Here is a 114,772-nt window from a genome sequence, read left to right on the forward strand (position 1 = left end):
TCTCGAGCTTGCCGCCCACGTTCCAGCCACCCTCCGTCTGCGGGCCGGACATCGCCGCCCCGAAGAAGAAGTCCTCGGGCAGGGTCAGTTCTGCCATGACGCCTCCGTTCTCGCTACTGCTGATTCAAGCGTGATGCGGTTTTCTTTATCACGCTTTGTTATTTAGATTATAGCGCTCTGATTGTTCTTTTGAGGATTATTTCTGAGTGAATAGTCGCGCTACATTTAGGAAATAAGAAAGGGAAGTTGAGGAAGAAGCCACGTTGACCTGCGGTTTAGTTGACCTCAGCGCAACACCAACCGGCAAAAAGCCGGCAGATATAGAATAACGACCCGGCGAGAAGCACCGTTGGCGGCTCGATTTCTACCGTTCACGGACAATCTCTCCGCCCTCCACCCCAAGAAGGGAGCCACCATGCTGAAGTACCAGTCCATCGCGTCAGACATCCAGCGCAGCATCGAATCGGGCGTCCTGAAGCCTAATGCGAAGCTCCCTACCGTGGTCGAGCTCTGCGAGGCCTACGGAGTGAGCAAGATCACCGTCAAGCGCGCCATCGAGCTGCTCACCGAGCGGGGCCTCATCTCCAGTCGTCGCGGGTCGGGAACCTACGTGAAGAACACCACCGAGCTTCTCGAGCAGACAGGCCTGGGACCCGTCGACGCCGGGGCTGACCCCGAGGTCGACTCCTTCATGTTCTCGCAGTCGGACCGAGCCGCCGGCTTCACCGAGAAGCACGGGGCCACGGGAAAGGAGATAAGCTCCGTGGTCTACGACTTCTCGATCGTCAACCCGCCGCAGGACGTCGCCAGACACCTGAGCATCAGCCGCGAGGACTTTACCTATCGCATCTGCCGCGTGCGCTGCCTGGACGAAGAGCCCATGGTCATCGAGTACACCTACATGCCCCTCGACCTCATCCCCGGGCTCAAGCGCGCCCATCTCTATGGTTCGGTCTACGCCTACCTCCGCAACGCGCTGGGTCTCAAGATCTCGAGCTTCCACAGAATCATTCGCGCCGTGCCCGCAACCGAGGAGGAGGCCAAGAGGCTCAGCACAACGCCGGGCATTCCCATGCTCGAGATTGCGCAGGTGGGGTTTCTTGACGACGGCACGCCGTTCGAGTATTCGGTCTCTCGCTACGAGGGCAGCCGCGGGGAGATTCGAGACATCAACGTCCTCTGAGGCGTGCCGGGGGTCAGCGGGAGCCCGGCTTGCCCTTCTTCTTGCCCGCCGGCTTGCCTGCCTTCTTGGCGCGCTTCTCCTCCGCGCGGCGGGCCCGAGCGGCCCGACGCTGGGCGCGAGCCTCGGAGCTGGCCTTCATGGCCGCCCGCTCCTCCTCCGCCTCGCGGGCCACGCGACGCTCCTCCGCCTCGCGGGCGAAGAGGTCAGCGGCGCTCCCCGTGATCGGTGCCCAGGCGAACGCATAGACGAAGCCGAGCGCAAACGACACGATCGGCAGCCCGAACACGCTCCAGAAGAGCGTCGCGGGCAGCGTCATCCCCTGGGGGACCTCCGGCATCAGGTAGGGGACCATGGCGGCGAGCAGCGTCACGAGGCTGACCACGCTCGCCGCGCGACTGGCGACCTGGGCGGCGGAGGGCACGGTCACGCTGGCGCGACGCACGAAGATGATTCCGATGAGCGCGCCGAGCAGATAGATCGAGACGGGGAGGGCGTATGCGCCGGCGGCCCTCACCTGGGTGGGCACGTCGGTACCGCCCTGCCCCACGGCGTAGAGGATGACGCTGCCCAAGAGAAGCACCGAGATGACGGCAAGGTTGGCGTAGTACACCGAGCCACGCATGGGATACGTGACGCCCTTCCTCGAAAACGGAAGCACCATGTGAGCCCCTCCTCAAATCGCGGCGCGACTGGCATAGGTCCTTTTCCCATCTTAGCGCGACGCGGCACCGCGAGGCGCGGGCGAGGCGCAGGCCGGCCGACGCGTCTGCTGAGGGCCGCACGGGCCCGGGGACGGGACGTCCTTCGACGGGCGCCTCGAGTCTGGGCGGCGCGGGCTGCCTCGAGGCGCCGCTCGCGGCGCAGACCCGCGCGCCGGCGGCCCTGGCCCGGCCTTCTCGCGGGGCGATGTGAGACCGATGCCACATGCGCGGCTCCCGAGAGGTATATTGTGAGCGTCGGCAACGGCCCGCAGTCGCCCGGAGGGCCGGGCGACTGATAGGAGACAGCATGCGCATCGGAGCACTTGAGGCGGGCGGGACCAAGATGGTCTGCGCCATCGCCACCGAGCAGGGCGAGATTCTGGAGCGGGAGTCCTTCCCCACCACCACGCCCGAGGAGTCCATCCCCTCGCTCACCAGCTGGTTTGGGGAGCGTGGGGTCGACGCCCTGGGCATCGGCGCCTTCGGGCCCACCTGCGTGGACCCCGAGAGTCCCTCCTTCGGCACGATCCTCGAGACCCCCAAGCTCCCCTGGCGCGGGTACGCCCTTCGCGCGGCCTTCGTCGACGCGCTCGGGGTGCCCGTGGGCTACGACACCGACGTCAACGTGGCGTGCCTCGGCGAGGCCACGTTCGGCGAGTCCCGCGGAATCGCAGACCTCGTCTACGTGACCATCGGCACGGGGGTCGGCGCCGGGGTCATGTGCGGCGGGCACCTCCTGCACGGCATGCTCCACCCCGAGGCGGGCCACATGCTGCTCAACCGCATGCCGGGCGACGAGGGTCCCTGCGTCTGCCCGAGCCACGACAGCTGCCTCGAGGGCCTGGCGGCCGGGCCGTCCATCGAGCGGCGCTGGGGGGCCAAGGGAACCGAGCTCGCCGACCGCCCCGAGGTCTGGGAGCTCGAGGCGAGCTATCTCGCCCAGATGTGCCACAACCTCGTGCTGTGCTACTCGCCGCGCCGCATCATCCTGGGCGGCGGAGTCATGCACCAGGAGCAGCTCTACCCGCTCGTGCGCGAGAAGACCCTCGACTACCTGGGCGGCTACATCACCGCGCCCGAGCTCGAGGACATCGACTCCTACATCGTCGCCCCGAGTCTGAACGACAACCAGGGAGTGCTCGGCTGCGTCGAGCTGGGGCGGCGGGCCGCGGCCGGCGAGTAGGCCTTGCGTCCCCCGGTTCCATAGGCTGCCGTCGGGCGCCGGCCCAGCGTGGGGCGGCGCCCTTTTCGTGTGGGAGGGGCCGTCGCGCGCCCGCGCGGGCCCGCGACGGCTTCAGCATTGGTTACCGGTAGGCGTAGATTTCCCCGCAGGGGACTCTCCCCGCCCCCGGAAGGGTATGCTTCGTTTGCGTGGGTCGTCACGTCCGGCGGACGACCGGCCACACCAGCCCGCGGACGTCCCGGCGGAGGGAGAGACATGTCAGAGGCAACCGAAACCAGGCAGGACGCACCAGGCGAGAGGCGCCTGCGCAAGCGGCTCTACTCGCTCGGCGAGGAGATCGCCAACTCGGTGAGCCACGGCGTGGGGGTCCTTCTCGCCATCGCCGCGCTTGTGCTTCTCATCGTGGCCTCCGTCTCGCACGGCGGCGGGGTGCGGCTGGCGGCGGCCCTCATCATGGGGATCTCGCTCATCGTGGAGTACCTCTTCTCCACGCTCTACCACGCGCTCGCGCCCGAGAAGGCCAAGGCGGTCTTCCGCGTGCTCGACCACTGCGGCATCTACCTGCTCATAGCCGGCAGCTACGCGCCCTTCTCGCTCATTACGCTCGCCGGTCGCGGCGGGCTCGAGCTGTGCGTGGCGGTGTGGGTCGTGGCGGCGGTGGGGATCGTGGCCGAGTGCCTGCTGCGCGAGCGCCAGCCGGCCTGGCTCACCGCGGCCGTCTACGTGCTCATGGGCTGGCTCGTGGTCTTTCGCGTGGGCGACCTCTGGGAGCTCCTGCCGCCGCCCGCGTTCTGGCTGCTTCTTGCGGGAGGGCTCAGCTACACCGTGGGGGCGGTCTTCTACGCCGTCAAGAAGGTTCCCTACCTGCACTTCATCTTCCACCTGTTCACGCTCGCCGGCAGCGTGTGCATCACGCTCTCGGCGCTGCTCTTCGTGGTGTAGCCCACGCGCTATCATTGACGCCACGCAACCCCAAGACCCAAGGAGGGCACATGACAGACGAGCAGCTCGCACAGCTGAAGGCCAATGTAGACACCTACGTGGACGAGGTCTGGGAAGACGTCGTGGCAGACATCGCGCGCCTCGTGCGCCACGAGTCCGTGGAGGACCTCGGCGCGGCCGAGCCGGGCAAGCCCTGGGGCCCCGCCTCCAACGACGCCCTGGTCGAGGCCGAGCGAATGGCCGAGCGCCTGGGCCTTGCCGTGACCGACGTCGACGGCTACCTCGGCTTCGCCGACGTCCCCGGCGCCTCCGGGCCCGAGCGCTACCTCGCCACCATCGCCCACACCGACATCGTCCCGCTCGGCGAGGGCTGGAGCTTCCCGCCGCTCGAGGTCACGCGCAAGGACGGCTACCTCGTCGGCCGCGGCGTCCAGGACGACAAGGGCCCGTTCGTGCTGTCGCTCTACGCCGCCCACTTCTTCGCGCGCCGCGCGGCCGCCGGCGAGACGCTCCCCTACACCCTGCGCTGCATCATCGGCAACAACGAGGAGACGGGCATGGGCGACGTGCCCTACTACCTCGAGCGCTACCCCGAGCCGCTGTTCTGCTTCTCCCCGGACGCCGACTTCCCGCTCATCTGCGGCGAGAAGGGCCTCTACAGCGGCGAGTTCACCTCCGCCGCCGTCGCCGGCGAGAAGATCGTGGAGCTTCACGGCGGCACCTCGGGCAACGCCATCCCCGGCAGCGCCCGCGCCCTCGTGCGCGCCGACGCCTCCGCACTGCCCGCGGCCGAGCGCATCAGCGTCGAGGACGCCGGAGAGGGTCTCGCGCGCGTGAGCGCCACCGGCGTCGGCGGCCACGCCTCGATGCCGGCCGGCACCGTCAACGCCATCGGCGTGCTGGCGCGCTACCTGCTCGCCAACGACCTCGCGGGCGAGGGCGAGCGCACCTTCCTCACGCTTCTCGCCCAGCTGACCGAGGCCACGGACGGCTCGGCCACCGGCATCGCCGCCGAGGACGACAAGTTCGGCGCGCTCACCTGCATCGCCGGAACCGTGCGCACCGTGGACGGCCGCTTCGTGCAGACGGTGGACGCGCGCTTCCCCACCTCCACCTCGGCCGAGGCCATCACCGCCACGCTCGGCGCGCTCGCGGAGCGCTACGGCTGCACCTACCGCCAGCTCAGCGGCGAGAAGCCCTTCTACATCAGCCCGGACAGCCCGGAGATCGAGGTCCTTCTTAGCACCTACGCCGAGTACTCCGGCAAGCCCGGCGAGGCGTTCGTGATAGGCGGCGGGACCTACGCGCGCCACTTTGCCCGCGCCGTGGCCTTTGGCCCGGGCGGCGACTACGAGAGCCGCCCGGAGTGGGTCGGCATGGAGCACGGCCCCGACGAGGGCGTCTCCGAGGAGAGCCTGCGCCAGGCGCTCAAGATCTACATCGTCTCGATCGCGCGCCTCATGGAGCTCGAGCTCTAGGGCTGCCCCCAGCCCTAACCCCGGCCCCGGGACCTCCCGGGGCCGGGGGCGCTAGGCCCCCGCCACCTCGCCCTCAGCCTGCTCCCCGACGGGCGCCACCATCGCCGCGCCCACCGCCTGGGCCATGAGCTCCTCCGGCGTGGGCTGGCGCAGGATGCGCACCGCGAGGTAGGTGCAGCCAGCCATGAACAGCAGGTCAAAGACGAGGTCGAACGAGGGGCCGAGCGGCCCGTGCTCGACGACCGTGACCACGACCTGGACCACGTCGGCCGCGAGCGCCAGGGAACTGAGCACGAGGAACGGGCGGATCCTCTGGGGGCGGTTGGAGCCCCAGATGCCCAGGCAGCCCACCAGCAGGTTCACCCCCGCAGAGACCGCTGCCGCGGCGAGCACGACGAGCATGGCCTCGCTCACCGTGAGCGACACGCCCGATATCACCGCCTGCTCCCCCTCCCCGTAGGCGAGAAGCGCCACGATCAGCACGCCCGCCACCACCGCGGTGAGGACCCCCTTCATGATGACGACCTCGCTGAGCAGGTGGAGGACGCGCTGGTGGCGCGAGCGCAGGAAGGTCTCCCCGCGCACGCCGCTGTCGTGCTCCTCCTTGACCTTGTCGGCCAGGCGCGAGCACACGAGCACGTAGACGATCGTGGTCGTGAGGATGATGGGGTTGAACAGGATGAACGTGCCGAGGCCCCAGCCCCACGCGATGGCCACGAGCACGCCGAGCCCCACGAGGTAGCACAGGAAGCGGTACGGCCCCACGCGCGCGGAGTTGTTCGAGGCGGCCAGGCCGAGCACGGCCGTGAGCAGGAGCAGGCCGGCCACGACCACGATGATGCCGCCGAAGGTCGCGATGGCCCAGAGGTCGCCGCTCGCGATGCCCACGCTGCCGTCGGTGGCGAGCACGAGCACGCCTCCCAGGAGCGCGAGCGCCCCGAGGAGCGCCATGAAGATCGAGACGATGCGCAGCACCGCCTGTGCGGGCGTGCGCGGGACGGACGGCTTGAGGTCGATCATGGGTCAGGGCCTCCCTTGACGCGAGCAACACCGGGATTGTACCCAAAAGGGGGCTGAAGAACGCCCCCTGCCCTACGAGAAGGTCCTCGCCTCGTAGTCGGTCGGCTCGGCGAGAAACCCGTGGAGGGCGAGCTCGCGCGCCACCTCGTCGAGGACCTCCTCGCTCTCGGCGCTCACGTGGTGGAAGTGGTAGCCGCTCGTGACCTCCATGAGCGGGGCCGAGCGCCCCGTCGCGAGTTCCTCGGTGAAGCGGGCCACGTCGCGGCGGCTCGCCAGCCCCAGCGGCGAGGAGATCTTCCCGTAGACGCGGTGGTTCACGAAGACGTCCTCCACGCACGCCCCCAGGTCCACGACGAGCGTGAGCTCCTCGGCCGTGCGCTCGGCGCTGTGGTGGCACTTGAAGAGCCGCGTCGGGCGGCGCGGGGCGCGCTCGAGCACGTAGCCCCTGCTCGTCGAGACGATCCTCTCGCCGCGGCCGCGCAGCAGCGCCACGTCGGCCACCACCACCTGGCGGCTCACGCCGCACCTCTCGGCGAGGGCCGCTCCGGAGAGGGGCTCGCGGGCGGCGGCCAGCTCCGCGACGATTCTCTCGCGTCGGGCGTCGCCTGCGCTCACGAGAGGACCTCGAGGTGCTTGAGGGAGAAGTCGAGGATCGGCGCGGAGTGCGTGAGCGCGCCGCAGGAGACGAAGTCGACGCCGAGGTCGGCGTAGTCCGACGCGTTCGCCGCGTCCACGTTGCCGGAGGCCTCCGTCTGCGCGCGGCCGCCCACGAACGCGACGGCCTCGGCCATCTGCTCGTGGGTCATGTTGTCGAGCATGATGACGTCGGCGCCCGCCTCGAGCGCCTCGGCGACCATCTCGATGGTCTCGCACTCCACCTCGACCTTGTCCACGAAGGGCGCCGCCGCGCGCGCCGCCGCCACGGCGGCCGCGACGCCGCCCGCCGCGTCGATGTGGTTGTCCTTGAGCAGCACGCCGTCGGAGAGGCCAAAGCGGTGCATCGAGCCGCCCCCCAGGCGCACGGCCTCCCGCTCGAACAGGCGCATGCCCGGCGTGGTCTTGCGCGTGCACACGAGCGTGGTGCCGCTGCCGGCGAGTGCCTCGGCGACCGCCGACGTGTAGGTGGCGATGCCGCTCATGCGCTGGAGGTAGTTGAGCGCGGTGCGCTCCCCCTCCAGTAGCACGCGGACGTCGCCCTCCACGGTCGCCACGAGGGTGCCTGCCGTCACGCGCGCGCCGTCGGCCACGTGCGCGTCCACGCGCGTGGAGGGGTCGAGCAGGCAGAAGACGCGCGAGAAGACCGAGAGGCCCGCAACCACGCCGTCGGCCTTCGCGATCAGGCTCACCCGCCCGGGCCTCGCCTCGGGCATGACGGAGGTCGTGGACACGTCGCCGAACGGCATGTCCTCCCTGAGCGCGGCGCGGATGTGCTCGTCCATCTGCATCTGGATCATCGGGTCTGTCATGGCTCTCCTCTCGGGCTGCGCGGGCGCGGCCGCGCGCCCCTCTCACTCGGCGCCGGTCAGAAGCGCCACGTCGGTCACGTCGCGCGAGCCCGCGATGAAGCGCGAGCGCGCCCGGGCGGCGGCGGCGAGCTGGGCCGCCGTGTCCTCCTCAAAGCGGTCGCGCATGATCTTGTCGGCCGCGCGCTGCGCGAAGACGAGCGACTCGAGCAGGCTGTTCGAGGCCAGGCGGTTGCGCCCGTGCACCCCGTTGCAGCAGGTCTCGCCGCAGGCGAAGAGGTGCGGCAGGGTGGTCTCGGAGTCGGAGTCCACGTGGATGCCCCCCATGAAGTAGTGCTGGGCGGGCACCACCGGGATCGGCTGCTCGCGGATGTCGTAGCCCTCCTCGAGGCAGTGCTCGAGGATGTGGGTGAAGTGCCTCTCCACCTCCTCGCGCGGCACGCGCTCGAAGGAGAGCCACACGTGCTCGGAGCCCGTGCGCGCCATCTCCGCCAGGATGGCGGCCGAGACCACGTCGCGCGGCTGGAGCTCGTCGCAGAAGCGCTCGCCCGCGTCGTTGAGCAGCACCGCCCCCTCGCCGCGCGCGGACTCGGAGATGAGGAAGGCGCGTCCGGGGCGCTCGGTCCACAGGGTGGTGGGGTGGACCTGCACGTAGTCCATGTGCTCGAGAAGGACCCCGTGCTCGGCGGCCACGCGGCAGCCGTCCCCGGTGAGGCAGGAGAAGTTCGTGGAGTGCGCGTAGAGCCCTCCGACGCCGCCCGTGGCGAGGACCGTGGCGTCCGCGTTGATCTGCAGGCGCTCGCCGCCCGCGTCCGTGGCCACCACGCCGCGGCACACGCGCCGCCCCGCGGCGTCGAAGCCCTCGACGAGGTCGGTCATGCAGGTGTGCTCGAGGACGTGCGCGCCCGGCAGCACGCGCACGCAGGAGAGCAGGTGCGTCGTGATCTCCTGCCCGGTGACGTCCTCGTGGTAGACGATGCGCGGCCGCGAGTGGGCTCCCTCGCGCGTGTAGTCCAGGCTCCCGTCGGCGCGCCGGGCGAAGCGCACGCCGCGCTTGACCAGGTCGTCGATGATGGGCCTGCTCGCGCGGATCATGATGTCCACGCTCTCGAGGCGGTTCTCGTAGTGCCCGGCGCGCAGCGTGTCCTCAAAGAACGGCTCGTAGTCGCCCTCGTCGTGCAGGACGCAGATGCCGCCCTGTGCGAGCATGGAGTCGCACTCGTCGACGGCCCCCTTCGAGAGCAGGACCACGTTGAGCGCCGCGGGGAGGTTGAGCGCGCAGTAGAGCCCGGCCACGCCGCAGCCCACGATCACCACGTCGCAGTCGATGGTGCGGGAGCGCGCGGCGCGGCTCATCGGCTCGCCCCCAGCTCGAGCATGCGCGCGAGCGCGGCGCGCGCCGGGGCGGCTACCCCCTCCGGCGGGAGCCCCACCTCGCCCGAGCCCTCGCGCAGGCACGCGGCGACCCCCTCGGCCGTGATGCGCTCCATGTCGGGGCAGACCGGGTGCGTGGGCGGGAAGTGGAAGCGCTTGCCCATGCCGGCGCAGCGCCGCTCGAGCTCGCCGCGCACCCCGTCCACGGTCAGGACGATGTAGTCGCGCGCCTCCCCCGCCGCGGCGGCCTCGACGATCTGCGAGGTCGAGCCCGCCACGTCGGCGAGCTCCGTGACCTCCGGGCCGCACTCGGGGTGCGCGAGCACCGGAGCGCCGGGCAGGCTCTCCCTGAGGGCGCGGACCTCGTCTGCGGAGATGGCCTGGTGGATGGGGCAGTAGCCGTCGTTCAGGATGACGTTCTTCTCGGCCACCTGGCCCGCCACGTAGCGGCCGAGGTGGCGGTCCGGGATGAACAGGACGTTGCGCTGCGGCAGTGCGAAGACGATGCGCACGGCGTTGGAGGAGGTCACGCACACGTCGGACCACGACTTGACCTCCGCCGTCGAGTTGACGTAGCAGGCCACCGCCAGGTCGTCGCCGTACTTCTCGCGCGCGGCGTCCACCGTCTCGCGCTGGACCATGTGCGCCATCGGGCAGTCCGCCGACGCGTCGGGCATGAGCACGGTCTTGTCGGGCGAGAGCAGCTTGGCGCTCTCGGCCATGAAGCGGACGCCCGCAAAGACGAGCGTGGAGGCCGGCAGCGTGGCGGCCAGGCTCGCCAGGGCGAAGGAGTCCCCCACGTGGTCGGCCAGCTCCTGGACCTCGGTCGGCACGTAGTAGTGCGCCAGCACCACCGCGTCGCGCTCGTGCTTGAGGCGCGCCACCTCGGCGCGCAGCTCCTCTGTCAGCATGGGTACCCCCTCGTCGCGCTGGTCAGCGGGCCTCAGTATACACCTCGCTTTACAGCTGACAAGACAGCTCGCGCGGCCCTGACCCGCCTTCGTCGGGAAACTCCGAGTTATGCTCGAGCAAAAGTCAGGATTCGCCCGGCGAGAAGAACCTCGCGTCGCGCCTACCTGCGTATATGTAGGGTTGAACTACCGTGCCCCGAGTTTTGCTCGTGCATAAGTCGAAGCTCACGCCGGGGGCCACCCAGTTCGCCCCGGGCCGCGCCGGGGCCGCCGGCACAGCCCCGCCCGCGCGTCACCTGTGGAGGCCGTGTGGCGATTGCGCCCGAGCGGCTCGAAGTCCCGCGTCCGGGGTATCACCTAACACCGTAAGTATCTTCTAGTGTTAGGAGAATCCGCATGGAAGACACGCCCACCTACGAGGAGCTCGCGCACGAGCTCCTCGGGGAGCTGCTCGCCCTGGGGAGCACCCTCACCCCGATGATGGTCAACTCCACGAGGGGCGAGACGGCCACGCTCATGACGCTCTACCGCGTCGAGGGGGCGCTCACGCCCGGCCAGCTCGGGGAGCACGCCCACGTCTCGAGCGCGCGCGTCGCCAACATCCTGCGCTCGCTCGAGGAGAAGGGCCTCGTCTCGCGAGCCCACTCCACGGGGGACCGCCGCCAGGTCGAGGTGACGCTCACCGACGCCGGGCGCGCCGAGGCCGAGCGCACGCGCGAGGAGCGCACCAGGGCCGTCGCGCGCTACCTCTCCGAGCTCGGCTCCGAGGACGCCGGGCACCTCGTCAGGATCGTGCGCCGCTCGCGGGACATCCTGAGCGACCGCGCGGCGCGGGAGGGGAGCGAGCGGTGAGAATCCTCAGGCTCTTCAAAAACCACGTCCTCGCCGTGCTCGCGGTGGTGGCGCTGCTCGTCGTGCAGGCAAACGCCGAGCTCGCCCTCCCCACCTACATGAGCGAGATCGTGGACGTGGGCATCCAGCAGGGCGGCATCGCCTCGCCCGTGCCCGACACCATCCGCGAAAGCTCGCTGGAGGACCTCAAGCTCTTCATGTCCGACGAGGACGCGAGCCTCGTCGAGGCCGCCTACGCCCCCGCCGACGAATCCGGCGTCCGCGCCTACCAGGGAGGCGCCGCCGACAAGGACGAGGGCTCGGCGCTCTCACAGGCCATGGCGCTGCCCGAGGTCGCCGTGCTCGCGCTCCAGCAGGGCGTCGACGCCTCCGCGTTCGTGGACTCCGCGGACGCGGCCGAGAACCCCGCGGCCGCGGCGCTGGCGACCGCCGGCAGCGTCGGGCTCGACGAGGTGCGCGCCGCCGTGGACGCCGGACTCGTCAGCCGCGAGCAGCTCGTGAGCGCCGCCGGGGAGCTCGGCGAGCAGATGGGCTCGATGGGCGGCTCCATCGTCACCCAGCGCGCCATCTCCTACGTGAGCCAGGAGTACGAGGCCCAGGGCATCGCGCTCTCCGACGTGCAGAACGCCTACCTCGGCTCCGCCGCGCTCACGATGTTCGGCCTGTGCCTCGTGGGGCTCGCCGCCACGGTGCTCACGGGCGCCGTCGCCTCGCACACCGCCTCCACCATCGCGCGCGACCTGCGCCGCCAGACCTTCGAGAAGGTCATGCAGTTCTCGCCGGCCGAGGTCAACAGGTTCTCCCAGGCGTCGCTGATCACCCGCTGCACCAACGACGTCCAGCAGCTCCAGATGGCAACGACGCTGTTCATGCGCATGGTGCTTCTCGCCCCGATCATGGGCGTGGTGGCCGTGCTGCGCGTGCTGGAGACCTCCACGGGGCTGGAGTGGACCATCGGCGTGGCCGTCATCGCCGTGTGCGCCGTGGTGGGCGTGCTCATGGGCCTCACTATGCCCAAGTTCAAGCGCATGCAGGCCTACGTGGACCGCGTGAACCTCGTGGCGCGCGAGATGCTCGACGGCATCATGCCGATCCGCGCCTTCGGCCGCCAGGAACACGAGCTCGAGCGCTTCGACGACGCCTCCACCGACCTCATGCGCACGCAGCTCTTCACCAACCGCGCCATGAGCTTCATGATGCCGCTCATGATGTTCGTCATGAACTGCGTCACCGTGACGATCGTGTGGTTCGGCAGCCACGGCGTCTCCGAGGGCGTCATGCAGGTGGGCGACATGATGGCGTTCATCTCCTACACGATGCAGATCGTCATGGCCTTCATGATCCTCACGATGGTGGCCGTGGTGCTGCCGCGCGCCGAGGTGGCCGCCGAGCGCATCGAGGAGGTGCTGGAGTGCCCGCTGTCCATCACCGACCCGGCACACCCCAAAACCCCGGCCGAGGGCAGCCCGCGCGGCGAGCTCACCTTCCGCAACGTGAGCTTCCAGTACCCCGACGCGCGCAAGGACGTCATCCAGGGCGTCTCGTTCACCACGCACGCCGGCAAGATGACGGGCGTCATCGGCTCCACGGGCTCGGGCAAGTCCACGCTCGTGCAGCTCATCCCGCGCCTGTACGACGTCACGGGCGGCGGCGTGCTGCTCGACGGCGTCGACGTGCGCGACATGTCCCTCTCCGACCTGCGAGGGCGCATCGGCTACATCCCGCAGCAGGGCATGCTCTTCTCGGGCACCGTCGAGTCCAACCTCAAGTTCGCCGGCGAGGGCGTGACCGACGAGGACATGCGCGAGGCGGCGCGGGTGGCCCAGGCGACCGAGTTCATCGAGCGACGCGAGGGCGCCTGGGAGTCCCCCATCTCGCAGGGCGGCTCCAACGTCTCCGGCGGCCAGCGCCAGCGCCTGGCCATCGCGCGCGCCCTGGCCAAGAACCCCGAGGTCATCGTCTTCGACGACTCGTTCTCCGCGCTCGACTACAAGACCGACGCCGCCCTGCGCGACGAGCTGGCGCGCTCGGTGACGGACGCCGCGCTCGTGGTGGTGGGCCAGCGCATCGCCACCATCATGAACGCCGACGAGATCCTCGTGCTCGACGAGGGCCACGTGGTGGGCCGCGGCACACACGACGAGCTCCTGCGCAGCTGCCCCGCCTACCTCGAGATCGCGCAGAGCCAGCTGTCCGCCGCCGAGCTCGGGCTCACGGACGAGGAGATCGCCGCCGTCCTGGACGGAGCGGCCGGGAAGGGAGGTGAGCGCTGATGCCCCCGATGGGACGCGGGCGCTCCACGGAGCGCGCAAAGGACTTCAAGGGAACCATCGTCAGGCTCCTGGGCTACGTGGGACGCCACAAGATCGCCGTCATTCTCGCGTGCGTGTTCGCCGTGTGCTCGGTGGTCTTCAACATCGTAGGCCCGCGCGTGCTGGGCTCGGTGACCACCAAGCTCTACGAGGGGCTCGTCGCCACGGTCCAGGGCACGGGCTCGGTGGACTTCGAGTGGATCGGGATGACGCTGCTGGGGCTTCTTGGCCTGTACCTGGCCAGCTCGGCGTGCAACCTCGTCCAGGGCTGGCTCATGACCGGCGTCACGCAAAAGATCTGCTACCGCATGCGCAAGGAGATCGCCGAGAAGATCGCGGTCATCCCCATGAGCTACTTCAACGGCCACAGCAAGGGTGACGTGCTCAGCCGCATCACCAACGACGTGGACACGCTCGGCCAGTCGCTCAACCAGTCCATCACGCAGCTCATCACCTCCGTCACGCAGGTCGTCGGCGTGCTCGTGATGATGCTCTCCATCAGCCTGCCGCTCACCGGCGTCACCGTGCTCACGCTGCCGGTCTCGGTGGTGATCGTGCTCGTGATGGTGCACTTCTCGCAGAAGTACTTCCGCGAGCAGCAGCGGGTGCTCGGCACCGTGAACGGCATCGTGGAGGAGGACTTCGCGGGCCAGAACGTCATCCAGGTGTTCGACCGCTCCGAGCGCGCCGTGGCCGACTTCGAGGTTGAGAACGACCGCCTGTTCGTGAGCGGCTGGCGCAGCCAGTTCCTCTCCGGCCTGATGATGCCGCTCATGAGCCTCGTGGGCAACATGGGCTACGTGGGCGTCGTCGTGGTGGGCGCGCAGCTCGCGCTCGTCGGCCAGGCGGCCCCCGGCGACATCCAGAGCTTCATCCAGTACGTGCGCAACTTCACGCAGCCGATCCAGCAGCTCGCCAACGTGTCCAACACGATGCAGTCCATGGCCGCCGCCACCGAGCGCGTCTTCGAGTTTCTCGCCGCGCCGGAGGAGAGCGAGCCGGAGACTCCGCAGCTGCCCGCGCGCCGCGAGGGCCGCGTGGAGTTCGACCACGTGCGCTTTGGCTACGTCCCCGGCAAGACCATCATCAAGGACTTCTCCTGCGTGGCGGAGCCGGGCCAGACCGTGGCCATCGTGGGCCCCACCGGCGCGGGCAAGACCACGCTCATCAAGCTGCTCCAGCGCTTCTGGGACGTGGACGCGGGGTCGCTTCGCGTGGACGGCATCGACGTGCGCGACTGGGACCGCTCCGAGCTGCGCCAGGAGTTCGCCATGGTGCTGCAGGACACGTGGCTGTTCAACGGCACCATCCGCGAGAACATCCGCTACGGCCGGCCCGACGCCACCGACGAGGAGGTGGAGGCCGCCGCGAGGGCCGCGCGCTGCGACCACTTCATCCACACGCTGGCCGGCGGCTACGACTTCGTGATCAACGAGGAGGGCACCAACCTCAGCCAGGGGCAGCGCCAGCTCGTGACCATCGCACGCGCCGTGCTGGCCGACCGCCCGGCGCTCATCCTCGACGAGGCCACCTCGAACGTGGACACGCGCACCGAGGAGCTCATCCAGCGCGCCATGGACGCCCTCATGGTGGGACGCACGAGCTTCGTGATCGCGCACCGGCTGTCCACGATCAGAAACGCGGACGTGATCTTGGTGCTGCGCGATGGCGACATCGTGGAGAAGGGCACCCACGAGGAGCTTCTCGCCAAGGGCGGCTTCTACGCGGAGCTCTACAACTCCCAGTTCGCCCAGTAGCGCCCGATGCGGCGAGAAGGGCCACGCGCCGCGGCCCTTCTCGCCGTTGCCTCTGCCCCGGCGCGCCCGCGGGCCGCTAGTTGTTGACGCCGTGATGGCAGACGAAGCCCTCGCGCGTGATGGGCTCGAACCTGTAGCCGCGCTGCTGGTAGAACTCGATGATCCGCGGCAGGGCGTCGGGCGTGGTGTCCTTGGTCGACGAGTCGTGGAAGAGCAGCATCACGTTGGTGTAGCCCTCCACGCACGAGCTCTGCACGATCTTCTCCACGTCGACGTTAGTGCCCGCGGCGTCGCCCGAGCTCACGTTCCAGTCGTAGAACTGGTAGCCGCGCGCGGGCAGGTCGCTCACGAGCGCGCTCATGATGCCCGGGCAGTAGTTGGCCGAGACCGTGTTGGAGGCCCCTCCCGGGAAGCGCGTGAGGTAGGGCACGAACCCAATCTGCTCCTTGACGACCTGGCCCACCTGGTCGAGGTCGCCGAAGAACGCGTCCTCGGAGGCGTAGACCTGGGCGTAGTCGTGCGTCATCGTGTGCAGGCCGATCGAGTGGCCGCGCTCGTAGGCGTCGCGGATGTAGCCGCGCTTGTCGGGCTCGTGGCCGGTCACGAAGAAGGTGGCCTTCACGCCGTAGCGGTCGAGCACGTCGAGCACGCGCGGGGTGTTGTCCGAGGGGCCGTCGTCAAAGGTGAGGTAGACGGTCTTCTCGCCCGTGCCGTCGAGGCGCCAGTCGGTCTGGGCCGACGGGTCGAGGGCGAGGCCTGCGGCGCGCTCGTCGAGCGCGGGCTCGGGCTCGGGCGGCGGGGGCGGCGCGTCGGGCTCCTGGAGGACGCCGGGTGCGGCCGGTGCTCCCGGCGCGGCAGCCCTCGGGGCGGAGACGAGAAGCGCCAGGGCTCCCGCCCCGCCGATGAGCGCGACCGTCAGGAGCGCCACCACGACCGCGAGGCCGCGCGCGCTGCGCTGCTGCTCTCGCGCGCTCGGGCGCGACGCGACCCTGGGGCGCACGGGGGCACCACGCCGTCCTTCAGGCTCTCTCGTCATTGTCCCTCCCCCCTCGAGGCCGCTGCCGTGACAGCGATTGTACGGCAGCGGGGGCCGTCCGGCGGCCCGGGGAAGTTGACGGTTTCGTAAGGGACGCCGCCGGCGGCGCAGGCGCGCGGGCGCGCGGGCGCTACGACAGCGCGACGCCGCCGAGCCAGCCGCAGCGCACCGGGGCGGTGACGCTGTACATGCTCACCCAGCTCGAGAGGGAGTCGTTCTTCACGACGCCGCTCTGGTTGTGGCGCACGACGCCGCCGCCGATGTAGATGCCCACGTGGCCGTAGATCACGGCGGCAGAGCTGTACGGGGCCGACGGCGTGGCGACGATCATGCCCGCCTGGGCGGCCGACGGGTCGGTGCCGCACCAGCTGTAGTACATGTCGTCGGCGTTGCCGTAGAACGTGCCCACGCCGGCGCGCCGGAAGACGTTGGTCACCCACGCGGCGCACAGGCCCGAGCCGGGCGACGGCGTGGAGTTGGCGGCGGCCACCACGGCAGAGAGCGAGCCGGAGCCGCTGACCACGGTGTTGCCGCTGCCCCAGTTGGTGTTTCCGCCCCCGCCCTGGTTCTGCTGCTGCTCCTCCTGCTGGCGCCGGGCCTCCTCGGCAGCCTGCTGGGCGGCGAGCAGCTCGGCGTCGCGCTGCTCCACGAGCGCCTGGACGTCCGCGGAGAGGCCGTCGACGAGCTCCTGGGACTCGGCCTGCTTGGTGCGCACCGCGTCGAGCTCGCTCTGCTGCTGGGCCTGGAGCGCCTCGAGCTCGCTCATCTGGGTCTCGAGGTCGGCCTTCTGGGTCTCGAGGTCGGCCCTCTTGGTCTCGAGCTCGGCCTTGAGGGTCTTGACCTCGTCGATCATCTCGCGGTCGGACTCGCTGACCTTGTCGAGGTAGTAGATGTTGCTCGTGAGCTCCTCGAGCGTCGCCGAGGAGAGCAGGACGTCGAGCACCGAGCCCGAGCCCGCCTTGTACGCCGAGCTCATGCGCTCGCCAAGGGTCTCCTGCTTGTCGGCGATCTCGGCCTCGCGCTGGTCGATCTCGGCCTGGGTGGCGTCGATCTCCGCCTGCTTCTGGCTGATCTGGTCGGAGACCTCGATCACCTGGCTCTGGGTCTCGGCGACCTGCGCGGCCGCGGCGGCGACCTCCTCCCCGATCGCCTCGAGCTCAGCCTGCGCCTGCTCGTAGCTGAGCTGGGCGGCGTCGAGCTTCTCCTGGGTGGTCTCGGCCCCGGCGAGGGCCGGGAAGAAGGTGGCGCAGAGCCCCGCGCCGATGAAGAGCCTCAGGGCGTCGCGGCGCGTCACCGCGCGCGGCGAGATCCCCGCGTCGGAAAGCAAAACGTGCTTGAGGGACATGTCGTCTCCTTGGGTGTGAATGAGGTGCGAAACACGTCTCTCTATTCTAGCGAGAAACGCCCCGAACACGATATGCACACGGCGCCAAAATCGCCGGGCGGCCCGGGTGGGCCGCGTGCCCCCGCGCCGCGCGCCTAGCGGTTCTCGATCTTGGCCACGTTTCCCACCGTGATGGTGATACGGCCCTCGGCGTCGGTGGAGAAGTCCAGGTAGCCGGGCTTCTCGGCAAGCTCGGAGGGGAAGGTGATCTCCACCCCGGTGTCCGTGCGGATCCTGTGGCTCTTCGTCAGGCGGTTGGCCACGCCGCGGCGCACGGGGGCCTCCTCGGGCAGCGACGCCTCGCGGACGCGCTCCTCGAAGCGCTCCCGGACCTCCGGGCGGTCCTCGAAGACGGCGCGTCCCACCTCGGCGGGCGAGAAGGACTCCTCCACGTCGGCCGTGCGGGCCACGAGCGCCTTGGCGCGGGAGACCTCGACGGCCGGCTCGAGCCCGAACTCCTCCGCCACGTCCTGGACGATGACCTTCACCTCATCGATGACCTCGTGGCTGGAGGCCTCGCTCGTGCACTGCAGGAAGCGCTCGGGAATCACCATGACCTTCTCGCCGCCCACGGAGCGCTCGCGGTCGTGGAAGTCGATCGCGCCGGTCTGCGCGTCCACCAGCACGTAGCTCGCCACCTTCTGCGAGGGGTTGGGCAGCGTGGCGTCCACGCGCGAGATGTCGTTGGCGGCCCCGCCCACCTCGTGCACGAACGCCTGGCGCCGCGGCAGCAGCACCACGGCGAAGAAGCGCCGCCCGGCATCGCCGTCGAAGGAGGGGCCCTCGTCCGCGCCGTCCGCGGAGGAGGGCGCGGCGTCGGTGTCCGTGAAGTCGGCCACGAGCAGGTCGCACTGCTCGAGGTCCTCCGCACGGCGCAGCTCCTCCCAGAACCACTGCGCTATCTCGGTCGAGAACTCCACGAACTCGCGCTCCCCGACGAGGTAGCGCTGCAGCTCCGCGGCAAAGCCGGAGTCCGGGGCAAACTCGCCGTGGCGGCTCTCCGCGCACGACGAGATCTTGCGCAGGTGGCGCTGCACGTAGGAGCGCGTGGCACGCACGTCCAGGTCGAGCGGGCGCTGCGAGAAGTACGTGGAGCCCGCGTCGAAGTCAAAGACGTGCAGGATGGCGTTGGTGACCCTGAGCATGTGTCCTCCCGACAGTCATAAGGCGCGCCCGCCGCACGCAGGCGACGGGCGCGCCACAGGTTCTTCTCGCCGAGCCCCTATGCCTCGGAGCCGGGGTTCTGCGCCTCCATGGTCTCCGCCACGGCGTCCGAGCCGTCCACGCGCTGGCCGTCTGCGTCGCGCTCGAGCGCGGGGATGAGCATGCGGTAGGCGTTCTCGGTCGCGTTCTTGCGCGGGGACTTCTTGGCGTAGCGCTTGACGGCCGCGGCGGTCTTGTTGATCGCCTGGAGGGTGCCGGCGCCGGCCACGCAGCCGCCCGGGCAGGCCATGCCCTCGAGCAGGTAGCCGGGGTACTTGCCCTTGACGGCGTCCTTCATCATCTTGCGGCACTCGTCGAGTCCCTCGGCGTTGACCACGTTGACCTCGCGGTCGGGGTAGCGACGGTGGATGGCGTTGACCACGGCGGTGGCCACGCCGCCCGCCACCGCGAAGCCGCGGCCGTCGGCGGAGGCGACCTCGAAGTCAGAGGCGCCCTCGCCCTCGAGCTTGTTGTACTCCTCGATGCCGCGCGCCTTCATCATGCCCATCATCTCCTCGAAGGTGAGCACGAAGTCCACCTCGGAGCGGACGGAGCGGCGCATGGCCTCGAGCTTCTTGGCCGAGCACGGCCCCACGAAGACGATCTTGGCGTTGGGGTGCTGCTTGCGGATGAGGCGCGCGGTGAGCGTCATGGGCGTGAGGGCCATCGAGATGCAGTCGGCGTGCTCGGGGAACTCCTTCTTCGCCATGACCGACCAGGCCGGGCAGCACGAGGTGCCCATGAACGGGATCTTCTCGGGCACCTCCTCGAGGAAGTCCTCGGCCTCCTGCACGGTGCAGAGGTCGGCGCCGAGCGCGACCTCCTCCATGCCCGAGAAGCCGAGCACGGTGAAGGCCTGGCGCAGCTTGTCGACGTTGCCCTTGCCGCCGAACTGGCCCACGAAGGCCGGGGCGACCTCGGCGATGACCTCCTCGCCGGCGTTGATGGCCTGGATGACCTGGAAGATCTGGCTCTTGTCGGCGATGGCGCCGAAGGGGCAGTTGATGAGGCACTGGCCGCAGGAGACGCACCTCTCGTAGTCGATCTGGGCGCGGCCGTGCTCGTCGGAGCCGATGGCGTTCATGCCGCAGGCGTCCGCGCAGGGGCGCACGTGGTGCTGGATGGCGTGGTAGGGGCAGGCCTTGGCGCACATCCCGCAGTGGATGCACTTCTCCTGGTCGATGTAGGCCTTCTTGTCCTTGAAGGTGATGGCGCCCTTGGGGCAGATCTCGCGGCAGGGGTGCGCGAGGCAGCCCTGGCAGGCGTTGGTCACGCGGTAGACGTTGTCCTCGCACGCGTTGCAGGCGAACTTGATGACGTTGACCAGCGGCGGCTGGTAGTAGGTCTCGGGGACGGAGGCGTCGGCGAGGCCCTCGGTGAGGCTCTCGCGGTGGTCGACCTCCTGCAGCGGCAGGCCCATCGCGAGGCGGATGCGCTGCTCGACGATGGCGCGCTCCAGAAAGACCGACTCGCGGTAGGTGGCCACGTCGCCGGGGATGATGTCGTAGGGCAGGTCGCGCAGCTTGCGGCGCGTGGTCTTCTCGTCGTCCTCGGCCATCTCGTAGGCGATCTTCGCCACGCTCGAGAAGACGTTGCGGCGGATCTCGGTCAGGTTGGTGTACACGCCACGCATGGTGTCGGCCATAGGTGCCCCTCTCCCGGCTGTTCTGACTGGCGGCGCTCCCCCTCAGAAGCGCCCCGTCTCGGTTTTCCTAGTATCGCACAGGTGGGCGAGAAGTGCGTCCGGCTTGGGGCGCGCGGAGGGAAGGCTAGCGGTCGAGAAGCGCCGGGGGGCACGTCGGCCACAGGCGCGTCGGCCAGGCGGTCTCCAGGCGCAGGCGCTCGCCGGTCACGGGGTGGTCGACCCCCTCGCGCCAGGCGTGGAGCAGAAGGCCCGCGGCGCTTCTCGCCCCGCCGTAGAGCTCGTCGCCGACCAGCGGGAACCCGAGCGAGGCCAGGTGCACGCGAATCTGGTGGCGCCGCCCCGTCACGAGCTGAACGAGCAGCAGCGTGCGGCCGCCCTCCTCGGCGACCGGGCGCACGAGGGTCCTGGCGGGCTTGCCCTGCCCCGGGCGGCAGGCGCGCATCCGGCGGGCGTCGTGACGGTCGCGGCCTATGGGCGCGGCGATGACGCGCTCGCCGCCCAGGAAGCGCCCGCGCACGACCGCGAGGTACGTCTTGCCCATGGCGTGCCCGGCAACCTGGGCGTCGAGCGCCGGCTGCGTGGCCCGGTCCAGCGAGAAGATCACGAGGCCCGTGGTCTCGCGGTCGAGCCGCTGCACCGCCTGAGGCCGCACGCCCGCGCGACCGGTCGCCGCGAGGTGGGCTGCCACCGCGTCGGTGAGCGTGGGCGCGCCGGTCCCGTCAGCGTGGACGATCACGCCCGCCGGCTTGTCGCAGGCGAGAAGAACCTCGTCCTCGTATATGACCGCGAGCTCCCCCATGCGCCTCCCCTCTCACGGCGCCACGGTAACACAACGCGCAGGTTGCGGACGGTCTGCGGGCCCAAAGTGACCGGAACCCGCACGTCCCCGGAACACGTGCAGCTTGCGGACGCTTTGACGAGAAAAACCGTCCGGAACCTGCATGTCCCCTGAACACGTGCAGGTTATGGACGGTCCGCGGGCCCAAAGTGACCGGAACCCGCACGTCTCTCTCATACGCGCAGGTTGCGGACAGTCTGCGGGCTCGCGCGCTTCTCGCCAACCGGGTGCGGAGTCTGCTTACGGACCCTTGCATCGTCATCGGCATCGCGACGGTGGTCGGATTCGCCAGCAGCTCGTGGGCCGGTTCGGCCTCAATGCGGCGCGCATGGATCCGGTGGAGGCCCTGTGCTACCAGTAGCGCGCCCCGCCCGCGCGCGGCCCTACGCCAGGCGCGCGGTCACCCGCTCGGCGAGCTCCGCGGCCGGCACCTGCACCTGCTCGTGGCTCACCATGTCGCGCAGCGTGACCACGCCGGCGGCCAGCTCGTCGGAGCCGATGATCGCGCACAGGCGGGCGCCGAGCTTGTCGGCCTGCTTGAACTGGGCCTTGAGCGAGCGTCCCTGGTAGTCGGCCTCGGTGCGCACGCCGGCGGAGCGCAGCGCCAGGCACGTCTCAAAGGCCGCCGCACGCGTGTCCTCGCCCGGGGTGCAAGCCACGTAGACGCAGGACGGCTCCTCGCCGCCGAGGTCCACGCCCTGCTCGGCGAGCGCCAGGCAGATGCGCTCAAAGCCCACCGCAAAGCCGAGGCCCGGCGTGGGCTTGCCGCCCTCGAGCTCCACGAGCCCGTCGTAGCGCCCGCCGCCGCCGATGGCGCCCACGCCCGCGCCCACGACCTCCACCTCGAAGACCGTGCGCGTGTAGTAGTCCAGGCCGCGCACGAGCGTGGGGTCCTCGACGTAGGACACGCCGGCGGCGTCCAGGTAGCGCTTGACGGCGGCGTAGTGTGCGGCGCACTCGTCGCAGAGGTTGTCCGGCGCGAGCGGGGCGTCGGCCATGACCTCGCGGCAGTGGTCGTTCTTGCAGTCGAAGGCGCGCAGCGGGTTGATCTGGGCGCGCTCGAGGCAGTCCTCGCACATCTCTTCAGCGTGGTCGAGGATGAACGCGCGGACCTTGTCGCGGTAGGCGGGCCGGCAGGCGGCGTCGCCCATCGAGTTGATGGTCAGGCGCAGGCTCTCGCGAGAAAAGCCCAGGCGGCAGAAGTACTCCATGAGCATGATGATGCACTCGGCGTCGGCCGCGGGGTCCGAGGCGCCGAGCCACTCGACGCCCACCTGGTGGAACTGGCGCAGGCGCCCCTTCTGCGGGCGCTCGCCGCGAAACATCGCCTCCGCGTACCAGAGCTTGGCCGGGGCGGCGCCCTGCGGCACGAAGTTGTTCTCCACCGCGGCGCGCACCACGCCGGCCGTGCCCTCGGGCCGCATGGCCATGCGCTGGCGCGGCTTGAGGTGGCCCTCGGACCCGCGCTCGAGGACGTCGGGCAGCAGCGCGCCGGAGAAGACGCGGAACATCTCCTTGCGCACCACGTCCGTGGACTCGCCGATGCCGTGGACGAAGGTGTCCACCTGCTCGATGGCCGGGGTCTCGATCATGTCAAAGCCGTAGGAGCCAAAGAGCTCGCGCGCCACGTCCTGCATCCGCTGCCAGGCGCGCATGTAGCCGCCGAAGAGGTCCTCGGTCCCTTGAACCTTCTGTGCCATCCTGCGGGTCCCTTCTCGCGTCGATTTAGCAGAGCTAAGTATACACGCGCCCGGGGGCGGGCTCGGGCGCCGCCGCGACGGGCCGGCCGCGCAACCTTACAAAACCGCAAGCCGTCCGTAAGAGGGTTCGATGGCTCTTGACCTGCGGCTCTGCGAGGATTCAATCAGCACAGAAAAGCGGAAGGGAGTCAGGCATGAAGAAGATCGTCTTTATCGCGGCCGTGGTGTTCGTGGGCCTTGCCATCATCCTCGACGGCGGCAGGTCCGAGCGCCGCCACGCGCGGCGGGCCCGCGCCTAGCACTCGTGGCGCACCTCGCGGCGCGACCCGCTTCCTCGCCCGCGGGCGGCCGCCTCAGCAGCGAGCCAAACGCCGCCGCAAGCACCTGCTGGAAGAGCGTCCCTATGACCACGGGAAACATCACCTCGCCGGGGAAGTACTCCCCCGCGATGACCGCGCCGGCGGAGATGTTGCGCATGCCGCAGAGGTAGGTCATCGTCACCTGCTGCTCGCGCGGGCGGCGCATGAGGCGCGCGGCGAGAAGCCCGAGCGCGTAGCCCGAGGCGGCGAACACGCACACGAAGGCGGCCACCGCCACAAGCGTGGGCGTGAGGTTGCGCACGTAGGGCGCCACGCCCGTCGAGTTGGTCAGGATCACCAGGACAAGCGCGATCTTTGCCGCCGGGGCGATGGCCGGCGAGAGCTCGCGGGAGGCGCGCCCGTGCGTGAGGTCGTTGGCCGCGGTGCCAAGAAGCGCCGGCAGCGCAATAGAGACGACCATCTCCCCCATCATCCGCGCGGCGTCCACCTCGACGGTCTGGCCCAGGAGCAGGTGCAGCGTCAGCGGGATGGAAAACGGGGCGGCCACCGTGGAGACGAGGATCGTGGCCAGCCCCAGCGACGGGTCCCCGCCGAGCATGTTGATCCACATGGCCGCGACCACCGCCACCGGCACGCTGTACTCCAGCACGAGCCCGCACACCAGGTTGGGGTCCGAGCCAAAAAGGAGCGTCCCCAGCGCGCAGGCCACGCATGGCATGAGCACGGAGGCTATGCCCAGCGTGGCGAACATCGGGGCCGGGTGGCGCAGCGTCCGCCCAAGGTTGCCGAACGTGTTGGAGAGCGAGCTCTGGAACGTCATGAACGCAAAGAGCACCGTGACCGCGGGCTTGAGCAGCGAGAGCTGGTCGGGGAACAGCACGCCGAGCACCACGCACGTCGGCGAGATGAAGGCCATGTGGCTGCCTATGAAGCCTCCGAGCCTGCGCCACGCGTCCATGTGCGGTGCCCCCTTTCAGTCCGGGGCACATGGTAGTTCTCGGCGAGAAGAGCGCACCGAGGGCGTAACGCACTCGACATGAGGGGGCGGCGAGGGACCCCGACTCTACCCGAACATCTCCTTCGCCGTGACCAAGTGGACATTCCCGGCCTGTCGCGCGCGCTCGCGACACTCGTCCTCAAAGCCGCTCTTTGAGAAGAGGTAGAGCTCCGCGCTCTCACCGCCGTCAATTAGGGAGGCCCGCTTTTTCAGCCTGCCCAGGACCGACGCATCCACGGGAGCGTTGTTCCACTTGCACTCCCCCACCACCACGTCTCCGTCGGCGCCACGCAGCACGACGTCAATCTCCTCCTGTTCGCGCGTGCTGGGATTTGTCCCCCACCAAGAGCCAACCTCGAGCGGAATGGTCTTGATTTCCCCGGATGCGGCTTGCCGAAGAAGCCACTGCCGGCAGACGTCTTCGAAGACCGGCCCCACAAAGGTCGAGAACTCCTCGGAGACGATCCTCTCCGCAACAAGCGCGGACATTCCTGCCTCTATTGCCGTAAGATACTTGACGCCAAACCGATAGTGAAAGCGGAACAGATTGTCTGAAATCTCATAACGCACCTGACGCTTCTTGCGCGAGACGGCGGGAACCGTTCTCCTTACCACAGATAGACGCTCAAGCCTCTCAAGATACTGGCTCACCAGTGCGGAGGAAATCCCGGTCCTATCGGAGATCTCCTGGGGGCGCACGCAGCCGCTCGCCAAGGCCCCAACGATCGCGTTATACCTCGCGGGCGAGCGCACCTCCTGAAAGAGGAAGTTTTCTGGCTCGTTGGAGAGAAACGCATCAGGCGGTAGCAGGCGGTTTGCGATGTTCCACTGGATATCCCGCCGAGCGTCCAGCTGCTCCAAGTACAGTGGAATCCCCCCGACAAGCGCATAAAGCTCGATTGCCGCAACTGAGTCATCGGTCCCAAGGAGCTCAGATGCGCTGAAGGCGTCAAACGGACGCAAGTGTATCTGCGCGGTCCTTCGACCGTAAAGGGGGCTTTTCTCGCCAAGCACCTGCTCTTCCATGAAGCTCATAGAAGAGCCGCAGAGGACAAGGAACAGCCTGCTCGTTGCCTTGTAGCGGTCTATGAGCGTCTGCAGAAGAGATGAGATGGCGGGATAGCTTTCTGCAAGGTAGGGATATTCGTCAATGACGAACACTGTCCTTTGCCTCTGGCCCATCTCAAACAGGGCGACGAGGGCATCCTGATAGGACTGGTAGACAGGGCCATTTGAGGGAAAGAGGCTGGTGCCAGGACGTACGCCGTCGCCCGGATAAGCCCGCAGCTTCCCCAGCGTTATGCTGAGCGCCTCTAGGTTATCTCGGGCCGTCGTCTGCTGCGCAGTGAAGAAATAGGCGTCTTGCTTATCCGAGATGAACTCGTTGAGCAAGGCTGTCTTCCCCACGCGTCGCCGACCGTACACGGCAATCATCTGGAACGCATCGCTCTTGTATGCCGACTCCAGTTCGTTCAGCTCGCGCTCCCTGCCGACAAACATGGCCTTCCTTCCTTAGTAAGTTATAACTAAGTATATCGTAACTTATTATAATGAAGATGCATCGGGAACAATCCCACCTTGACTACCATTGACAACTGCATACGGGGCAGCTACTGTCAGAGCTTGATTAATCCCCTCCCCAACAACAGCAAAGCGTGGGCTAGAAGACCTCGATTGAGAATTACCGCGTTCTTCAAGATATGAAAAGAAAGAGACGGCTACACAGGTCCAACGCACCGGAATTCCAGACAGATTCTTATGCCGCTTTTTCGCTAAATTGGTTCCAGCCTGTGTGCAAACGGTCAGGTGCTATCCTTTCATCCATTTTCGTTCAAACTCCCTACACCTTGACTCAAATTCACCGTGAGCATATGGGAGCAACACGGGTGTGGATAAAACCGTCTGATTCGGTCCGGGTACTTCATTCCATCCGACTATCTTTCCTTTCGTCATCTCCATCACCATCATTACCATAGGTGTCACTATCACAGGCTTTTGGTTCTCAAGGCAGTCGAGAGCCCTCCGTGCTGCGGTGCAATTGAGCAGATACCTTTCTTCTGGGCAGATTACCTCTCCTTTCATCTCAATGTTCCAGGTGAGGGGAGCCCCCTCGCCAGTGCTCTCATAAGCTTTGATTTCATTATTTTTTCTTATTGGTCTATATGTCCTCTGCAAGAAGTCTATCCCACAATACTCATAGATGTATTCTCCGTGCCCAGAAAGCCGTCTCCTTGCATTTCCGATTCTCGCGGCGCGCACAAGTGAAGGGCCTTCTTGTAGCGGATTGCGAGACAACATCACAACATAATCTAGTCCACGGTTCGATGAACCTTGAATTACATCGATAATTTCGTTTGTTAATGGAGCGTATCCCTTCGGACAGTATCTTGCCCCCTTGTCGTTAATCAAAATCCAAGCCCTGAAGTCAGCAAGCACTTCAATGAGAAAGCAGAGCTCTATTCTCTCGCCGTAGTTGTCAAGCGATCGGATTTCTCTCCTATAGGCATCAATTTTCTCTTCATGACCACAAAACACACGCACGAAAGAGTCTACGTACGCAAAGTAGCTTTGTTCCGATAGAACGGAGACGTAGTCGGCAGCAGCCGCACAGAGTTCTCCCACAGCCTCCCGAATCTCCTCTTCACTAGAAAAATCACTTTTATTATATTTATTATATATTTCTTCAATCTTCGTATAGATTTTTTTCGATTGAGATCTGATTTTGTTTTTCTTCTTTTGAGAGAAGCAGTCGATCGTGAGGTGCTCAATGCCAACCAGAGCCTCTTGTGTGCCATTTCCCGGCGCTCTATGAATCAGGAAGTCAGGTCGTTCCTCCGTCTCCCTCTCTACATAGTTCCCACTCAGACGCATAGCGACACGCCTTGCTTCACCGCTCTGCTCACGTGCAAGACGTAGAGCAAGGTCAAGCGCGGCCCGCTCCGCATTTTTCTTGTTTTTCAATCGAGAGCCCCTCCTCGGACCTACCCCAAACAAATTTGCTTAATCGTTTGATTCGAAATTAAACTGGTGCAAAGGTGCAAACCGGGATGAGGCTGTTGGATGGAGCCACTTGCGCTCCGTCCAACAGCCCGTAAAATTGGTATTCGTCGGACTTGGTTTATCCTAAGCCCGACTCATCACCCATGGGGCCCCGTGTGCAGACGGGGCCCTACCTCTTCTTGTGAACCCTGACCCTACTGATGACACGGACTCGAATCGGCAACATCCGGAATCGGACGTAGGAGTTCTTCATGGTCTCTCACCTCCTCAATAATCGCATCCTTCAGCGACCCTAGTGATAGCGAGCTTTGTGGTTGGCAAGTGTCCTGCCGTCCTTAGACTTCTGGGTCTTCGAAGTCGAAGGCCTAGAGAGGCGCCTTGCGGAAGCGCCCAACTTGCCGCCAGAATGTCGTGCCATACAACCCCCTTTCCTGTCTGAAACCTATATTGCGTTATCAATATAGCGCTATTCGATTTTATTAGCAAGCATCTCAAAATTGACCTGTCCCAAATTGTCTACCAAGAGCTATAATTCCGTAAAGGAGAAAGGAGAGGACAGTGAAGCGTGCCGACATCGTTAGGCTCATACGGGCACATTGTGACCAGGACAACGTCGAATTCAACACCGTGGCCCACAGCATTGCCCAAGAATTTGAGACAGCAGGCGCTCACGAGCTTGCCTCATACATCATGTCACTCATCTCACAGACAAGGACCTTTATCCCACAGGATTTTGCTGAAACCCATATCTATCTCCGACCTATGACAATAGATAGCAATCCCCTCCCTCTTCCCGAGTGCATCGCAAACGACCTACGTGGAATCATTAACGCCATCAGTAGAAACATGGGCGTCCACGCCTTCCTCTTCCAAGGCCCTCCCGGAACCGGCAAAACCGAATCCGCCAAGCAGCTCGCAAGGATTCTTTGTCGGACTCTCTATATCGTTGACTTCAATTCAGTAATTGACAGCCACCTTGGAAAGACTTCCAAAAACATCTCTGCCCTGTTTGAAGAGGTTAATCAAACAAACGGAAGTTCCGTTGTTCTCTTCGATGAGATAGACGCTCTTGCATTGGACCGAATCAATCAGAATGATGTACGAGAGATGGGACGCGCCACTTCCACCCTACTCAGAGAGCTCGATAACGTCAGTGAAAACGTCATACTCATCGCCACCACCAACCTCTTTGACAAGCTTGACCGTGCACTTGTCAGGCGATTCGATACATCAGTAGACTTCAGTCGCTATACCCATGAGGACCTTGAGGAAATCGGTACGTCCATTATGTGCCAATATGGCTCAAAACTTGATTTCATTCGAGGCAATTTGAAACTCTTCAAGAAAATTCTTCGTTGTGCCCCAACGCTTCCCTACCCCGGCGAGCTATCGAACACCATCAGGAGTTGCGTGGCATTTTGCGATCCCAACGACCCATACGACTACTTGAGACGCCTGTTTGATGCTCTAACATCCTTTGGTGATACATCAGTTATGCACTTATCCTCGCTCGGTTTTACGACGCGCGAAATCGAAACCCTCACCGGCACCCCCAGGAGTACGGTAGCCCGTATACTCAAGGAGGCATAAAGTTGAACGACCTGCTGATGCTCCAGAAAGACTTTGAGTCAAAATCTGCAACCGCCCCTACTCATCCGACGCTCCCCACAAATGCAAGAGTGAGAGCAGATCGCGCATTGGAACTTGCCGACTCCCTTCGTCGTACGCTCGCTTCCTGGCCGAAGAATGCTCCGATAAAAAAGGTACTTATAAGCGTGGTTTACAATAAGATAACCGCCAAGAGCAATCGTACCAAACGAATTCTCGCAGAAGGGTCAAGAGACCCGGAAGTCAGTATTCGTGGGGCGCGCTATGAGGGATCCGATGGAAACAGGCATCACGTAATCACTCACTATGTTGATAGGGAAGTAATTGAATCGTCCATTAAGGAACTTGAAATCACTGCGGGCTTGCTCGATAAACACTTCGATGGGTCAATCGGCAAACAGGAACTCGACAGCCTCTGGGATAAAAATGCAGGGAACACCAACGATTCTTGGAAGAAGCTCACGGGCGGAGCAGTCTCGCGAATTAATTTTGCTCGTCTTGTCCATGACATCTGCCACATTGAAGAATTTGAGATTCCCAGCCCGCCCAGCAAGGAGGGTAATCGCATCCTAACAACCTTATACGAGACCGACGACACCGCCTTTGAGATGCTTAGAAAGCTTGGCATCAGCGTAAAATACCTAGATACTCTCGAGAACAGCGCCGTACTCGAACAAATGCAGTATCGGAAGCTTTATGAGATGGCACCATACCTAATCGCCATGTCTACGACTGATTTCTCACGGATGGATGAGATGGACGTGGTGGATTCTGCCGAAGACAAGGGGCCCCGAATAATTGGGAGCCCCTCCAATGAGCCAACTATCGGAGTTATTGACACCCCCTTCGACACCGAACATCCACCGTATTTTAGCGCATGGGTCGACGTGCGGAACGACCTACCCGAAGGCCTTCCGCCAAGGAGCAAAGACTACATTCACGGGACGTGCGTAAGCTCACTCCTTGTCAATGGCCACGTGATGAACCATCAGCTTGACGATGGTTGCGGGTGCTTCAAAGTCAGACATTTTGGAATAGTTCCAGCAGAAGGACTAAGCTCGTTTGCAATCGCCCGCAAAATCAAAGAAATTGTCGAGGAAAACCCGGACATTCATGTATGGAATCTCTCTCTAGGATCTGACGAAGAAACAGAGCGCTTCTGTATCTCCCCCGAGGCCGAAGTCCTAGACAAAATTCAGTCCGACAGAAACGTGCTCTTCGTCGTGGCGGCAACCAACAACAGAACCGGCAGCACTCATAGAATCGGAGCCCCGGCAGACTCGATCAACTCTCTCGTTGTCAGCTCAGTCAAGCCTGATGGCACGCCCGCCAGCTATAGCCGCAGTGGGCCTGTTCTCGACTTCTATCGTAAGCCAGATGTTGCCTACTACGGAGGCGACATGGGCTGCGAACTATCAGCCTGCTGCGGTACGGGAGAAAAACTGTGCATGGGAACATCCTATGCCGCCCCACTTGTAGCTAGAAAGGCGTCGTATCTCATCGATATAATCGGCGTTCCCCGAGACGTCGCGAAGGCCCTCATCATTGACTCAGCATGTGGATGGAGTAACGAAGGACCGCATCCGATTACTGGATACGGCATCGTACCTATAAACATACGCGACATGCTACGAATTCCTAACAGTGAAATTAAATTTTTTATCAACGGAATCGCAAGCACCTACGAGACGTACAACTTCACGCTGCCCGTCCCTTTAGTGGGAAACGTATTTCCTTATCTTGCAAGAGCAGTAATGTGCTATACGCCAAAATGTAATAGAAGCCAAGGCGTTGATTACACCTCCACTGAGCTTGACCTACATTTTGGTCGGATAAAAGCCGGCAAAATTGTCTCCATCAAGCCCAACACACAGGGTGAGGCAAATGATCGAACAACCGAAAGGGATGCACGTGATCTTCTTGGAAAATGGGACAACGTAAAGCGAATTTGCGACAAGGTCTCCACCCGTCCACGAGCACGAAAAGCGTTCGGAAGCACGACCTGGGGCATCAAAATTCGCAAGACCTCGCGAATGAGTGCGGGTGACCCGACTCCCCAGCCCTTTGGCCTCGTGGCAACCCTCAGGGAAATCAATGGCGCAAACCGTATCGACAGCTTCATTCAGCATTGCCACGCAGAAGGCTGGTTGGTACGCACATTCGACGTAGACACTCGCATTCGCATTTACACCGACGAACAGGTTGACATCCAATTTGATTGATAAAAATGCCGGCGCAAGAAGACAGCTCTTTCTTGCGCCGGCACTATCACAATGCACTGCAGTGTAGACCTCTCCCATATCGATTCCATGCTGCGTAGCACACCTCAGCAGCCTCCTTAGCCCGAAGCCGCTGGGTCTCGCCGTCGAGGGCACACTCGATAATGCCAGTCAAGCCCCCGCTAGGTCAGCGCGGGCTGAATCCAGGTTAAGCTCCGTCCAAAACCTAGTAAGTCTGATTGCGATGCGACAATTATAGCCAAAGCGATTTCCGTCATCTGGCGCACGAAGGTGCTGTCGACGAAGTTATGACCACCGACGATAATATCGACGGTGAACTCGAGGGCCCCGTTATATCGCTACCTCTCCTTAAGATTGGAAACGTACTCCCGCAGCTCGTCCTCCCAGTCGCGTGGCGAGAAGCCCGTGGACTCGATCTTCGTCAGATCAAGGTCGGAGCGCTCGGGTCTCGGGGCCACCGGGCCCTCGGCGCCGGCATAGTACTCGGCGGTCGTCACCGGACGCACCGCTTCTCCGTTGCCGTTAGCCAGCTCGAAGACCTCGCACGCGATCTCGGCCCAGCTCGCCACGCGGCCGGAGCCCGTCACGTTGTAGGTGCCGTAGGGAGCGCCCCACCTCAGCAGGTGGAAAAGAGCCTCGGCCATGTCGCGCGTAAAGGTGAGGCGGCCCAGCTGGTCGTCGACCACCGTAACCTCAGCGAGCGCGTCGCCGCGCACGGTCAGGCCGAGGACGAAAAAACTGGGAATGTTGTCTGGCATAACGTATCCCCATTAAAGCTGGCTAACACATCTTTAGCAGAAGACATGCAATATACTTCTATTAGCATTACAATAGAACTACGCAAATAAAGGAGGCAAACATGGCTACGATGACTATCCGTTGTGACGAGAAAGACAAGCGCGATGCCGCCAGGGTCGCCGAGTACTACGGCTTCGACCTCTCCTCTGTCACCCGTGCGTTCTGGAAGCAGATTGGACGCACCGGCCGCATCCCTCTTGACCTTGGCAACGAGGAGCCTAACGAGGAGAGCCTAGAGGCCATCCGGGAAGCCGATCAGATGATGCGGGATGGCTCTGGGGAGAGCTACGCAACCGGTCGCGAGCTCATCGACGCCGCGCTCGCGTCATGAGCAGGCTCGAGGCGAAGTTCACCGCGTCCTTCGGGAGCGACCTTAAGCGCATGGCAAAGCGGAAGAACAGAAATCTTGTCGAGCTCGAGAAAGTCCTTGAGCTTGTGCTTGAGAATTCTCAGAAGTCTCTCAACGAGCTGAGGCAACGGCACCGCATGCACACGCTCTCTGGCAAGTGGGCGGGACGAAAAGAGTGCCACGTGGCGAATATGGGAGATTGGCTCCTCATTTGGTCAACCGATGAACGCTTTGCCTACTTTGAGCGAACCGGAACGCATGACGAGCTCTTTAGGTAGAGAGAAAAACTTATCACAGAGGCAGCTAAGCGGCACTTCCCATCTGCCCCACTACCACTCTTACTCGTAGCGACCGCGAGACTTGACGATCTTGCCCTCGGCCACGCGACGCAGGTGCTGCCCATAGACGGACTTCCCATAGGCGTCCGCAGCGGCGAGAAAAGCGTCGGTGCCCACCCACCCGTTCTCCCAGGCAATCTCCTCGAGAACGGCCACCAGCGTGTCCTGGGCGCGCTCCACGGCGCGCACGAACTCGCCTGCTTCGTAGAAGGCTCTCCATTGTGCCCGTGTCCAGCCAGGCGTAGCCGTGCCCCAGCGTGACCACGCTGAGCGCGCCGGCCTCCGCGTTTTCCACCGCGCGACGCAGGTGGCGAGAAAGACCGTTGCCGTAGAAGATGTTGCCCCCCAGGATCAGCGCGCAGGGCTCTCCGGCGATGAACTCCTCGCCGATGAGGAAGGCCCGCATCAGCCCGTCCGGCGATGGCTGCTCCACGTAGGAGAGGCTGACCCCGAACTGCAAGCCATCCCCGAGCAGTCGCTCGAAGTTGGGCAGGTCCGTGGGATCGAGATAATCAGGATGTCCCGGATGCCGGCCATCATGAGCACCGACATCGGGTAGTAGATCATCGGCTTGTCGTAAACGGGCAGCAGCTACTTGCTCGTCACGAGCGCAAGCGGGTACAGCCGCGTGCCCGACCCACCCGCAAGGATGATGCCTTTCAACGAGAAATCCTTTCTAGCTGAATTATCTGGTCGGCAGGAAGCCCACAGCCCGGACTCAGCAACCACGGATATGGACGGAAAAAAATGTAGCACGATGCGCTGACATAACCTTAAATTACGAGGCTACCTACCGTAAAAAACGGCCAAATGAAGAGAAAAACATCGTCCAGTATGGGCGCCCCACCCATAGTGATGTGCACTCTTCTTCTTAATTTGATTCAACGAAGAGCCATGGGCAAGTTCCGGGAAACCACATCAAAAGAAACACCTTTATCAATCCCTCGCGCTCCACCGACGAGGAAAATGAAGGACAGCTTTCGAGCGTAAGGAACTTTGTGTCGCGCTCAATGAAATCTGAAAAAGAAATGCAATTATCTCTTATGGCCAAAGACCAGATCGAGATAGGGAACGATGCTGCGGAATTGGCACGTTTGAAGCGTACTTCCGGAAAACATCATGTGCACATTCTGCATCGCAACAGATGATACTCTTTCATCCCAAGAAATCTTGCGAAAAACATCAGTATCAGGATATGTAATGTAGTAGGTGAGTTGGGCATCTCGAGCATTAGTTGAAAAGCGAATCTAATCTTAAGTCAAGCATAGCTTAGACGCGGCCCCTCAGGCGACCCGCCGCATACTTCGCGGCCGTCGAGAAGGGCCTGCCCCTCCGCAGGAGGTCGCCGAGACAGCGCTCGCCCGTCAGCGCGTCGATGCGCGCGTTCGTCCCGCAGGGCGGGTTAACCCGGCCGCCGGACCTGAGGAACGCGCACAGGGCCTCGTGGAGCCCGTCCCGCGCCGGGCGCAGGTCCGCCTGCCCAATCCCCGCCACCCCGAGCACCTTTGAGTTGTCGACGACGCGATCGTACATCCGGTCGTAGAAAAGCTGATAGGGCGCCTGCGCCGCCCACGCGTACTGGTCGAGCGTGCACGGCACCACCGCCACGGGGAGGCTCCGGCGGTATACCTCAAGAACCTCCGACCAAGGCAGCGACTCCGACGTCGCCAGGTTGTACGCCTCGCCCAGGGCGGCGCCGTTTCCGACGAGAGCGCAAAGCATGCGTGCAACGTCGGCGCCAGACGTCATCGTTGTCGTCTTGGAGAGCAGCTCGTCAGGCATCGCGATCTGATAGCCGTGCATCGAGCGCCACAGCCACGTGCCCGCCTCAAGCACCCCGAGCTGGAACCTGCCGCCCGAGTCATACGTGATGCCCGGACGGGCGATGGTCCAGTTGGCGCGCCCGGAACGTCTAAGCACGTCCTCGCAACGGGCCTTCGCCAGCGCGTACTCGTCCGTCCTAAGGTACTCCTCGTCCCTAGACACGTCCGCCAGCCTCGGCGAGCCCTCCTCGAGCACCGGGGCGTCTGCGTAAACGCGGTAGGAGGAGATGAAGAGGTACTGACGGGCGCCGGACAAAAGCCTCTCGGCGACCTCTGAGAACTCCCCCGTCCGCCACACCATGAAGTCAACGATGGCATCGTAGTCGGCGCTCGTCAGGATGCCCTCCAGGAAGGCTCCGTCGTGCGCGTCGCCAACGACGTACCGCACGCCGTCGCGCCCCGTTCTCCCCCTCGAGCGAGTGGTTACGTCCACGGACCAGCCGCCATCGGACAGGAGGCCCACAAGGTGCCTTCCCATGGCGCCCGTGCCGCCAAGCACCAGGGCCCTCATCGCCGCCCCCTCGCCATCGAGATCGCCTTGCCCGCGAGCGCCCGGTTCAGGACCACGAACGCGACGCCGCCCAGCAGGGAAAGCAGTACGAGAAGGCCGACCGAGTCCGTGTTGTAGATGACAACGATCTCAGCGACGGCCGCAGCCAGAATGGGGAGCAGCTCCCCCCAGCGGACGTCGATGGCCGCATACCCCCTCGTCTGGAGGACACGCACGACCCATACGACAAGCTGGCTGACGGCAACCGCCAAGCCAATTCCGAGAAGCCCCAGCGGCACCACCAGCGTGAAGTTGAGCACCGCTGCGACGGCAGCGCCCACGATCGTGGTCGAGGCGGCGCCCTCCGTCTTTACCGAGCACATGTAGAGCGTCCCATAGAAGCTCGAGAACGCCGAGAACAGCGCCCCCACATAGAGGACGGACGTCAGGTTCTTCGCGGAATGGTAGTCCGCCTCCGTGAACAGGAGGATGAATGCGGCCGTCGCCGGCAGCAGGACGAGCAGGGCGCTCGAAAGCCCGCGCGCCAGGACCCCGAACACCCGCGTGAAGAACGCGTCGCGGTCGCTCGCGGAATACTCGAGAACCGCCTGCTCCTGCCACGCCTGCTGGAATATCGAGGACAGCATGGTCACGGCGGAGGGAAATCTTGACGCCACGGCGTAGACGCCGTTCGCCGCAACACCGAGAAAGCCCGCGATTGCCAGGCGCCCCAGGCTCGTAATGCACCACCAGCTCACCTGGTTCGGGATGAGCGGCACTGCGTATCGCAGCATCTTCCGCATGTCATCAAAGCTCGCGAGGCCCAGGCGGACGCCTCTGAACTCCGGCGTTTTTAGCACGCAGAAGACGATGGCGGCAGCCGTGGCCAGCAGTATTGCCAGCAGCAGGCCCTGATACCCCATCGAGAGGGGTATCACGAACAGGAACGAGAGGGTGCACATAATGGCCGCATACAGAATCCCCTGCGCCGCAAACAGCCTGTTTCGGTGGACCCCGCGCACCCCGAACTGCACGCCCAGATACAACGCTCCCGCCACGATCATCGCGTACAGGACAGGCGCGTCCTGGAACCTGAGTGCCGCCCACACACCCCAGTACACCGCGGAAAAGGCGGCGATAAGCATCAGAAAGAGCAGCACCCAGGTCGAGAGCATGCCCTCATACCCGCCCGTCCTCTCGACTATCCACCTAAAGAGCGCCTCGGGTATGCACAGGACGGCCACCGTCTTCAGCAGCTCCGAGGCCGTGTAGACGAGGTCATACGTCCCCATGCCCACCGTGTCCACGTAATGGGTGCAGAAGGGGATGACCAGCATGACGAGCACCTTTGACCCAAAGGTGCCGACCGCGAACACAAGGGTGCTCTTTATGAGGCGCTCGGAACGGTCCACGAGCCCATCCTTTCGCGAGAAGGCCGCCTACCTGCCCAGCATCTTCTTGGCCATGTCGATGCCCTTCTGCCCCAGGGCCTTCTTGACCAGCTGCTTGGCCGCCCCCTTGGAGTCGTGCGCTATGTTCGAGATCGCCTCAAGGGCATCCGACTCGTCCTGGCTGTCCGTAAACACCTCAAGGACCATAGGCCTCTCGCGGCTCTCGGGGGAGACAAACCGCGGCAGGAGCTCCAGGTACTCCGCCTTGCCAGATGCGCTCAGGTACTCGAACCCCAAGTCACTGGCGAAGTTCTTCACGAGCGTGCGGCTCTTGTCGCCGAAGTGTCCCGCCGCCGCCATGAACGCGTCCGCCTCGTCGCCAAACTGCGCGGCGGGATGTGCGTAGTTGCGGAACTCCGTACCTCTGCCGTTATTCACAAGCAGAATACGGACATTCCCACCAAAGTGTCGGTTTCCAAGAGCGTTGAGGTCATAAAAGAATGCTAGGTCCCCCAATACGCAAAAGAAAAGTTTTCCGGGGCTCGCCAAACTGGCCCCTAGCGTGGTTGAAAGCGCACCATCAATGCCAAATCCCCCTGTGTTCGAGTAGCATGAAACGTCCTCTGGAGTCTCAAACATATTCCACGCTCTAAGAGAGTTGAGAATCCCAAGATGTAGAGAACTGCCCGCAGGAAGCTTTGAAGCGGTGTGTTGAGCCATCCAGAGATTAGAGAACGGCAGCTCGGGAACTGCGGAGAGGTTGTCCCTATAGGCGTCCTTCCAGCGCTTCAGGCTTTCATCCCCCCTGTCGGAACGCCTCTCGACACAGTCCGCGTACTTGGTAAAGAAACGCAACTCGCTCATCTCGAAGACAGCCGTCTGCTTCTTGTAGCAATCGCGAATCTCACCATCGGGATTAACGCGCCAGACCTCGGAGGGATAGATGTGAAGAGACGCACCCGACACCGAGCCAATATGGACAAGAACGTCAAACCTCGCGATATCGGGCAGTGAGGCGTCCTGGTTAGTCACCAAGGCCGCAAGGACTCGATGGCTCCCTCGATAGTTGCTGGTTTGGTCGCACAGCACGACGGCGTCGTAGCGGTCGCAGAACCTCTCAATCGCGCTCGTGGCTTCATCCGAGAACGGCGCATGGGCACCGACAACGACGCCGACTTTACGCGCCTCGAGAGCGGGCAGTTCGTCCTCGGCGGTGTACCTCCGAATCATACGATAGCGCGGCAAGGGCTTGGCGGAAAAGTCGCGGCTATATTCGGTTTGCAAGTTGATGTGAACCGGTCCGCCGCCATCCCTAGTGAGGGCAAGGAGCGCCTCGTTGAGCAGCAGGTTGCACTCCCAGGCATCCTCGTCTGAGTGGGGCACCGTGACCTGCACGTGCTTGACGCAGATGTCCGCCATTGGCGCACTTCTGTCCAGAACCTGTGGAACGTACTGACCAACTCGTCCCGGATGCTGCATGGAGGTCACCGCAAGAATAGGGAGCTTTCGGTAAAAGGCCTCGGTGAGCCCCGGGACATAGTTTCGCGAGGCCGTCGCGCCAGTGCAAGAAAGAACGACTGGCTCGCCGGATTCTGCCGCCATGCCGCAAGCAATATAGGCCGCAGAGCGTTCGTCCACAGAAGAGAACACCTCGAAGAACGGGTCGCTTTGTATGCTTGCCACAAACGTCACGTTCGTGGCGCCGGGGCTCGTTACAACCTTGCTGATACCGAACTGTTTAAGTAACGCCACGAGCATCCGCACGTTCTCTTCTTTTGTGTATGCAACGTTCATTCTTAACGCATTCCTTTCTAGCTAATGAGCGAATCGATGAGGTAGTCTGCCGACGATTCCCTCATCGCGGAGAGACGCTCATCCACAGCCGCCCAATCGATAGGTGCCCCCATCTGTTCCGCAACCCCAAACCGCGGATCGAAAATGCGGTCAGACAGACCCGTGGCCTCCAGCAGGGTGCGAACCCGATCGTTTCCGCCGGCTCGCTTCCCCCGAAGCAAGACGACTAAAAACGGACGATGGAACATAATGCTGAACACGACGCCATGAAAGGATGTCGTGACAACACACTGAGCGCCACGCAAGAGATTCAGCCACCCGGGGACGGTTGGCAAAAGAGCTTCACGCTTTGGAATGATTGGATATGCGGAGAAGTAGCCGGATGAGTACACTGGAGCAACCTCCAGTTCCATCTCGCTCACGTAGCGTTCAAACTTGTCCCAGTACATATCGCGAGGATAGAGAACGTTTAGCACGTACACAAATAAATACGGCTTCTTAGGGACTGACTCCCCCGACGCGTCTGCAAGGACGTCATAATCTTTATCACTTAAAAGCAGTGTTGGATCAACATTCAACCGAGCATCAACGCCAAGCTCCCCACAGAGCGCCACCGCACCCGTTTCACGCACACCAACCGCATCCAACCCAGTGATATAGCGCTTAAAGACAGGAAGCTCTTCCTTTTCTAACTTACGGCCGATGCTCGCCGCGTAGGACACGCGGCGAACCGACGTGTCTCCGAAACGTAAGTACCAGCCAGCCGCGTTCGAATCATTCAGCGATGCTCCCCAAATCTGGTCACTGCCAGCGATATAGGCATCTGCTACCGGTGGTTCTGCTACTAAATCGTCTATCGAGCGATACTCGATACCATATAGATGAAGAAATTGGGACCTGAATGAGGAGAAACTCCGCATGCTATCGTTTGAGCTATACCGCAGTTTGCGCAGGTAGTTTACAACGAGCTGCCAGTCAAAATATGTTCTGAGATAATTTGCCAAATCGACAGCCGACCTAACGGACGACCGACCCCCGCCTTGAGGCATGTAGGGCACGTGAAAGGCATCGTGTCCCTGGTTCCTTAGATACGTTTGCAGGGCATAGCACTGTAGCATCTGCCCATAGTTGTTTTCGCTCGAAATAAAGGACAGGATTCCTATTTTCAACGGAGCGCCTCTCTGTCAGGTTGCGTCATCGAGCCATCGGAAGCCATTGCCCTCTCCTGCTCATTCCAAAACATAGAAATTGCTAAGGCCAGCAGGAGCAGGGGAATAGCAATCCTCACTTGCGTAAAGGGTTGGACATAGATTGAAATGGCAACAAATAAGATTGTCAGACCGCACACCAATGGCGCGCGAGCAAGCCCTTTTTTCGAGGATGCGGCCGAGAAAATGGCCACATAATATGCAACTAGCAGAATGTACGCCCATACTCCACAAAGAACTATTATCGATCCGTAGTCACTTTGCCCAAAATGGTTAAACCCATGTAAACCGGGCTGGTAGAAATCTGCGGAACCAATGCCCTCTCCAAGAATCCACGAAGTCGGAAGGGAGAGCGCATAGACAATCATTTTGAATCGCTCGTCACTACCATTTACATACGCGTCCGGTCTCATTGCATCAACTATGGCTTGAGCCCACCAGATTATTCCTCCGACAAAGCTTCTGAAAGCTGGGATTAAGTTGAACGCGACCACCGACACCACGGAACCGACTATGGCAATCAAAACGAGCGCCTTAAGTGCTGTACGTAAATGAAATGCCATCATAACGATCAGCATAACGAACAGTACCAGTGCAATCACAAATATCAGCGCTTTATTGTCATTCAGCGTCGCAATGTAAAGAGACAAGGCTGCAAGCCCGAAAGTGCAGAAGATAATTCCAACCCTCTTTTTACCACTCGAGCGTGCAATGAGGGGTATGTCGCTAACTAAGACGAATACCGTAAACAACGCGACAGCATGAGTTGAGCCATACCCAAACAGTCCAGAGATATTGTCTTCGAACGAAATAATGTTGCCGTCGGACACTGGCTGGATAATACCAGGATAACTGTATTGAACAAGCATAATTATGCAATTCAAACCTAGGAGTGCATTCATTAGAACGCCGCACGACTCATAGAGCTTCACGGTGTAGTTCGGACGAGCCTTCAGCAAAAACAGCACGTAGATGCCATAAAACTGGACTTGAGATATCCGTAAAGCATTTTTGAGTGCTATTACAGGATCACCGTCTGCAGCGACACTCAAAATAAAGAGCACCAGTGGGATACACATCCCAATTAATGCATACTTCGGAATACGCCAGGAGTACGTGCATACCCTGAACAAAATAAGAGCACAAACAATTGCATTAATAAAATTCCCCATTCCAAAGAAATCAAGCAGGAATTCCTTAGCAAGAATGAGAGAAATTAAAAATGCATCATAGGATGAAGATGACGACAACCGCTGGAAAGATTTGCTCAAATTGATATTCATCAGTATCCGTGCCTCCAGTCATCAACGCTTAGTCGCGCCGAAATGTGATGGCCTCACGCGGTAATAACGCTCCAGTAATTCCACTTGAGCTCTCATCGATAACGGATAGTCTTCCGACACCGCAACGCAATTCATATTCCCATTCGCCATGGCCTCAATATGATTTGCCAACGACTCGGAGTTACCGGCTTTGAACTTGAGACCCTCGGGCACGAGGTCACTTGCACCAACAACATCCGAACAGATAACAGGAACGCCCTCACAGAGAGACTCCAGCACAACGAAGCCGAAGGTTTCGCGACACCTCGAAGGGACGCAAACTACGTCGCTCTCCCGAATTACCCTAGAGATGCCATCTTGTGGCACCTTCCCCTTAGCGGCCGCGGTCGGCGGCAGCTCACAATGCATGTAATCGTCACCGTACAGCCTTAGCTCCACGCAAACGCCGCGACGCGCAAGAATATCCGCCGCATCCATGAGGGTGTCGAACCCCTTATAGCGCTTCTCTCCACCGAAGTACGCAATTTTAAGCGGGTGCCCACTCTCCCGCCGCTTCAGCACCCGCTTGCTTCGTGAGAGACCAGCGTGTGTAATGGGGAGACGTTCACACGCGACCCCTGGGAAACTCTTTAGGTACACCTCTTCCGTCAGGCGACTGTTCGTCAAGACCAAATCAAAGAGACTGAATATGGAGCGGTTGTACTCGAGAAGGCGCTCGTAATCCCTCACTTTTTCTTCCTCCGGAAGGCTTTTCCCGCCCTTTTCGTCACATTCTCCCGAAGCAGCGTGAGACATATCCCGCTTCACGCGCCTTCCGATATCAGCAACAAGTCTCGATTCCTTGAGACGCGCATACACTCTCGACTGCATAATCACGCTTTTTGCGACCGTCATGCCACTGCCCACGTTGCATGCCGCGCATGCCTCGGCGGAGCCGCATCGCTCGCACTCATCTCCCGTCGAGGTGATAAGTGTGCAGCGAGGGCACATGGGGTAGTAGTCGTGCGTGGTAAAGAGCAGGGGGACGTGCTTCTCTTTCGACCGATCAAAGAATTCCCGATGAATGCCCTGATAACAGTGCACGTGAATTGCATCCGGCCTGAACTCATCAAGAAGCCACTCATACGCAGTAGGATTGTCACAGGATTTCGTGAATCTGTCTGGCTCGGCAATTCCGTAAACAAGAGGGACTGGAAGAGGGTTAATAACCTCGAAGGTACGAATCCCTTTCCACGTCGAGCCGACGATACGTGTTCTACCCGGCAGAAACCTCCCTGGATATAGGAGCGCGACCTCGTCACCATGCTCAACCTGAGCGAGAGAGAGCTCTGTACAGTAGCGGGTCATTCCTCCGGTCCTGAGCGGCGGGAGACCGAGGGACACATGCATTACCCTCATGCGCGCCTCTGAAAAAGGTCACGATACTTATCCGATATGTGCTGCCAGCTATACGCATCCGCGACGCGCTGGCGTGCAGCTCGACCGAGCTCGGCACGCTCTTCCTCGCCCATCGCGTCAGCCTGTCCAATCAGCGCCGCAAGGTCGCCCAGCTCCTTGGTCCAGTACAATGCAGCATCCTCGGCAACCTCGCGGTTGAAGCCCACGTCAAGCAGCAGGTTCAGGTCGGTCGACCCAAGTGCCTCGAGCAGGCTTGGGTTGGTCCCGCCCACCTCGTGGCCGTGGAAGTACCCGTACGCGAGCTCGCGCACCTTCATAAGGAGCTCCTGGTCATAGACTGTCCCCACGAACTTGATGCGGGGATCGGAGCGGAAGTGGGTCCGCTCCTCGAGCTCGCCCAGAAACTTGTCGTTCACGTTAGTGATGAGCGCGAAGTCACGCTTCGAGTCGCTCCTCATGAACTCGCGGATCATCGTCTCGTAGTTGTTCTCGGGAACAAAGCGACCCACCACGAGGTAGTACGACCTCGGTGAGAGGCCCTTCTCGGCAAGCCACTCGAGAAGCTTCGGATCGTCGTCGGCAAGCTTGTTCCTGCGCGTCTCCGCCCCGTAGGCGATGTACGTCGTCTTGGGGTCGTACGCCGCGTACTCTTCGTGGATGTACCTCTCGATGTTCTTGCTGTCGCACACAAGAAGGTCGCAGTGCTTGACCATCATCTGTTCTGAGATCTTCCAGTAACGTCGGATCGGCGCGCTCCATTTGGCGCGCATCCACTCATGACCGTCGGGGTTCACGTAGAGAATGCCGCCCAAGCGGTGAATCTGCCGCTCGAAGTGCGCGCAGAACGGCCCTATGCGGCATGCGAGCACGTAGACAATTGCGTGCTCGATCTTGTGCTCTTTGATGTAGCGGACGACCCGCTGCAGTGCCGCCACGTCATAGTAGATGGCCTGGGCCGGACCGATGTTTGGCACCTTGACCTTGAAGCACCGCGCGTTGTGGTACTCGAACTCCCCGTCCTCGTCTGCCTTGCAGGCCACGTGGTACTTGAGGTCCGGGTTGTCCTGATGGTACTCGGTGAGCTTGTCCACGAAGGTCTCGTAGCCGCCGTAGCTGCCCGGGATACCCTTGGAGCCCACGATGAAGACGTGCTGCGTCACGCGGCCCCCTCCCCGGTGAAGACGACCCTCACGGTCCTGGCAATCAGCTTTAGGTCGTAGAGGAGCCCTCGGCGCTCGATGTAGTCGAGGTCGAGCTCGACCATGTCGGAGAAGGACAGGTCGCTCCTGCCGCTCACCTGCCAGGGGCCGGTGAGGCCGGGCTTGACGGTGAGGCGGCGGAAGTCGCGCGGCGCGTAGTCGGGTATCTCCCTCGGCAGCGGCGGCCTCGGCCCCACGAGACTCATCTGTCCCAGGAACACGTTCACGAACTGCGGGAACTCGTCGATAGAGTGCTTGCGGATGAAGCGCCCGATAGGCGTGACGCGCGGGTCGTCCCTCATCTTGAACATGGCGCCCTCGACCTCGTTCTGGTCGAGGAGCTCGGCGAGCCTCTCGTCGGCGTCGGCGTACATGCTCCGGAACTTGTACATCCTGAAGGGGTGCATCGTGCCGTCGCGTTCTATGCGGCCCATCCTCACCTGGGAGTAGATGGGGCACCCCGGGCTCTCCAGGCGTATCGCCAGGCACAGCAGCGCCGAGGGCACCGCCGCCAGCGCTATCACCGCGCCGGAGAACGCTATGTCGAAGGCGCGCTTGGCCGCTCGGTAGACGGGCCGCCCGAGCTCCGGGCGCAGCCCGGTCTGGAAGGAGCCGTCCGCGGCCGCACGGGCCACGTCCTTCTCGCCAGATGAGCCGTTAGCTGCCTCCAGGGTCGTCCCGGTTAGTATCGCTTCTTCTTGCTGTGACAATCCCTAGTCCCACCTTGGTCGTTAGCGTGCGACCGAACATATGCAGCTCCAGGTAGGCGGTGGACTTGCGGCGGTTGACGCTCTTGATGAGGGCCTCCTGGCCCACGAGCGGCCCGCTTGTCACGATCACGCGATCGCCCTCCATGACGCCCATGGACATCCCCACGGTGCGCGAGCCCCGCTGCGTGAACGCGCCGATCCAGGCACGGTCCTCGTCGCTCAGGGGAGCGAACGTCTCTCCCACGCTCAGCAGGCGCGTGAACTCGGGCACCTCGCGCAGGCGCGCGCTGAGCGCGTCCACGTCGTTGGTGACGGCGATGAGGTAGCCGGGAAACAGCACGGGACGCACGGTCTCCCACTCGCCGCGGACCTTCCTCTGGGTCTCGTAGCGTGGGCAGAAGCACTCCTCGAGCGTCCCCTCCTCGGCCACGCGCTCCACGAGGCGGCACATGGCCTCCTCCTTGCCCGTGGCGACCTGGATGACGTACCAGCGGAACATGGCTCCCCTTCCCGGGCGCCGCGCGGCGCCCGTTGGCTTTCCCGTCTGGCGCGGCCGCAGCCGGCGCCTCCCCTCCCGGACGCGCCAAAGCGCGCCCGCGCATGCAAAAGGCCAAGGCTTCGCCACCCGAAGCCGGCCTGCGAGAAAGACGTATTCGCTCTCCTGACACCTCCGGGGCCCACACCAGGCACCGCCCCCTCGGAGCAAGATATGTTCGTGCAGGTTGCAAGCTGCTCGCTCGCAGCTCCCTGCGCAGGGCCCGCTCGGGCCTCCCAGTGAGCCCTGCGCAAGGGGCTGGCCGTGACGGCCGCTCTGCTAAGTCTTGGACGTCACCTCCAGGCCCACCGCGAGGCGACGGCCGCGCTCGGGCTCCAGCCAGGCGAGACGGCGGTGGCGGTCTATGTGCGAGACGAGGGGCTCCAGGCCCGCGAGCGGGCCAAAGAGCACGTGCAGCTCACCGTCCTCGATGCGCCCCTGGGAGACCTGGATGACGTGCGAGCTCCCGCCGAGGCGGCGCACGAGCGCGGACTCGCGGGGCGTGAGCGCGCCCACGGCGCCCAGCTCTTCCAGGTCCACCCCCTCCGCGGGCTCAGCGAGCACGTAGCCAGGCCAGACGGACTCGGCGGCGGCGATCCACGTCCCTCGGACGCGCCTGAGCGCCATGCGCGTGAGCTCGAAGGCGTCGGCGACAAGACCCGTGCGCAGGGCGCGGGCGCACGCGACGCGCGGCCCTCGGGGAGCCCGCAGGACCACGTAGGTTGGTTTGTTATCTTTTGTTAAGAGAGATGTGAGGCGAGCGACGTCTCCGAACGGAGAGTGCTCAGTTGAGACGCCCCCCCCCGAAGCGTTTTCGGAGGTAGAGGCTATGAAGGGTCGCGCGACGCGCATCGGCTGAGACTCGTCGGTCATTGCGCCCCCCTCTCAGATTTCCAACAGATAGCGGTAATGGTATCCCATCTTCCACGGCGAGAAAAGCGGGCCCCCCGCAGCGCGCGCGAGCTCAGACAGAAAAGCCATAGAGGGCGTTAGTCATATAGCCCGTGGGCGAGCGTGGCCGTGGGCAGGCGGACGGTTCTTCTCGCGCGCACGGGCGCAACTGTAGGCGCGGGACGACGTTTTTCTCGCCGAAAGTGTCGTTTTGCGCCTACACCTTCCAACTGTAGGCACGAAACGACGGTCTGGACGCGCAGAGTGTCGTTTTGCGCCTACACTCAGCGCCGCCCGCACCCAAAACACCCCCACGCAGCTAGGAATTGTCACCACTCCACGGTTTTTCTCGCCTGACGCTTGCCTTTAATTCCCCACTTATTAGTATGAATTAGGCTAACGACAGGCACGCGGGCCCCGCGCCCGCGAGAGAAAGGCACAACATGGCAGACCAGCTTCTCAACGTGAGCGCCCTCTCGGCTGGCACCGAGGACAAGCCCATCCTGCACGGCGTCGACCTGGCCGTGGGCGCGGGCGAGTGCCACGTCCTCATGGGCCCCAACGGCGCGGGCAAGTCCACGCTCGGCCACGTCATCATGGGCGACCCCGCCTACGCCGTGACCGGCGGCTCCATCACCTTCGACGGCGCCGACGTCACCGAGCTCACGTCCGACAAGCGCTCGCTCGCCGGCATCTTCCTCTCCTACCAGGCACCCGTGGAGGTCCCCGGCGTGCCGCTCTACAGCTTCCTGCGCACGATCTGCCAGATGCGCCCGGAGCTCAAGACCACCGCGCGCAAGTTCCGCCAGCGCGTGGGAGAGATCGCCGACCAGCTCGAGCTTGACCAGAGCTTCCTCATGCGCGAGCTCAACGTGGGCTTCTCCGGCGGCGAGAAGAAGAAGATCGAGATGCTGCAGCTCCTTTTGCTCCAGCCCAAGCTCGCCATCCTCGACGAGACGGACTCCGGCCTCGACGTGGACGCCCTCGGCATCGTGAGCCGCGGGATCCAGGCCTACCGCGAGCAGGTGGGCGGCGCGCTCATCGTGATCACGCACAACACGCGCATCCTCGAGCGCCTCTCCGTGGACCGCACGCACGTCATGGTGCACGGCCACATGGTGGCCGAGGGAGACGCGTCACTGATCGCCGACATCGACGCCAACGGCTTCGAGCGCTTCGAGCGCGCGCTCGGCGAGCGCGACGAGGCGTGCGTCGACTGCCCGGGCTGCCCCAAGGCCGGTGATGCCGAGTGAGCGACGAGCGCCGCGAGGAGCGCACCCGCACGCAGGTCGCCGACGTCAACCGCTCCCTCTACGACTTCACCAAGTCCGAGGAGGGCTACGAGCGCTACGACGACGGTCTGACGCCCGACATAGTGCGCGCCATCTCCGCCAAGAAGGACGAGCCCGCCTGGATGCTCGAGATGCGCCTGGCCGCGCTCGACGAGTACCACCGCCGGCCTATGGCGCCCAACTGGGGCCCGTCGATCGCGGGGCTCGACCTCGACCACATCTCCACGTACGTCTCGCCCCGGACCAAGCAGGCCAAGAGCTGGGACGACGTGCCGGAAGACATCAAGGACACCTTCGAGCGCCTGGGCATCCCCGAGGCCGAGCGCGAGAGCCTGGCCGGCGTGGGCGCCCAGTACGACTCCGAGATCGTCTACCACAACATGCGCGAGGACGTGGCCAAGCAGGGCGTGATCTACACCACCATCGAGGACGCCCTGCACGACCCCGCCTGGGAGCCGGTGGTGCACGAGTACTTCGGCACGCTCATCCCGCCCACCGACCACAAGTTCGCGGCGCTGCACTACGCCGTGTGGAGCGGCGGCTCGTTCGTCTACGTGCCGGCCGGCGTGACGCTCGACTACCCGCTGCAGAGCTACTTCCGCCTCAACGCGGCCGGCGCGGGCCAGTTCGAGCACACGCTCATCATCGTGGAGCCCGGCGCGGACCTGCACTTCATCGAGGGCTGCTCGGCGCCCAAGTACTACGAGGCCAACCTCCACGCCGGAGCGGTGGAGCTCTTCGTGAAGGACGGCGCGCGCCTGCGCTACTCCACGATCGAGAACTGGTCCAAGAACATGTACAACCTCAACACCAAGCGCTCGCGCGTGGGCGCGGACGCCAAGATGGAGTGGGTCTCCGGCTCCTTTGGCAGCCACGTAAGCTACCTCTACCCCACCACCATCCTCGCCGGCGACCGCGGCAGCTGCGAGTTCACCGGCATCACCTTCGCCGGCGCCACGCAGGACCTCGACACCGGCTGCAAGGTCATCATGAACGGCGCCGACACCACCGCCACGGTCGACACCAAGTCCATCTCAAAGGACGGCGGCGTCAACACCTTCCGCAGCTCCGTCGTGGTGGGCCGCCGCGCCGACCGCGCGCGCTGCTCGGTGAGCTGCCAGTCGCTCATGCTCGACGACATCTCCCGCTCGGACACCATCCCCGCGATGGACGTGCGCAACGCCACCGCGCAGGTGGGCCACGAGGCCACGATCGGCCGCATCTCCGACGACACGATCCTCTACCTCATGAGCCGCGGCTGCTCCGAGGCCGAGGCCCGCACGCTCGTGGTCAACGGCTTTGCCAACCCCGTCTCCAAGGAGCTGCCGCTCGAGTACGCCGTGGAGATGAACAACCTCATCAAGCTCGAGATGGAAGGGGCGATCGGATAATGGCCGAGAAGAACCTGACGGCCGCGGCGGGCGCCGGCGCGCTCGCCCTCGAGCGCGTCAACGCCGCCCCCGCCCAGACCTGGAACCGTCTGCGCACCAACGACGTCACGCTCACCGTCCCCGCGCGCGGGCGCGCCGGAGACGTGTACTTCTCGCTGCCGCGCCTCTTTGAGGGCGTCGAGTGCGGCATGGGGCCCGAGGTCACGGCCTGGGTCGAGTCCCAGGCGGCCGACGCGCGCTACGTGGAGGTCCCCCGCGGCGAGAGGCGCGCCGAGCCGATCGTGGTGAGCGTTGCCTCCGGGGCCGGCGAGGTCGCCGACACGGGCGTGATGGTCCGCGAGGGCGCCGAGGTCACCATCGTCGTGGCCGCGAGCGCCGGCGAGAAGGACGCCGAGGCCGAGGGTGACGCCACCGCCGCAGACCCCGCGGCGGCGCCCGCAACCTCCGCCTCGCTGCTGCGCGTGATCGCCGAGGCCGGCGCGCGCGTGACGATCCACGAGTACCTGTGCCCCGGCGCGGACGCGCAGCACCTCGAGAGCGTGGGCATCCGCGCCGGACGCGACGCGCGCGTCGAGGTGCGCCAGTACGCGCTCGGCGGCGGCACCGTGGCCCTGGGCCTCGCGGCCGACCTCGCCGGCGACCGCGCCCGCTTCGACCTCACCCAGCGCTACCACGCCGCCGGCACCGAGGTGCTCGACGTCAACGAGGTCGTGCGTATGCGCGGTCGCAACACCCGCTCCGAGCTTGCCTACTCCGGCGTGCTCGAGGACGCCGCCAAGAAGAGCCTGCGCACCACCATCGACCTCGTCCACGGCGCCCGCAGCGCCCAGGGCAACGAGGCCGAGACCGTGCTCGTGCTCGGCGACGACGTGACCAACAAGACGCTGCCCGTCATCCTGTGCGACGAGGACGACGTGGCCGGAAACCACGGCGCGACCATCGGCTCGGTGAGCCCCGAGCAGCTGGCGTTTCTCGCCAGCCGCGGCCTCTCCCGCGCCGACGCCGAGGAGCTCTTCTCGCGCGCGGTCTTCGAGGACGCCCTCATGTCCGCGCCCTGCCCCGAGGCCCGCGCCGTGGTGCGAGGGGACAGCCCCCTCGAATCGTCCGAGGAGGCGTGATGGACATCGAGAAGAACCCGTACCGCGCGGACTTCCCGCTCCTGGCCGGGCACCCCGACATCGCCTTCCTCGACAGCGCAGCCACCGCGCAGCGCCCCGCCGCCGTGCTGGACGCCCAGCGCCGCTTCTACGAGACGATGAACGCCAACCCCCTGCGCGGCCTCTATAGCCTCTCCGTCGAGGCGACCGCGGCCATCGCGGCCGTCCGCGCGCAGGTGGCGGAGCTCATCGGCGCGCCGGACGCGCGCGACGTGGTCTTCACGCGCAACACGAGCGAGAGCCTGAACCTCGTGGCCAAGTCTTTCTCGCCCGCCGTGCTTAAGCCGGGAGACGAGGTGGCCATCACCGTCATGGAGCACCACTCCAACCTCATCCCCTGGCAGCAGGCCTGCCGCGCGGCCGGGGCGCGCCTCGTCTACCTGTACCCGCAGCAGGACGGCACCCTCACGGACGAGGAGATCGCGGCCAAGGTGGGCCCGCGCACCAAGATCGTGGCGTGCGCGCACGTCTCCAACGTCATGGGCTGCGAGCTGCCCGTCCGCAGGCTCGCCGACGCCGTGCACGCACACGGCGGGCATCTCGTGGTGGACGCCGCGCAGTCCGTGCCGCACATGCCCGTGGACGTGGCGGCGCTGGGCGCGGACTTCCTGGCCTTCTCCGGCCACAAGGCGCTCGGCCCGATGGGCGTGGGCGTGCTTTGGGGCAGGCACGAGCTGCTCGACGCCATGGAGCCCATGCTCACCGGCGGCGAGATGATCGACTCCGTGCGCGAGCAGGACGCCACGTGGGCGCCCGTGCCCGAGAAGTTCGAGGCGGGCACGCAGGACGCCGCGGGCATCTACGCCACCGGCGCGGCCCTCGCCTACCTCACCGAGACCGTGGGCTACGCGGCCGTGGCCGAGCGCGAGGCGGCGCTCGTGGCCTACGCATGGGAGCGCCTGGCGGGCCTGGGCTTCGTCGACCTCATCGGGCCGGCGGACCCGGCGCGCCACCACGGCGTGATCAGCTTCAACGTGCGCGGCGTGCATCCGCACGACGTGGCGAGCATCCTCGACGCCTCCGGCGTCTGCATCCGCGCGGGACACCACTGCGCGCAGCCGCTGCTCGCCTGGCTCGGCGTTGAGAACCTCGCCTGCTGCCGCGCAAGCCTCGCCTTCTACAACGACAAGAGCGACGTCGACCGCCTGGTCGACGGCCTGACCCAGGTCTGGGGGATCTTCCATGGCAACGACTGACCTCTACAACGCCGAGTTCATGGACCACGTGTCCCACCCCGACTACAAGTACGAGCTCGAGGACGCGGACTGCACGCACGAGGGCGTGAACCCCTCCTGCGGCGACGAGCTCGCGTTCTCCGTGCGCTTTGCCGAGGACGGCACCATCGGGGAGGCCGCGTTCACCGGCCACGGCTGCGCCATCAGCCAGGCGAGCGCCGACATCATGAGCGACCTCATGATCGGCAAGACGCCCGAGCAGGCGCGAGAGCTCTGCGCCCTGTTCATGCGCATGGTGCGCGGCGAGGAGACCGACGAGGAGCGGCTCGAGGAGCTCGAGGACGGCGTGCTGCTGCGCGACATCGCGCACATGCCGGCGCGCGTGAAGTGCGCCGAGCTCGCCTGGCGCACGCTCGACGAGATGCTCGCGGGCCGGGAGGGTCAGGAGGCCTAGCCATGGCTGGAATGTTCTCGACCAAGGGCATGTACGCGCTGCGTGCGATGGCCGACCTCGCCGCGCACGAGGGCTGGGTGTCGCTCGGCGACGTCGCGCGGCGCCAGCACATCTCGCGCAAGTACCTCGAGCAGGTCATATCCCTCATGCACAAGGCCGGCTACGTGGTGAGCCAGCGCGGCAAGGGCGGCGGCTACCAGCTCACGCGCAAGCCCGAGGACTACACCCTCGGCGAGATCCTGCGCGCCGCGGAGGGCTCGCTCGCGCCCGTGAGCTGCCTCGACTGCACCAACGAGACCATCTGCCCGCAGCTCGACACCTGCTCCACCGTGAGCGTCTGGCGCGACCTCGGCCGCGTCACGGCCGGATACCTCGACTCCAAGACGCTCGCCGACCTCGTGCGGGAGCCCGGCGCGGAGGACGCCGGGCCCTGCACCGCGCGCCCGATCTAGCCAAGCGCCTGACCCGCAGCCCCCTGGGCTCATAGTCCCTCCCAAACCGACGTTTTTCTCGCCGATCTGTTGGTTTGGGAGGGTTCAGCTAGCTTAGTCCCTCCCAAACCTACGTTTCCCTCCTCAGAACGTAGGTTTGGGAGGGGCTTCGGAACAGGGCGAGAAGAACGTGCTGCTTCCGGACGTTCTTCTCGCCATGAAAGGGGCCCGGCCCCGCGGGTGCGGGACCGGGCCGTCGATGTGCCGGGATGGCTGCGGGAGCTACGCCCAGCCCTTGCCGTCGGAGCCGAACTCGCGCATGAGCTCGGCGGTGCGGGCCTTGATGGCGTCGCGGCCGGGCTTGAGGAGCTTGCGGGGGTCGTAGCCCTTGCCCTGCTGGTCCTTGCCCTCCTCGATGTACTTGCGGGTGGCCTCGGCAAAGACGACCTGGAGGTCGGTGTTGACGTTGATCTTGGAGACGCCGAGGGAGATGGCCTTCTGGATCTGGTCAACGGGGATGCCGGTGCCGCCGTGGAGGACGAGCGGCAGGTCGCCGACCTTCTCCTTGATGGCCTGGAGGGCGTCGAAGGAGAGGCCCTGCCAGTTGTCCGGGTAGATGCCGTGGATGTTGCCGATGCCGCAGGCGAGGAAGTCGACGCCCAGGTCGGCGATGGCCTTGCACTGGTCGGGGTCGGCGATCTCGCCCATGCCGGCGACGCCGTCCTCGACGCCACCGATGCCGCCGACCTCGGCCTCGACGGAGATGCCCTTGGCGTGGGCGGCCTTGACGACCTCGGCGGTGCGCTGGAGGTTGAGCTCGAAGGTCTCCTCGTGGGAGCCGTCGTACATGACGGAGGTGAACCCGGCCTCGATGCACTTGAAGACGTCCTCGTAGGTGCCGTGGTCGAGGTGCAGGGCCACCGGGACGGTGATGTTCTTGTCCTCGATGAGCTGCTTCACGAGGTCGGCGACGATCTTGTAGCTGATCTGCCACTTGGCGGCGCCGCTCGTGCACTGGATGATGACCGGGGACTGAAGCTCCTCGGCGGCGTCGAGAATCGAGGACGCCCACTCAAGGTTGTTGGTGTTGAAGGCGCCGACGGCGTAGTGGCCCTTCTCGGCGGCCTTGAGCATGGCAGTGGCGTTAACGAGCATGTTGACCTCCATACGTTGCAAAAAACACGGAAGGACAGTACGCACCTATGATAGCGCGCCGCCGCACCCGGCGCGCGGGGCGTCGGCGACTTTTTCGGGCGGCTTGTAAGGTCTTCGTGGGCTTTGCCGGGCGACGGCGCGGCGCGCGGGCGCGCGGGTACCGTTGAGGGGAGGGGAAGGAGGCACATGGCCGAGAAGAACGACACGCCCAAGGGAGGGCTCCTGGGGGACTTCTCCGTCTCCCAGATCATCGCGACGGGGCTCGCCGCCGCGACGTCGTTTGCGCTCTCCGCCCAGATAGGCATCGCCGGCTCGATCATCGGCGCGGTGCTCGGCGCCGTGGCGTCGTCGGTCGCCACGCAGGTCTACCGCAGCATCCTCCACTCGTCGGCCGAGAAGATCCGCGCGCTCGGGCAGGACGCGCCGGCGAGCGTCGCAGGCGAGGAGCGCGCGGGCTCCATCTCCGGGCGCGCGTGCGTCGAGGAGGTCGCGGCGTCGGGCACGCCGATCGCCCCGCGCGAGGTGCGCTACGCGGCGCACGCCCGCGAGCGGGCGCGGACCCGCCGGCGCGCCGCGGTCGTCGCCACCGCCGTGGCCGTGGCCGCGGTGCTCGCCTTCGCGCTCGTGGTGAGCCTCGCCACGCAGGGCGCCGGGATCGGCCCCGCCCCGCAGGCGGGCACGCCGGCCGAGGAGCAGCCCGCCGCCGAGGATCAGCAGCCGCAGACGGACGACGCCGAGCAGGGGGCGCCCGAGTCCGCGGAGCCGCAGGCGCCCGCCGAGGAGGAACCGGCCGATGACGCCACCTCTGCGCCGAGCGCCTCGGAAGACGCTGGCCCCACCACGGACGACGCCCCCGCGCAGCCCGAGGGCCCCGCCGCGTCCGGCGAGGGCCCGGCGTCCGGCGACGGTTCCGCCACGTCCGACGAGCAGGCGCAGGGCGGGACGACGCCCGATTCCGGCGCCGCCGCCCCCGACGCCGCCGCGTCACCCACGCCCTAGGTCCCGCCGTCCGGTTGTCAGCGGTTTTTTGCGCACCCCTCGGGTATCGCCCGCTCCGTCTCCCGCAAAACGGCAGGTAGAGAAATGACACCTCTCAAGTGATACTTACGCGCACCGCCAAAAACCGCTGACAACCGCCAAGAAGGCCCCAGGACCGCCCCTTCGCGCCCCATGCGCTAGAATCGTGAGCCGTTGCATCAACCGCGAGAAGGGAGCGTCCGTCAATGGAGCGTCCGAACGCCTGGAAGCGCTACAGCGCCGAGCAGCTCGACGCGCTGCACTACCTCTGCGAGGGCTACAAGTCCTTCATCTCCGACAACAAGACCGAGCGCGAGTGCGTGGCCGCGAGCGTCCGCATGGCCGAGGAGGCCGGCTACGTGAACCTGGCCGAGCGCGTTGCCTCCGGCGAGCCGCTCAAGCCCGGCGACAAGGTCTACGCCGTCAACCGCGGCAAGAGCCTCATGCTCGCGCACCTGGGCACCGAGCCGCTCGAGCGCGGCGTCAACATCCTGGGCGCGCACGTCGACTCGCCGCGCCTCGACGTCAAGCAGGACCCGCTCGAGGAGAGAAACGAGCTCGTCACGCTCGACACGCACTACTACGGCGGAGTGAAGAAGTACCAGTGGGTCACCATGCCGCTCGCCATCCACGGCGTGGTCTGCAAGAAGGACGGCACCACCGTCGACGTGGTGATCGGCGAGGACGAGGCCGACCCCGTCTTCTGCATCACCGACCTGCTCCCCCACCTCGGAAGCCAGCAGATGACCAAGAAGGCCAGCGAGGTCATCGAGGGCGAGATGCTCGACGTGCTCGTGGGCAACCGCCCGATCGTCGTCGAGGAGGGCGCCGAGAAGGACGATGAGGCCGAGAAGAGCCCCGTCAAGGCCGGCGTCGTCGCCCTGCTGCGCGAGCAGCTCGGCATCGAGGAGGAGGACCTCCTCTCCGCCGAGCTCGAGATCGTGCCCGCCGGCGCGGCCCGCGACCTGGGCCTGGACCGCTCCATGATCTTGGGCTACGGCCAGGACGACCGCGTCTGCGCCTACACGAGCCTCGTCGCCCAGCTCGACTGCAAGGAGCCCGCGCGCACCGCGGTGACGCTGCTGGTTGACAAGGAGGAGATCGGCTCGGTGGGCGCCACCGGCATGACGAGCCACTTCTTCGAGGACACCATGGCCGAGATCCTCGAGCTCGCCGGCGAGACGGGCGCGCTCGCGCTGCGCCGCTGCCTCGCGGCCTCGAGCATGCTCTCGAGCGACGTCTCGGCCGGCTTCGACCCGGCGTTCGCGAGCGTCTTCGAGCCGAAGAACTCCGCGTACCTGGGCCACGGCCTCACGTTCAACAAGTTCACCGGCAGCCGCGGCAAGTCCGGCTCCAACGACGCCGACGCCGAGTACGTGGCCACCATCCGCCGCGTCATGGACGAGGGCGGCGTCGCCTGGCAGACCGCCGAGCTCGGCAAGGTCGACGCGGGCGGCGGCGGCACGATCGCCTACATCCTCGCCACCTACGGCATGAGCGTCATCGACTGCGGCGTCCCCGTGCTCTCCATGCACGCGCCCTGGGAGGCGACGAGCAAGGCCGACGTCTACGAGGCGTACCGCGGCTACCAGGAGTTCCTCAAGCTCGCGTAGGAAACTTCGTTACGGCAACGGGGGCCGCCCCTCCGATTCTCACGCAAGGACTGCGCTTCGCGGAAAATCCTTGCTTAGAGAATCGGAGGGGCGGCCTTTTGCTGTCACGGTTGTCTGCAGCGGCGTGAGGAACTCCTGGTGGCCGTCGCTCAGGGCCTCCACCCTCTGGAGGGCGCGGGGAGGGTCACTCGATGGCGAGCGTCACCTGGGTGTTGGGGAGGCCGGTCACGGTGGCGGTGGTGCGGCCGCGGTCCCAGCTGAGAAACGTATCGCTGTTGATGCGGAACTCCCACTCCTTGCCGGACTCGTCGACGCCGCTGAGGTAGTACGTCGCGCCGCTCTCGCCGCTCACGTCCCTCGTCTCGACATCGTGCAGCTCGACGCGCACGGGGTCGAAGAGGTACGGGATGTCCCGCAGCGGCTGCCCCACAAAGACGTAGCAGGTACACACCATGAGCGCGATGATGACCGCCCCGAAGATGCGCTCGCCCACGCCCTTGAAGTCGTCGCGCAGCTGCCGCGCCACCGCCACGACGCCAAAGGAAAAGATGGCAAGCCAGCCCGGAACGCCCACGAGCCGATACGCCACCGCGATCGGCCCCTCGTCCGTCTTGCCCAAGGTAAACAGGCCGATGAGTCCCCACGCGACATAGCTGACCACGGCCAGGGGAACAAGAACTATCAAGGCAATCGCCAGATAGCGGCGCCGGCGGTCACGGGCGGACTCCACGGGGGACTCGCTCGCCTCCGCCTCCTCCATCGCCGCCTTGAGCCTCGCGTACGTATCGTCCTCGTGCGCTTCCATGTACCCCCCCTCCGCTCTCAAGACAACGTTAGCCCGAAGCAAGGGGAAATGCTGGTTTGGCCGGCATCCCTTGCGCAACGCTTACGTCGCGGGCCAGGGCGGCCGGGCAGGACCCTTTGCCGGAATCTCGGATTGCGCATGGCGAGAAGAACGCGTAGCTCGGGATTCTGCGGCTAGACGGCCGCGTTTCCCAAGCTACGCGTTCGGTAGTTCAACTTCTGTCACGCGCTAACGCGGATGTTGGAAATCCCCGATTGCGCGTGGAGGTCCGGGGCCGAGGTTCTTCTCGCCCGCCCCTACAGGTCGGCCATCGTCTTGCCGGCGCCAACGAGACCCTCGAAGTCGGCGATGAAGGCGTCCACCGCAGCGTCGATCGCGGCGTTCTTGACGAGGCCCTCGATCACGGAGGAGGCGGCCGTCACGGCGCCGACGCCGTAGCGGGCGAGCTCGAGGATCTGCTGGGAGTTCTTGAAGCTCGCGGCGAGCACCTCGCAGGGGAGGTCGTTGGCGCGGAAGATGTCGTGGATCTCCATGGCAACGCCCACGCCGTCATAGCCCATGTTGTCTATGCGGTTGATGTAGGGCGCGGCATAGGAGGCGCCTGCCTTGGCGGCGAGGAAGGCCTGCATCGGGGTGTAGATGGCCGTGGCGGTGGTACGGATTCCCTCGGCAGCGAGCATGCGGATGGCCTTGAAGCCCTCGGGGACGCTCGGGACCTTGGGGAAGGTGTGGGCGCCGAGCTCGGCCACGATGCGCCTGCCGTCTGCCACCATGCCCTCGGCGTCGCGGGCCACGACCTGCGCGTGGAGCTCCATCTCGGGCCCGATGATGTCGCGGATCTCATGCAGGACCTCGAAGGGCGCGCGGCCGGAGGCGGCGAGGATCGACGGGTTGGTGGTCACGCCGTCAACGGGGTAGTACTCCACCAGGCGCTTGATGGCATTGACGTCGGCGTCGTCGATGATGAGCTTCATGACTGGTTCCTTTCGCTTGGGGTGTGGAAGCGTGCAAAAGTGCCTGTCCCTTTTGCACGCTACAGGGTCTGCTCGGTGCGGGCGATGATGTCGTCCTGGGTGGCGCGGGAGAGCACGTTGAAGAACGCGGAGTAGCCGGCCACGCGGACGATCAGGTCCTTGTGCCTCTCGGGGTGGGCCTGCGCGTCAAGCAGGGTCTCGCGGCTCACGATGTTGTACTGCACGTGATAGCCGTGCAGGCGGTCGAAAAACGCTGAGATGAGCATCTCGAGCTTCTGCTTGTTGCGCTCGGAGGCGAGCATCGTGGGAGCCATCTTCTGGTTGAGCAGCACGCCGCCCGTAATCTTCTCCGTGGGAAGCTTCGAGACGGACTTGAAGACGGCGGTGGGACCGTGGGTGTCGGCGTTGTGCGCGGGGCTGCAGCCCTCGGCGAGCAGCTCGTGGGCGTGGCGGCCGTCGGGCGTGGCCATGGTCCCCATTCCCTGCCCCACGTTGGCGCTGATCGAGGAGGTGCCGGCGTAGCGGATGCCGCCGATGGGGCCGCGGCCATGGCGCGTGTTGGGATACTTGGCAATCTCGTCGATGTAGGACTGGTAGGCGTCCACTACGAGCTGGTCCACGGAGTCGTCATCGTTGCCGTACTTGGGGGCGTCGTTCACGAGCATCTGGCGGATCTGCTCGCCCTTCTCGCCCGCGAAGTCTGTCTCCAGCGCGTCGGCGAGCTCGGCCGGCGTGATGCGCCTCTCGTCAAAAACGAGCTTCTTGATGGCCGCGAGGGAGTCGGCCATGTTGGCGATGCCCACCTGGAGGCCTGAGATGAAGTCGTAGACCGCGCCGCCCTCCTTGATGGTCTTGCCGCGACCGATACAGTCGTCCGTGAGCGCGGAGCACAGGACGTCCGGCACGTCGCGGAGCTCGTGCGCGACGGGGACACCGTCATGGTGGAGAGCGGCAGCTGCTGCGCCCTGCTCGTGGCGCAGCTCGCCGCCGAGAGACGCGAGGTCACGGTCATCACCAACAGCGCCTTCATCGCCTCGTCCGTGCGCGACGACCCCACGGTGAGGGTCGTGCTCATCGGCGGCATCTACCAGAAGGACTCGCAGGTCATGGTGGAGCCCATGGTGCGGTCCTGCGTCGAGGGCTTCTACGTGGACCTGCTCTTCGCCGGCACGGACGGCTTCTCCGCCCGCACCGGGTTCACCAACAGCGACCAGATGCGCGCGCAGGCCGTCCGCGACATGGCGGAGCACGCCGAGCGCGTGGTGGTGCTCACGGAGAGCGGGAAGTTCAGCCGGCGCGACACCGTCCCGCTTGCGCTGGGCAAGAAGGACGTCTGCGTGATCACCGACCCCCACCTGAGCGACGAGGCGCGCGGCGAGCTCGCCGCGGCGGGCGTCACGACCCTGTGACACGGGGACGGAGGGATTGTCACCGCTCCGTCCCCGGTGTCCCACTCCGTCGCGTCACTCCCCCGGTTCCGGCGAGGCGCCCTCCCCGTCGCGATTCATCCGCTCGGCGTAGTCGCGAGCCCGCTCAAGCTGCTCGCTCAGCACGTCAATCGTCTTGGCGAAGGACTCGTTGGCCTGCTCGCGGAACCTGTCGATGCCGTCGAGCGTCGAGAAGACCGCGTCGTATGCGCGCCTCAGCGTCTCGGGCGAGACGCCGCTCGAGACGGCCTGCTGCTGCGTGCGCAGGGAGTTCTCCTGCAGCAGCTTGCTCGTGCGGTCGATCATGGCGTCGGTGGTCCTGTTGACGGCGTCGATCTGGTCGAGCACGAGCTTCTGGTTCTCGAGCGACTGCGCGACGATCACGGCGGTGCGCAGCGCGGTCACCGTGGTGGTCTTGGCGCGCTCGACGCCTCGGACCAGCTGGTCGTTGTTCTGCTGGATGATCCCCATCGAGAGGTAGGCCTGGATGGTCACCGCCGCCTGGGTCTGCACGTCCTGGCGGCGCTGACGCACGGCGAACAGCGCGTCGCGCTCGAGCGAGGCGGCGAGCTCGGCGTTGCCCGCGGCCCGCTCGCGCTCGATGCGCTCCACGAGAGCGTCGTCGATGCCGGTCAGCAGCTCGTAGGCGCGCCTCAGGGTCCCGAGGTTGCCCCAGAGGCTGCGCCGCTCCACGTTGAGGGCGGCGTTGTCCTTGCGCAGCAGGTCCTGCCCCTTGCCGAGCGCGAGCAGAATCGCGTTGAGCTGGCCCTGGTTGGACTCGTAGCGCCGGAAGTAGCGCCTCACGCGACTCGCGAGGGGCAGCGCCCCCAGCAGGCGCTCAGCGAAGGTGTCCTCGCCCGGCGCGAGCTCGTCGACCTCGTTGCGCAGGTCGACGAGGCTCCTGGAGACCTCCTGCTGCGCTCCCCCGGACCTGGACGTGGCCAGGGACTGCTCGAGGAAGCGGCTCGAGGTGCTGCTGGTCTCGCGAAAGGCGTCGGCGCCCACCTCGTAGATGGCGTCGACCTCCTGCTTGAACTCGAGGCTCTGGGGCGGCAGAGTCGCCACGCGCGCGACCCAGGAGCCGGCGTTGTCGCTCAGGCGCCGGAGCTCCGCGGCGTCAGGGGCGGGCACCTGCGAGAGCGCGCCCTCGACGCGCACCGGCTCGGGCGCCGGGGTCGCCTCGAGGTCGAAGCGGTCATCGGGCGCGCTGAGAAGGTCATCGGACATGGGGTCTCCTTTCATGGGGGCAGGTGGGGTCGGGCGGCAGGCGCGCCCGCGGCCGCGAGGCGGTCGGGCCACGCGGGACGTCAGCTCACGTCGAGCTCGCTCGGGCGGTGCCCGAGGCGCTGCCTCAGGTAGTCGGCGCCGGTCTCGATCTGGGTGGAGGCGCCCTCCACAATGCGCGCGCGCACGAGGTCGAGCGCGCCCGCCACGTCGGCGCACTGCCCGTCGAGCGCCGTGACGTTGCGGCGCGCGCGAGAGCTCGCGCGCCCGCCGAAGCCGAGGTAGCGCACGTTGGTGACGAGCTGCTCCCAGGCGCCCGGCAGCCAGGTTGTCGCGAGCGAGAGCACGAGGCGACGGTCCTCCTCCGCCCCGGCGGACGCGAGCTCGGGCAGGCCCACGAGCTCGACCATGGACGCCACGAGGGCGCGAAGGGACTCGGCCTCGGCGGCGATGCCCCGGGGCTCGTCCGCCGCGCACGCTCCCTCGATGCGTGCCGCCATCTCGTTCACGGCCTCCGCGGACTCCTTGAGGGCGGGGTCGGCGCCCACGAGCGCCTCAAGGTCAATGGCAGCCACGTGGCTCGGCATGTTGAGCGAGGTGAGCAGCAGCCACGACCCAGCCGACATGAGGGCGCCCGCCGCGATGAGCCCCACGCGGGCAGCGACGCCCGCGACGAGAAGGGCGGCGCCGCAGAAGACCGCGAGGACCGCCACGGACACCCCGATCGCCATGACCCTCTCGCCCCGCATCGATCCCTCCCGCTCTCTCTCCTCGCCCGACCCGGCACCCGCCCTCGTCTACAGATAGCCGCGGATCTCCTTGAAGGCGGCGGTGAGGTCCCCGTCCGCCGCGTCGAAGACGCGCCCGCCCGTGAGCTCGACGAGCTGCTCCATCTCATCCCTGCTCGCCTCGCCGAACAAGATCGCGTACACCGGGATGCCATGGACCTCGGGCGTGGCCTCATACCATGACCTGAACGCGGCGAGGTCCGGCGACTCGAGGTTCTCGCCGTCCGAGAAGAGCACGACGGAGGTCACGTTCGCGTCGGAGCGGGTCCGTGCCGCAAGCTCGAGGGAACGCTCGAGCGTCCCGTAGATCGCGGTACTGCCGGACGCGACGAGCCCCCGGACGTAGTCGCCCACGTCGGAGAGGTTCCCGTCCTCGCCGACCGTGATGTCGCGCTCGTCCTTGACCGAGGTGGCGAACTCCACAAAGTGCACCGTCTCGCGCGGCTGGAAGGTCAGAAGCGAGCCCGTCCCCTCGGCGCCCGTGTCCGTGAGCGAGCCGAGCGCCGCCTTGAGGGCGTCGAGCCGCGAACCCTCCATCGAGCCCGAGGTGTCGATCTGGAAGACCATGTTGGCGGGCTTGCGCACGTCGGAGACCCAGCTCGAGAGCAGCGCCCTCACCGTCTCGAGGCGGTTGGGGAAGGGGATCTCGAAGGCCTCCGTGGCGTCGTCGGCCGTGGTGGCGTCGGTCCGGCGCAGCGTCTCGTCGGCGATGCGCCGCTGGACGTCGTCGCGCCGCAGGTAGTCCACGAGCGCGCGGTAGGCCGCCTCGGCCCGGTCGCCACGGCCCGAGAGCAGCGTGAGCGGGTAGTCGGCGGTGATGACGCCGTCCTGGGGGATCACCTCGACGAGGCCGGGGTCCGCCAGGACCAGGGACTCGTAGTTGAAGACGCCGTCCACCGCCGAGGGGTCGTTGCCGTAGGCGTCCATGAGCCAGCCCGACGAGCCGCTCGTGAGCGCCTGTCCCTGCGCGAAGCGCGTGAGGTCCGCGGCCACCGTCTCGACGTCGTCGGCGGTGATGGCCGCACCCGTGCCCGAGAGCGCCGTGGCGAGCTCCACGAGCGCCGAGAAGCCGCTGTTGGACGAGACCGGGCTCGACATGCCGTAGCGGAACTCCCCCGAGGCGGCGGCGTCGACGACCTCGGCCCACGTCGGGCTCCGCTCGTCCCAGCCCAGCTCGGCGGCGCGATCGGCCCGCACGCCCAGCACGACGGGCGTGCGCATGATCGACGTCTCCTGGCTCACGAGCGAGCCCTTCTCGTCGAAGAGCGACATGTAGGCGTTTGACGGGAACCACGTGGCGTCGTAGTCGCCCTCGCCCGCCATCACGGCCTCCGTGCCGTCGAGCGTGCCCATGTACTCGAGTTCGACCGTGATGCCGAGCTCGTCCTGGGCGTCCTCGAGGATGCCCTCCATGTCCTTGACCTCGGACCCGGCGAGCACGCGAAGCGTGGCGCCGTCGACGGAGGGGCCGTCACCGCCCGACGCCCCCTGGGTCGCGGGAACGTCATCGGCGGGCTCGTCGGGCGCCGAGCAGGCGGGTAGCGCGAGCGCGCTCGCGATGGCACAGAGCAGGGCGAGAAGGACGACGAGGGCGCGGCGACGCGGGGCGGGTGCTGGTCTCATGGTTCTTCTCCCCTCGCGCTAGTAGAGCGCCTCGATGGTCTGGAGCATGGCGTCGGCCACCTCGTAGCTGGGGGCCTGCGTGGCGTCGATGAAGGTCCCGTCCTCCGCGTACCCGGTGAGGGACGCCCCGCTCACCGTCTCGGCGAAGGCGGCCGAGTTGGCGCCGTTGAGCCTGAAGCCGTGCCGCGCGATGACGCGCGCCATGTCGGCGTCGTTCTCGAGGACGTCCTGGACCCGCTGGCCGGCCTCCGAGAAGGCCACGACCACGTGGTCCGAGAAGATCGTGGGCGAGGGGTAGCAGATCCTCATAGACGAGGTCACGCGGGCGGGCTCGTTCATCTGCGCCTCGAGGTACTGGCTCTCGTAGATGAGGGTGAGCGGCTGGTTCATGGGCCCCTTGGAGAGGAAGGATTCCCACGGCCCCGAGGAGGACGACTGCGAGTACCCCTGGTCGAGGAAGAGGCGGGCGAGCGAGTCGGAGGCCTGCCACCGGGCGGCGTCCTCGCTCGTCACGACCGCGTTGCCGTTGAGCACGTAGCTCGCGAGGCACAGGTACATGAGCGCCGAGTTCGAGGAGCGCACGTCGGTCGTGGTGACCATGACGTTTCGGCTCGAGGGGTACGCGTCCGACCCGACGAGGTCCGTCCAGCGCCTGCCCTCCGCCACGGCATCGAGGTAGGCCGCCATGTCGAGGTACCACACGCCGTCGCGCTGCTCCGCGATGCCGTTCTGCGACAGGACGTCGAGGGCGGCGTCGCCCGTCGCCAGGGCGAGCGGCGAGTAGAAGGGCCGGGTGGTGGAGAGGACCGCGTCCCCGTGGACGTCGGCGAGGTGCGCGGCGGCGATCTCCGAGGAGGGGGAGGCGAAGTCCGCCTCCTCGATGCCGGGGCGCTCCGCCATGGCCCAGGAGCCCGAGGTCGTGACCTGCACGTCGAGGCCGTAGCGGGCGAAGATGGCCCGGGCCTCGGGGTCGGCGAAGAGAGACTCCTTCTCCGAGCCGATGACCCCTCGGACGACGGTGAGCTCCTCGGCCTGGTCGGTCGAAGGCTCGGGGGACGGAGAGCCCCCGCCCGACTCGCCGGACAGGAGCGCGATGGCGCCCGCCACCACGACCGCGGCGACGATGAGGGCCACGCCGGCGATCAGCGTCTTGGCTCGAGCTCCCACGCCACCTCCCCCACCTGAACGCATCCTTACCACAACGATACGTCCGGGGAGGGTGCGCGGGCGGGCGCCGGGGGCGAGCCTTGCGCGAGCATTACGCGGGCCTTACGCGAGCGTGACGCGCCCGCGCGGCCGGGCGGGGGCGTGCGGTCGCGCCTTCCATACGACGCAACCGGCCCGGCGGGCCGCCCGCGGCGATTCGACATAGTCCGCCCCAAGCGCACGGCTTCGCCCCCGATTTCGTACGTTCGGCGCGGGACAATGCCAGAGGCATGTCAGCGCGGGGCAATGCCAGAGGCACGTCGGTGCGGCGCGTGCCGGGTGCGGCGAGCGCGCGCCAGCGGGGTCCCGCCCGACGCCCCGCCTAGCCCAGCAGCGCCATGACCTGGCGCTTGGCGGCGAGGTACTCGTCGGTGAGCTCGAAGCTCTCGCTGGCAACGCGGTTCACGGGCACGATGCCCGCCACATGGCTCGGCTCGCCCGCGGCAGGCGCTCCAGCGAGCACGTAGATCCGGCTCGCCATCGAGACGGCCTCGTCCACGTCGTGCGTGATGACGAGCGCGGAGAGCCCCAGCTCGGCCGCCACGCCGACGAACCAGCGGCGCACGTCCGTGCGCGTGAGGGCGTCAAGCGCCGAGAAGGGCTCATCGAGCAGCGTCACGTCAGCGCCCATGAGATAGGTGCGCAGGAACGCCGCGCGCTGGCGCATGCCGCCGGAGAGCTCGCTCGGCCACTTGAGCTCGCAGCCCGCGAGGCCGAAGCGCTCAAAGAGCGGGGCGGCCTTCTCGCGCGCGTCGGCCCCCCTCATGCCCGCGAGCACGAGCGGCAGGCACACGTTGTCGATGATGCGGCGGCTCGGCAGCAGGAGGTCCTTCTGCAGCATGTAGCTCACGCGACCCGGCCGGCCGGTCACGTCCTCGCCATGCAGGAGGACGTGGCCGGCCACGGGGGTCGTCAGGCCGGCGAGCGCGTGCAGGATCGTGGTCTTTCCGCAGCCGGAGCGGCCCACGAGGCAGCAGACCTCACCGGGCGCCACGGTCACGTCGACGTCGCGCACGATGACGTGCTCACCGTCCCACGAGAGGGTGAGCCCCTCGGCCGCGAGCGCGGGAGTCGCCTGCGCGCCCGCGGCCACGGGGGGCCCGTTCTTCTCGCCAGCGCCCACGCCTACTCCAGGAAGGAGAGGTCGTAGCCGGCGTTGACGTCAAGCTGGTTGTTCACGAGGTTGTTGTCATTCAGCCACTGGTAGAAGGCGGCCCAGCGCTCGGGGTCGATCACGCCCCAGGACTCGGCGTCGTCGATGTATTTCTCGGCGAGGTAGGACTGGCTCTGGTGGACGAGGTCGCTGTCGAGCTCGGGCACCTGGGCGCAGAGGATGTCGGCGGCCTCGTCGGGGTTCTCGACGGCAAACTCGTAGCCGCGCTTGACCGCGCGCAGGAAGGCGCGCACGGCGTCGGGGTTCTCCGCGGCGAAGTCGTCGTTAGCGGCGATGACCGGCGTGTAGTAGTCAAAGACGTCGTCCACCGAGATGAACGAGAAGTAGTTGTACGGGAAGTCCTGGACCACGGCGTTCTGGACCGCCCAGGCCTCGTAGACCCACACGGTGTCGAACATGTTGGCGCGCAGGCCGCTCACCTCGTCGTCGACCTCGTAGGGCACGAGCTCGACCTGGGACCAGTCGCCGCCGTCGGCCTCCACCACGTGCTGGACCGTGGCCTGCTCGACGGGCATGTTCCAGGTGGCGTAGGTGTGGCCCTCCATGGCGGCCGGGTGCGTGATGCCGTCCTCGGCGCGGCTCATGATGCCGGAGGTGTTGTGCTGGATGACGGCGGCCACGGCGGAGTAGGGCATCGGCTGGTCGGAGGCCAGGTTGTTGGCGATGTAGTCCTGGTAGGAGACGCCCATCTGAGCCCCGCCCGCGCCGATGAGCGCGTCGGCGCCGTCCGCGGGCGGCTGCACGATCTCGACCTCGAGGCCCTCCTCGGCGAAGTAGCCCTGGTCGAGGGCCACGTAGATGCCGGTGTGGTTGGTGTTGGGGGTGTAGTCCAGCACGAAGGAGATCTTGGTCTTGTCGCCGCTCGCGCTGCCGGAGGCGCCCTGGGCGTCACCCTGGGCGGCGTCGTCGCCGGTGGTCCCGCAGCCCGCGAGCGCCGCGGTGGCACCGGCGGCGCCGGCGACGGCGACGAACTGACGACGGCTGATGCTACGGGAGAGGTTCTTATCGCTCATTGCTGTTCCTTTCTGCCCTCTTCCAGGGCATGCACGCCCGCTGGAGCAGCTCGACGAGCTTCATGAGCCCCAGCGAGAGCACGGAGATGATGATGATCGAGGCAAACATGCGGTCGTACGAGAAGGACTTGCGCACGCGCGTCATGTAGACGCCCAGGCCCGCGTTGCCGCCGAGCCACTCGGCGATGACGGCGCCCACGATGGCGTAGGTCGCCGAGATCTTGAGGCCGCTGAAGAACTGGTCGGCCGCGGCCGGCAGCTTGGCGTACCAGAAGACCTGCCAGCGCGAGGCGTTCATCGTGCGCATGAGGTCCACGACGTCCGGGTCGACCGAGCGGAAGCCCGAGGCGAGCGACACCGTGATCGGGAAGAACGTCGAGACCACCACGAGCACGACCTTGGGCAGCGCGCCGTAGCCGAGCCACAGCACCAGAAGCGGCGCTATGGCGATGGTGGGGATGGTCTGCGATATGGTCATGAGCGGCTCGAAGGCCAGGTAGAAGGCCTCGAAGCGGTCCATGAGCACGGCAAAGACGAACCCCAGCGCAACGCCGGCGGCAAGGCCGACCGCCGCCTCGGCGAGCGTGGTCAGCGAGTGGCTGGCGAGAAGCGCGGCGTCCTCGGCGAGCGCGGCTACCACCTGCACCGGCGTCGGCAGCAGGAAGTTGGGCACCACCCCGAGGTCGACGACGGCCTCCCACGCCACGAGCAGCGCGACGACCGCCGCGAGCGGCATCAGGACGCGCCGGGCGCGCGTGGGCGCCTGGGCGCGGGCGGGGCCGGAGGCAGGTCTGGGCTTGGGCGCGGGCATGGGCTAGGCCGCCGCGTCCGCGCGCTTCTCGGCAAACTCCGGGTCGCCGGGGTGGTACTTGCCGATCTTGCGGTCCGTGGACATGACGTCGCCGTCGGGGCGGAAGTTGATCTTGGCGTAGGTCATCATGTGCTTGCACCCCGCCTTGGCGCCCACGAGCTGGCAGTTCTTGAGGATCTCCATGCAGGTCTCGTAGTCGCCCTCGATGGCCGTCTCGAACGGCCCCACGAAGTAGTCGACCCCCGTGGAGTCGATGTAGGCGATGACGGCATCCACCGCGTCGCACGTGGCGTCGTCGGTGGTGGCGTCCATGGGCAGGAACTGAATCGCAACCGAGCAGTTCACGCGCCCCTCCCTCCTGGGTGCGCTGGGCACCCCGTCTTCCGTAGGTGCCCCGCGGGCGCGTGGCTTGTCCCTACGCCGGCATTACCCGGATCAGGTTACGGGTCAGGGCCGCCCGACCACCCTCGGTCTCCTGGGCCCAATCTCAGCCGGCGTGCGCCAGCCCCCCTCTGTCGGTGAGTAGTGTAGCACTCCGGTGGGCTCCGGGGGCGGGTGCGAGCCGTCCCGGCGCGTCAGGGGGCCGGCGCGCGGATGGGAGGCCCGGGCCGGCGCGTGCCACAAAACGACGCCGATTGGGTGTTTGGGCCTCGACGCGTGCCAGAAAACGACGCCGATTGGGTGTTTGGGCCTCGACGCGCTCCGCAGGTGCCGCCCCGTGCCACAAACCACGTGCGGTTGGGTGGCATGTTTGATGCGCAAGACGGGCCGTGGCCCTTCTCGCCAGAAAAAACGCAGGTGGCGAGAAGAACCTCGGGGTCACGGGACCCCCTGCCGCCCCGTTTTTGCGGGCGAGCATCAAACATGCCACCCAATCGCGCGGGGTTTTGGCGGCGCGCGGGACCCGGGAGGTCCGCGGGTTTGACGGTGCGCGGGGTTTTGGCGGCGCGCGGGTTTGGCGGTCCGCGGGCTTGGCGGTGCGCGGAGCTGCGAAGGTGCGCGGGGCCTGAGCGGCGCGCGGGGCCGTGAAGCCGCGCGGGACACCCTCCGGCCCGCGTGCCAGGGCTCGACGCACGCTCGCCGAAGACGGCATGGCGGCACGCCGCGAGCGGAGAAGAATTTGAATATCGTTCAAAACTCGCAGAAGGAGGTTCGCATGCCCGAGAAGTTCCCGGCGCTCAACAGCCCGTTTTCCATCGGCAAGGTGACCATCAAGAACCGGTTCGTGATGGCGCCGGTCACCACGGGCACCTACCTCAACCCCGACGGGTCCTTCTCGCCGTCGGGCATCGAGTACTTCGTCCGCCGCGCGCAGGGCGGCATGGGCCTGCTCCAGACCGGAGCGCTCAACACCGACTCCGAGGTCGACCCCTACTCCGCGCTCGGCGGGACCTTCCGCACCGCGCCCGACGCGTTTCTCGCCACCTCCGACGCCATGCTCACGCGCACCCGCGCCTACGGGGCGCGGTTCTTCGTGCAGCTGACGCTCGGGCTGGGCCGCAACTACCCCGGCCTCGGCGGGCCGTCCGAGAACCCGGTCTTCGGCGCGCCGGACCAGGTCTCCCCCGAGCTCACCGTCGACCAGATCCACCGCAAGGTCGAGCAGCTCGTCGAGGCCGCGGCGATAGCCCAGAGGGCGGGCTTCGACGGCGTGGAGGTGCACTCGATCCACTGGGGTTACCTGCTCGACCAGTTTGCCTCCTCGCTCACCAACCGCCGCACGGACGAGTACGGCGGCAGCCTCGAGAACCGCCTGCGCGTCTCCCGCGAGATCTGCGAGGGCATCAAGCAGACCTGCGGCGAGGACTTCCCCGTCACCATGCGCCTGGGCCTCAAGTCCTACGCCAAGGGCTTCATGCAGGCGAGCTTCGACGGCTCCGACGAGGCCTACCGCACCCTCGAGGAGGGCGTGCGCATCTGCCAGCTGCTCGAGGCCGCGGGCTACGACGCGCTCGACGTGGACACCGGGACCTACGACTCGTTCTACTACGCGTGCCCGCCCATGTACCTGCCGCGCGGCTACATGGCCGAGCTCGCCGAGCGCGCCAAGGAGGCCGTGGAGGTCCCGATCATCGTGGGCTCGCGCATGGGCGACGTGCGCCTTGACGAGAAGGGCATCGAGGAGGGCAGGTTCGACGCGGTGGCCATCGGCCGGCCGATGTTCGCGGACCCGGACCTCCCGCGCAAGGTCGAGGCCGGCAGGCCCGAGAAGATCCGCCCGTGCATCGCCTGCAACCAGGGCTGCCTGGGGCGCCTCTTCGCGCAGCTACCCGTGGGCTGCGCGGTCAACCCGGAGGTCGGCCGCGACCCGAGCTACGCCGTGACGGCGGCGCCGCTCAAGAGGCGCGTCGTGGTGGTCGGCGGCAGCGTGGCCGGCATGGAGGCCGCGCGCACGGCGCGGATGCGCGGGCACGACGTGACGCTGCTCGAGAGGACCGACGAGCTCGGCGGGCACCTCGTTACGGGCGGCGCCCACGACTTCAAGGTCGAGGTGCGCGAGCTCAACGCCTGGTACCAAGGCGAGCTCGCGGACCTCGGGGTGGACGTGCGCACGGGCTGCGAGGCCACGCCCGAGCTCGTCGACTCGCTCGAGCCCGACGCCGTGGTGCTCGCCACGGGCTCGGCTGCCGTGACGCCCCCGATCGAGGGCGCCGACCACCCCAAGTGCGTGGGCTGCGTCGAGGCGCTGCGCGACGAGAGCCGCCTCGGCCAGAGGGTCGTGGTCGTGGGCGGCGGCCTCGTGGGCTGCGAGCTGGCGCTCGACCTCGTCAACAAGGGCCGCGACGTGTAGATCGTCGAGGCGCTGCCCGACATCCTGTCGAGCGGGATCGCCGTCCCGCTGCCCAACGCCATGTACCTGCGCGACGCCTTCGCCTACCACGGCACGCCCGTCCACACGCTCACCCGCATCGCCGCGGTGACCGACGAGGGCGCGGTGGTCGAGGACGCCACGACCGGCGAGCGGCGCACGATCGCGGCCGACTCCGTGGTGATCGCGGTGGGCTTTGCCCCGGTGCCCTCCATGGCCGAGGAGCTCAGGGGCCGCGGCTACGGCGTCTTCGAGGTGGGCGACGGCCGCCAGGTGGGCAACATCATGACCTCGATCTGGGACGCCTACGAGGTGGCGCACACGCTCTAGGCGCGCACCCGCCGGGCGAGAAGAACCAGCGGCGGGGGCTCCGCGCGGGCCCCCGCCCTACGGGCGGACCTCCAGCCCGAGCTCGGCGGCCAGGACTCGCGCGGCCTCGCCGGCGGCCAGCGCGCAGAAGCGCTGGCACTGGGCGCGCCGCTCGGGGCTCCCCCACTCCATGCCGCGCGTGAGCGCGCGGCAGCAGGTGACGTGCTTGCCGGTGCCGTCGCGGAAGGCGTCGTGCAGCTCGGCAACGAGCGGCTTGGCGCGGCCCTTGTCGCCGGTCATGAGGCCGATGAAGGCCACGCCGCCGCCCAGCGCCCCGCACACGCAGCCGGAGCCTCCGATGCCGCGGCCCATGCCGGCGCCCGCCGCCACCGCGAGCTCGCGCGGGAAGTCCGGGCGGAAGGCGTCCCACAGCGCCGCGATCACCGACTCGCCGCAGTTCATGTGCGCGTCGCCCTGCCTGCCGTTGAACTCGCTCGCCGCGGCGGCCACCGCGGACACGCTCACGCTCTCGTTCATCGCGTCTCCCCTCGCTTCGCTGACCTCGCCATCATAGGCGATTGACGGGCCGGAGGCCGCGCGGCGCCCGCGCCTGTCGCGCCGCGACGCCAAAATGGGTCGCAACCCCACGCGCCCGCCGCGCTACCCTAGTGTCCTCAGACCCAACGAGAAGGACCTCCCCATGAAGATCTTCGCCTATGCCCTGCGCCCCTATGACGAGCTCGGCTACCTCGACGCGCTCAGCCGCGAGCTCGGCTTTGGCTACGACTGGACGCCCGACTACCCCACCCTGGACAACGCCCATCTCGCCGCGGGCGCCGACATGCTCTCCATCATCACCAACCCGATGACGCCCGAGCTGCTTGGCACCTACCGCGACCTCGGCGTCCGCGGCATCGCCACGCGCTCGATCGGCTACGACCACATCGACCTCGACGCCGCCCGAAGCCTGGGGATCCGCGTGGCCCACGCCGCCTACCCGCCCGAGGGCGTGGCCAACTACGCGATCATGCTCATGATGATGGCCCTGCGCAAGGTCAAGCTCGTGCTCGCGCAGGCCGCCGTCCAGGACTTCAGCCTGGCCGGCAAGCTCGGCCGCGACATCTCCGGCTGCACCGTGGGCGTGGTGGGCACCGGCCGCATCGGCGCCACCGTCGTGCGCCACCTGCGGGGCTTTGGCTGCCGCGTCCTGGCCTTCGATCCCTGCCCGCGCGACGACCTCGCCGGGCTCGCCACCTACGTCACGCTCGACGAACTTCTCGCCAGCTCTGACGTCGTCACGCTCCACGCGCCGGGCCTGCCCGAGAACCACCACATGATCGGCGCCGCCGAGCTCGCGCGCGCAAAGCGCGGCGTGGTCCTCGTCAACGCGGGGCGCGGCACCCTCGTGGACACGGCGGCCCTCGTCGACGCGCTCGAGTCCGGCCAGGTGGGGGCGGCCGCGCTCGACACCATCGAGAACGAGTCCAACCTCTACTACCTCGACCGCAGCCGCGACGTCCTGCCCAACCGCGACCGGGCGGTCCTCTCGGCGATGCCCAACGTCATAGTCTCGCCGCACATGGCGTTCTACACCGGCGAGGACGTCGAGGGCATGGTCCGCGGCTCCACGAGCGCGCTTCTCGCCTTCGCCGCGGGCGAGGAGACGCCCTACGAGGTTCGCTAGGCGCAGGGCGAGGAAGGGAGGTCCCGTGACAGGAAGGACGCACGTGGCGGCGGGCGTCGCCGTGGCGCTCCTCGCTGCCGGCCCCGCGGCCGGGCTCCCCGCGCTCGCGCTCGCCGCCGGAGGCGGGGCCGTCGGGGCGACCATCCCCGACCTCGACGTGCGCGACCCGGCCCACCCGCACCGAGATTGCCTCGCGCGCGTCGCCTCGGCGGCCCTGCTCGTCGCCGGGCTCGCGGCCGACGCCGCTTCCGGCGGAACGCTCCTTCGTGCGGCCTCGTCGGCCGGGGCCGCCCCGCTCGCGCTCGGCGCGCTCGGCCTCGCGGGCCTCCTCTGCGCCACGCGCCTCTCGTCGCACCGAGCCTTCTCGCACTCTCTCCTCGCGCTCGCCGGCTACGCCGCGGCCACCCATCTCCTGGCCGCCCCGCTCGCGCTGCCCGTGGCGCTCGGCTTTGCCTCGCACCTCGCGCTCGACGCGCTCAACCACCGCGCGGTGCGCCTGCTCTGGCCGCTGCGCGGAGGCGTTGCCCTCGGGCTGTGCCGCACGGGCGGCGTCGTGGACTCGTGCGTGCTCGTCGCCGCGCTCGCGGCGGCGGGCGGGGCGCTCTGGCGCGCGCTCGCGTGACGGGGGCGCCGCGCGGCGCTACGCGTCCTCGGGCTTCTCGGACTTCTCGGGCTTCTCGGCCTTGTCCGCGGCGTCCCTGACGACCGGGGCGCGACGGCTGCGCTGCTCGATCTCCTCGGCGGTGAGGACGTCCTCGATACGCAGGTTGACGCCGGCCACCTCGAGGCCCGTCATGCCCGTGACCTGCTTCACCACGGCGCGCTTGACGTCCTCGAAGACCTGCGGCGCGTACGCCCCGTACTCGATGAGCACGGAGATGTTCACGCGCACGGCGCTCTCCGGCGTCACCTCGACGGTGACGCCCTTGGTGGAGTCGCTCGCGCCGAAGGCGTCCTGCACGCGGTTGAACCAGCTGCCCTTCATGCCCACCACGCCGGGCACCTCGCGCATGGCGATGGCCACGATCTTCTCGATCACGCCGTTGGAGAAGGTCAGCGAGTCCTCGGAGTCCACGTCCTCGTCGTCGGTGACGGCCTCGATGTCCTGGCCCGCCGCGCTCGGGGCAAGCTCGGTCCCGGCGTCCTCGTCGGGCTCGACGTCCTGGCGGGACCTGCTCTCGTCTGTGCTCATGTCTGCTCCTCGATGTCAGGGCGCCGAGACGCCGCAGTTGCTACTGGTTGCCGCGCGAGAAGAGCCGACGCAGCGCGTTCACGATCTTGGGGTCCCCGTCCGCGAGCTGGCCCACGGCCACGCCCGCCACCACGAGGACCGCGATCACGATGGTGTACCACGGCCCGATCGCGATGAGCACGAGCGCGGCGAGAAGCCCCACGAGCCCGCCCCAGAAGGCGTTCTCGTTGCCGGGGAAGGTCCGGCTCACCCATGCCGTGACGGCGCCGATCCCGCGCGCACGGGACTCCTCGCGTCCCTCGGGCGCGGAGCCGGGTGTCGCGTCCGGGGCGGCCTGGCGCTCGTCCCTCTCGCCCTGCTCGACCTCGACCTTGGGCCGGCGGTCCTTCTCGTCAGCCATCTCACGCCTCCCTCTCGGCGTCGCGGGCAGGTCCCATGGACACCGTGATCTCGCTCGTCGAGTCCGGGGTCGCGGGGGCGACCTGCCCGGCCTCGGGTGCGGCCTGCCCGGCCTCGTCCTCCTGCGCGGAGGCGAGCGTCACGGACTCGGGCTCCACGAACTCCAGGCTCACGTCCTCGACCTTGTCGCCGCACACCGCGGCGAGGCCGTCGATCAGCTCCTCGTGCAGCTCGGCGCCCTTGGCCACCACGTCGACCGTCTCGTGCGGGAGCACGCGGACGTGCACGCGCACGTGCCCGCGCGCCTTGGCGTCGACGCGGACGCGCGCGGCAGCGCAGGTCCCGTCCGCCTCGACGATGTGGGAGGCCTGGGCGGCGATGGCATCACGCGTGACCGAGATCACGCCGCCGTCCACCGTGGCGATCTCGACGGTGCGCACCGTGCGCCGCGAGAAGAGCGCGCGCAGGAGCAGCACGAGCAGGCCGAAGGCGCTTATCGCCAGGCACGCGACAACCGCGAGCGAGTACTCCCCCACGGCGAAGAGCGCCGAGGCGGCCGAGGTCCACGGCCCGTACCAGGTGAGCGCGAGGGCTGCGAGCGCGGCGAGGTCCGCCAGCACGAAGACGATCGCGCACAGGCGCTTGAACACACTCATCGAAGATCTCCCATCAGCCGAAGTCTGACAGCTGCCCCTAGGATACCCCTTGCCCCGGACGGACGTCTCGCGGGGCCGGAGAGTCCGCACGCTCTCCCGAGGCGCGCCGGCGGCCCGGGCGCCGGACCGCGAGACGCGCGAAGGCGAGCCCGAGCACGGCCGAGCTCACGGAGGCGAGCAGGATCGCGCACTTGGCGGCCACCGCGTCGGCGGGGTCAGCGAAGGCCAGCCCCGTGATGAGGATCGACATGGTGAAGCCCACGCCTCCCAGGAGGCCCACGGCCACGACCTGGGGCCAGTCCATGCCGCGCGGCAGGCGCGCGAAGCCCAGGCGCACGAGCAGGACCGTCACCAGGACGATGCCGAGCGGCTTGCCCACCACGGCGCCGAGGTAGACGCCGTGGGCGACCGGGCTCGTGAGCAGGGAGCCGAGGTTCTCGCCCACGAGGTGGAGCTCGGCGTTCACGAAGGCGAAGAGCGGCAGCACGCCGAAGTTCACGGCCACCGAGACGTAGCGCTCCATGCGCTGCAGCGGCGGCGTGACGTGGTGCATCACGCGCTCGACGCGCCACGCCCCCTCGGTGAAGTCGTGCTGGCCGAGCACGTGGTGGGCGTCGTCATAGGTGTCGTCGAGGTCGTGGGCGCGCCGCTCGAGCCAGCCCCCGAGCTCGCCGAGGCGCACGTCGGAGCGGCTCGGCAGCGCGAAGGCGAGGATGACGCCGGCGAGCGTGGCGTGGATGCCCGAGTTGAACAGGCACGCCCACAGCACGAGCCCCACCACGACGTAGGGGGCGAGCGAGTAGACGCGGGCGCGGGCGAGCGCCGCGAGGGCGCCCGTGCAGGCGAGGGCGGCGAGGCACCAGCCGAGCTGGGGGACCTGCCCGTAGAAGAGCGCGATGACCACGATGGCGAGGATGTCGTCGGCGATGGCGAGGGTCTGGAAGAAGACCTTCGTTGAGGGGGAGATGCGGTCCCCCAGAAGCGACACCACCCCGAGCGCGAAGGCGATGTCGGTGGCAATGGGCACCGCCCAGCCGCGCGCCGTGGGCGCGCCGAGGTTGAGCGCCAGGTAGATGAGCGCCGGCACGCACACCCCGCCCACCGCGGCGAGCATGGGCAGCATGGCCTGGCGCGGGCGGCGCAGCTGGCCGACCGTCATCTCGTACTTGAGCTCGATGCCCACGAGCAGGAAGAAGACGGCCATGAGGAAGTCGTTGACGAACTGCTCCACCGTGAGCGAGACCGTGAGCGGCCCCGCCCCCAGCTCGAGCGGCTGGGAGAGCAGCCACTCCGTCCCCTCGTAGAGCGGCGTGTTGGCCACCACCAGGGCGAGAAGGGCCGCGCCCACCATGACCGCAGCGGCGACCGTCGAGCTGCCCGTCACCGAGCGCAGCGCGCCGCGGCGCTCGAGGCGGCGCACGACCGCGGGCTCCCCGTAGATGCTGCCCACGCGCCTCACTCCCCGCCCGCGCCGAGCAGCAGGGCCTGCTCGACGGCGACCTTGGCGGCCAGCGCGTCCATCGCGGCCTGGATGAGCCGCGCGAGCTCGGGCGCCGCCGGCTCTCCGGATGCGTCGACGAGCGTGAGCGGGCGCGCGTCCCCGGCCGCGCCGTTCTTCTCGCCGGCCGCGCCGTCCCCCTCGCCGGGCGCGTCTGGCGAGAAGCGCGCCGCGAGGGCGCGCTCGAGGGCGGCGCAGGAGTCGTCGTAGAGCGCCTCGAGGTCGAGCCCCGAGTCCCAGATCTGCCCTGCGAGCTGCGAGACCTGCGCGATCGAGAACACGCGCTTGAGCGCGCAGACAAACAGCAGCGACGCCACGTGGCGGCGCGTGTAGCGCTTGCGGCGCGGCGCCGGGATCACTCCCTGCTTGACGTAGTTGTTGACCATCGACCCGGTGACGGGGGTCTCCCCGGGCACCTGCATGAACTCGAGCTCCTGGCTGACGAGCGTGATGAGCTGGTCCAGGTAGAGCTCGATGCGCGGCATCTCGCGGATGCGCGAGAGGTGCACCGTCGACATGCGCTCGGCGAGCTCGCGAAGGTCCTCGGCGGAGACGGGGCGGACCTGGGCGACGCGGTTCTTCTCGGCCATGTTCCTCCTGTGAAATGCGACCGAATACCGAAATCCATGTTATCTAGTATTCAAGACTACGTGAGAGCACTATAGTCTGAACCCAATGATACCGCCGACACGCGACGTCATGTCACGAGGGGGAAGCCATGAGCGAGCAGCGCATCGCCGTCATCACCGACACCGGAACCGACACGCCCGAGGCGTTCGTCGCCGCCCACGACGTGCGCGTGGTGCCGCTGCGCATCAACTACTCCGACGGCTCCACGTTCGAGTCGGGCGTGGACATCACGCCCGAGCAGCTCGTGGGCCGCTTTGCCGAGGAGGTGCCGAGCACCTCGCTGCCCTCGCCGCTCAGGATCCAGGAGACCTTCGAGGGCGCCCGGCGCGACGGCTACGACGGCGCGGTCTTCGTCGCCATCTCCTCGGGGCTCTCGGCAACCTACGAGACCGTGAGCATGGTCGCGCGCCAGATGGAGGCCGACGGCTTCCCCGTCGTGGTGGTCGACACCAAGAGCATCGGCGTGGCGGCCGGTCTCGTCGTGATGGAGGCCGTGCGCCAGATCGAGGCGGGCATGCCGCTCTCCTCGCTCGGCAGCGTCCTCGAGGGCGTGGCGAGAAGGACCCGCGTGTTCTTCTCGGTGCAGAGCCTCGACTTCCTGCACAAGGGCGGCCGCATCGGCGACGCCGAGTACCGCCTGGGCAGCGTGCTCAGGATCAAGCCGGTCTTCACCTGCGACGAGGCGGGCAAGTACGTGGTCGCCAAGAAGGCGCGCGGCTGGAAGCGCGCCCTCGACGAGGAGGTGCGCCTGGCCGTGGAGGCGGCGCGCGCCCACGACCGGGTGCGCCTCGCCATCTGCAGCTACGAGGACGAGGGCATCTTCGAGCGGCTCGAGGAGCAGCTGCGCCGCGAGGTGGGTGCGGTGAGCGAGGTCGTCGAGGTGCTGCGCTCCGGCATCTCCGCCGACCTGCTCGTGCACACCGGGCCGAGCCTGGCCGGCGTCGCCGTTATGGGCTGCTAGGGGCGGCGCGTTTGAGCCCGCGCCCGGGCGCGGGCGCTACAGCTTCTCCACCATGCGGGCCACGATCTTGGCGCAGTGGTGCGCGGCGGCGCGCTCGAAGGCGGCGTAGTCGCCGGTCTGGCCCTCGGTGCCGGGCTTGTCGGAGATCGCGCGCACCACGACGAAGGGCACGCCGTTGAGCGTGGCCGCCTGGGCGATTGCCGCGCCCTCCATCTCGCAGCACAGGCCGCCGAAGGTCTCCACGATGCGACGGCGGTCCCCCTCCGCGGAGATGAACTGGTCGCCGGAGGCCACGCGGCCCGGCAGCGCGCGGACCTCGGGCGCCACCTCAGCCGCCGCAGCGAGCGCCGCCTCGCGCAGGCCGGCGTCGGCCACGAACTCCGGGCGCTCCCGGCCGGGGATGAGCCCGGGCGCATAGCCGAGCGGGCCCACGGTAAAGTCGTGCTGCACGCAGTCGGTGGCCACCACGAGGTCGCCGATATCGAGCGCGCCGGCATCCAGCGAGCCGGCGATGCCGGTGTTGATAAGGTGCGTGCAGCCAAAGCGGTCGCAGAGCACCTGCGCGCAGATGCCGGCGTTGACCTTGCCGATCCCGCACTTCACGACCACCACGTCCTTCTCGCCGAGCCGGCCGGAGAAGAAGTCCATGCCGGCCACGGCCTGCGCCTGCGCGCCCGCGAGCCGCCCGCGCAGCAGCTCGACCTCCACGTCCATCGCGCCGATGATGCCGATCTTCATGATGTTCCTCCCTTGGTGCGGCTTCCGGACGCTTTGGGCCCCCAAACCGTCCACAACCTGCACGCTTTCGTAATAGGTGCGGCTTCCGGACGTTTTCTACCCGAAAACCGTCCGGAACCTGCTCGTCTCTTGGTTAGGTGCGCCTTCCGGACGCTCTTCTCGCCCGGCGAGAAGCGCCGGCAGCCTACGCCTCGTCGGTCGGGTACGTCAGGTGCGCCTCGTCGATGTCCGCCAGCGTGTCCGCCACGTAGCGGCGGGCCCACCAGCGCGCCATCGCGAGGTCGGAGTCGTGCCAGTTGCCGCAGTCGCGCGGCGCGGCGCCGGGGACCTCGCCCTCGAAGTCGCGGACGAACTCGAAGCAGGCGCGCACGAGCGGCGCAACCTCCGCGGACGTTCGCTCGCCCCAGACCAGCAGGTAGAAGCCCGTGCGGCAGCCCATCGGGCCGAAGTAGAGCACCTGGTCGCGCCACGCGGGGTCGTTGCGCAGGTAGGTGGCGCCCAGGTGCTCGATGGCGTGGACGGCCGCGGTGTCCATGACCGGCTCGCGGTTGGGCGCGGTCACGCGCAGGTCAAAGGTGGTGACGACGGAGCCCGTGGCCGGGTCGCGGTCCACGCGGCTCACGTAGACGCCCGGCTCGAGCGCGAGGTGGTTGACGGTGAAGCTGGCGATCTTGTCCATGGGGCCTCCCCAGGTCGCGGGTTCTTCTCGCCGTTTAGTGTAGCCGGTCGGGCGCTGGCGAGAAAAACATGGGACAAACTGGAGGCGGCCCCGTGTCCTAGGTGAGGGCCCGAGAGAGACGAGAGGGGCGGCGATGGTGCGACGGGTGGTGAGAGACGACGCGTTCCTGCGGCGCGCGATGCGCGACCACGGAGCGGTGGTGCTGCGGCTGGCGCTTGCGCAGACCGGCTCGCGGGCGGACGCGGAGGACGTCTACCAGGACGTCTTCGTGGCGCTCGCGTGCTGCGAGACGGACTTCGCCGATGACGACCACCTGCGGGCGTGGCTGCTGCGCTCCACCACGAACCGCTGCCACGACCTCGCGCGCTCCTGGTGGCACAGGCACGCGCAGTCGTTTGACGCGCTCGCGCTCGAGGTCGCGCAGGACGATTCGGATGAGGGGACAGCCATTGCCCCCGCAGAGCTCTGGGCCGCGGTCCAGCGCCTGCCGGAGCGCTACCGGGCCGTCGTCCACCTGCGCTACGTTGAGCAGCTGCCGGCGGACAAGATCGCCGCGGCGTGCGGCATCAGCGAGTCGGCCGTGCGCACGCGCCTCTCGCGCGCGACTCGGAAGCTGAGAACCTACCTGGGAGGTACAAGATGAGCGAGAAGAACCTGGAGCAGATGGACCGCCTCTTTGCGGGGGTCGAGCCCACCGACGAGCTCAACGGTAGGGTCATCTCCCGCGTGCACGAGCTGAGGGCCGCCCAGGAGGCCGGGGCGGCGACGGGCGGGCCGTTCGTGACGCGCCGCGTGGCGCTTGCGGGGGCGGCGGGATGCGCCGTGATGGCGGGGCTGGCGCTGGGGCTGCCGGCGCTTCTCAGCCCGACGTCGGACGACAACTCCTTTGGGCTTGCCATCGCGCGGGCGACCGAGGACGAGGGTGCCGTCGCCGTGACCTCGGGGCCGGACGGTCTCATGCCCTACGAGAACGACACGCGACCGTCCTTTCACCTCAAGCTCAACCTCGGCGCAACGGGCGCGGGCATCGGCTCGGTCACGTACCGCGTGGAGGGAAGCCCCGTCCTAACCATAGAGAACCCGAGCGTGCACGATCCCCAGACGGAGTATCCGGCGGTGACGCTGGCGCAGGGCTCCGTCCAGCCCGTCTACGAGAGCTATGACTCCGGCAACCCAGAAGTCGGGCGGGGGCAGACCCACGACATGTTCGTCATAAACGCATGCGACTCCATCACCGTGGACTACGCGCAACGCGAGGGCACGAGCGACTACCAGCCCACCGAAGACGTCTCGAACTTCATCGGCGTGGATGGAGGGGACGGCATCTGGGAGAGCGATCCCACGCTCCAGCTCATGAAGGCGTGGCTCGACGCCGTCGTGCTCCCCATCCCCGGCACCGAGGACGGTCCGGCCGAGGGAGAGACGGTCGAGGAGTTCCGCGAGCGCGCACGGGCCCTCGCCGCCGAGGTCATGCCCGAGCGAGAGGCTCTCCACCAGGCGTATCTCGACTCCTTCAATGCCATCGCCGCGGACGACGCCACGTTCTACGCGTGGCTGCGCGACATCTACGTCACGGGCTTCGAGCTGGCGGCCAGCCAGCTCGCCGAGGCGCGCCTCGTGGCGGAGGTGACGTTTGCCGACGGCTCCACGACCACGTGCGCCTACCGCATCGCGCTGGCGGACGGCTACGAGCAGACGCTCGCCGACCGCTTTGACGCGCTCTGCGAGCTCGACGGCAACGCAGGCGTCGAGCGGGCGCGCAGCGAACGGCTCCCGTGGACCGACCTGCCCACCCCCACCGACGAGCAGGCGGCGGCCGACCCGCGCCTGTCCGCGCCGATCTTCGTGATCGAGGACGTCACGGGGGCGTAGGCGCAAAGCGACACCTTGGGCGAGAAAAACGTCGCCGCGTGCCTACTTTGCGGAACCGTAGGCGCACGGCGACACTTTGGGCCGCAAGACTGTCGGTTGGCTCCTACACCCTACAGCGCGTTTGCCAGCCAGTCGCGGCCGGTGAGCGCGCGGACCACCGCGTCCTGGGCAGCCGAGAAGATCACGCCGGGCAGCACGTGGATCTGGACCTCGCCCTGGGCGCCGTAGGCCGTGAAGGCCGTGAAGATCACGCCGGTCTCGAAGGCCGGGTCGAGCTGGCCCTCCAGGACGCGCAAGACGACGTCGCGGACCTCGGCCTCGACAGCGTCGAGGTCGGCGCCCGGCACCACCACCAGAGGCACCGTGCAGCACCCGACCGTCCAGTCCGTCACGTGAGTGAGCGCCGTGGAGCTGAGCACGGAGTTGGGGATCACCTGCACCGCGCCGCCGCGCGTGCGCACCGTGGTGGAGCGCCAGCTGACGTCGGTCACCTCGCCGGTCACGCCGGCCACGGTCACCTGGTCGCCGGGCTGGACGGCCTTGCTGAGCATGATGCTGATGCCGCTCACGAGGTTGGAGATCGTGTCCTGCATGCCCAGGGAGACGGCCAGCGACACCACGCCGAGCCCGGTGATGATGGCGTCGGGCTTGAAGCCGAAGACGGGCTCGACCACGCTGAGCAGCGCGAGCGCCCAGATGAGCACGCGCACGATGTTGATGAAGATGGAGGCGCTCGGCAGGCTCGAGGCGTCCAGCGCGCGGCGCATCAGGCGTACCACCACGCGCTGGACCACCAGGGCTGCCACGACGGCCACGGCCAGCATGACCGCCTTGCCCACGAGCGCCCCGACGCTTACCTGAAGCCCGAAGATGTCCATGCCGTCCTCTTATCCCTCGATCTTCACGATGGGCGCGAAGCCCTTGAGCAGCTTCTTCGTCTTGCCCGTCCGCGTGAAGCGGACCTCGATCGTGTCGACGGAGGCGGCGATCACCACGCCCGGGCCAAAGGTCTTGTGCGAGACCTGGTCACCCGGCGAGAAGGACGCGGCGGCACGGGCGGCGTCGGGACGGGGCCCGGCCGGCGCGACGCGCGGCGCCGCGGTGGGGCGAGAAGAACCTCCCGTCGAGCGCGTGCGCGACCCGAAGACGTTGCCCCCGTAGACCTCGGAGCCGCGCCCGCTGCCGAAGGTGCCGTGGCGGTCGCCGCGCTTCTCCCAGCCAACCCCGGCAAAGCCCGAGGAGCCCACGCCCACGCGCTGCACGTCGGCGGCCGGAATCTCGTTCAGGAAGCGGCTCGGCGGGTTGGCCTGCACGGAGCCGAAGGTGCGACGCGTGGTGGCGTGCGTGAGGTAGAGCTTCTTGCGGGCGCGCGTGATCGCCACGTAGGCCAGGCGACGCTCCTCCTCCACCGCGGACGGGTCGCCCTCGTAGGAGGTGTGCGGGAAGATGCCCTCCTCCATGCCGGCCACGAAGACCACCGGAAACTCCAGGCCCTTGGCCGAGTGAATCGTCATCATCGTCACCGCGTGCGTCTGCCCCGCAAGCGCGTCGAGGTCGGACCTCAGCGCCAGCCACTCGATGAGCGCCGGCAGCTTCTCCGACGCCACCGGCGGCCTAAACGCCGACGGGCCCGGGGAGACGTTCCCGACGGGCTCAGCGCTCGCTTCGCTCGCTCGCTGCGCGAAGTCGCCCGCTGGGAACGTCTCCCCGGGCCCTCCAGCATCGAGCGCCCCGGCGCGGCGCAGCTGCTCCAGGCTCTCGAGCGTCTCCACGGCGTCGTGCGTCTCGTCGAACTCGGCCGCGACGCCCATGAACTCCTTGATGTTCTCGATGCGGCCGTCCGCCTCCACGCTGTGCTCGGCCTCGAGCGCGCGGATGAGGCCGGAGCGGTCCACGATGGCGTCCACCACGTCGGCAAGCTCGCCGGTGAAGTGGCGCCCCGCCTCGATCGCGCCCGTGAACTCCGCGAGCGCCGAGCGCACCTTGGCGCCCAGAAGCCCGCTCTCGGCCACCGCCATCTCGCACGCCGAGAAGAACGAGATGCCCTCGTCGGCCGCGAGCTGGCGGATCTTGTTGATCGAGGTGGTGCCAATGCCGCGGCGCGGCGTGTTGACCACGCGCAGGGCCGCCACGTCGTCGTCCGGGTTCACCACGAGCTTGAGGTAGGCCATCACGTCGCGGACCTCGGCGCGGTCGAAGAAGCGCGTGCCGCCCACGATCTTGTACGGCACGCCCGCGCGCAGGAACATGTCCTCGAGGATGCGCGACTGCGCGTTGGTGCGGTAGAAGACGGCCATGTCGTCGTAGCTCGTGCCGCCGTCGTGGAGCTTCTCGATCTCCGAGCCGATCCAGCGGCCCTCGTCGCGCTCGTCGGAGGCCTGGAACACGCGAATCTTCTCGCCGTCTCCGGCGTCGGTGAACAGGCGCTTGGGCTTGCGGCGCGCGTTGTTTGCAACCACGGCATTGGCGGCGGCCAGGATGTGGCCGGTGCTGCGGTAGTTCTGCTCGAGGCGCACCACGCGGGCGTCGGGGTAGTCCTTCTCGAAGTCGAGGATGTTCTGGATGTCCGCGCCACGCCAGCTGTAGATGGACTGGTCGTCGTCGCCCACGACCATGAGGTTGCGGTAGCGCGCGGCCAGAAGGTTGGTGATCGCGTACTGGACGTGGTTGGTGTCCTGGTACTCGTCCACGCTGATCTGGCGGAAGCGGTCCTGGTAGCGCTCCAGGACCTCGGGGTGGCGGCTCAGCAGCTCGAAGGTCTTGACGAGAAGGTCGTCGAAGTCCAGGGCGTTCGCCTTGGCGAGGCGCGTGTCCAGCGCGCGGTACACCCGCCCCGCGGCCCGGTCGGCCGGGTTGGACGAGCTCTCCAGCTCCTCGGGGCCCACGAGCGCGTTCTTGGCCGCGGAGATCTTGGCGCGCACGCTGTTGAGCGGGAACTGCTTGGAGTCGATGTCCAGGTCCGCCATGATGCTCTTGACCAGGCGGCGCGAGTCGTCGTCGTCGTAGATCGTGAAGTTGGGGCGGTACCCGGCGAGCTCCGGGTCCTCGCGCAGCATGCGCACGCACATGGCGTGGAACGTGCAGACCCACATGCCGCGCGTGCCGCCCGGCAGCAGGGCCTCGAGGCGCTCGCGCATCTCGGCGGCGGCCTTGTTGGTGAAGGTGATGGCGAGCACCTGCCACGGGCGTACGCCCTCGTCAGCGATCATGTGGGCGATGCGGTACGTGAGCACGCGCGTCTTGCCCGACCCAGCGCCCGCGAGCACCAGGAGCGGCCCGCGGGTGCACTCGGCCGCCTCGCGCTGTGCGGGGTTGAGCCCGGCGAGGTCGATGGTCGGGGCGGCGGACGCGGCGCCGGCAAAGAGGGTCTGCTGGTCGTAGGTCATGTGACTCCCAGGTTCTTCTCGGCAGAACTTGTGCCATACGAGTGTAGCCGCACGACCGGACAGAAATGCTCGTGCGGAAAGAAGAACACAAGGGGCCGGGCGGAGGGCGCCGTCGGGCGGGCTATGGCCGTCGCCTGCCCGTCACGCCGGCTGCGCGCGGCGCTACTTCCCCTCGTCGGAGTCGCCGATGGTGATGTCCTTGTCGTAGGTGAGACTGTAGGCGACCTCAAGGCCTCGGAGCAGCTCGCGGGCATCGTGCTCGCCCATCTTCTGCAGCGTCGCGGCCAGGCTCGAGACGCCGCTCGAGCTGTGGTCGTGCGCGCGGCTGTGACCCTTCTCGGTGCAGTAGACGATCACGCGGCGCCGGTCCTGCTCGTCGGGGACGCGACGAACGTAGCCCTTGGCCTCGAGCGAGTCCAAGATCCGCGTCATGCGCGGGCGCGTGTAGCCGAGCCTCTCGGCCAGGTCGGACGGGTTCATCCCGCCGTCCTGACGAGAGAGGTACTCCAGAACCGGGTCCTCCCCCATCGACATGCCGTACGCCGTGCCAATCGAGCCCTTGGCAACGCCCCTCGAGTACATGATGAGCTTTTTCGCTGCGTCCTCGTAGTCCATCGCCGCGCGACTCGTCCTTTCCAGCGAGCTCGCGGGGTTCCAGCCCCCCGCCCCGACATCCGACAGAATGCTAATGGTAGCAACATTTTGCGCGCCGTCCACAGCGTCACCCCCCGAGCATCACCGGAAAAACTTCTCTCGATGCGGCGCCGCCTCAGCCAAGAAGCGAGAAGATCGTCCCGGCAAAGCCGTCATGGTCGTTGTCGAGCGCCGTCACGTGCGCGGCCGCGGCGCGCACCTCGGCGGGAGCGTTGGCCATCGCCCAGCTCTGCGGGACGGCCCTGAGCATGTCGACGTCGTTTCCCCCGTCGCCGAACGCCGCAGCGTCTCGCTGCGAGATGCCGAGGTGCTCGCAGACCGCGCGAACCCCCCTGGTCTTGCTCGCCTCCCCGCTCATCACCTCGCACAGGGTCGCCGACGAGCGCACCACCGCAAGCGAGGGAAAGGCCGCCCCCACCTCGCGCTCGGCGCGCGCGATGGCGTCGGGCTCGCCCACGAGCAGGAACTTGTGAAGCCCGCGCTCCGAGAAGTGGTCCTCGAGCCTGCCCTCGACCGACCGCACGCCCACGATTCGCTCCTCGCGGACGACGCGGGGGTCGCTGCGGTCCGACGTCACCCAGCTGTGGTAGCCGTAGGCCATGCAGCACACGTCGGGCGCGTCGCAGGCGACGTAGTCGCGCACCTCGAGCGCGCAGCCGAGCGCGATGGGGCAGCTCAGCAGCTCGGCGCCTGCGGAGTCGAGCACGTATGCGCCGCTGTAGCACACCACCGGGCCGGGACGGCCCAGCTGCGCCTGGATTTCCGAGAGCGCCTCGGGCATGCGCGCCGACACGAGCACGAGCGGCACGCCGCGCTCGGCGAGCGCGCGGGCGGCTGCGGCGGTGCGCGGCGTCACGCGGTGCGAGCCGTCGAGCAGCGTCCCGTCCACGTCGGTGAACACGGCCGACGGCAGGCCGCGCACGTCCTTCTCGCTCTCCGTCAAGATGCGCTCCATCTCCATCACCCCTCCGTCCCGCGCACGTGCGCCCGGACGAGCACGGCATCCGATCCGCCGACGTTTTCCACCGTGAAGCGCCCGGTCGCGGCGGGTGCGACGAAGGTCTCCACGCGGTGCACCGCCATGGGCTCGAAGGCCCCCGCGGGGCTCCCCACGACCACCTCGTCGCCCGCGACCAGGTTGAGCACGCTCACCGTGCCGCGCGTGTCGAGAAGGACGCGCGCGCCGGGCCCGATCGTGTAGCGGCGCGTCTCGAGCGGCTCGAGCTCGTGCAGGCCCGTGCGCTCCACCCGCGCCGCGCCGCACGGCTCGTCTACCTCGCGCGCCCGGCCGACCAGGTTGCGCCGCACCCACCCCTCGTCGCGGTCCCAGCGGATGACCCGCCCGCCGTGCTCCAGGTGCACCGGGCGCGGGCGGCCGTCCAGGCCCGTGCGTCCCCAGTCCCAGAGCTTGAACGTGAAGATGTAGGGCGTGGCGCTCACCTCGAGCACCATGGTCCCCGCGCCGGAGCAGTGCACGGTGCCGGCGGGGATGAGGAAGTGGTCGTGGGGCCGCGCGGGGAGGCGGTTCACGTAGCGCTCCGCGTCAAAGGGCTCGCCGCCCGCATTCGCCCGCTCGAGGGCCGCCATCATCTCCCCGGGGTCGACGCCCTCCCTCAGCCCGAGGTAGACGCAGGCACCCTGCTCGGCGTCAAGGACGTAGTAGCTCTCGTCCTGGGTGTAGGCCATGCCGAAGGCGCGCCTGATGTAGTCGGTCGTGGGGTGGACCTGCAGGCTCAGGTTCTGCCCTCCCATGGTGTCCAGCAGGTCAAAGCGAATGGGGAACTCCGCCCCGTAGCGCGCGTAGACCCCCTCGCCCAGCAGGGGAAGGGGGCGCAGGAGCGTGAGGTCCATCGCCGGCACGCGCACCACCGCGTTGTCAAAGGCCAGGGCCAGCGCGTTCTCCTCGGGCACGCCGTCGAACGACCACGCGTAGTTGGGCGCCCCGTCGGGCAGGTCGAACCTCTCGCGCATCCACTGCCCTCCCCAGACGCCCGGGTCAAAGTAGGGCACCGTGCGAAACGGTCGGCTCGACGCCACGTCCAGGGCCTCGGCCAGCGCAGGCCCCGCGACGGCGCGCGGCGACCCGGCGTCGATGGTGTCCACGACAAAGTCAGCCCGGCCGAGCAGACGCGCCTTGTGGCGGTCCGCGAGGCGCCACTCCACGAAGTAGCCGCGCTTGAACTTGCGCAGCGGGTCGTCCCCGCCGTTGTCGCAGCGGTAGTTGGGCATTCCCGCGCGGTAGCGAAGCTGGATCTCCCAGCGCGTCACGTCGCAGTAGACGAGCACGTCTCCCGGGTGCACGAGCGCCGCGCCAAACCCGCACACGACGACGAGCCCGCGCGCCCCTCCCACACGCTCGCGCGCCGAGGCGAGCGATCCGGCGTCCATGAAGTCCTCGAGCTCGCCGAAGCACATGCGCCCGAAGACGCGGTCGTCGGTGAGGAAGGGCTCCATGCGCCGCGTGAGCTCATCGGGCTCGGGAAAGAGCTCGCGGGTGTCGACGAGGACCTCGGGCCGCAGGCGCGCGAGCGCCTCCAGGACCTCGTCGTCGCGGACCCCCGGATAGGAGTCGCACGCCACGACCACGCGGTCCGCGCCCGATAGGCGAAGCGCACCCACGCGCCGCGCGAGCGCGCCCACGAGCGCCTCGTAGCCGAGAAGGACCTCGTGCCCCGGGACCCTCAGCGTTGGGAACCTGTCGTAGCGCCCGGCCACCGTCCCCTACCTCCCCTCGCCCTTCTTCGCGCCCTCGCCGTCGCCCCGCGCGTCGAGGTTCACGCCGGCGGCGTCAAGGATCGCCCTCACGTTGCGCTTGGCGTTGGTGGTCCCCACCTTGAGGACGACCGAGATCGCGGCGCCTACGGCGAGCAGCGCCACCCCGAGCGCGCCAAACCCCGCGCCGCCACCGCCGTAGAAGCCCCAGTACCCCACGATGAAGCCCAGGGCGAGCAGCGAGTAGCCGATGCGCAGCCACACGTTCAGCCGCTGGATGGCATCGGTCTGGAGCTTGGCCTCGCGAACGAGGTCCGCGCGGGTCCAGCCTGAGGTGTCAAGAGCCATGGTCTGTCCTCTCTAAGGCAGGTAGCCCGGGCCGCGCAGGGGAGATGGCGGCCCGGGCAGAAGGAGGTATTCGAGTGGTTCGGTACGGACGTGACTAGGCGGTCGGGGCCGCGATCGTGGCGGCGCCGAAGAAGCCCACGGCGGCGCCGAGCAGGGCGATCACGAGCAGGATGAGCATCGTGACGATGGGGCTCACCTTCTTCTTGGTCATGAGCCACCAGCACAGGATGGTGAAGCCGAGCGGCAGCAGCTTGGGGTAGATGCCGTCGAGCGTGCCCTGGAGCGTGCCGCCGCCGGGCAGGGAGAGCGAGGTGGTGATGGAGACCCACGTCGCGCAGACGGCGCCGATGACCATGGTGCCGATCATGACGATGGAGTCGCGAAGCGCGGTGGCGTTGGGTCCGACGAGCGCCTCGACGGCGGCGCCGCCCAGGTCGTAGCCGCGGTAGTAGGCCAGGCGCATGCCAAAGTAGGCGAGCAGGTTCCACACCACGATGTAGAAGATCGCACCGAGCGGGCTTCCGCCCTCGGAGAGGCCCATGGCGATGCCGAGCAGGATCGGGATGAGCGTTCCGACGATCAGCGAGTCTCCGATGCCGGCCAGCGGTCCCATGAGGCCGGCGCGAATGCCGTTGATGGTCTCGTCGTCGATCGCCTCGCCGTTGGCGCGCGCCTCCTCGAGGCCGACGGTCACGCCGACGATCATGGCGCCGATCTGCGGCTCGGTGTTGAAGAAGGCGGAGTACGTGGTGAGCGCGCGCTGCTGATCCTCCTTCTTGTCGTAGAGGTCCTCGACGATCGGCAGCATGGAGACCAGGTAGCCGAAGGTCTGCATGTGCTCCTGCGAGAAGCACGTGAGGTTGCCGTAGTACCAGTTGCGGAAGGACTTGGCAAGCGCCCTCTTGGAGACCTTCCTGCCGCCCTTGGCGGTGACGGTGTTCTCAGCCATTAGATGTCCTCCTCTTCCTCGTCGTCGGCGGCGGTGAGCTCACCGGAGGCAGCGGCCGCGACGGGACGGTTCTTGAGCGTGGAGATCTGGAAGTTGATGAGCGCAAAGAAGCAGGCGATGGCGGAGCAGGCGATGAGGTTGCAGCCCATGACGGCGGCGAGCGTGAAGCCGAAGAAGAACGTCAGGAAGTCGGTGGGCTTGGAGATGACCTGCTTGAGAAGGATCGCGATACCGACGCAGGGAAGCAGCGAGCCCAGCGCAAAGAGGGTCTTCATGGGCAGGCCGTCCATGGGCAGGCTGTTCATGATGAAGCTCACCATGTCCTGGCCAAAGTAGACGATGACGAACGTAGGGATGAAGGAGCAGACGATGTGGGAGATCCAGGGAAGGACCATGTCCACGAGATAGAGCTTGTGGGTGTCGCCCTTCTCGAGCCACTTCCAGCCCATGCCCTGCCAGGCGAGGTTGATCGTGGCGGTGCCGTAGAACAGGATGGCGCCCAGGGTGCCGCAGGTGGCACCGAGGGTCGTGGCCAGGGCGGCGGCGTCGGCGCTGCTCGGGTCGAGGCCCTGTGCCTTGACGGCCATCATGGCCAGCGGGATGCCGATGTAGCAGGCCGCTCGGACGTCCGCGGAGACGGTGCCGCCCGGGGTGACGAGCGCGATGTAGACCACCTGGATGGCCATGCCCACGATGATGCCGAGGGTCATGTCGCCGAGGATGATGCCGACGACGAGACCGGCGACGAGCGGGCGCCCGAGCGTGTAGTTGCCGATGGACGTGCCGCCGAGGCCGGGCATCGACGCCAGGCAGGCGAACAGGCCGAGCAGCGCCGCCTGGAACACATTGATTACCATACGTACCACCTTTCCGTGAGTGGTGCCCCATGGGGGTTGCCCCCAGGGGACTCTTGCTTGCCAGACGCGACGGCTCCCGGGTCTGCCGTCGCAGAAGCAACGTGGGTGGCCTGACGGATGGGCAGGGCCCGCCCGTCAGGCGCGGGTCCGATCCCTAGAAGCCAAACTGGCCGCGGAACTTGTCCCAGGTTCCCGTCTCCTTGTCGGGGATCAGGCGGAAGTCGACGACATAGCCCTTCTTGGAGATCGCCTCGAGAGCCTCCGCCTCCTCCTGGGTGATGGACTGGTTGTTGCCGATCTTGGTGGTGCCGGGACGGTCGTTGCAGGGGCCGACGATGACGGTCTTGACGTCGTCCGGCACAAAGCCAAAGTTCACGAGGATCTCGGCCATGTCGACGGGGTTCTTGGTGATGAGGAAGTAGCGGGTCTTCGAGTCGCGGACGGTCTGGGCCTTCTCCTTGAAGTGCTCCATTGTCCAGACGAAGGTCTTCTTGTCGGGAGCCGCGCTCTTGTAGGCGCTCTTGAGCACGGGGTTGGACGCCGCGGCGTCGTTCACGGCAATGATGCCGTCGCAGGGATACTCGAGCGCCCAGCGGGTGACGGTCTGACCGTGGATCATGCGGTCGTCGATGCGAACAAACGAAACAGCCATGTTCTTCTCCTCTCGTCGGAGTGCTTGTCTTTCGGCGGGCGCACCCGCCGTCCGTGCCGTGCGAAGCGGTCCTAGAGGTCCTCGTCGTCGTCCTCGGCGGAGCCAAGGTCGAGGGCCATCTCGCTCATCGCCGCCTGCCCCTCCGAGAGCATCGAAGAGCACAGGGCGTCCTCGTCTGCGGACTGCAGGTCCATCGCCGCCGTGAGCGCCATCGGCAGGCTCGCGCCACCGAAGGCGCGGGCGCAGGCAAGAAGGCCGTGCGCTGCGAGGGTGTTGAGCGCGTTGGTGAGCGGGGACCCGCCGATGATGTCGCCGAGGACGAGCACGCGGTCGTCGGACGTGATCGGCGAGATGACGCCCTCGAGCTCGGAGACGTACTCGTCGGCGCCCTCGCCGTCGCGCAGGCTGCAGCTCAGGATGTCGTCCCGCTTTCCCACGAGCATGTCGAGCACGCTGTGCAGGCCGGGCGCAAAGGTTCCGTGACTGACCAGGAGCAGATACCGCATGATTCCTTCCTTCCCGTGGCGCGCGTCGCGGCATGGGGCGACGCGCTGTCAGAGGTTTTCGCTGAAACTGATTGTCTTTATTAACTATTAACGACACAATCAGATGGTTGTCAGCGGTAACTATTCTTCGGTTAACGGTAGCAACTATTCTTTTTGACAGCTATTTCGAGTGGCAATAATCAGCGAGAAGCGCTCTCGACCTGCACCTTTTCTCGGCCGTGGCACCCGAGCGGCCGCCCTGGGCGAGAAAAACGGTGCGGCAAGCGGACGACGGGGCCGCCGTCGGGCGGGCGCGGCCACCGCGGGCGGGCGCGGCCCCCTTTGGTCGGATGCGGCTCCTCGGGCGGGCACGGCCACCTCGTTCGGGCGCGCGATTAACTATTCTCTCGCGTTGCGAAATGCCGCACCGGCGCGCATAGAAGTGCGCGCGGGTTTTGCCCCGGGATGCTCTCAGCCGCTCGCTTCGCTGGAGGATGCATAGGAACTCTCTGCCGTTGCAGATTCTCCCGTCTCGCCGCACAGGAATCGCCGCCCGTATGAGCCCCGCGGCCGACATGCCGACGCGTCCGGGGGCCTCCCTCGGCCGCAGCGCCCATACAAGCGGGATTTGCCAAGCGAGAAGAACCCGATCCCCGCACCGGCGCCCCTACGCCCAGCGCCCCAGAAAGCCCAGCACGCCGTCCCAGTAGCGGCCCGGGTCGGCAAAGACGGAGCAGCAGTGGCCGGCGCCCGGAAAGAGGTGCAGCTCGTGTCCCGTCCCCGCGCCCGCGAGCTCGCGGGCCATGGAGGGCGGCACCACGCGGTCGAGCTCGCCGTGAAGCAGCAGGACCGGCACGCGCGAGCGGGCGATCGCCTCCACCGGGCGCGCGAGGCGCAGGTCGTAGCCGCCGGGCGAGCGCAGGAGGCGGCGGCGCGCCACGTCGAGCAGCGGGTGCGCCGCGACGGGGGGCGTGCCGAGCGAGCCGGACTCCGCCACGTTCTCCGCGACGCGCCAGAAGTCGGAGTACCCCGAGTCCGCGACGCAGGCGAAGACCTGCGGCGGCAGGTCCTTCTCGCCGCAGGCCATGAGGCACGACGCCGCCCCCATCGAGATGCCCATGAGCGCCACGCGCGCGCCCTCCCCCGCCCGGCCCACGACCCAGCGGGCCCACGCCACGAGGTCCCGGCGGTCGAGCCAGCCGCACCCGACCCAGTCGCCCCCGCTCGCGCCGTGCGCGCGAAGGTCGCAGAAGAGCAGGTTGTACCCGGCCTCGGCGAAGCGTCGGGCGTAGGTGAGGCCTGCGCGCCAGTTGTCGTGGAAGCCGTGCACGAAGACGAGCCAGCGCGGGGAGTCCGGGCGGCACGCGAGCACGTGCCCGGCGAGGCGGGTCCCGTCGTCCGAGGTCGCAAAGACGTCCTCGACGGCGGTCGGCAGCCCGTGGAGCCAGCGCCAGGTGCGGTCGGCCTCCTCGGCGCGGTCCCACTCGATGAGCTCGCCCTCGTGCGCGGAGAGCCCCGGCGACATCTCGCGCACGCGCGCGTCGCCGCCCCCGCCCAGGTAAGGGCCCAGCTCCTCGGAGCCGAGGTCTCGCTGCGGGCCGAGCACCGCCGGCAGCAGCCTGCCCACGACCACGGTGGCCCCCAGGCCCGCGCACGCGCGCGCCAGTGCCCGAAGACCGCTCTTGTCGCCCATGTGCGCTCCTTCCGCGTCGACCGCGACCTACAGCGCGGCGAGCAGCGCCTCGCAGCCGGCGAGCACGTCGCGCCACGTGGCCTCGAAGTCCCCGGTGTACCAGGGGTCGGCCACGTCTCCCGGGCGCCCAGTCCAGTCGAGCAGGCGGCTCACCTTGCCGTCCGGGTCCCCCCGCAGGATGCGCGAGAGGCCCCAGGCGTTCTCCGCGTCCATGTAGACGATGTGGTCCCAGTCGCCGTACTCGTCGCGGCGGACCTGGCGGGCACGGTGGCTGCCCACCGGCACGCCCTTCTCGCGCAGCTTGGCCACGGTGCCGTGGTGCGGAGGGTTGCCGAGCTCCTCGGAGCTGGTCGCCGCCGAGTCTATGACGAACTCGTCGGCGCGGCCGGCGCGGCGCACGAGATCGGCCATCACGAACTGGGCCATCGTCGAGCGGCAGATGTTGCCGTGGCATACGAACAGGATGCGGGGCATGCTACCTCCTGCGGTGCCGGCCGCGGCGCTCGTCGGGCATGCTGAGGCGCTGGGAGCGCACGCCGGGCGCCACGGAGCGGCGCTGCCCCACGGCCATCTCGTAGTGCGGCCTCCCGCCCCGGCGCCGCAGCAGGCTCGACGTCACGCCGATCGCCACAAAGACGAGCACGACGCAGGCCACCGCGATCGCCGCGTGCACCGGGTCGGAGAGCCACCACATCACGAAGGCGGGGATCGACAGGCCCATCGCGCGCGCCGCGACAACGCCCACGCTGCCGAGCTCGCGCCCGTCCAGGGAGACCGCGACGGTGCCGAGCGCATCCCCCTGCTCGAGCGGCGCCTGGAAGGAGTCCGTGCCCTCCTCGGTGCCCTCCCAGGCGGGGACGAGCGTGAGGTCGGCGAGCGTGGTCCCGCGCGGGACCGTGGCCACGACCGCGCCCGCGGACTGCGCGTCGACGGCCTCGCCGTCAGTCGAGAGCGTCACGTCGGCGGCGAGCAGCACGTCGCCGGCGCTCACGACCTCGCCGTACTCCCACGCCCCGAAGCCCCAGTCGAGCATCGTGCGCATGTCGTAGAAGTTCTCGGTCACGCCGGAGGCGTCGGCGGCGTCGGACGCGCCGAGCACCACGCCCACGAGGCTCATCCCGTCCTTCTCGGCGCCCACCACGAGGCACTTCCCGGCGTCGCCGGTGTAGCCGGTCTTGCCGGCCGTGACCACGCCGTCCATGTAGACCGGGCTCTCGGGGTCGACGAGCAGGTCGGTGGTGCGCAGCGTGCGTGCAGGGTTGCCGCTCGTCGCGGGGAGGTCCCAGGTGGCCGACCCCGCGATCTCGACGAACTCCGGGTGCTCGGCGGCGGCCGAGAAGATCGTGGCAAGGTCGCGCGCCGTGGTGTAGTGGGCGTCGTCGGGCAGGCCGCAGGGGTTGGCGAAGTGCGTGCCCGTGCACCCCAGCTCGGCCGCCTTCTCGTTCATCATGGCCACGAAGCTCTGCCAGTCGCCGGCGACGTAGCGCGCGAGCACGTAGGACGCGTCGTTGCCCGAGGGCAGCAGCAGGCAGGCGAGAAGGTCGCGCACGCTGAGCGTCTCGCCGGCGACGAGGCCCGCCACCGAGCTGTCGGCGGTGACCTCGTCGAAGTCGGACGCCTCGACCGTGACCTGGTCGTCGAGGTCGGCGTTCTCGAGCACCACGAGCGCGGTCATGACCTTGGTCGTGGAGGCCGGCTCGCGCTGCTCGTCCGCGTTCTTCTCGAGAAGGACCGTACCGGTGACGGGGTCTACCAGAAACGCGGCGGGGCTGGAGAGCTCGGGGGGCACGCTCGCCGAGTAGGAGGCGTCCGCCGCGGCGGAGCCGTCGTCGGCGAGCGCCGCGACCGGCGTCGCCAGCGTCAGGGCGCCGCCGGCGAGCAACGCGGCGAGCGCGAGCGAGGCGAGCAGGGGACGGGCCGTCACCGTTCTTCTCATGTCGATGCCCCCTAGTTGAGCGCGAACCAGACGATGACCGCGACGCCGAGCACGATGCGGTACCAGCCGAACGGCTTGAAGTCGTGACGGCGCACGAAGTCCATCAGGAAGCGTATCACCACGAGCGAGACGACGAAGGCGACCACGCAGCCCACGCCCAGGATCGCCGCCTCCACGCCCGTGAGCGCGTTGCCCGCGAGGAAGAACTTGACGAGGCGCAGGGCGCTCGCGCCGAACATCACGGGGATGGCGAGGAAGAAGGTGAACTCGGCCACGGCGGTGCGCGAGCAGCCCAGCAGCAGGCCGCCGATGATCGTGGAGCCGGAGCGCGAGGTGCCCGGCACCATGGAGAGCACCTGGAAGGCGCCGATGCCGATGGCCGTCTTCCAGTCGAGCTCCTCGAGGGTCTTGACGCGCGCGCCGGCGTCGGCGAGCTCGGAGCGGGTGGGCGGCTCGGCCGGAGAGGCCATGGCGAAGTGCTTGCCGCCCTTCTGGGAGGTGCGCGGCGCGTCGACGGCAACCACGCTCTCGACGCGGCGCTCGCGCACGGTCTCGATCGCGATGAAGGCGACGCCGTAGACGATCAGCGCGGCGGCGATGACGAACGGGCTGCCGAGGTTCTCCTCCATCCAGTCGTTGAGCGGGATGCCGATCACGGCGGCCGGCAGGCACGCCACGATCGTCTTGGCCCACAGCGTCCAGGTGGCGCGCTTCTCGGCCGCGCTCTTGCTCGGCGAGAAGGGGTTCAGCTGGTGGAAGAACATCACGCACACGGCGAGAATGGCGCCGAGCTGGATCACCACGAGGAACATGTTCCAGAAGTCATCCGACACGTCCATCGTGAGGAACTGGTTGAGCAGCAGCATGTGCCCGGTCGACGAGATGGGCAGCCACTCGGTGATCCCCTCGACCACACCAAAGACCGCCGCCTTGACGAGCTCGACTACGTCCACGAGACCTTCCTCCCCCTCGAGTTGCCGCAGGCCGTCATATCATCGCGCGGCGGCGCGGCGCGCGGGCGCGCGAGGCCCTCTCCCCCACCGAAAAACTACGCCGTTTGGCGAGAAGTCCGCCGGGCGGGCGGCGCTTGGGGCATAAGAGAGCCAACCCGCGGCGCAGGCCGGCACGCGGACCAACGTGAAGGGAGTTCCCATGGCCGAAACCACAACCTCCTACCAAGACCTCGGCTACGACAAGATCTTCGTCTCCCTCGACGGCTCGGACGAGCAGGGCAAGGTGCTCGACCGCGCGATCGTCATGGCCGCCAACGACAACGCCGAGCTCTACATCGGCCACGTCATCGACTCCACCGCGCTCGAGGCGGCGGGCACCTACCCGGTCGACATCGTCCCCACGCTCGAGCGGACCTTCCGGGAGTCCATCGCGGACAGGGTGGCGGACGCCGAGGCCGACCCGGACATCCCCAAGGTCGAGGTGCTCGTGCGCGCCGGGCGGATCCGCGAGACCCTCAAGGACGAGATGCTCGACGTCATCGAGCCCGACCTCGTGATCTGCGGCGCCCGCGGGCTCTCCTCCATCAAGTACGCCATCCTCGGCTCCATCTCCACGTTCCTCACGCGCAACACCGACTGCGACACGCTCATCATCAAGTAGCGCGCCCGCGGCCCGGGCATCCCGGCTGCGGGACCCCGGCACCCGCCCCGGAGACGGCGCGCGCGGCGAGAAGAACCACGCGCCCGGCGCCGCCCCCCGCCCCGCCCTGACCCCCGCAGGGCGGGGCGAGTCGTGAAGAAGCCATGAGAGCGGCCGCCGGGTCGTAAAATGGTGACCTGCGTTTCTCTGAAGCCCGCCCGAGCGGGAAGCCCGACCCCGGAGGCCCTCGATCCTTACGCCAACGACACACACCGCTCGGCGCGTCGCCGCCGCGGCCGTGACCGCGACGCTTCTCGCCGCCATCTGCCCCGCCCTCGCCACGCCGACCGTCGCCCGCGCGGACGACTCCCTGACGGAGCTCCAGGGCGTCCAGGCCCAGGTCGCGGAGGCCACCGCGAGCTACGACGAGGCCTCCGCCCGCGTGGCGGAGCTCGAGGAGCAGATCCAGGCCAACGAGCAGCGCGTCGCCGAGATCGAGGCGCAGCTCCCCGGGGCCCGCGAGCAGGCCGCGGACTCCATGCGCACCCTCTACAAGATGCAGCAGGGCTCCGGCGGCCTCGTCGAGATGCTGCTCTCCGCCGAGGACTTCTACGACCTGCTCACCACGATCCAGTACCTCGACGTCATCCAGTCGCACAGCAGCGACGCTGTCGAGGAGCTCGTCGCGCTCTCCGAGGAGCTCGAGCAGACGCGCGACTCCCTCGACGTCCAGATGACCCAGGCCGAGCAGGAGCGCCAGGCCGCGGCCGACGCCCTCGCGACGGCGCAGGCGGCGCGCGCCAGCCTACAGGCCCAGCTCGAGGCCCAGGCGGCGGCCGAGGAGGCCGAGCGCCAGGCGGCCCTCGAGGCGGCCGAGCAGGACGCCGGCCAGAGCTTCGAGACCGAGTCCGGCAACCAGGCCGAGGTCCAGGTCCCCGAGAGCCCCGACCCCGGCACCGTCGACCCCGGCGACGACCGGGACGCCTTCGTCGCCGAGTGGGGCGCGCGCATCGACGCCTACCTCGCCGGCTCCCCGCTCGCCGGCCAGGGCACGACCTTCGCCGAGGCGGCGTGGGAGTACGGCTGCGACCCGCGCTTCTCCCCCGCCATCGCCATGGTCGAGAGCTCGCTCGGCCGCAACTGCTTCCTCCCGCACAACGCCTGGGGCTGGGGCTCCTCGAGCTGGGACAGCTGGGAGGAGGCCATCTGGGACCACGTCCGCGGCCTCGCCACCATCTACGGCGGCCAGCTCACCTACGCCGGGGCCCAGATGTACTGCCCGCCCAACGCGGACCACTGGTACACGAGCGTCCTCGCCAACATGGAGCGCATCTAGCCGCGCGCCTGCTTCGCGCGCCAGTCCGACCTGGCGCGTCCCGCCCGGCGCAAACCCCGCCCGACCCGGCATCTCCCACCCCGGTGCGCCGGCACCCGGCGCCTAGGCGCAAAATCCCCGCGATTGGGCGGGATGTTTGATATCGATGCCTCAAACGCGGGGCTCGCGGGCCCTCGCGAGCGTTCTTCTCGACGCATCGTCCCGGCTTTTCCGAGGTAGACGCCCCTCCCGAGGCGCTCGTCTGGCAGCAGCCCCCGGCCCAACATCAAGGATGCCGCCCAATCGCACGCGGTTTCGGACAAATCGGCCGCTCTCCCGAGCGCGACCGAGCGCAAACGCACAATCGCGGGCGTTTCTTGGCAGCCGCGCCCGTTGGCAGCCGCGCCCGGTGGCGGCCGGGCGCGCCCTCGCCCCCTACGCCGTGAGGTACACCATCGCGATGATGAGCGCAAAGCCGACGACCTCCGCCGGCGAGAAGGACGTGCCGAGCCACGCCACCGTGGCGATCGTCGCCGTGACCGGCTCGATCGTGCCGAGCAGGCTCGCGCGCATGGAGCCGGCGTCCTTCACGCCCTGCAGGTAGAGCGCGTAGGCGCCGAAGGTCCCGACGACCACGCACCCCGCGAGCACCGCGACCGCCACGCCGTCGAGCGCCGGCATGTGCTCCCAGGGGCGATAGACCGCCGCCAGGATGAGCCCGGACACGAGAAACGCCAGGCCGTTGACCGTGAAGTTGCCCCAGCGCGCCATCGGGGCCGCGGGCAGAATCGAGAGGCACGCGGCCGCGGCGGCGCAGGCGAGCCCCCAGGCCAGCCCCTCGGCCGGCAGGCTCAGCTGCGCCGGGTTGCCCCCCGTGGCGACGAGGTAGGTGCCCGCGAGCGCGAGCGCCACGCCGAGCGCCTCGCGGCGGCGCGGCCGGCGGCGCATCTTCACGCACACGTAGCCCATCACGAGCACCATGCCGAGGCTCTGCATGATCGTGGCCGTTGCCGAGTTGGTCCAGTCGATCGCCTCGAGGTAGGCGACCTGCGAGAACAGGATGGCCCCCAGGCTCACGCCGAGGATGGCGAGAAGGTCGCGCGGGCTTCTCCACACGCCGGCAAGCTGCTCGCGCCCGCGCGCCGTCACCGCGGCGGCCGCCAGGAACAGCCAGCACGCCGTGAGCTCGCGCACGCAGACGAGCCAGAGGGGGTCGATCGCGTAGGTGTCCATGAGCCACTTCGAGACGGTGCCGTTGAGGCCCCAGAACGTGCCCCCCACGAGCGTCGCCACGATGCCGCGGCGCACGCGCCGCCGCCGCTCGAGGTCCTTCTCGCCCAGCTCCTTTTTCCCGGCCGCCACCGCGGTCCCCCTTTCTCGGCTTTGCCCGCGATAGCCTAGCACGCCGCGGCCCCTCCCAAGGCGCGCGCACGGAATTTGGCCCCACGGCGCCGCACAGGGCCCGAAGCGGGCGAGAAGAACCTCGATGCCGGGGGCTGGCGTGGGGTATCCTCCACTCTATAAACAACGTTCAGGGAGGAACCATGCCAAGCACCGATCCCGCCGCCCCGGCCGAGAAGAGCCGCTTCGCCGCGCCCGACCCCGCGCTCGCCGCGCTCACCCGCCACGCCGGCTTCACCGTCACGCGCGTCGAGCCGCTGCCGGAGATCTCGGGCCAGGCCTACGTCATGCGCCACGACGCCACCGGGGCGCATGCCCTGTGGCTGGCCTGCGCGGACGTGAACCGCGCCTTCGCCATCAGCTTCAGGACGCCGCCCGCCGACGACACGGGCGTCTTCCACATCCTGGAGCACTCGGTGCTGTGCGGCTCCGAGCGCTACCCGGTCAAGGAGCCCTTCGTCAACCTGCTCAAGACGAGCATGCAGACGTTCCTCAACGCCATGACCTTCCCCGACAAGACCATGTACCCGGTGGCCTCCACCAACGTGGCCGACCTCGAGAACCTCATGGGCGTCTACCTCGACGCAGTGCTGCACCCGGCCATCTACGAGCGGGAGCGCATCTTCGAGCAGGAGGGCTGGCACCTCGAGGCGGACGACGAGGGCCGCCTCTCCTACAACGGCGTCGTCTTCAACGAGATGAAGGGCGCCCTCTCCGACCCGGACGACGTGCTCTACCAGGAGCTCAGCCGCGCCCTCTTCCCCGACACCGCCTACGGCCACGAGTCCGGCGGCAACCCGCGCGCCATCCCCACCCTCACCTACGAGGCCTTCCTGGACTCCCACGCGCGCCACTACGCGCTCTCCAACAGCTACGTCGTGCTCTACGGCGACCTGGACATAGACCGCGAGCTCGCCTTCGTGGACGAGCGCTTCCGCGGGGCGACCGATCGCGGGGCCGGCGCGCCCAACCCGCTCGCGCTGCAGGCCCCCGTGCGCCCCGCGCGCGTGGAGGTGCCCATGGCCACGGCGCCCTCCAACTCAGAGATCGGCCTCTCCTACGTGCTGGGCACCGCCGCGGACCGCACGCGCGTGCTCGCCGTGGACGTCCTTCTCGACGCGCTGTGCGGCTCCAACGAGGCCCCGCTCAAGCGGCGCGTGCTCGACGCGGGCCTGGCCGACGACTTCTCCGCGATGCTCGTGGACGGCGTGCTCCAGCCGCAGGCGATGTTCGTGCTGCGCGGCCTGCGCCCCGGCGCCGGAGAGAAGTTCCGCGCGCTCGTGGAGTCCGCCTGCGCCGAGCTCGCCGAGGGCGGCATCGGGCGCGACAAGCTCGAGGCCGCGCTCTCCCAGGCGGAGTTCAACCTGCGCGAGGGCGACTGGGGCGGCTACCCCGACGGCGTGGCGCTGGCCATCACGGCGATGTCGAGCTGGCTCTACGACGACGAGCGCCCGCTCGACTACCTGCGCTACGAGGACGCCCTGGCCGAGCTCAAGGCGGGTCTTGACGAGGGGCTCTTCGAGCGGCTCCTGCGCGAGCTCGTCTGCGAGAGCGCGCACTGCGCCGAGGTGGAGATCGTGCCCGTCGAGGGGGGCAGCTCCGCCGAGGAGGCGGCCGAGCTCGAGGCGCTCCGGGCGACCATGGGCGAGAAGGACCTCGAGACCGTGCGCGCCGAGGTGGCGGCCCTGCGCGCCGAGCAGGAGGCCCCGGACTCCCCCGAGGCGCTCGCCACGCTGCCGCGCCTCACGCTGGGCGACGTGGAGGCCCCCGCGGCCGAGCCCGCCCCGGCCGACGTGGACGCGCCGCTGCCCTGCATAGCCCACGAGCTGGACACCCACGGCATCGACTACGTCTACCACTACTTCGACCTGCGCCGCCTGGGCTTCTGCGACCTCCCCTACGTGGGCGTGCTCACCGACCTGCTGGGGCGGCTGGACACCGCGCGCCACACGGCCTCCGAGCTCGACACCCTCATCGAGTCCAGCCTCGGGTCCCTGGACTTCTTCTGCGAGACCTACACCCGCGACGCCGACCTCTCCTTCGCCGCGCCCACGCTCGTGGTGGGCGCCTCGGCGCTGGCCGAGAAGGTCGAGGCGCTCGCCACGCTGCCGTCCGAGGTCTGGGGCGAGACGAGCTTCTCAGACCTCGACCGCATCCGCGACGTCCTCACGCAGCGCAAGGTGGGCCTCGAGCAGTACTTCGTGGGCTCCGGGCACACCGCGGCGGCCGCGCGCGCCAACGCGTACTTCTCGTCCGCGGCCGTGGTGGCGGGCGCGATGTCGGGGCTCGACTACTACCTGTTCCTGCGCGAGCTGCTGGACGGCTGGGACGAGCGCGCGGCCGAGCTGCCGGGGCGCCTGGCTGGCCTCGCGCGACGCGTCTTCACGGCCGACGAGGTCGTCGTGAGCTTCACCGGCGCGGCCGCCGACCGCGCGCGGTTCTGGGAGGCCGGAGGCACGCTCGGGCTCCCGTCCGGCGCGGACGCGGCGCACCGCCTGGCCGTCCCCGCGCCCGCGGTGCGCGACGAGGCCTTCGTCATCCCCTCCGACGTGTGCTACGTGGTGCGCGCCCTCGGGACGAGCGCGGCCGACGCCGGCACGCCCGGCTGCTGGCAGGTGGCCTCGCGCGCCCTCTCCTTTGACTACCTCTGGAACGAGGTCCGCGTGAAGGGCGGCGCCTACGGCTGCGGGTTCCGCCACACGCGCGAGGGGCTGAGCGCGCTGTGGTCCTACCGCGACCCGTCCGTGGACGCCACGCTCGCGCGCTACGACGGCGCGGCGGCGTGGCTCGCCGCCTGGGAGCCGGACGAGGATGAGCTCGAGGGCTACGTGGTCTCGACGGTGGCCGCCCACGACGCGCCGGTCAAGCCGCGCGCGCTGGCGCGCCGCCAGGACGTGGCGCGCTTCGGCGGGCGCGAGGGCGGCTGGCGAGACGAGCTGCGCGCCCAGGAGCTCGCCACGACCGCCGCCGACGTGCGCGCCCTCGCGGCCGCGCTCGCAGACCCGGCCGCCGAGCGCGCCGTCTGCGTCTTCGGGGGCCGCGCGGCCGTCGAGGCGAGCGGCGTTGCCTTTGGCTCCGTGACCGAGCTCTGCTGATGGGCGCGGCGTCGCGCGCGGGCGGGAGGGCCCTCGTCTCGCTCGCCGCCACCTGCGCCCTCGTGGCGCTGGCCACGCTCGCGGGCACCCTCATGAGGACGGCGGGGCTGCAGGACGCCGCCGTCGTCATCACCTACGTGCTCGCGGTCATCGGCGTGGCGCTCGTGGCCGAGGGAGGGCTGTGGTGCCTCGTCGCGGCCGCCGCCTCGGTCGTCGCCTACAACTTCTTCTTCGCCGCGCCCACGCTCTCGCTCGCGGCGCTCGACCCGGCGATGCCGGGCACCTTCGCCGTGATGTTCGTCGTGGCCCTCGTCGCCGGCTACCTCGCGAGCCGGCTGCGCTCGCGGGCGCGCGAGGCCGAGGAGGAGCGCCGCCGCACCCAGGCGCTGCTCGAGCTCTCCCGCGCGCTCCAGGGCCGCGCGGGGGCCGCGTCCGTCGTGGACGCGCTCGCGGGCGCCACCGCGCACCTCCTGCGACGCGCCCTCGTCTGGTACCCGGCAGCCGGCGAGAAGGACCTCGGGGCGGCGCGCCCCTACCCGCTCGCCCCCGGGGAGAGCGTGGTCGAGGAGCGCGGCGTCGCGGCCCGCACGCTCGTCAACCGCGCCCCGTGCGGGGCGGCGACGGGCGCCTTCGGCTCGGCAGTCGGCCTCTACGTCCCGGTCGGCGGCGAGGTCGTCCACGGGGTCGCCGGCATCGTGCCCGCCGCAGGGCTCGCCCCCGAGGAGGTCGAGCTCTGGCGCTCGGCCTGCGCGCTCGCCGCCCTCGCGCTCGACCGCATCTCGGCAATCGCCGAGCGCGAGGAGGCCGCCGTGCGCGAGCGCGACGAGCGCACCCGCTCCGACCTGCTGCGCTCCATCTCCCACGACCTGCGGACCCCGCTCACCTCGATATCCGGCAACGCCGACGTCCTTCTCGCCGCGGGCGAATCCCTCGACCCGGAGCGCCGCCGGGAGCTGCTGCGCACCGTGCGCGACGACGCCCGCTGGCTGCGCGCCACGGTGGAGAACCTGCTCACCGTGACGCGGCTCGAGGAGGGCGGGGTGCGTCCGCAGGCGGACTGCGAGCTCGTGGACGACCTCGTGGAGGAGGCGCTCGCCCACGTCGCGGCCGACGACGGGCACGCCGTCACGTTCGAGCGCGACGAGGAGGCGCTTCTCGTCCACGCGGACCCCGCGCTCGTGGTCCAGGCGCTCGTGAACCTCGTCAACAACGCGGTGGCGCACACGCCCCGCGGCACGCACGTCACCGTCAGCGCGCGTCGCGAGGGCGCCCGCGTGGGCGTCTCGGTTGCAGACGACGGACCCGGCATCGCGGACGCCGAGAAGGGCCGCGTCTTCGACGCCTTCCACACGAGCGGCGGCGTCCTCGCGGACGGGACCCGCAGCGTGGGCCTCGGGCTCTCGGTCGTCCGCGCCGTCGCGCGCGCCCACGGCGGATCCGTCACCCTGTCCGACGCCGTCCCGCACGGCTGCGTCATCACGCTCTGGCTTCTCGCCGAGGAGGTACCCGATGTCTGCTGAGCCCCGCGCCGAGGGCGGCGCGCCGCTCATCCTCGTGGTCGAGGACGACGCCGCGATCGCAAGCCTCATCTCCACCGCGCTCGAGACCCGCGGGTGGGTCCCGCTCGTCGCCGGCACGGCCGCGACGGCCATCGCGCTTGCCGCGGAGCGCTCGCCGCAGGTCATCCTGCTCGACCTCGGCCTGCCCGACGCTGACGGCATCGAGGTCGTGCGTCGCGTGCGGACCTGGTCGGAGGGGCTGCCGATCATCGTGGTCTCCGCGCGCGGGGAGGACGCCGACAAGATAGGAGCGCTCGACGCCGGGGCCGACGACTACCTCGTCAAGCCCTTCTCGGTGGGGGAGCTCCTCGCGCGGGTGCGCGTCGCGCTGAGGCGCGCGGGACACGAGGGTGCCGAGGCGCGCGAGGGCGGGGCCGTGCTCTCCAACGGCGCGCTCGAGCTCGACTTCGCCGCGCGCGTCGCGAGGGCGGGCGGCGAGGAGCTGCGGCTCACGCCGCTCGAGTGGCGGGTGCTCGCGCTGCTCGCCAAAAACGTCGACCGGGTCCTCACCCACCAGTACCTGCTCGAGCACGCCTGGGGGACGGGCCAGGTCGGCGACCTCGCGTCGCTGCGCGTGATCATGGCGTCGCTGCGCCGCAAGCTCGAGCGCGCCGGCGCGGCCGGGCTCATCCAGACGCACGTGGGCGTGGGCTACCGCATGCTCCGGGCCGAGTAGCCGCGCCGAGGTTCTTCTCGCCCGGCGCGTTCTTCTCGCCGCCGCTGCCGCACAATTCCGGAATTGTGCGGAGAACGCGTCGCACGACGCGGATTTCTTAAGCGCGAGAAGAACCCCAACAGGCGATTTGCGGCCCCCACACGCCCGGACGGCGCACAATTCCGGAATTGTGCGCCGCGGGGGGCACGGGGCAGTGGGTGCGCCGCGGGGACACCGGCGCCGCGGGGGACACCGGCGCCGGCACCACAAGCTCTCGCCCACCCCTCGCAACCTGCGGCGTTAATACCGTCTTTATGCCATGATACCCCCTATTAACTGCATCTTTATGCTCGCACTGTGACAAATCGACCACATGCCGCCGCGTGGGGCACCAGCCTCGCGGGACGCTCTACCCTAACCGCGTACGGATAAACCGCGACGGAAGGGAGGCCCGCGTTGGAGGACGCGACCCAGGCGACGCAAGTCGCCGTTCAGCGGCTCACCGCCGACTCGGTCTTCTCGGCTCTCGGCAGCGCGCCCGGCGGCCTCACCCAGGCCGAGGCGCAGGCGCGCCAGGCCGCTCAGGGCAAGAACCTCATCACCACGGAGAAGAAGGGCTCGCCCGTGCTGGCCTTCCTCTCCAACTTCACGCACCTCATGGCCTGCCTGCTCTGGGCGGCCGGCATCATCGCCTTCGTGGCGGGGCTGCCCGAGCTCGGCGTGGCCGTCTGGCTCGTGAACGTCATCAACGGCTGCTTCAGCTTCTGGCAGGAGTACCGCGCCGGCAAGGCGACCGACGCCCTCAAGAAGATGCTGCCGTCCTACGCGAGCGTCATCCGCGACGGCCAGGAGCAGCGGATCTTGGCCGAGGACCTCGTCCCCGGCGACGTCATGGTGCTCGCCGAGGGCGACAAGATCTCCGCCGACGCGCGCGTGGTGCGCGCCTCCGACCTGCAGGTCAACCAGTCCACGCTCACCGGCGAGTCCAACCCCGTCCGCAAGACCGCCGACGCCGTGCTCGAGGAGGACCTCACGCAGGCCGAGACGCCCAACCTCGTCTTTGCGGGAACCTCGGTCTCGGAGGGCAACGGCCGCGCCGTGGTCACGCGCATCGGCATGGACACGGAGTTCGGCAAGATCGCCCACCTCACGCAGAACATGGAGGAGTCCGAGAGCCCGCTGCAGCGCCAGCTCAACCGCACGACCAAGCAGATCACGATCTTTGCCGGCTGCATGGGCCTGCTCTTCTTCCTGCTCGACACCCTCTTCGTAGGCAGCGGCTTCGCGGCGGCGTTCATCTTCTCGCTCGGCATGGTGGTGGCCTTCATCCCCGAGGGCCTGCTGCCCACGGTGACGCTGTCGCTGGCCATGGCCGTGCAGCGCATGAGCAAGCGCAACGCCCTGGTCAAGAAGCTCAACTCCGTGGAGACCCTCGGCTCGACCTCGGTCATCTGCACGGACAAGACGGGCACCCTCACGCAGAACGAGATGACCGTCAACCACCTCTGGACCGTCAGCCACGAGTACGACCTCACCGGCGTGGGCTACTCGCCCGAGGGGTCGGTTCGCCTCGGCGAGAAGGACGTCGAGGCCGCGGATGACGACGACCTGCGCATGCTCGTCATAGGCGGGGCGCTGTGCTCCAACGCCCGCCTCGTCGAGCCCGAGGAGCCGGGCGGGCGCTACACCGTGCTCGGCGACCCCACCGAGGCCTGCCTGCTCGTCTCCGCCCAGAAGGCCGGCGTCGACCCCGCGGCGCAGGAGGCCGCCTGGCCGCGCGTGCGCGAGCTACCCTTCGAGAGCCGCCGCAAGCGCATGACGACGATCCACCAGCTCCCCGAGAGCGTCGACGGCGCGCGTCGCGTGGCCTTCGTCAAGGGCGCCCCGGGCGAGGTCGTGGCCCTCTCGACGCGCGTGCGCGTGGACGGCGAGGTGGTGCCCATGACCGCGGGGCTGCGCGAGAAGATCATGTCCGCCAACGACGCCTACGCGGCCGACGGCCTGCGCGTGCTCGCCGTGGCCTACCGCCCCATCAGGCCCGACGACGACACGATCCCGCGCTCCATGAGCGACTACGACCCGGACAACGTCGAGCGCGACCTCACGTTCGTGGGGCTCCAGGTCATGCAGGACCCGCCGCGTCCCGAGGTGGCGGCGGCCGTGGCGGAGTGCCGCCGCGCCGGCATCCGCGTCATCATGATCACCGGGGACTACGGCCTCACCGCCGTTTCGATCGCGCGCAAGATCGGCATCGTGCAGGGCGCCCACCCCAGGGTCTTCTCGGGCGTGGAGCTCGAGCGCACGAGCGACGAGGAGCTCAAGGAGGCGCTCGCCGGCGAGGTGGTCTTCGCGCGCATGGCCCCCGAACAGAAGCTGCGCGTGGTCGAGAACCTCCAGCAGATGGGCGAGATCGTCGCCGTCACCGGCGACGGCGTGAACGACTCCCCCGCCCTCAAGAAGGCCGACATCGGCGTGGCGATGGGCATAACGGGCACCGACGTGGCCAAGGAGGCTGCCGACATGGTGCTCACCGACGACAACTTCGCCTCGATCGTCAACGCCATCGAGGAGGGGCGCGCGGTCTACGCCAACATCCGCAAGTTCATGCTCTACATCCTGAACTCCAACATGCCCGAGGCCGTGCCCTCCGCCGTCTACCTGTTCTCGGGCGGGGCCGTGCCGCTGCCGCTCACCACGATGCAGATCCTGACGATCGACCTGGGCACGGACATGCTTCCGGCGCTCGGCCTGGGCTGCGAGGCCCCCGAGGACGACGTCATGGACCGCCCGCCGCGCGACCCCTCCGAGCCGCTGCTCACCGGGCGCGTCATGCGCAAGGCCTTCCTCTGGTACGGCCTCATGGGCGCCGTCGTCTCCATGGCGGCGTACCTCTTCGCCCAGCTCGAGGGCGGCTGGCTGCCGGGGGCGGAGATGTTCGGCGTGGGCGCCGACCTCGACCCGGTCTACGTCCGCGCGACCACGATGTGCCTCGCCGCCATCGTCTTCGCCCAGATCGGGCAGGTGCTCAACTGCCGCACCGAGACCGCCTCGGTCTTCTCGCGCGGGCTCCTCTCGAACCGCCAGATCAACGTCGGCATCGTCTTCGAGGTTATCCTCATAGTGTTCATCACGATCTTCCCGCCGTTCCAGGCCGTCTTCCACACGAGCCCGCTCGGGGTCCTGGACTACGCCTTCCTCTGCTGCCTGCCGCCGCTCGTGCTCGCGGTCGAGGAGGCCCGCAAGGCCGTGTTTCGCCACGTCAGGAGGCGCCGCGCCGAGCGCGCGGGCGCCGAGGAGAGGTAGGTAGCCATGAACGTCATCGTAGTCGGGGCCGGCCACATGGGCCGCGGCCTGGCCGAGCGGCTCTGCCGCCAGGGCCACGACGTGACCGTCATCGACCGCAACCCCGAGAAGCTCGAGGGGCTCGACGAGTCCTTCACCGGCAGGCGCGTGCAGGGCGTGGGGTTTGACCGCGACCTTCTCGCCCGCGCCGGGATAGCCCGGGCGAGCGCGCTCGTCGCCTGCACCTCGACCGACGAGGCCAACATCGTGATCGCGCGCGTCGCCCGCGGCACCTACCGCGTGCCCCGCGTCATCGCGCGCCTCTACGACATCTCGAAGGCCGAGGCCTACCGCCGCCTGGGCATCCAGACCATCTCCACCACCGACTGGGGCATCCGCCACGCCTGCGAGCTGCTCACCTACCAGGAGCTGGACACCGTCCTCGAGGTGGGCTCCGGCGACGTCCAGCTCGTGCGCACCGACGTGCCCGCGCCGCTCGAGGGGCGCCCCGTCCGCGAGGTGAGCGCCCTCGGCGAGGTGCAGGTCATGGCGATCTCGCGCAACAACGAGACCTTCATCCCCACCCTGGGCACGCTCCTGGAGCACGGCGACGTGGTCTACGCCGCGGTCGCCTCGAGCGCCTCGGGGAAGTTCGCGTACATGCTCGGCCAGAGCGAGTAGGAGGCCACCATGGACATTCTCATCGTCGGCGGCGGGAAGACGGGCAGCTACCTCGCCACGCTGCTCGCGGAGGACGGCTACCGCCTCCGCATCATCGAGATCCGCAAGGACCTCGTCTGTGGCCTGCGCGCCCAGTTCGGCGAGAAGGACGTCATCCTCGGCAACGGCGCCGACCCCCTCACCCTCGAGCGCGCCGGGGTCTGGCACGCCGACGTCGTGGTGGCGGCCACGGGATCGGACGAGGTGAACCTCGTGGTCTCGACGCTCGCCAAGATGGAGTACAACGTGGGCCGCGTGGTCGCGCGCGTCAACGACCCCGTCAACGCCTGGATGTTCAACGAGGGCATGGGCGTCGACGTGGGCATCAACCAGGCCGACATCCTCGCGCGCTCCGTCCAGGAGGGCCTCGACCTCAAGGACGTGTTCACGATCTTGCGCCTCGGCAAGGACGACCACGCCGTCGTGCGCGTGGAGGTGCGCAGCGGCTCGCGCGTCGTGGGCGAGGCCCTGCGCGACGTCGAGCTGCCCGGGGAGACCATCCTCGTGGCCATCGACCGCGACGGCGACATCATCGTCCCCAAGGGCGACACGCGCTTTGCCGCCGGCGACAAGATCATCGCGTTCACGGACAGCGAGGGGCGCACGCGCCTGCACCGCGCCTTCGCCTAGGTCGTCCCCCGGCCCCCGGCCCTCGCGGGCCGGGGCGCGGCGACGCTAGACGAGCAGCTCCTCGAGCGCGAGCTTGGGCACGTGGTGGGTCCAGGCGCCGGTGAGCGCGTCGCGCTCGCGCCAGTAGGCGAGACCGTGGGAGGTGTCGGCAGGCTCCAGCACCACGGTCTCGTCCGCGGCGGGCCAGCCCAGGGCGAGAATGACGAGCGGCTCGAGCTCGTCGGCGCGCGCCTCCAGGCCGATCGCCTCCATGAGGTGCGCGTCGAAGCTCGCCACCATGCAGCAGCCGAGGCCCGCGGCGCGCGCCGCGAGAGCCAGCGTCTGGGCCGCGATGCCCGCGTCCTGGTTGCGGATGGCGCTCTTGCGCGCGCCCGCGGGCCCGAGCACGCTCACGTAGGCAGTGGGCCGCGCGCCCTCCTCGGGGCCGTCCCAGTCCGCCAGCAGGCCCGCCCAGCGGTGGTGCGAGAGGACCGCGGCCACCTCGCCCGGCTCCGTGCTCAGGTGAAAGCGCAGCGTCTGGGTGTTGTTGCCCGTGGGCGCCAGGCGCGCCACGCCCACGAGCGCCTCCAGCAGCTCGCGCGGCACCGGCCGCGCCTCGTCGAAGCGCCGGTACGTCCGCGACGCCGCCACCAGCTCCCGCAGTCGCGCAAACTCGATTGTGTCCATGCTCGCTCCCTTCACCGCTGCCGCCTACCGCGCCGCCCCCCAAAGCGGGGCGTCGATCAGCCCCAGGCGCACGCAGGCGTTCCAGATGCCGTCGTCGTCCACGTGGTCGGTCACGTAGGTCGCCGCGACGCGGGCCTCGGGGTTGCCGTTGCCCATGGCCACCGAGGTGCCCACCACGCCGAACATGTCCACGTCGTTGCCGCCGTCGCCAAAGGCCACGCACTCGCGCGGGTCCAGCCCCAACGCGTCCATCACCAGGCGCACGCCCACGTCCTTGCCGCCGGCGTCGGGGATGACGTCGACGAACAGGTCGCTCCAGCGCGTGATCTTGCAGTGGCTCGTCTCGTCCAGGATCACGTGCTCGCTGCCCGGGGCGAGAAACGCGTTGAGCTGGTAGACCTCGTGGTCAAGGGCCTGCGCGACGTCGGCGGTCTCGTAGTGGTTGTGCGCGAGCTCGGCCAGGGCGCGCACGCGCTCGTCGATCCTGTTCACGTACATGCGCTCGCGCTCCATGAACAGGCAGGTGTAGAGCCCGCCCTGGACCTGGCGAACCGTCGTGGCCACGTCGTCGGGGTCGAGCGGGTTGGAGTGGATCGTCTTCCCGCCCACCTCGACGAGCTGGCCGTTGAAGGTGACGAGGGCGCCAAAGCCCGTGAGGTCCACGAGGTCGAGCAGGTAGCTCGTGCGCCCCGTGGCAAGGATCGGCATGACGCCCGCCTCGGCGAGCCGCGCGATCGCCTCGCGCGTGGAGGCCGGCTCGGTGCCGAGCCTGTGGCTGAGCATCGTGCCGTCCACGTCGAAGAAGGCGGCCCGCACGCGCGCGGGCGTCTTCCAGGGGCCGTCCGTCACCAGGTTCTTCTCGCTCAAAGCTCCTCCTCAGGCGAAGCAAAGGGACAGTCCCTTTGCGTCATTTGACGATTGACGATACGAAGGGGCCGCCCCCTCGCGTCACATGCCCGCCGCGGCGATCGCGGCCACGGCCTCGCGCAGCCGCTCTGGCGGCATGACGAGCGCCATGCGCACGAAGCCCTCGCCCGAGGGGCCGAAGCTCGCGCCCGGCGTCACGATCACGCCCGAGCGCTCCATGAGCTCGAGCGCAAAGGCCACCGAGTCGGTGCGCCCGCCCGGGATGCGCGCCCAGACGAACATCGAGCCGTGGGCGTTGGGGCGCTCCCAGCCCGCCTCCACGAGCGCGTCGCACAGGGCGTCGCGGCGCTCCTGGTAGAGCAGGCGCTGGCGCTCCACCGCCTCGCGCGGGCCGGTGAGCGCGGCCACCGCGGCGGCCTGCTCGGGGTAGAACATGCCGAAGTCGATCTGCGAGCGCAGCTTCCGCGCCGCCGCCACCACGTCCGGGCGGCCCACCAGAAAGGAGAGGCGCGCGCCCGTGACGTTGAAGGACTTGGAGAGCGAGAGGAACTCCACGCCCACCTCGAGCGCGCCCGGGTAGGCCAGGAAGCTGCCGCCCCTCTCGCCGTCGAAGACGATGTCGGAGTAGGCGTTGTCGTGGATAACGACGAGGTCGTGCTCGCGCGCGAAGGCGATGACCTCCTCGTAGACCTCCGGCGTGCCCACCGAGCCCACGGGGTTGGCCGGCAGCGAGACGATGAGGTAGCGCGCCGCGTCCGCCACGTCGGCCGGGACGTCGGCCAGGTGCGGCAGGAAGCCGTGCTCGGCCGTGAGCCGGTAGTAGGCCGGGCGCGCGCCGGCGAGCAGCGTGGCGTTCTGAAACACGGGGTAGCACGGGTCGGGCACCAGGGCTACGTCGCCGGGGTCACTCAGAGCGGCGCACACGTGCACGAGGCCCTCCTGCGTGCCGCGGCAGCTCATCACCATGTCCGGCGTGATGCCGCCCACCCCGTAGCGGTCCTCGTAGTAGGAGCACACGGCGGCGAGAAGCTCGTCGGTGTCGTGCAGGGAGTAGCGCCAGTTGGCCGGGTCGGCCGCGCTCTGGCGCAGGGCCTCGACCACGTGCGCGGGGGGCTCGAAGTCCGGCGTGCCCACCGAGAGGTCGAAGACGCGCCGGCCGGCCGCCTCGAGCTCGCGGCGGCGCGCCCCCAGCGCCGCGAACACCTCGTCGCCAAACAGGTCAAGACGCTGAGAGAACTCCATGGTCGCCCCTTCTCGCCGCATCGTTTCCCCGACAACTCTATCCCAACGCGCGGCGCGAGGGGCGCGGCGGCCCTCGCCGCCACCCGCGCGCCCGCCCGCGCCGCTCGCGGAAGCGCCCATGGACCCCCCACAAGAATTTGGGGAAATGCTTTTTGGAGACGCATTTTCCCTACCTGCGCGGACATGGGTTATCTACAGCACATCATCCGATTGTTTACAATATCTAGTGTTTTTCTCGGCCCTAGACCACTACTAGTTGTGCCATAGTAGTTCCCACGCACAAGCTAACGAGCGGGCGCGCCCACAGCGGCGCGCCCTTTCAGCGAAAGGGCAGGCCATGAAGATCATCAAGCGCAACGGCTCCGAGGTAACCTTCGACATCTCCAAGATCGAGAACGCCATCCGGGCCGCCAACGCCGAGGTGCCCGCCTCCGAGCGCCTCACCGAGCGCGAGGTCAAGTTCGCCTCCCTGAACGTCACCGACGAGTGCATGGAGGCCGGCCACACCGTCACCGTCGAGGAGGTCCAGGACCTCGTCGAGGACCAGCTCATGGCGCTCGACCACTTCGAGGTGGCCCGCAAGTACATCATCTACCGCTACGTGCAGAACCAGAAGCGCCACAAGAACACGACCGACGACAAGATCCTCGCGCTCATCGAGTGCAACAACGAGGAGGTCAAGCAGGAGAACTCCAACAAGAACCCCACGGTCGTCTCCGTCCAGCGCGACTACATGGCCGGCGAGGTCTCCAAGGACCTCACCATGCGCGAGCTGCTCCCCGCCGACATCGTGGAGGCCCACAACGAGGGCATCATCCACTTCCACGACTCGGACTACTTCGCGCAGCACATGCACAACTGCGACCTCATCAACCTCGAGGACATGCTGCAGAACGGCACGGTGATCTCCGGCACGCTCATCGAGCGCCCGCACAGCTTCTCCACCGCCTGCAACATCGCCACGCAGATCATCGCCCAGGTGGCCTCCTGCCAGTACGGCGGCCAGTCCATCTCCCTCACGCACCTCGCGCCCTTCGTGGACGTCTCCCGCAAGAAGATCCGCCGCCAGGTCGAGGCCGAGATGGAGGCCATCGACGCGCACCCCGGCCAGGACAAGATCGACCAGATCGTCGAGAGGCGCCTGCGCGAGGAGGTCGCCCGCGGCGTGCAGACCATCCAGTACCAGGTCGTCACGCTCATGACCACCAACGGCCAGGCCCCGTTCATCACCGTCTTCATGTACCTCAACGAGGCCAAGAACGAGCAGGAGAAGGCCGACCTGGCCCTGTGCATCGAGGAGATGCTCAAGCAGCGCTACCAGGGCGTCAAGAACGAGGAGGGCGTCTGGATCACCCCCGCCTTCCCGAAGCTCATCTACGTGCTCGAGGAGGACAACGTCGAGGAGGGCTCCCCCTACTTCTACCTCACCAAGCTCGCGGCCAAGTGCACCGCCAAGCGCATGGTGCCCGACTACATCTCCGAGAAGAAGATGCGCGAGTACAAGCTCTCCAAGGGCGAGACCGAGGGCAACGGCGACTGCTACACCTGCATGGGCTGCCGCTCCTTCCTCACCCCCGACCGCTCCGGCAACGGCTTTGACAACGTGGCCAAGGCCCTGAACTACGAGCCCGGCAAGCCCAAGTACTACGGCCGCTTCAACCAGGGCGTCGTGACGATCAACCTCGTGGACGTGGCGCTCTCCGCCCACCGCGACATGGACGAGTTCTGGAAGATCTTCGACGAGCGCCTGGAGCTCTGCCACCGCGCCCTGCGCTGCCGCCACGAGCGCCTGCTCGGGACCACCTCCGACGCCGCGCCGATCCTCTGGCAGTACGGCGCCCTCGCGCGCCTCGACAAGGGCGAGAAGATCGACAAGCTCCTCTACGGGGGCTACTCCACCATCTCCCTGGGCTACGCGGGCCTCTACGAGTGCGTCAAGGCCATGACGGGCCACAGCCACACCGACGCCGAGGCAACGCCCTTCGCCCTGGCCGTCATGCAGCGCATGAACGACAAGTGCGCGGAGTGGAAGGCCGCCGAGAACATCGACTACTCGCTCTACGGCACGCCGCTCGAGTCCACCACCTACAAGTTCGCCAAGTGCCTGCAGCGCCGCTTTGGCATCATCCCCGGCATCACGGACAAGGGCTACATCACCAACAGCTACCACGTCCACGTGACCGAGGAGATCGACGCCTTCACCAAGCTGCGCTTTGAGTCCGAGTTTCAGCGCCTCTCCCCCGGCGGGGCCATCTCCTACGTCGAGGTGCCCAACATGCAGGACAACCTCGAGGCCGTCATCTCCGTCATGCGCTACATCTACGACCACATCATGTACGCCGAGCTCAACACCAAGAGCGACTACTGCCAGGTCTGCGGCTACGACGGCGAGATCCAGATCGTGGAGGACGACGGCAAGCTCGTCTGGGAGTGCCCGCACTGCCACAACCGCGACCAGTCCAAGATGAACGTGGCGAGAAGGACCTGCGGCTACATCGGCACCCAGTTCTGGAACCAGGGCCGCACCGAGGAGATCCGCGACCGCGTGCTGCACCTGTAGGATTCGGGGCGGGACCGGGGGTAAGGCCCCGTGCTCAAACAGCTTGCTGCGCAAGAACTGCGCGCGGGACCTTACCCCCGGTCCCGCGCGCACTGCTATCGGGGCAGCACGCGGGCGCGCCTCAGCGCACCCCTCACGGTTCTTCTCGGTGGACTTGATTGGACTGATATAATGGACTGAATATGGTATCTGATTTGGTGCTTGATTGGGGAATCGATGACGCCCATATACTCTTCGGCGGCACTTAAGACGCGGCAGCGCGAGGTCAAGGACGCGGCGCGCGAGAACGTGGTGCACATCACCGAGAACGGCAACGCCGCCTTTGTCCTCATGAGCGAGGAGCTCTTCGAGCGCAAGCTCAGGGAGGCGGCCGAGGAGGCGGCCTACGAGGAGCGCATGCGCGCCTGCCTGCTCAACGGCGAGGACGACTTTGCGCACGGTCGCTACGTCGAGGGCGTTGACGCGTTTGACCGCGCGCTGGCAGAAAGGCTGGCCGCTCGTGGCTAGGCTCCTCTTCTCCAATCAGTTCCTGGACGACGCCGCAACGATCTGGTCCCCTCGCGTCAACGAGCACCTCCATGGCGTGCTGCGCATGATTGAGCGGTTCCCCGAGAGCGGGTCGGCCTGCCGGCGCGCCTCCATCACAGACCAGTTTGGACCGGGCGTTCGCACGTGCGCGATCAGCCCGTTCGACCTCGTCTACCGATACGACCGGGAGAGTGATACGGTCTATCTCTACGGCCTCGTCAACCAGAAAAGGGCAAGATGAACCTGGCAGAGGGACCGTCCCCTTGCCAACGGGAGCGAATATGAACTACGCGAACATCAAGTACTGCGACATCGCCAACGGGGTGGGCGTGCGGACCACGCTGTTTGTCTCTGGGTGCCGGCTGGGGTGCCCGGGCTGCTTCAACGAGGAGGCCTGGAGCTTCGAGGCCGGCGAGCCCTTCACGGACGCCGTCGCCGAGAAGGTCATGGACTCGCTCGACACGCCCTACGTCGACGGGCTCACCATCCTCGGCGGCGAGCCGATGGAGCCGGAGAACCAGGCCGGGCTCGTCGGCTTCCTGGAGGCGGTGCGCGAGCGCTTCGGCCAGACCAAGAGCATCTGGCTCTTCTCGGGACACACGTGGGATCAGCTGCGACCCGGCGGAGCGTGGAACCTCGGCGACGTCACGGACCGCATCCTCGACACGCTCGACGTGCTCGTGGACGGCCCCTTCGTCCAGGCCAGGCACGACATCACGCTGCGCTTCCGCGGCTCGTCCAACCAGCGGCTCATCGACGTGCCCGCCACGCTCGAGGCTCCCGGGGACGAGGTCGTCTGGTGGCGCGACGACCCGGTCTTCTCCACGCACACGATGGACTAGCCACACCGCCCACAGGTGGCCGCCCGCAGGCTCGATCCCTCCGCCTGCGGATACGTTCTCAAACTTTCATAGAACCGCCATCCGCCGAGCGCGCCACGAAGATTCGTGGAAGACAACGGTAAGACAGCCGTTCTCGCGAGCTGATAGCCTCCTTCGCACGTCGACTAGCGAAGGAGGAAGACATGGGCATGCACTGGAACGCGGGCGGGGACGTGGTGACGGCGGCGGTCGTCCCTTACTCCCACATGGACGAGGAGGACTCCGGCCTCTTCTACGACACGATGAACGCGCTGCTCGTCTACGCCAACCGACGCCTGCGCGTGGTCCGCGAGGACGAGCTCAGGGAGCGGCCCGGGGCGCCGCACATGCTCTACGAGCACGGGGGGCAGGTCGCGGAGGCCCTCTGGCGCCACCGCTCGCTCGTGGACGACTTCGTGCTCGAGAACCCCGCGGGCCTCGACGAGGAGCACCTCGCGTGCGCGCGGCCCTGGCGCCACGCGCTGCGCGACACCTTCACCTGCGTGGGCGCGAACGCGGACGCCGCCGCCTACATGAACCGCGACGCCGTCTTCGTCGTGGGGGCCATGCAGGACGACGCCGACGCGCACGTGCACGCCATACCCTCGCTCATGCT

At 67.7% G+C, this 114,772-nt stretch carries 101 protein-coding genes and 3 pseudogenes (1 of these 104 cut by a window edge); 39 read left to right on the forward strand and 65 right to left on the reverse strand.

Annotation, left to right across the window (positions count from 1 at the left end; genetic code table 11):
• The first annotated feature begins 415 nt into the window (after nt 1-415).
• On the forward strand, nt 416-1,183 hold the full coding sequence (locus B5F23_RS02495) for a GntR family transcriptional regulator (protein ID WP_087351414.1): 768 nt from the start codon (nt 416-418) through the stop codon (nt 1,181-1,183).
• A 13-nt stretch (nt 1,184-1,196) separates the two neighbouring features.
• On the opposite strand, the gene B5F23_RS02500 is transcribed toward B5F23_RS02495, so the two are convergent.
• Nucleotides 1,197-1,844 (reverse strand): hypothetical protein, encoded by a 648-nt coding sequence (locus B5F23_RS02500; protein WP_087351417.1) that lies wholly within the window; start codon nt 1,842-1,844, stop codon nt 1,197-1,199.
• A gap of 347 nt (nt 1,845-2,191) precedes the next feature.
• Here B5F23_RS02500 and B5F23_RS02505 point away from each other — a divergent pair, with 347 nt between their 5' ends.
• The 3 genes from B5F23_RS02505 to B5F23_RS02515 all read left to right on the forward strand — a co-directional run bounded on the left by B5F23_RS02505 (nt 2,192) and on the right by B5F23_RS02515 (nt 5,487).
• Entirely contained in the window at nt 2,192-3,067 is an 876-nt protein-coding gene (locus tag B5F23_RS02505; RefSeq protein WP_087351420.1) for an ROK family protein, read from the forward strand.
• A gap of 255 nt (nt 3,068-3,322) precedes the next feature.
• Entirely contained in the window at nt 3,323-4,009 is a 687-nt protein-coding gene (gene trhA / locus B5F23_RS02510; protein WP_087351423.1) for a PAQR family membrane homeostasis protein TrhA, read from the forward strand.
• A gap of 50 nt (nt 4,010-4,059) precedes the next feature.
• Complete coding sequence (locus B5F23_RS02515; protein ID WP_087351426.1) at nt 4,060-5,487, forward strand: Sapep family Mn(2+)-dependent dipeptidase; 1,428 nt, start codon at nt 4,060-4,062, stop codon at nt 5,485-5,487.
• 51 nt (nt 5,488-5,538) lie between these two features.
• Here the strand turns inward: B5F23_RS02515 and B5F23_RS02520 are convergent, their stop codons facing one another.
• From B5F23_RS02520 to nadA, 5 genes are all read right to left on the reverse strand, one after another.
• Nucleotides 5,539-6,507, reverse strand: coding sequence for a hypothetical protein (locus tag B5F23_RS02520; RefSeq protein WP_087351429.1), 969 nt, complete (start codon nt 6,505-6,507; stop codon nt 5,539-5,541).
• Between the two features lie 72 nt (nt 6,508-6,579).
• Nucleotides 6,580-7,122 carry a transcription repressor NadR gene (locus B5F23_RS02525; RefSeq protein ID WP_087351431.1) on the reverse strand — a complete coding sequence of 181 codons (543 nt, stop codon included), beginning with the start codon at nt 7,120-7,122 and terminating at the stop codon, nt 6,580-6,582.
• Complete coding sequence (gene nadC / locus B5F23_RS02530; protein WP_087351434.1) at nt 7,119-7,973, reverse strand: carboxylating nicotinate-nucleotide diphosphorylase; 855 nt, start codon at nt 7,971-7,973, stop codon at nt 7,119-7,121. Before nadC ends, B5F23_RS02525 begins: the two co-directional genes overlap by 4 nt.
• Before the next feature lie 42 nt (nt 7,974-8,015).
• Complete coding sequence (locus B5F23_RS02535) at nt 8,016-9,326, reverse strand: L-aspartate oxidase (protein WP_087351437.1); 1,311 nt, start codon at nt 9,324-9,326, stop codon at nt 8,016-8,018.
• Nucleotides 9,323-10,255 carry a quinolinate synthase NadA gene (nadA, locus tag B5F23_RS02540; protein WP_206392207.1) on the reverse strand — a complete coding sequence of 311 codons (933 nt, stop codon included), beginning with the start codon at nt 10,253-10,255 and terminating at the stop codon, nt 9,323-9,325. Before nadA ends, B5F23_RS02535 begins: the two co-directional genes overlap by 4 nt.
• 396 nt (nt 10,256-10,651) lie before the next feature.
• On the opposite strand from nadA, the gene B5F23_RS02545 reads away from it, so the two are divergent.
• The 3 genes from B5F23_RS02545 to B5F23_RS02555 are packed head-to-tail and all read left to right on the forward strand — an operon-like array spanning nt 10,652 to nt 15,176.
• Nucleotides 10,652-11,107, forward strand: coding sequence for a MarR family winged helix-turn-helix transcriptional regulator (locus B5F23_RS02545; RefSeq protein WP_087351440.1), 456 nt, complete (start codon nt 10,652-10,654; stop codon nt 11,105-11,107).
• On the forward strand, nt 11,104-13,380 hold the full coding sequence (locus B5F23_RS02550) for an ABC transporter ATP-binding protein (RefSeq protein ID WP_087351442.1): 2,277 nt from the start codon (nt 11,104-11,106) through the stop codon (nt 13,378-13,380). Before B5F23_RS02545 ends, B5F23_RS02550 begins: the two co-directional genes overlap by 4 nt.
• Entirely contained in the window at nt 13,380-15,176 is a 1,797-nt protein-coding gene (locus B5F23_RS02555) for an ABC transporter ATP-binding protein (RefSeq protein ID WP_087351445.1), read from the forward strand. The genes B5F23_RS02550 and B5F23_RS02555 overlap by 1 nt, the downstream gene beginning before the upstream one ends.
• Before the next feature lie 76 nt (nt 15,177-15,252).
• Here B5F23_RS02555 and B5F23_RS02560 read toward each other — a convergent pair whose 3' ends face one another.
• The 9 genes from B5F23_RS02560 to B5F23_RS09525 all read right to left on the reverse strand — a co-directional run bounded on the left by B5F23_RS02560 (nt 15,253) and on the right by B5F23_RS09525 (nt 27,260).
• The gene (locus B5F23_RS02560) at nt 15,253-16,176 is read right to left on the reverse strand and encodes a polysaccharide deacetylase family protein (RefSeq protein ID WP_143786341.1); all 924 of its coding nucleotides are present in this window, start codon (nt 16,174-16,176) and stop codon (nt 15,253-15,255) included.
• Nucleotides 16,177-16,342: 166 nt separating this feature from the next.
• Nucleotides 16,343-17,557 (reverse strand): coiled-coil domain-containing protein, encoded by a 1,215-nt coding sequence (locus tag B5F23_RS02565; RefSeq protein WP_087351451.1) that lies wholly within the window; start codon nt 17,555-17,557, stop codon nt 16,343-16,345.
• A 134-nt stretch (nt 17,558-17,691) separates the two neighbouring features.
• Complete coding sequence (locus tag B5F23_RS02570) at nt 17,692-18,741, reverse strand: nucleoid-associated protein (protein ID WP_087351454.1); 1,050 nt, start codon at nt 18,739-18,741, stop codon at nt 17,692-17,694.
• 77 nt (nt 18,742-18,818) lie between these two features.
• The gene (locus B5F23_RS02575; protein WP_087351457.1) at nt 18,819-20,444 is read right to left on the reverse strand and encodes a 4Fe-4S dicluster domain-containing protein; all 1,626 of its coding nucleotides are present in this window, start codon (nt 20,442-20,444) and stop codon (nt 18,819-18,821) included.
• 124 nt (nt 20,445-20,568) lie between these two features.
• Entirely contained in the window at nt 20,569-21,243 is a 675-nt protein-coding gene (locus B5F23_RS02580) for an RluA family pseudouridine synthase (RefSeq protein ID WP_087351460.1), read from the reverse strand.
• Nucleotides 21,244-21,665: 422 nt separating this feature from the next.
• On the reverse strand, nt 21,666-22,982 hold the full coding sequence (gene hisS, locus B5F23_RS02585) for a histidine--tRNA ligase (protein WP_087351462.1): 1,317 nt from the start codon (nt 22,980-22,982) through the stop codon (nt 21,666-21,668).
• 243 nt (nt 22,983-23,225) lie between these two features.
• Nucleotides 23,226-24,260, reverse strand: coding sequence for a bile acid:sodium symporter family protein (locus B5F23_RS02590; protein ID WP_087351465.1), 1,035 nt, complete (start codon nt 24,258-24,260; stop codon nt 23,226-23,228).
• A gap of 105 nt (nt 24,261-24,365) precedes the next feature.
• Nucleotides 24,366-25,799, reverse strand: coding sequence for an AAA family ATPase (locus B5F23_RS02595; protein ID WP_087351468.1), 1,434 nt, complete (start codon nt 25,797-25,799; stop codon nt 24,366-24,368).
• 309 nt (nt 25,800-26,108) lie between these two features.
• The gene (locus tag B5F23_RS09525; protein ID WP_143786342.1) at nt 26,109-27,260 is read right to left on the reverse strand and encodes a hypothetical protein; all 1,152 of its coding nucleotides are present in this window, start codon (nt 27,258-27,260) and stop codon (nt 26,109-26,111) included.
• 597 nt (nt 27,261-27,857) lie between these two features.
• On the opposite strand from B5F23_RS09525, the gene B5F23_RS02600 reads away from it, so the two are divergent.
• Nucleotides 27,858-28,889 (forward strand): ATP-binding protein, encoded by a 1,032-nt coding sequence (locus B5F23_RS02600; RefSeq protein WP_087351471.1) that lies wholly within the window; start codon nt 27,858-27,860, stop codon nt 28,887-28,889.
• A gap of 2 nt (nt 28,890-28,891) precedes the next feature.
• Entirely contained in the window at nt 28,892-31,129 is a 2,238-nt protein-coding gene (locus B5F23_RS02605) for a S8 family peptidase (RefSeq protein ID WP_087351474.1), read from the forward strand.
• A 356-nt stretch (nt 31,130-31,485) separates the two neighbouring features.
• Here the strand turns inward: B5F23_RS02605 and B5F23_RS02610 are convergent, their stop codons facing one another.
• Complete coding sequence (locus B5F23_RS02610) at nt 31,486-31,905, reverse strand: sugar nucleotide-binding protein (protein ID WP_087351477.1); 420 nt, start codon at nt 31,903-31,905, stop codon at nt 31,486-31,488.
• A gap of 101 nt (nt 31,906-32,006) precedes the next feature.
• Between B5F23_RS02610 and B5F23_RS02615 the strand changes: the two genes are divergently transcribed.
• Nucleotides 32,007-32,276 carry a type II toxin-antitoxin system RelB/DinJ family antitoxin gene (locus B5F23_RS02615; protein WP_087351479.1) on the forward strand — a complete coding sequence of 90 codons (270 nt, stop codon included), beginning with the start codon at nt 32,007-32,009 and terminating at the stop codon, nt 32,274-32,276.
• Complete coding sequence (locus B5F23_RS02620; RefSeq protein WP_087351482.1) at nt 32,273-32,572, forward strand: type II toxin-antitoxin system YafQ family toxin; 300 nt, start codon at nt 32,273-32,275, stop codon at nt 32,570-32,572. The genes B5F23_RS02615 and B5F23_RS02620 overlap by 4 nt, the downstream gene beginning before the upstream one ends.
• Before the next feature lie 60 nt (nt 32,573-32,632).
• Here the strand turns inward: B5F23_RS02620 and B5F23_RS02625 are convergent.
• From B5F23_RS02625 to B5F23_RS02670, 11 genes and pseudogenes are all read right to left on the reverse strand, one after another.
• Nucleotides 32,633-33,295 (reverse strand): annotated as a pseudogene (locus tag B5F23_RS02625) (sugar nucleotidyltransferase).
• Nucleotides 33,296-33,901: 606 nt separating this feature from the next.
• Entirely contained in the window at nt 33,902-34,966 is a 1,065-nt protein-coding gene (locus B5F23_RS02630; protein ID WP_087351485.1) for an NAD(P)H-binding protein, read from the reverse strand.
• On the reverse strand, nt 34,963-36,357 hold the full coding sequence (locus B5F23_RS02635; RefSeq protein WP_087351488.1) for a lipopolysaccharide biosynthesis protein: 1,395 nt from the start codon (nt 36,355-36,357) through the stop codon (nt 34,963-34,965). The genes B5F23_RS02630 and B5F23_RS02635 overlap by 4 nt, the downstream gene beginning before the upstream one ends.
• A 27-nt stretch (nt 36,358-36,384) precedes the next feature.
• Nucleotides 36,385-38,130 carry a thiamine pyrophosphate-binding protein gene (locus B5F23_RS02640; RefSeq protein WP_087351490.1) on the reverse strand — a complete coding sequence of 582 codons (1,746 nt, stop codon included), beginning with the start codon at nt 38,128-38,130 and terminating at the stop codon, nt 36,385-36,387.
• Between the two features lie 17 nt (nt 38,131-38,147).
• The gene (locus tag B5F23_RS02645) at nt 38,148-39,299 is read right to left on the reverse strand and encodes a polysaccharide pyruvyl transferase family protein (RefSeq protein WP_087351493.1); all 1,152 of its coding nucleotides are present in this window, start codon (nt 39,297-39,299) and stop codon (nt 38,148-38,150) included.
• Nucleotides 39,296-40,621, reverse strand: a complete 1,326-nt coding sequence (locus tag B5F23_RS09530) for a hypothetical protein (protein ID WP_143786343.1) — start codon at nt 40,619-40,621, stop codon at nt 39,296-39,298. Before B5F23_RS09530 ends, B5F23_RS02645 begins: the two co-directional genes overlap by 4 nt.
• A 21-nt stretch (nt 40,622-40,642) precedes the next feature.
• Entirely contained in the window at nt 40,643-42,019 is a 1,377-nt protein-coding gene (locus tag B5F23_RS02650) for a glycosyltransferase (RefSeq protein ID WP_087351496.1), read from the reverse strand.
• Nucleotides 42,016-43,179, reverse strand: a complete 1,164-nt coding sequence (gene cps2T / locus B5F23_RS02655) for a beta 1-4 rhamnosyltransferase Cps2T (RefSeq protein WP_087351499.1) — start codon at nt 43,177-43,179, stop codon at nt 42,016-42,018. Before cps2T ends, B5F23_RS02650 begins: the two co-directional genes overlap by 4 nt.
• Nucleotides 43,176-43,853, reverse strand: coding sequence for a sugar transferase (locus B5F23_RS02660; RefSeq protein ID WP_087351502.1), 678 nt, complete (start codon nt 43,851-43,853; stop codon nt 43,176-43,178). The genes cps2T and B5F23_RS02660 overlap by 4 nt, the downstream gene beginning before the upstream one ends.
• Nucleotides 43,854-43,875: 22 nt before the next feature.
• A complete protein-coding gene (loaP, locus tag B5F23_RS02665; RefSeq protein WP_087351505.1) occupies nt 43,876-44,427 on the reverse strand; it encodes an antiterminator LoaP in 552 nt (183 codons plus the stop codon).
• 315 nt (nt 44,428-44,742) lie between these two features.
• Nucleotides 44,743-45,180: a hypothetical protein gene (locus B5F23_RS02670; protein WP_087351509.1), complete on the reverse strand. Its 438-nt coding sequence runs from the start codon at nt 45,178-45,180 to the stop codon at nt 44,743-44,745.
• A gap of 617 nt (nt 45,181-45,797) precedes the next feature.
• On the opposite strand from B5F23_RS02670, the gene sufC reads away from it, so the two are divergent.
• The 6 genes from sufC to B5F23_RS02700 are packed head-to-tail and all read left to right on the forward strand — an operon-like array spanning nt 45,798 to nt 51,275.
• Nucleotides 45,798-46,607 carry a Fe-S cluster assembly ATPase SufC gene (gene sufC, locus B5F23_RS02675; RefSeq protein WP_087351512.1) on the forward strand — a complete coding sequence of 270 codons (810 nt, stop codon included), beginning with the start codon at nt 45,798-45,800 and terminating at the stop codon, nt 46,605-46,607.
• On the forward strand, nt 46,604-48,037 hold the full coding sequence (gene sufB / locus B5F23_RS02680) for a Fe-S cluster assembly protein SufB (protein ID WP_087351515.1): 1,434 nt from the start codon (nt 46,604-46,606) through the stop codon (nt 48,035-48,037). The genes sufC and sufB overlap by 4 nt, the downstream gene beginning before the upstream one ends.
• Nucleotides 48,037-49,155, forward strand: a complete 1,119-nt coding sequence (locus B5F23_RS02685; protein WP_087351517.1) for a SufB/SufD family protein — start codon at nt 48,037-48,039, stop codon at nt 49,153-49,155. The genes sufB and B5F23_RS02685 overlap by 1 nt, the downstream gene beginning before the upstream one ends.
• A complete protein-coding gene (locus B5F23_RS02690; protein WP_087351520.1) occupies nt 49,155-50,390 on the forward strand; it encodes an aminotransferase class V-fold PLP-dependent enzyme in 1,236 nt (411 codons plus the stop codon). Before B5F23_RS02685 ends, B5F23_RS02690 begins: the two co-directional genes overlap by 1 nt.
• Nucleotides 50,377-50,823 (forward strand): Fe-S cluster assembly sulfur transfer protein SufU, encoded by a 447-nt coding sequence (gene sufU / locus B5F23_RS02695; RefSeq protein ID WP_087351522.1) that lies wholly within the window; start codon nt 50,377-50,379, stop codon nt 50,821-50,823. The genes B5F23_RS02690 and sufU overlap by 14 nt, the downstream gene beginning before the upstream one ends.
• A gap of 2 nt (nt 50,824-50,825) precedes the next feature.
• The gene (locus tag B5F23_RS02700; protein WP_087351525.1) at nt 50,826-51,275 is read left to right on the forward strand and encodes an RrF2 family transcriptional regulator; all 450 of its coding nucleotides are present in this window, start codon (nt 50,826-50,828) and stop codon (nt 51,273-51,275) included.
• Nucleotides 51,276-51,536: 261 nt separating this feature from the next.
• On the opposite strand, the gene fba is transcribed toward B5F23_RS02700, so the two are convergent.
• Complete coding sequence (fba, locus tag B5F23_RS02705) at nt 51,537-52,409, reverse strand: class II fructose-1,6-bisphosphate aldolase (RefSeq protein ID WP_087351528.1); 873 nt, start codon at nt 52,407-52,409, stop codon at nt 51,537-51,539.
• A gap of 186 nt (nt 52,410-52,595) precedes the next feature.
• On the opposite strand from fba, the gene B5F23_RS02710 reads away from it, so the two are divergent.
• Both B5F23_RS02710 and B5F23_RS02715 read left to right on the forward strand, forming a co-directional pair.
• Nucleotides 52,596-53,408: a hypothetical protein gene (locus B5F23_RS02710; RefSeq protein ID WP_087351531.1), complete on the forward strand. Its 813-nt coding sequence runs from the start codon at nt 52,596-52,598 to the stop codon at nt 53,406-53,408.
• Nucleotides 53,409-53,632: 224 nt separating this feature from the next.
• Entirely contained in the window at nt 53,633-55,039 is a 1,407-nt protein-coding gene (locus B5F23_RS02715) for an aminopeptidase (protein WP_087351534.1), read from the forward strand.
• 184 nt (nt 55,040-55,223) lie between these two features.
• Here the strand turns inward: B5F23_RS02715 and B5F23_RS02720 are convergent, their stop codons facing one another.
• The 3 genes and pseudogenes from B5F23_RS02720 to B5F23_RS02730 all read right to left on the reverse strand — a co-directional run.
• Nucleotides 55,224-55,844, reverse strand: a complete 621-nt coding sequence (locus B5F23_RS02720; protein WP_087351537.1) for a hypothetical protein — start codon at nt 55,842-55,844, stop codon at nt 55,224-55,226.
• Nucleotides 55,845-56,140: 296 nt separating this feature from the next.
• Entirely contained in the window at nt 56,141-56,818 is a 678-nt protein-coding gene (locus B5F23_RS02725) for a transaldolase family protein (RefSeq protein ID WP_087351539.1), read from the reverse strand.
• Between the two features lie 59 nt (nt 56,819-56,877).
• Nucleotides 56,878-57,729, reverse strand: a pseudogene (locus B5F23_RS02730) (pyruvate formate lyase family protein); the annotation flags it as partial.
• Between the two features lie 6 nt (nt 57,730-57,735).
• Here B5F23_RS02730 and B5F23_RS02735 point away from each other — a divergent pair.
• Nucleotides 57,736-58,227 (forward strand): DeoR/GlpR family DNA-binding transcription regulator, encoded by a 492-nt coding sequence (locus B5F23_RS02735; RefSeq protein ID WP_241145778.1) that lies wholly within the window; start codon nt 57,736-57,738, stop codon nt 58,225-58,227.
• A gap of 54 nt (nt 58,228-58,281) precedes the next feature.
• Here B5F23_RS02735 and B5F23_RS02740 read toward each other — a convergent pair whose 3' ends face one another.
• The 8 genes from B5F23_RS02740 to B5F23_RS02775 all read right to left on the reverse strand — a co-directional run bounded on the left by B5F23_RS02740 (nt 58,282) and on the right by B5F23_RS02775 (nt 66,429).
• Nucleotides 58,282-59,472 (reverse strand): toxic anion resistance protein, encoded by a 1,191-nt coding sequence (locus B5F23_RS02740; RefSeq protein WP_143786344.1) that lies wholly within the window; start codon nt 59,470-59,472, stop codon nt 58,282-58,284.
• 80 nt (nt 59,473-59,552) lie between these two features.
• On the reverse strand, nt 59,553-60,218 hold the full coding sequence (locus tag B5F23_RS02745; RefSeq protein WP_087351545.1) for a hypothetical protein: 666 nt from the start codon (nt 60,216-60,218) through the stop codon (nt 59,553-59,555).
• A 48-nt stretch (nt 60,219-60,266) separates the two neighbouring features.
• Nucleotides 60,267-61,880 carry a vWA domain-containing protein gene (locus tag B5F23_RS02750; protein WP_087351548.1) on the reverse strand — a complete coding sequence of 538 codons (1,614 nt, stop codon included), beginning with the start codon at nt 61,878-61,880 and terminating at the stop codon, nt 60,267-60,269.
• Between the two features lie 18 nt (nt 61,881-61,898).
• Nucleotides 61,899-63,047: a hypothetical protein gene (locus B5F23_RS02755; protein ID WP_087351551.1), complete on the reverse strand. Its 1,149-nt coding sequence runs from the start codon at nt 63,045-63,047 to the stop codon at nt 61,899-61,901.
• A 361-nt stretch (nt 63,048-63,408) separates the two neighbouring features.
• On the reverse strand, nt 63,409-64,209 hold the full coding sequence (locus tag B5F23_RS02760) for an ABC transporter ATP-binding protein (protein WP_087351553.1): 801 nt from the start codon (nt 64,207-64,209) through the stop codon (nt 63,409-63,411).
• A gap of 2 nt (nt 64,210-64,211) precedes the next feature.
• Nucleotides 64,212-65,273, reverse strand: a complete 1,062-nt coding sequence (locus tag B5F23_RS02765) for an ABC transporter substrate-binding protein (RefSeq protein ID WP_087351556.1) — start codon at nt 65,271-65,273, stop codon at nt 64,212-64,214.
• Nucleotides 65,263-66,009, reverse strand: a complete 747-nt coding sequence (locus B5F23_RS02770) for an ABC transporter permease (RefSeq protein ID WP_446723472.1) — start codon at nt 66,007-66,009, stop codon at nt 65,263-65,265. The genes B5F23_RS02765 and B5F23_RS02770 overlap by 11 nt, the downstream gene beginning before the upstream one ends.
• A gap of 78 nt (nt 66,010-66,087) precedes the next feature.
• On the reverse strand, nt 66,088-66,429 hold the full coding sequence (locus B5F23_RS02775; protein ID WP_087351562.1) for a thiamine-binding protein: 342 nt from the start codon (nt 66,427-66,429) through the stop codon (nt 66,088-66,090).
• 811 nt (nt 66,430-67,240) lie between these two features.
• On the opposite strand from B5F23_RS02775, the pseudogene B5F23_RS02780 reads away from it, so the two are divergent.
• A pseudogene (locus B5F23_RS02780) lies at nt 67,241-69,223 on the forward strand (oxidoreductase).
• Nucleotides 69,224-69,280: 57 nt separating this feature from the next.
• Here the strand turns inward: B5F23_RS02780 and B5F23_RS02785 are convergent.
• The gene (locus B5F23_RS02785) at nt 69,281-69,739 is read right to left on the reverse strand and encodes a C-GCAxxG-C-C family protein (protein ID WP_087351565.1); all 459 of its coding nucleotides are present in this window, start codon (nt 69,737-69,739) and stop codon (nt 69,281-69,283) included.
• 163 nt (nt 69,740-69,902) lie between these two features.
• Between B5F23_RS02785 and B5F23_RS02790 the strand changes: the two genes are divergently transcribed.
• Together B5F23_RS02790 and B5F23_RS02795 are read left to right on the forward strand one after the other, a co-directional pair.
• Entirely contained in the window at nt 69,903-70,886 is a 984-nt protein-coding gene (locus B5F23_RS02790; protein WP_087351568.1) for a D-isomer specific 2-hydroxyacid dehydrogenase family protein, read from the forward strand.
• Between the two features lie 25 nt (nt 70,887-70,911).
• Complete coding sequence (locus B5F23_RS02795; RefSeq protein ID WP_087351571.1) at nt 70,912-71,508, forward strand: metal-dependent hydrolase; 597 nt, start codon at nt 70,912-70,914, stop codon at nt 71,506-71,508.
• 18 nt (nt 71,509-71,526) lie between these two features.
• On the opposite strand, the gene B5F23_RS02800 is transcribed toward B5F23_RS02795, so the two are convergent.
• The 5 genes from B5F23_RS02800 to B5F23_RS02820 are packed head-to-tail and all read right to left on the reverse strand — an operon-like array spanning nt 71,527 to nt 75,221.
• Complete coding sequence (locus tag B5F23_RS02800; protein ID WP_087351574.1) at nt 71,527-72,078, reverse strand: Asp23/Gls24 family envelope stress response protein; 552 nt, start codon at nt 72,076-72,078, stop codon at nt 71,527-71,529.
• A gap of 40 nt (nt 72,079-72,118) precedes the next feature.
• Nucleotides 72,119-72,478 (reverse strand): DUF2273 domain-containing protein, encoded by a 360-nt coding sequence (locus B5F23_RS02805; RefSeq protein WP_087351577.1) that lies wholly within the window; start codon nt 72,476-72,478, stop codon nt 72,119-72,121.
• 1 nt (nt 72,479) lies between these two features.
• A complete protein-coding gene (amaP, locus tag B5F23_RS02810; protein ID WP_087351579.1) occupies nt 72,480-73,133 on the reverse strand; it encodes an alkaline shock response membrane anchor protein AmaP in 654 nt (217 codons plus the stop codon).
• A 37-nt stretch (nt 73,134-73,170) separates the two neighbouring features.
• Nucleotides 73,171-74,583, reverse strand: coding sequence for a Na+/H+ antiporter NhaA (gene nhaA, locus B5F23_RS02815; RefSeq protein WP_087351582.1), 1,413 nt, complete (start codon nt 74,581-74,583; stop codon nt 73,171-73,173).
• A 5-nt stretch (nt 74,584-74,588) separates the two neighbouring features.
• On the reverse strand, nt 74,589-75,221 hold the full coding sequence (locus B5F23_RS02820) for a DUF1836 domain-containing protein (RefSeq protein ID WP_087351585.1): 633 nt from the start codon (nt 75,219-75,221) through the stop codon (nt 74,589-74,591).
• Between the two features lie 128 nt (nt 75,222-75,349).
• On the opposite strand from B5F23_RS02820, the gene B5F23_RS02825 reads away from it, so the two are divergent.
• Nucleotides 75,350-76,222: a DegV family protein gene (locus B5F23_RS02825; RefSeq protein WP_087351587.1), complete on the forward strand. Its 873-nt coding sequence runs from the start codon at nt 75,350-75,352 to the stop codon at nt 76,220-76,222.
• A 36-nt stretch (nt 76,223-76,258) separates the two neighbouring features.
• Here the strand turns inward: B5F23_RS02825 and B5F23_RS02830 are convergent, their stop codons facing one another.
• Together B5F23_RS02830 and B5F23_RS02835 are read right to left on the reverse strand one after the other, a co-directional pair.
• The gene (locus B5F23_RS02830) at nt 76,259-76,960 is read right to left on the reverse strand and encodes a 5'-methylthioadenosine/adenosylhomocysteine nucleosidase (RefSeq protein ID WP_087351590.1); all 702 of its coding nucleotides are present in this window, start codon (nt 76,958-76,960) and stop codon (nt 76,259-76,261) included.
• A 184-nt stretch (nt 76,961-77,144) separates the two neighbouring features.
• The gene (locus tag B5F23_RS02835; RefSeq protein WP_087351594.1) at nt 77,145-77,639 is read right to left on the reverse strand and encodes an S-ribosylhomocysteine lyase; all 495 of its coding nucleotides are present in this window, start codon (nt 77,637-77,639) and stop codon (nt 77,145-77,147) included.
• A gap of 133 nt (nt 77,640-77,772) precedes the next feature.
• Here B5F23_RS02835 and B5F23_RS02840 point away from each other — a divergent pair, with 133 nt between their 5' ends.
• Both B5F23_RS02840 and B5F23_RS02845 read left to right on the forward strand, forming a co-directional pair.
• Nucleotides 77,773-78,282, forward strand: a complete 510-nt coding sequence (locus B5F23_RS02840; protein ID WP_087351598.1) for an RNA polymerase sigma factor — start codon at nt 77,773-77,775, stop codon at nt 78,280-78,282.
• Nucleotides 78,279-79,511 (forward strand): hypothetical protein, encoded by a 1,233-nt coding sequence (locus B5F23_RS02845; RefSeq protein ID WP_087351601.1) that lies wholly within the window; start codon nt 78,279-78,281, stop codon nt 79,509-79,511. The genes B5F23_RS02840 and B5F23_RS02845 overlap by 4 nt, the downstream gene beginning before the upstream one ends.
• A gap of 110 nt (nt 79,512-79,621) precedes the next feature.
• Here the strand turns inward: B5F23_RS02845 and B5F23_RS02850 are convergent, their stop codons facing one another.
• The 14 genes from B5F23_RS02850 to B5F23_RS02915 form a co-directional block, all read right to left on the reverse strand.
• Entirely contained in the window at nt 79,622-80,389 is a 768-nt protein-coding gene (locus B5F23_RS02850; RefSeq protein ID WP_087351604.1) for a mechanosensitive ion channel family protein, read from the reverse strand.
• Nucleotides 80,390-80,398: 9 nt separating this feature from the next.
• The gene (locus tag B5F23_RS02855) at nt 80,399-82,897 is read right to left on the reverse strand and encodes an ATP-dependent helicase (RefSeq protein ID WP_087351607.1); all 2,499 of its coding nucleotides are present in this window, start codon (nt 82,895-82,897) and stop codon (nt 80,399-80,401) included.
• A gap of 162 nt (nt 82,898-83,059) precedes the next feature.
• Complete coding sequence (locus B5F23_RS02860) at nt 83,060-83,512, reverse strand: MarR family winged helix-turn-helix transcriptional regulator (protein WP_087351609.1); 453 nt, start codon at nt 83,510-83,512, stop codon at nt 83,060-83,062.
• Between the two features lie 154 nt (nt 83,513-83,666).
• Entirely contained in the window at nt 83,667-84,512 is an 846-nt protein-coding gene (locus B5F23_RS02865; protein WP_087351612.1) for a Cof-type HAD-IIB family hydrolase, read from the reverse strand.
• Complete coding sequence (locus B5F23_RS02870) at nt 84,512-86,266, reverse strand: class I mannose-6-phosphate isomerase (protein ID WP_087351614.1); 1,755 nt, start codon at nt 86,264-86,266, stop codon at nt 84,512-84,514. Before B5F23_RS02870 ends, B5F23_RS02865 begins: the two co-directional genes overlap by 1 nt.
• Nucleotides 86,267-86,272: 6 nt before the next feature.
• Nucleotides 86,273-86,611 (reverse strand): hypothetical protein, encoded by a 339-nt coding sequence (locus B5F23_RS02875; protein WP_087351617.1) that lies wholly within the window; start codon nt 86,609-86,611, stop codon nt 86,273-86,275.
• Between the two features lie 94 nt (nt 86,612-86,705).
• On the reverse strand, nt 86,706-87,560 hold the full coding sequence (locus tag B5F23_RS02880) for a PTS system mannose/fructose/sorbose family transporter subunit IID (RefSeq protein ID WP_087351620.1): 855 nt from the start codon (nt 87,558-87,560) through the stop codon (nt 86,706-86,708).
• Nucleotides 87,560-88,417 (reverse strand): PTS mannose/fructose/sorbose/N-acetylgalactosamine transporter subunit IIC, encoded by an 858-nt coding sequence (locus tag B5F23_RS02885; protein ID WP_087351622.1) that lies wholly within the window; start codon nt 88,415-88,417, stop codon nt 87,560-87,562. The genes B5F23_RS02880 and B5F23_RS02885 overlap by 1 nt, the downstream gene beginning before the upstream one ends.
• A gap of 154 nt (nt 88,418-88,571) precedes the next feature.
• Nucleotides 88,572-89,069 carry a PTS system mannose/fructose/N-acetylgalactosamine-transporter subunit IIB gene (locus B5F23_RS02890; protein WP_087351625.1) on the reverse strand — a complete coding sequence of 166 codons (498 nt, stop codon included), beginning with the start codon at nt 89,067-89,069 and terminating at the stop codon, nt 88,572-88,574.
• Between the two features lie 71 nt (nt 89,070-89,140).
• On the reverse strand, nt 89,141-89,575 hold the full coding sequence (locus B5F23_RS02895; RefSeq protein ID WP_087351628.1) for a PTS sugar transporter subunit IIA: 435 nt from the start codon (nt 89,573-89,575) through the stop codon (nt 89,141-89,143).
• 646 nt (nt 89,576-90,221) lie between these two features.
• Nucleotides 90,222-91,247 carry an alpha/beta hydrolase gene (locus B5F23_RS02900; RefSeq protein WP_087351631.1) on the reverse strand — a complete coding sequence of 342 codons (1,026 nt, stop codon included), beginning with the start codon at nt 91,245-91,247 and terminating at the stop codon, nt 90,222-90,224.
• 27 nt (nt 91,248-91,274) lie between these two features.
• Entirely contained in the window at nt 91,275-91,721 is a 447-nt protein-coding gene (locus tag B5F23_RS02905) for a low molecular weight protein-tyrosine-phosphatase (RefSeq protein WP_087351634.1), read from the reverse strand.
• Nucleotide 91,722: 1 nt separating this feature from the next.
• On the reverse strand, nt 91,723-93,183 hold the full coding sequence (locus B5F23_RS02910; protein WP_087351636.1) for a D-alanyl-D-alanine carboxypeptidase family protein: 1,461 nt from the start codon (nt 93,181-93,183) through the stop codon (nt 91,723-91,725).
• A gap of 11 nt (nt 93,184-93,194) precedes the next feature.
• Nucleotides 93,195-94,136: an undecaprenyl-diphosphate phosphatase gene (locus tag B5F23_RS02915; RefSeq protein WP_087351638.1), complete on the reverse strand. Its 942-nt coding sequence runs from the start codon at nt 94,134-94,136 to the stop codon at nt 93,195-93,197.
• A gap of 199 nt (nt 94,137-94,335) precedes the next feature.
• Here B5F23_RS02915 and B5F23_RS02920 point away from each other — a divergent pair, with 199 nt between their 5' ends.
• The gene (locus tag B5F23_RS02920) at nt 94,336-94,797 is read left to right on the forward strand and encodes a universal stress protein (RefSeq protein ID WP_087351640.1); all 462 of its coding nucleotides are present in this window, start codon (nt 94,336-94,338) and stop codon (nt 94,795-94,797) included.
• A gap of 277 nt (nt 94,798-95,074) precedes the next feature.
• Nucleotides 95,075-96,112 (forward strand): coiled-coil domain-containing protein, encoded by a 1,038-nt coding sequence (locus B5F23_RS02925; protein ID WP_241145779.1) that lies wholly within the window; start codon nt 95,075-95,077, stop codon nt 96,110-96,112.
• Nucleotides 96,113-96,526: 414 nt separating this feature from the next.
• Here B5F23_RS02925 and B5F23_RS02930 read toward each other — a convergent pair whose 3' ends face one another.
• Nucleotides 96,527-97,453, reverse strand: a complete 927-nt coding sequence (locus B5F23_RS02930) for a DMT family transporter (RefSeq protein ID WP_241145780.1) — start codon at nt 97,451-97,453, stop codon at nt 96,527-96,529.
• Nucleotides 97,454-97,635: 182 nt separating this feature from the next.
• Here B5F23_RS02930 and B5F23_RS02935 point away from each other — a divergent pair, with 182 nt between their 5' ends.
• From B5F23_RS02935 to B5F23_RS02960, 6 genes are all read left to right on the forward strand, one after another.
• Complete coding sequence (locus B5F23_RS02935; protein WP_087351643.1) at nt 97,636-100,587, forward strand: insulinase family protein; 2,952 nt, start codon at nt 97,636-97,638, stop codon at nt 100,585-100,587.
• Nucleotides 100,587-102,107 carry an ATP-binding protein gene (locus B5F23_RS02940; protein ID WP_087351645.1) on the forward strand — a complete coding sequence of 507 codons (1,521 nt, stop codon included), beginning with the start codon at nt 100,587-100,589 and terminating at the stop codon, nt 102,105-102,107. Before B5F23_RS02935 ends, B5F23_RS02940 begins: the two co-directional genes overlap by 1 nt.
• Nucleotides 102,097-102,822: a response regulator gene (locus B5F23_RS02945; protein WP_087351647.1), complete on the forward strand. Its 726-nt coding sequence runs from the start codon at nt 102,097-102,099 to the stop codon at nt 102,820-102,822. Before B5F23_RS02940 ends, B5F23_RS02945 begins: the two co-directional genes overlap by 11 nt.
• Before the next feature lie 435 nt (nt 102,823-103,257).
• Nucleotides 103,258-106,104, forward strand: a complete 2,847-nt coding sequence (locus B5F23_RS02950) for a cation-translocating P-type ATPase (RefSeq protein ID WP_087351649.1) — start codon at nt 103,258-103,260, stop codon at nt 106,102-106,104.
• A 6-nt stretch (nt 106,105-106,110) separates the two neighbouring features.
• Nucleotides 106,111-106,764: a potassium channel family protein gene (locus B5F23_RS02955; protein ID WP_087351652.1), complete on the forward strand. Its 654-nt coding sequence runs from the start codon at nt 106,111-106,113 to the stop codon at nt 106,762-106,764.
• A 9-nt stretch (nt 106,765-106,773) separates the two neighbouring features.
• Nucleotides 106,774-107,433, forward strand: a complete 660-nt coding sequence (locus B5F23_RS02960) for a potassium channel family protein (RefSeq protein ID WP_087351654.1) — start codon at nt 106,774-106,776, stop codon at nt 107,431-107,433.
• Between the two features lie 45 nt (nt 107,434-107,478).
• Here the strand turns inward: B5F23_RS02960 and B5F23_RS02965 are convergent, their stop codons facing one another.
• The 3 genes from B5F23_RS02965 to B5F23_RS02975 all read right to left on the reverse strand — a co-directional run bounded on the left by B5F23_RS02965 (nt 107,479) and on the right by B5F23_RS02975 (nt 110,208).
• Complete coding sequence (locus B5F23_RS02965) at nt 107,479-108,099, reverse strand: nitroreductase family protein (RefSeq protein WP_087351656.1); 621 nt, start codon at nt 108,097-108,099, stop codon at nt 107,479-107,481.
• Nucleotides 108,100-108,123: 24 nt separating this feature from the next.
• Nucleotides 108,124-108,966 (reverse strand): Cof-type HAD-IIB family hydrolase, encoded by an 843-nt coding sequence (locus B5F23_RS02970; protein ID WP_241145781.1) that lies wholly within the window; start codon nt 108,964-108,966, stop codon nt 108,124-108,126.
• Nucleotides 108,967-109,047: 81 nt separating this feature from the next.
• Complete coding sequence (locus B5F23_RS02975; RefSeq protein ID WP_087351658.1) at nt 109,048-110,208, reverse strand: pyridoxal phosphate-dependent aminotransferase; 1,161 nt, start codon at nt 110,206-110,208, stop codon at nt 109,048-109,050.
• A gap of 337 nt (nt 110,209-110,545) precedes the next feature.
• Between B5F23_RS02975 and nrdD the strand changes: the two genes are divergently transcribed.
• From nrdD to B5F23_RS03000, 5 genes are all read left to right on the forward strand, one after another.
• Entirely contained in the window at nt 110,546-112,768 is a 2,223-nt protein-coding gene (gene nrdD, locus B5F23_RS02980) for an anaerobic ribonucleoside-triphosphate reductase (protein WP_087351659.1), read from the forward strand.
• Nucleotides 112,769-112,984: 216 nt separating this feature from the next.
• Nucleotides 112,985-113,275 carry a hypothetical protein gene (locus B5F23_RS02985; protein WP_087351661.1) on the forward strand — a complete coding sequence of 97 codons (291 nt, stop codon included), beginning with the start codon at nt 112,985-112,987 and terminating at the stop codon, nt 113,273-113,275.
• Nucleotides 113,268-113,537, forward strand: coding sequence for a type II toxin-antitoxin system RelE/ParE family toxin (locus B5F23_RS02990; protein ID WP_087351662.1), 270 nt, complete (start codon nt 113,268-113,270; stop codon nt 113,535-113,537). Before B5F23_RS02985 ends, B5F23_RS02990 begins: the two co-directional genes overlap by 8 nt.
• Before the next feature lie 40 nt (nt 113,538-113,577).
• The gene (gene nrdG, locus B5F23_RS02995) at nt 113,578-114,138 is read left to right on the forward strand and encodes an anaerobic ribonucleoside-triphosphate reductase activating protein (protein ID WP_087351664.1); all 561 of its coding nucleotides are present in this window, start codon (nt 113,578-113,580) and stop codon (nt 114,136-114,138) included.
• A 182-nt stretch (nt 114,139-114,320) separates the two neighbouring features.
• Nucleotides 114,321-114,772: the 5' portion of a hypothetical protein gene (locus B5F23_RS03000; RefSeq protein WP_087351666.1), read on the forward strand. It continues 250 nt past the right edge of the window; 452 of the gene's 702 nt are visible here — the first part of the coding sequence; the start codon lies at nt 114,321-114,323; the stop codon falls past the right edge of the window.

Origin of the sequence: Olsenella sp. An188, assembly GCF_002160255.1 — a bacterium.
GTDB classification, from domain to species: domain Bacteria; phylum Actinomycetota; class Coriobacteriia; order Coriobacteriales; family Atopobiaceae; genus Thermophilibacter; species Thermophilibacter avistercoris.

Bases quoted from the DNA above. Each gene is read 5' to 3' on its own strand.
- hisS (WP_087351462.1), bottom strand. From the start codon at position 22,982: ATGGCACAGAAGGTTCAAGGGACCGAGGACCTCTTCGGCGGCTACATG.
- B5F23_RS02720 (WP_087351537.1), bottom strand. From the start codon at position 55,844: ATGGAAGCGCACGAGGACGATACGTACGCGAGGCTCAAGGCGGCGATG.
- B5F23_RS02945 (WP_087351647.1), top strand. From the start codon at position 102,097: ATGTCTGCTGAGCCCCGCGCCGAGGGCGGCGCGCCGCTCATCCTCGTG.
- B5F23_RS02855 (WP_087351607.1), bottom strand. From the start codon at position 82,897: ATGACCTACGACCAGCAGACCCTCTTTGCCGGCGCCGCGTCCGCCGCC.
- B5F23_RS02955 (WP_087351652.1), top strand. From the start codon at position 106,111: ATGAACGTCATCGTAGTCGGGGCCGGCCACATGGGCCGCGGCCTGGCC.
- B5F23_RS02905 (WP_087351634.1), bottom strand. From the start codon at position 91,721: ATGCCCCGCATCCTGTTCGTATGCCACGGCAACATCTGCCGCTCGACG.
- B5F23_RS02505 (WP_087351420.1), top strand. From the start codon at position 2,192: ATGCGCATCGGAGCACTTGAGGCGGGCGGGACCAAGATGGTCTGCGCC.
- B5F23_RS02725 (WP_087351539.1), bottom strand. From the start codon at position 56,818: ATGAAGCTCATCATCGACGACGCCGACGTCAATGCCATCAAGCGCCTG.
- B5F23_RS02700 (WP_087351525.1), top strand. From the start codon at position 50,826: ATGGCTGGAATGTTCTCGACCAAGGGCATGTACGCGCTGCGTGCGATG.
- trhA (WP_087351423.1), top strand. From the start codon at position 3,323: ATGTCAGAGGCAACCGAAACCAGGCAGGACGCACCAGGCGAGAGGCGC.
- B5F23_RS02885 (WP_087351622.1), bottom strand. From the start codon at position 88,417: ATGGTAATCAATGTGTTCCAGGCGGCGCTGCTCGGCCTGTTCGCCTGC.
- B5F23_RS02610 (WP_087351477.1), bottom strand. From the start codon at position 31,905: ATGCCAGACAACATTCCCAGTTTTTTCGTCCTCGGCCTGACCGTGCGC.
- B5F23_RS02965 (WP_087351656.1), bottom strand. From the start codon at position 108,099: ATGGACACAATCGAGTTTGCGCGACTGCGGGAGCTGGTGGCGGCGTCG.
- B5F23_RS02900 (WP_087351631.1), bottom strand. From the start codon at position 91,247: ATGGGCGACAAGAGCGGTCTTCGGGCACTGGCGCGCGCGTGCGCGGGC.
- sufC (WP_087351512.1), top strand. From the start codon at position 45,798: ATGGCAGACCAGCTTCTCAACGTGAGCGCCCTCTCGGCTGGCACCGAG.
- B5F23_RS02555 (WP_087351445.1), top strand. From the start codon at position 13,380: ATGCCCCCGATGGGACGCGGGCGCTCCACGGAGCGCGCAAAGGACTTC.
- B5F23_RS02690 (WP_087351520.1), top strand. From the start codon at position 49,155: ATGGACATCGAGAAGAACCCGTACCGCGCGGACTTCCCGCTCCTGGCC.
- B5F23_RS02620 (WP_087351482.1), top strand. From the start codon at position 32,273: ATGAGCAGGCTCGAGGCGAAGTTCACCGCGTCCTTCGGGAGCGACCTT.
- B5F23_RS02630 (WP_087351485.1), bottom strand. From the start codon at position 34,966: ATGAGGGCCCTGGTGCTTGGCGGCACGGGCGCCATGGGAAGGCACCTT.
- B5F23_RS02790 (WP_087351568.1), top strand. From the start codon at position 69,903: ATGAAGATCTTCGCCTATGCCCTGCGCCCCTATGACGAGCTCGGCTAC.
- B5F23_RS02830 (WP_087351590.1), bottom strand. From the start codon at position 76,960: ATGAAGATCGGCATCATCGGCGCGATGGACGTGGAGGTCGAGCTGCTG.
- loaP (WP_087351505.1), bottom strand. From the start codon at position 44,427: ATGTTCCGCTGGTACGTCATCCAGGTCGCCACGGGCAAGGAGGAGGCC.
- B5F23_RS09530 (WP_143786343.1), bottom strand. From the start codon at position 40,621: ATGAATATCAATTTGAGCAAATCTTTCCAGCGGTTGTCGTCATCTTCA.
- B5F23_RS02805 (WP_087351577.1), bottom strand. From the start codon at position 72,478: ATGGCTGACGAGAAGGACCGCCGGCCCAAGGTCGAGGTCGAGCAGGGC.
- B5F23_RS02820 (WP_087351585.1), bottom strand. From the start codon at position 75,221: ATGGCCGAGAAGAACCGCGTCGCCCAGGTCCGCCCCGTCTCCGCCGAG.
- B5F23_RS02715 (WP_087351534.1), top strand. From the start codon at position 53,633: ATGGAGCGTCCGAACGCCTGGAAGCGCTACAGCGCCGAGCAGCTCGAC.
- B5F23_RS02895 (WP_087351628.1), bottom strand. From the start codon at position 89,575: ATGCGGTATCTGCTCCTGGTCAGTCACGGAACCTTTGCGCCCGGCCTG.
- B5F23_RS02745 (WP_087351545.1), bottom strand. From the start codon at position 60,218: ATGCGGGGCGAGAGGGTCATGGCGATCGGGGTGTCCGTGGCGGTCCTC.
- amaP (WP_087351579.1), bottom strand. From the start codon at position 73,133: ATGAGTGTGTTCAAGCGCCTGTGCGCGATCGTCTTCGTGCTGGCGGAC.
- nadC (WP_087351434.1), bottom strand. From the start codon at position 7,973: ATGACAGACCCGATGATCCAGATGCAGATGGACGAGCACATCCGCGCC.
- B5F23_RS02880 (WP_087351620.1), bottom strand. From the start codon at position 87,560: ATGGCTGAGAACACCGTCACCGCCAAGGGCGGCAGGAAGGTCTCCAAG.
- B5F23_RS02835 (WP_087351594.1), bottom strand. From the start codon at position 77,639: ATGGACAAGATCGCCAGCTTCACCGTCAACCACCTCGCGCTCGAGCCG.
- nrdG (WP_087351664.1), top strand. From the start codon at position 113,578: ATGAACTACGCGAACATCAAGTACTGCGACATCGCCAACGGGGTGGGC.
- B5F23_RS02890 (WP_087351625.1), bottom strand. From the start codon at position 89,069: ATGGCTGTTTCGTTTGTTCGCATCGACGACCGCATGATCCACGGTCAG.
- nrdD (WP_087351659.1), top strand. From the start codon at position 110,546: ATGAAGATCATCAAGCGCAACGGCTCCGAGGTAACCTTCGACATCTCC.
- B5F23_RS02615 (WP_087351479.1), top strand. From the start codon at position 32,007: ATGGCTACGATGACTATCCGTTGTGACGAGAAAGACAAGCGCGATGCC.
- B5F23_RS02865 (WP_087351612.1), bottom strand. From the start codon at position 84,512: ATGGAGATGGAGCGCATCTTGACGGAGAGCGAGAAGGACGTGCGCGGC.
- B5F23_RS02920 (WP_087351640.1), top strand. From the start codon at position 94,336: ATGGCCGAAACCACAACCTCCTACCAAGACCTCGGCTACGACAAGATC.
- B5F23_RS02640 (WP_087351490.1), bottom strand. From the start codon at position 38,130: ATGAACGTTGCATACACAAAAGAAGAGAACGTGCGGATGCTCGTGGCG.
- B5F23_RS02590 (WP_087351465.1), bottom strand. From the start codon at position 24,260: ATGGACGCGTGGCGCAGGCTCGGAGGCTTCATAGGCAGCCACATGGCC.
- B5F23_RS02500 (WP_087351417.1), bottom strand. From the start codon at position 1,844: ATGGTGCTTCCGTTTTCGAGGAAGGGCGTCACGTATCCCATGCGTGGC.
- B5F23_RS02860 (WP_087351609.1), bottom strand. From the start codon at position 83,512: ATGGACTACGAGGACGCAGCGAAAAAGCTCATCATGTACTCGAGGGGC.
- B5F23_RS02875 (WP_087351617.1), bottom strand. From the start codon at position 86,611: ATGGCTCTTGACACCTCAGGCTGGACCCGCGCGGACCTCGTTCGCGAG.
- B5F23_RS02535 (WP_087351437.1), bottom strand. From the start codon at position 9,326: ATGAGCCGCGCCGCGCGCTCCCGCACCATCGACTGCGACGTGGTGATC.
- B5F23_RS02575 (WP_087351457.1), bottom strand. From the start codon at position 20,444: ATGGCCGACACCATGCGTGGCGTGTACACCAACCTGACCGAGATCCGC.
- B5F23_RS02840 (WP_087351598.1), top strand. From the start codon at position 77,773: ATGGTGCGACGGGTGGTGAGAGACGACGCGTTCCTGCGGCGCGCGATG.
- B5F23_RS02740 (WP_143786344.1), bottom strand. From the start codon at position 59,472: ATGTCCGATGACCTTCTCAGCGCGCCCGATGACCGCTTCGACCTCGAG.
- B5F23_RS02710 (WP_087351531.1), top strand. From the start codon at position 52,596: ATGGCCGAGAAGAACGACACGCCCAAGGGAGGGCTCCTGGGGGACTTC.
- B5F23_RS02960 (WP_087351654.1), top strand. From the start codon at position 106,774: ATGGACATTCTCATCGTCGGCGGCGGGAAGACGGGCAGCTACCTCGCC.
- sufU (WP_087351522.1), top strand. From the start codon at position 50,377: ATGGCAACGACTGACCTCTACAACGCCGAGTTCATGGACCACGTGTCC.
- B5F23_RS02800 (WP_087351574.1), bottom strand. From the start codon at position 72,078: ATGAGCACAGACGAGAGCAGGTCCCGCCAGGACGTCGAGCCCGACGAG.
- B5F23_RS02765 (WP_087351556.1), bottom strand. From the start codon at position 65,273: ATGAGCGATAAGAACCTCTCCCGTAGCATCAGCCGTCGTCAGTTCGTC.
- B5F23_RS02595 (WP_087351468.1), bottom strand. From the start codon at position 25,799: ATGTTTGTCGGCAGGGAGCGCGAGCTGAACGAACTGGAGTCGGCATAC.
- B5F23_RS02750 (WP_087351548.1), bottom strand. From the start codon at position 61,880: ATGAGACCAGCACCCGCCCCGCGTCGCCGCGCCCTCGTCGTCCTTCTC.
- B5F23_RS02545 (WP_087351440.1), top strand. From the start codon at position 10,652: ATGGAAGACACGCCCACCTACGAGGAGCTCGCGCACGAGCTCCTCGGG.
- B5F23_RS02825 (WP_087351587.1), top strand. From the start codon at position 75,350: ATGAGCGAGCAGCGCATCGCCGTCATCACCGACACCGGAACCGACACG.
- fba (WP_087351528.1), bottom strand. From the start codon at position 52,409: ATGCTCGTTAACGCCACTGCCATGCTCAAGGCCGCCGAGAAGGGCCAC.
- B5F23_RS02580 (WP_087351460.1), bottom strand. From the start codon at position 21,243: ATGGGGGAGCTCGCGGTCATATACGAGGACGAGGTTCTTCTCGCCTGC.
- B5F23_RS02565 (WP_087351451.1), bottom strand. From the start codon at position 17,557: ATGTCCCTCAAGCACGTTTTGCTTTCCGACGCGGGGATCTCGCCGCGC.
- B5F23_RS02935 (WP_087351643.1), top strand. From the start codon at position 97,636: ATGCCAAGCACCGATCCCGCCGCCCCGGCCGAGAAGAGCCGCTTCGCC.
- B5F23_RS02785 (WP_087351565.1), bottom strand. From the start codon at position 69,739: ATGAACGAGAGCGTGAGCGTGTCCGCGGTGGCCGCCGCGGCGAGCGAG.
- B5F23_RS02515 (WP_087351426.1), top strand. From the start codon at position 4,060: ATGACAGACGAGCAGCTCGCACAGCTGAAGGCCAATGTAGACACCTAC.
- B5F23_RS02520 (WP_087351429.1), bottom strand. From the start codon at position 6,507: ATGATCGACCTCAAGCCGTCCGTCCCGCGCACGCCCGCACAGGCGGTG.
- B5F23_RS02975 (WP_087351658.1), bottom strand. From the start codon at position 110,208: ATGGAGTTCTCTCAGCGTCTTGACCTGTTTGGCGACGAGGTGTTCGCG.
- B5F23_RS02570 (WP_087351454.1), bottom strand. From the start codon at position 18,741: ATGCTCAGGGTCACCAACGCCATCCTGCACGTCTTTGACTTCGACGCG.
- B5F23_RS02495 (WP_087351414.1), top strand. From the start codon at position 416: ATGCTGAAGTACCAGTCCATCGCGTCAGACATCCAGCGCAGCATCGAA.
- B5F23_RS02650 (WP_087351496.1), bottom strand. From the start codon at position 42,019: ATGAGGGTAATGCATGTGTCCCTCGGTCTCCCGCCGCTCAGGACCGGA.
- B5F23_RS02940 (WP_087351645.1), top strand. From the start codon at position 100,587: ATGGGCGCGGCGTCGCGCGCGGGCGGGAGGGCCCTCGTCTCGCTCGCC.
- B5F23_RS02770 (WP_446723472.1), bottom strand. From the start codon at position 66,009: ATGCCGCTCGCGGCGGTCGTCGCGCTGCTCGTGGCGTGGGAGGCCGTC.
- B5F23_RS02910 (WP_087351636.1), bottom strand. From the start codon at position 93,183: ATGAGAAGAACGGTGACGGCCCGTCCCCTGCTCGCCTCGCTCGCGCTC.
- B5F23_RS02685 (WP_087351517.1), top strand. From the start codon at position 48,037: ATGGCCGAGAAGAACCTGACGGCCGCGGCGGGCGCCGGCGCGCTCGCC.
- B5F23_RS02845 (WP_087351601.1), top strand. From the start codon at position 78,279: ATGAGCGAGAAGAACCTGGAGCAGATGGACCGCCTCTTTGCGGGGGTC.
- nadA (WP_206392207.1), bottom strand. From the start codon at position 10,255: ATGCTGACAGAGGAGCTGCGCGCCGAGGTGGCGCGCCTCAAGCACGAG.
- B5F23_RS02850 (WP_087351604.1), bottom strand. From the start codon at position 80,389: ATGGACATCTTCGGGCTTCAGGTAAGCGTCGGGGCGCTCGTGGGCAAG.
- B5F23_RS02985 (WP_087351661.1), top strand. From the start codon at position 112,985: ATGACGCCCATATACTCTTCGGCGGCACTTAAGACGCGGCAGCGCGAG.